A 115,343-nucleotide genomic window follows, 5' to 3' on the forward strand; every position below is an offset into this window, starting at 1 on the left:
CTGCCCGCCGCCCTGCTGAGCGCGCTGCGCCTCAGTCCTTGGGCAGGTTGAGCTTTGCCAGCGCCGCGAAGGGCCCGGTCTCGCCCTCGCTCAGCACGCCGGCGTCGCGCAACGCATCTTCGGCACCGGGGCTGCGCGGAAAGGGATCGAGCGCCAGCGCCAGCGTTTCCGCCGCCGCTTCCCCCAGATCGATCGCGCCACCGCTATAGAAGACGGTGTCGCAATCCTCGTCCGACAGTTCGACCTCGTCACCCGAGACGTCCCCTTCGGCCACGAACCGGATCGTGAAGTCCTCTTCGACGGTCGCCGGGACAGGCGCGCCGGTTACGCTGCACGGCTGGACCACCGCGCCGGAGAGATGGCCGTGCGCGATAATCCCCGTGGCATCGCGGCGCACCCCCATCTCCGCCACCAGCCGATCGATGGAAATCAGGCCGAAGCGCCGCGCGAGCGCCGCGCGCTCCTGCGCATCCGCCTCGATCGCGACGCGCCGCTCGCCCGCGCCGATGGTGCTGAGCGATTCGGTCCGTGAGAATTCGGGCGTCATGCGGGCAGGCTCCCTGCCTGCAGCGCGTCGAACGACGTCGTTGCCAGCGCGGCATGGAGCTGCCGCAATCCGGTCGCGCTATGCTCCAGCGCCGCTTCGCCGGGATGTGCCCCGCGATACAGGTTGCGCAGCAACGCCTCGGCAAAGGCGCCCGCGTCCGCCCCGGGCGCCAGGGCGGTGCGGAACGCGTCGAGCCGTCCGCCGACCAGCCCCATGATCTTGCCCATCCGCTTGCCGATCACGACGTCGCCGACGCCCAGCTGGCGCAGCTGGCCGTCCATGTCGTCGACGAAACACTCGGTCAGCCGCGCCGCCATCTCGCCCGCCTCAGGCTTGGATTCGAGCCGCAGGATGACCAGCGCGAACACGCTGGCGATCATGTCGAAGCGCCCGTCTACCGTGTCGGGCACGCCGCCCGCCTCGTACCAGTGCGGTGCGCGCCCCTGTTCCACCACCGCGCCATACAGCGGCGCCGCCGGATTCTCCGCCTTGCGACCGGTCAGCCGCTGCCACAAACTCATCGTCTCGCTCCAGATATCCTCACGGCGCTTGTTTGCCGGGGCCGGGCCGCATATTGAGGGGAACGGCGTGCGATGCAATGCGTACGCGGGTACCCGTGCTTGGGAGAGTGAGTTTGATGAAGTCCGCCCGTCTCCTTACCGCCGCAGTCTGCGGGGCCGCACTGCTGGGCGCCGGGGCCTGCGCGCCCCTGCGCGGCTATCAGGGCTATGTGGTCGATGCGGATCTCGTGAACTCGGTGCAGCCGGGCGTCGACAATCGCGAATCGGTGCTGCAGACACTGGGCAAGCCGACGCTGACCAGCCAGTTCAACCAGGGCGAGTGGTATTATGTCGGGCGCGCGACCCGCAACTACGCGTTCAACGATCCCAAGGCGAAGGAGCAGACGACGCTCCGCATCCGCTTCGACGACAAGGGCACGGTGACCGAGGTGACCCGCACCGGCGCCGAGCAGATCGCGTCGATCAACCCGTCGGACAAGAAGACGCCGACGCTCGGCCGCGAGCGCGGATTCTTCGAGGATCTGTTCGGCAACATCGGTACGGTAGGCGCGCCCGGCACCGGCGGTGGTCCGGGCGGGCCGTAGCCGATCCGATCCCTTTCGTTTCGCTGAATCGATCATTCCCGCCGCGTTCAGTCGGCACACTCTAGTTTCTCCTTCATGCCGGGACACCGGTTTGAGCTTAGGAGGAATTGCAATGAGAAAGATGATCGCAGCCGCGCTGATCGCGACCGTCGCCATGCCGGTGATGGCCCCGACCGTCGCCAGCGCCCAGTCGCGTGCCGAAGTGCGTCGCGACCGTCAGGACCTGCGCGAGCAGCGCCGCGACCTGCGCGATGCCCGCCGCTATGGTTCGCAACGCGACGTGCGGCGTGAGCGCCGGGACGTGCGCGAAGCACGCCGAGAACTGCGCGAAGACCGTCGCGACTATCGCCAGGATCGCAACCGTCGCTGGGGCCGCGACGACTGGCGTCGCTATCGCAGCACCAATCGCGGCGTCTATGCCCGTGGCAGCTGGCGGGCGCCGTTCCGCTATCAGGGGTTCCGCGCAGGTGTGCGGATCGCACCGAGCTATTATGGCAGCCGCTACTATATCTCGAACCCGTGGCGCTACCGCCTGCCCCCGGCCGGACGTTACCAGCGCTGGGTCCGCCATTATGACGATGTGCTGCTGGTCGATACCCGCCGCGGCTATGTCGTCCGGGTGATCCGCAACTTCTTCTGGTAACGCGAAAAAATAGCCGCGTCGGCGGATACGCTGCCGACGCGGCCCGAACATGGTTTCGGCCCCGAAAGGGATAAGGACCGAATGCCCAAACGCGCTTGATTCCATTTGGTTCATCGCGCGTCAGGCAGATGCCGGGCGTCGCCCCGCTTCTCGTGCTCCAGTGGCAAAGTGTGGGGTGCAAGGGCGCGGGGCGGCGCCCGGCATCAAGCCGTCCGATCCGTTCGCATCAGCGAACCGTGAACAGTACCTGATCCGACACGCGGCCACCGGGCGCGATCAGCCGCAACCGGTGCCGCCCCGGCCCCGCCAGCACCATCGGGCGCGCGTCCGCCGTGCCGAGGTCGCGGCCGTCGAGCTGCAGCCGATGCCCGGTAACCTCGCCCGACACGGTGATGGCCATCCGCTGGCGATCGATCGGGATATCGGGATCGAGCGCATAGACGCTCCCTGCGACCGGGCTGACGATCCGCGGCCGCCGCGCCACCGCCGGTGCGGTCGCGACCTCCGCCATCGCGGTCCCCTTCAGGAAATATTCGCGGCGCGGCTGTTCGATGTTTCCGGCAAAGCGGATCGCGCGGTCCTCGATCCCCTCCGGGCGCGGCGGGGCGCGCCCCGGGCGATCGGCGTGCAGCGCCATCATCACGTCGCGCCACACCGGCGCTGCGCCGCTGGTGCCCGACACCGCCCGCATCGGATCGCCCTCGAGGTTCCCGACCCACACGCCGACCGTGTAGCGGTCCGAGAAGCCGATGCACCAATTGTCGCGCATCGCTTTCGACGTGCCCGTCTTCACCGCCGCCCAGAATGGCAGGCGCAGCGCCGAATCCATGCCGAAGGTCGATGCGCGCGCATTTGGATCGGCGAGCATGTCGGCAACCAGCCATGCGGCCTGCGGCGTCGTGGTCACACGCGGCGCGGGGGACTCTTCGCCCTTGCGCACATGCAGCGGCGCCCAGCGGCCGCCCCGCGCGAGGCTGCGATAGGCGGCGACCTGCTCGACCAGCGTGACCTCAGCCGATCCCAGCGCGAGGCTGTAGCCATAATAATCGCCGCTCTCGGTCAGGCCGCGATAGCCGGTATCCCATAGCCGGTCGCGAAACGCCTCCACCCCGGTCAGGATCAGCGTGCGGACGGCGGGCACGTTGAGCGAACCGGCCAGCGCCGATCGCGCGCTCACCGGCCCCTTGAATGCGCGGTCGTAGTTCTGCGGCACGTACAGCCCCGATGCGGTGTCGAGCTGGACCGGTGAATCGTCGAGGATTGAGGCGGGGGTGAGATAGCCCTTCTCGATCGCCTGCGCGTAGAGAAAGGGCTTCAGCGTCGACCCCGCCTGGCGGTAACTCGACGCACCATCGACCGAGGGCGCGGTCGAGGCGCCGCCGATCCCGCCGACCCAGGCGCGAATCTCCCCGGTTTCATTGTCCGCCACCACCACCGCCCCGTCGCGCGCACGCGTCCCGCCCAGCCCGACCAGCTGGCGACGCAAGGCGCGGATCGCGATCTGCTGGATGCGCAGGTCGAGCGTGGTTTCGACGCGCAGCCCGGGCTCGGTGAGCATCCGATTGGCGAGATGCATCGCCAGCCCCGGGTCGAGCGCGAGGCTGCGCGCCGGGCCGAGCATCGAGGCGGCGGCGCCCGCGAATCGGCTGCAATCCCTGTCGCGCGACAGCGCACAGGCGCGCCGCGCCACGGTCGCCGCCCCCGCCGCCGGGTCGGGCAGCAAAGCCGCGAGCAGCAGGCCGTCGTCGCGGGTCAGTGCGTCGGGCGTCTTGCCGAACAGGCCCAGCGCGGCCGCGCCGATCCCCTGCGCCTCGCCGCGAAACCCGGCCAGGTTGAGATAGGCTTCGAGAATCTGATCCTTGCTCCACCCGCGTTCGAGCGCGGCTCCGGCGCGCATCTGGCGCAGCTTGTCGACCAGGCCGCGCGATCCCGGCGCAGCGAGTTCAGGCGAGAGATACGCCGCCACCTGCATCGACAGGGTCGAGGCACCGCGCGCGCGCTTGCCCTCGATCCGGTCGCGGATCGACCCGGCGATCGCCCACCAGTCGATGCCGTCATGGTCGCGAAACCGGCGATCCTCGGCCTCCGCGATTGCTTGCACCGCGGCGGGTGCGATCTTGTCGAGCGGAGTCCATGCCAGCCGCCGCGCCTGAAAGTCGACGCGCGATGAATCGAGCAGCCGCCCATTGCGATCGTAGAGCCAGGCTTCGGACGGCTTCCAGGCCGATACCGTCGCCCGATGCGACGGGAGCGGCGGCGGCAGCGTCGACCAGTCGATCGCGACATGCACCGCCGCGAGCGACAGGATCGCAGCGATGGCGATGCGCGGGCCGGTCCACCACATGCGATGCGTGACGGCTTCGGCGCGGGTCCAGAGGGACTTCGCTCGCCCGGTCAGAGATTGCAAATACGCCACATCCACCAGCCGTCACCCCCGCGAACGCGGGGGCCCATCTCCCGGACGACCCAAATCCGCGCCGGTGCGATTAGCGCCAGCGCAGGAGATGGGCCCCCGCTTTCGCGCGGGTGACGGAAGTGCATGGCTCACCGCTGCGCCACCACCATCGGCTGGTTGGGCACGGCGGCGCGGATCTCGGGCGAATACATCGCCTCGACCCGGCTCGGCGGCAGCTGGAGCCGTCCGGCCGCGTTCAACCGCATCGCATAGCTCACGCTGTGCGTCCCGCGCGGCAGCCAGGCGAAATAGCCACGCCAGGCGTCCTTGCCCCGCTCGACATAGCTGGTCCGTCCGCTGTCGGTGCCTTCGGCCAGCATCTCAGATTGCCCGCCGAGCGATCCCAGCACCGTCGCACCGGCCGGGACTGGATCGCTGATCACGACCCAGTTGCGGTCGGCGCTCGCCTCGACGGTCAGCGTCACGCGCAGCACGTCGCCGCGCGTCAGCACACCCTTGGTCTTGGCCTGAACCACCTCGACCTTGCGGGTCAGCTTGTAACCGGCGTTGAGCGGCTGGGTCAGCGGTACCGCCGCCCGCACCTGCACCGTGGCCCATGGCCCCGCACCACCCGACTGGCTGAGCGCCAGCGGCGTCTGCGCGGCGACCTTGGGCAGCGCGAAGACCAGGCTGCGTTGCGGATCGGGCAGCGGCCAGCCGCGCGTCACGGTCTGCGTCCCCAGCGTGGCAGTGGTGACGCCGGCCACCTGCTCGGCGGGATAGACGCTGGCGAACCGCCGCGCCGCGATCACGCCCCAGGCATTGGCCGTGGTCGTATCCCAATGGCCGCGCTGCTGGCGCAATGCGGCGCCCACCATCATCTTCGGTCCCTCGCCCTGGAAGCCCGGACGCCCCAGCGTCGCGGCCAGCGCCTTCAGCACCGCCTCGTCGCCCGATGCCATCATCCACCATGGCGTGTTGGCACTGTCGCTCAGATCGATCCGCGTGCCTTCATAGACGAGGCGGGTCTTGAGCACATTCTCCGCCGCCGCGCGCAGCTGTGCGCCGTTGGCGAGGCCCGGAACCTTGCCCAGCGCCGCGAGATAATCAGCCAGCGTCGAGCTCGGCATGTCCTGTGGCGTGATGCCGAGCTGGCCCAGCATCGCCGCCGACGCCGCACCCTGCCGCGCCAGCGCCGCGAATGCCGCGACCTTCTGCAGCCGGACATCGCCATAATCGTCGTGCCGCAGCCGTCCGTCGAGCACCGCCTTGAGCGCATCGATCATCCGGCCGCGCGGCCCGTCGGGGATCGGCAGCCCCGCCTCAGCGGTGATCGACAGGATATAGCTGGTCAGCGCCTCCGACCCGCGCAGCGAGTCCGATGGGAAGTAGCGCAGCAGCCCATCGCGATCGAGATAGACGGGAAGCTCGCCCGCCAGCCGGTTCCAAGCGCCCATGTCGCCCAAAGCAACGGCCTTCGATGTGCGCTGTTCGAAACAGCCATAGGGGTAGGCGGACATGTAATCGCGCACGCCCTGCAGCGGCGGGACCAGCGTGTCGGTGAGCCGGACGGTGACGTTGCCGACGCCCGGCAGCGCGCCCGCCGGCGGCTGGATCGCGACCGGCCCGCCCTCGCCCACGCGGACCAGACTTGCGGCCCAGGTTTCGACCGGGACGGCGGGCGCGATGTCCTGCGCCACGGTGATCGCGTCGGTCGCCTTGCCGCTCGTGTCGCGCGCCGTGACCTTCCACTGCAGGCGATCGAAGCCTGCGGGCGCGGTCAGGTTCCACGCGATCGGCACCGCGCCGCCCGCCGGAATCTCGACCGTAAGGTCGCGCCCGGTGGCGACCCGCGGCGACAGTTCGACCTTCGCCGTCACCTTCATCGGCTTGTCGGAACCGTTGCGCAGCGTGAATCCGGCGGAGAAGAAATCGCCATCGCGCACCAGCGGCGGGATCCCTGCGAAGATGCTCAGGTCCTGCGCGGTCCGCACCGCCGTCTCGCCCATGCCGAAGCCCTGCCCGCCTTCGCCCAGCGCGATCGCGACCAGCTTGAACGCGGTGAGCGCGTCGCTCAGCGGCACGTCGACCGTCGCGCGTCCCTGTGCGTCGAGCGGGACGGTGCCGCGCCACAGGAGCACCGGCTGGAAATTCTCGCGGTTGAGCGCGGACAGGTCGCCGCCGCCACCGCCGCCGGCCTCCACCGCCTTGCGGCCATAATGGCGCTTGCCGACGACCTGGGTCTGCGCGGTCGAGGTGAGGACCGACAGCGGGCGGTCGCCCATCATCGCCTTGAGCACGTCCCAGCTTTCGTTGGGCGCGAGCTGCAGCAGCGCCTCGTCCACCGCGACGAAGGCCACATGGGCGCTCGGCGCCACGCTTCCGTCGGGGTTCTTCACCGCCAAAGCCACCCTGGCGGTGTCGCGCGCGGCATAGCGTTCCTTGTCCGCCTTGACGCTCACGCTCATGCGATGGCCTTCCCAGCCGACCTTGATCCGCGCCATGCCGAGGCGATAGCTCGGCTTGGCCAGATCGACCGTCGCGGTCGGCTTGGCGCCCTCGCGCGAGAAGAAGGGCAGGTTCCAGCGGCGCGCCAGATCGGACCACCACAGGCTCCATCCGCCGATGCGTCCGCGCACCGCCATGACGGAGACATAGACGTCGGGGGCATAGACGCCTTTCAGCGGCACTTCGACGACCGGATTGTCGCCCGACAATTCGGTGACGAAACTCGACAGCACGCCTTCGCGCTCGACCGTGACCAATGCGGTGGCGTCGCGGAACGGCATGCGCACCTGGAAGCGCGCGGTGTCGCTCGACTTATACTCCTGCGCCTCGGCGATGACGTCCATCCGGTCGCCATTGTCACCGCCGAACCACCAGTCGTCCTCGCCCGCCAGCCACACCGATGTAGTCGCGCGCGCGACATTGCCCTTGGCGTCCTGCGTCGTCGCGACGGCATAGACCTCGCCCGACACGCCGGGGTCGATCTGGCATTGCGCCAGCCCCAGTTCGTCGGTGGTCGCCGAACAGGATGCGCCGATCTTCGTCGTGCGCATGTTGTTTTCATAGGCGTAGAAGCCGCCGATCAGTCGCCGCCGCGCGGTCAGGATCTCGCGGCTGTAGAGCGCGACCTGCACCTTCTGCCCCTTGATCGGCTTGCCCTGCGTATCGAGCGCGACGAAGCGCAGGCGCAGGTCGTCCTCCTTCATCAGCCAGCCGTCGGTCTTGATGCCCAGCTGCACGGCCGAGCTGTAAACGGGGATCGCGCGCGATGCGGTCAGCACCTCGCCATTGGCGTCCTGATAGTCCATCTCGACGCGCATCCGGGTGTTGCCCTCAAGCGTCTGGGGAATGTCGACGCTGGTCCGCGCGGTGCCGTCGGCGCCGAGCGTCACCGGGATGGTCTGCATCGGCGGAAGCTGCATCGCATCTTCCTCGCCATCGCCGTTGAGCGGCTTGGTCCCCTCCGCGATCGCGCGACCGCCGAAGCTGTAGCCGTCATAGCCATCGGGCGCATCGAACCGGTCGTAATAGCCGATGCGCAGCTCGACCGGCAGGTTCGACGCCCCGCCGCCCGAGAGATAACCGACGAACAGGTCCACCGGCAGCGTGCTCGGCTTCACCGCCGCTTCCTTGGGGCCCGCAACCGACGCCTTCATCGTCGGCAGCTTGTATTCGTCGACCTTGATCGACTGGCTGGTCCAGACCGCCTCTTCCTCGCCCGCCTTCGCGCCGGGTCTGACGAATTGCAGGTTGTAGTCGCCCATCGGCGCACCCTGCGGCACGTTCCAGCTGGTCTCGCCGGTGCCCGTGGCGCTGATCGTCACCGGTAATTCGAACTGCGTGTCCGATCCGCTGTGCGACAGGCGCAACTTGCCCGTGAAGCCCTTGGGCGTGACGAAGCCGCTCGCCACCGGGCGGCGCAGCACATGCTTCATGTTGACCCGCTCGCCCTGGCGGACCAGCGCGCGGTCGAACACGGTGTGGATGATCTCCTCGGCCGCCTGATAGCCATAGGGCAGGTCGAAATCATATGGGCGAATGCCCTCGCCCCACGCGGTCAGCGTGAAGCTCATGTCGTCGCCCTTGCGCGCCGAGACCATCAGCGGGTGCGACTCGTCGCTCTCGCAATTGCCCCAGCTCTGCGGCTCGGGAACGCCATCGACCACGGCAAGGCGGCCATATTGGTCGGTCTGGCCGGTCGCCAGCGCCTGTCCGGTGCAGCTGTCGGTGACCTTGACCGCTGCGCCCGCGACCGGCTTGCCGCTGTCGAGCGCGGTCACCCACACGAGCGAGCTTTCGCGGCCCCATTTGAAATGCACCGCCATGTTGGTGACGAGCGCTCCCGCCGCGACGTAACGCGGCGCATCGCGGCCGAGCAGCGCCTGGCCCAGCTGTGGCGAGGCGAGCTCGACGACATAGAAGCCCGGCTTGCCGAGCGGGATGCCGACGACCTCCATCTCCTTGCCCTTGGCCGGCAGACCGATGTCGATCGGCGCGCCCAGCTTGCCGGGCAGGATCGACTTGGCTCCGGTCTGGTTGATCCGCACCGTTTCGGCGCCGCGCTTCACCTCGTCGGATTTGTAGTCGTCGGCCTCATCGATGGTGCGCAGCCATTTGGCGATCACGCCGTCCGAGGCATCTACGCGCATATGCTGCCCCGCGACGGTCAGGCCCTTGCCCTGCAGCGCGGGTTCGACATTGCGGACGGTGACGGGCAGCACCCCGCCCTCCTTCGCCTCGAGGATGCCGAACGGCGCGGCGAACTTCACCAGCGGCGGCGCCTCGTCGAAGCGGATGTCGAGCGGGAAACGCTCGCCGTTGGACAGCGGACGTCCGCTCTCGTCCTTGATCCCGGCGGGCAGCACCAGCTTGGCGGCGGTGGCAGCGGGGAGCGGCCCGTCGAACTTGACGTCGCTAATGGTGTTGGCGCGCTTGTCCTCGTCGGACAGCTTGGGCGACAATTTCTTGCCGTCGGGCAGTTCGATGCGGATCGCCTCGGCGGCTTCACGCGGAATGCGCGCGGTGAAGCGGACCCAGGCCTCCTTGACCGGGTTGCACCCCGCCTGCGGGTTGACGCGCGAGCATTCGAAGCGCGCGGTGAACGGCTTGCGGACGGTGAAGTCGAACCGCTGGTCGGCACCCGCCGTCTTGCCCCCGGCCCCGGCGATCCCGGCGCCCCACACCAGCGAGACGTCACGCCCCGGCGGCAGCGGTCGCCCGCATTTCAGCGCGACGACGCCCGCGAGCACCTTTGCGCGATCCTCGGCCTTTTCGGGAAGCGTTTCCGCCATCCCAGAATCGCGCAGGAAGCTGCGCACTTCCCACCGCTCGGGATTGAGGTCCTGGAGCAGCTTGCCGGGCACGCTCGCGTCGAGCAGTTCGACCGGGATCTTCTCGCCGATCCCCTCGACCGCGCAATAGGCACCCCGCGCGATCGACTGCCGCGTCGCGGGCATGTTCGTGCCGATCAGAAAGACCTGATCCTCCTCGATCTCCCCGCCCCAGCGGCTCGGCAGCACCGCCTTCACCGTCGGCCCGCCGGCGTCGATCGTGAAGCTGCTGGTGCCGGTGACGGCATAGCCCGACAGGCTCTTGAGGCCGGACTTGAGCTCGACCTGACAGGTGGTTCCGCCGGGCAGCGGGTCGGCGAACTCCCAGACATAGGTCTGCTGGTCGACCCAGCGCCCCTCGCCCGAAACCGGGCATTTGACATCGATCGGGGAAGCCGCGCGCGGGTCGCCCAATGGCACCATCGCCTGGTTGAAGCGGACCGTGTAGCGCTCGATCGCGCCATCGCCCATGCCGGGGGTGGCGAGCACGACCTGCGGGCTCGAATCGCCCCATGCGGCGATCGGCGCCAGCGCCAGTGCGAGAACCGCGGCAACGCGTGCGAAGTGCTTCATCGGTCCCTCCCCCTAGCAGGAGCGGGGAACCTACCGGCCCCTTCATGGTCGAGTCCAGAGACAGCGTCGCGAAGATATCGATTTCGGAAGCCGGGCGAAGCCTTCGGCCTATTCGACCTCGCCGTCCTCGATCCGCCCCTTGAACCCCTGCGCCACCACGAACCACTCGACCGAACCCTTGCGGCTCGACGGGGGCTTGGCGTGCTTCACGGTGGCGAAGTTGCGCTTCATCTCGGCGACGAACTTGCCGTCGCCGCCGCTCGCGAAGACCTTGCTGACGAAGGTGCCGCCGGGCGCGAGCGTCTCAATCGCGAACTGGAATGCAGCTTCCACCAGTCCCATGGTGCGCAGCGCGTCGGTCTGCGGGTGGCCGACGGTATTGGCGGCCATGTCCGACATCACCAGATCGGGTGCACCGCCCAGAGCCGCCATCAGCGTATCGGGCGCAGCGTCGTGCATAAAGTCCATCTGGAAGATCGTGACCCCCTCGATCGGATCGACGGGCAGCAGGTCGATGCCCACCACCGCCGCCTTGGGGCAGGTGCGCCGCACCACCTGGCTCCAGCCGCCCGGCGCCAGCCCCAGATCGACGACCCGCTTCGATCCCTTCAGGAACGCGAATTTCTCGTCGAGCTCGATCAGCTTGTACGCGGCACGGCTGCGATAGCCCTCCGCCTTGGCCTTCTTGACATAAGGATCGTTGAGCTGCCGCTCGAGCCAGCGCACCGACTGGCTGGTGCGCCCGCGCCCGGTACGCACGCGAACATGGCCGCGCGTTCCGCCCCTGCTCATTGTGCCATCCTCATTCTACCTGTCCGTTCATCATGCGGCGCAGGATGCCCTCGCGGATGCCGCGGTCGGCAATGCCGAGCCGCTGCGCGGGCCAGATATCCATGATCGTCTCCAGAATTGCGCAACCCGCCACCACCAGGTCGGCCCGCTCCGCCCCGATACACGGGATCGCCGAGCGACCGGCAAGATCGAGTTCGGCGATCCGCCGGCTCACCGCGCGCATCGATGCCGACGGCACGATCAACCCGTCCACCGCGGACCGATCGTAGGACGACAGGCCAAGATGGACGCTGGCGAGCGTAGTCACCGTGCCGCTGGTGCCGAGCAGCCGTGGCGTTCCCGAGATAGCGGGAAGCCGCGCGACGAAGGGCGCGAACGCGTCCGCCACCGCTTCGCGCATCCGGCGATAGGCCGCGGTGCGCGCGGCTTCGTCCTGATCGCCGGTCAGGCCCCGCGCCTCGGTCAGCGACACCACGCCCCAGGGTGCGCTGTGCCAGTCGAGGATGCGCGGTTGCGGGCCGGTCGAATCGACCATCACGAGCTCGGTCGACCCGCCGCCGATATCGAACACCAGCGCGGGGCCGTCCCCCGGCTCGAGCAGCGCGTGGCAGCCGAGCACCGCGAGCCGCGCCTCCTCCTCCGCGGTGATGATGTCGAGGACGATCCCGGTCTCGCGATAGACCCGCTGGATGAACTCGGCGCCATTTGCCGCCTGACGACAGGCCTCGGTCGCAACCGATCGCGACAGCGCGACATTGCGGCGGCGCAATTTGTCGGCACAGATGCGCAGTGCGGCGATGGTACGGTCGATCGCCGCATCGGACAGCCGCCCGCTGGACGCCAGCCCCTCGCCGAGACGAACGATGCGCGAAAAGGCATCGACCACGGTGAAGCCAGACCCGTTCGGCCGCGCGATCAGCAACCGGCAATTATTGGTTCCAAGGTCGAGCGCCGCGTAATGGCGCGCCTCCGGCCAGCGCGCACGCGCCACGGGCGGAGCAGATTGTGGGGCCGGGCGGGCCGGGCCTTTGGCCGGCGGGCGCGGCATCCTGGCGGAGCCTTCCCCCATGCAACAACTCACTTATGTTCTTCCGTCACGTCCGAAATAGGACGCCGGTGCTTGAACAAGACGCTAGCGCAAGGGGTTGGCGGGGGCAAGCGATCCGCCCGGCGCACTACGGATCACTACCCTATTGACCCGACGCGGCTGCCCGCCTAGATGCGCCCGCCTGTCAGTGATGCCCTGTCGTCTAATGGTAAGACTACGGACTCTGACTCCGTCAATCGTGGTTCGAATCCACGCGGGGCATCCAATCTTTCGCCAGCGATCACGCGGCGCGATCCAGAATAAATCAACATAGGCCGACGGTCCGGCAGCCGCGTTATGCGTGCCCGTCGGCCGTCATCCGCGGATGCGCCGCCCGCCTGGTAGAGCGGACGGCGCTAATCCTCACTCCCCGGTCGGGAAGCCGCGGCGCTCGAACAGCGCCTTCACGTCCGGATCGCGGCCGCGGAACGCCTTATAGGCTTCCTTGCGGTCGGTCTCGTTGCCGGTTTCGAGCAGGACGGTGCGGAACTTGTCCGCCGTCGCCTTGTCCCAGACATTGCCGGTTTCCTCGAACGCGGCCCAGGTGTCGGCGTCCATCGTCTCCGACCAGAGGTAGGAATAATAGCCGGCCGAATAGGCGTCGGAGGAGAAGAGGTGGTTGAACTGCGGCAGGCGGTGCCGCATCACGATCTCCTTGGGCATGCCGAGCGATGCCAGCGTGTCGCGCTCGAACGCGTCGGGATCGGTCACCGGCGTCTCGCGATTGTGCAGCTGCATGTCGACGATCGCGGACGAGAGATACTCGACCGTGTCGAAGCCCTGGTTGAACGTCGCCGCCTTCTCGATCTTCTCGACCAGCGCCGCCGGGATCACCTCGCCGGTCTTGTAGTGCTTGGCATAGCGGTTGAGCACGTCGGGCGTCAGCAGCCAGTTCTCGTTCACCTGGCTGGGATATTCCACGAAGTCGCGCGGCGTGCCGGCCAGGCCCGGATAATAGACCTGGCTGAGCAGGCTGTGCAGCGCATGCCCGAATTCGTGGAACAGCGTCGAGGCATCGTCGATGCTGATCAGCGTCGGCTCGCCGGTACCGCCCTTGGTGAAATTGTTGTTATTCGACGCCAGCACGATCTTGTCGCCGCGCAGGCCCGAGCGGCTGCGATAGCTGGTCGCCCACGCGCCCGAGCGCTTGCCGGCGCGGGCGAAATTGTCGAGATAGAAGATCCCGACCGTCTCATCCTTGCGCTTCACCTCGAAGGTGCGGACATCGGGGTGGAACACCGGGATCGCCCCGGTATTTTCCTTGAACTCGAGATCGTAGAGCCGCCCGGCGGCATAGAACATGGCGTTGACCATGTTGTTGAGCTCGAGATACGGCTTCACCTCGCTCTCATCGAGGTCGTACTTCGCCTTGCGGACCTTTTCCGCATAATAGCGATAGTCCCAGCCCTCGATCGTGATCTTGGGACCCTTGCCCGCCTTCGCCTCGGCATCGGCGAGCGCCTGCATGTCGGCGACTTCCTGCTTTACCCGCGCGACCGCCGCGGGCCAGACCGACATCATCAGCTTGGTCGCATTCTCCGGCGTCTCCGCCATCGTATCGTCCATGCGGTAATGGGCGTGGGTCTTGAAGCCGAGCACCTTGGCGCGCTCCTGGCGCAGCTTCAGGATCTGCGCGATCGTGGCATTGGTATCGTTCGCGTCGCCATTGTCGCCGCGGTTGATATAGGCCTTGTACACCTTTTCGCGCAGCGGGCGGTTGGTCGCGTACATCAGGAAAGGCTGCATCGACGAGCGGGTGTTCTTGACCGCCCATTTGCCCGCCTGTCCGCGTGCCTTGGCCTCCTCGGCAAGGCTTGCCTTGAAGCTGTCGGGCAGGCCGGCGAGATCGGCCTCATTGTCGATGATGATCGCGGTCTCCTCGTCCGCCAGCACCTTGCGGCTGAACTCGGTATAGAGCTTGGCGAGTTCGCCGTTGATCCGCTTGACCTCGGCCTTCTGCGCCGCGTCGAGCAGCGCGCCCGAGGTCACGTAATCGCGATATTCGCGCTCGAGCAGACGCATCTGCTGGGCATTGAGGCCGAGCGTCTCGCGCTTGTCGTACAGCGTCTTGACCCGCTGGAACATCTTGGGGTCGAGGCTCATCTCAGTGAAGAAGGCCGACAGCTTCGGGCTCCATTCGGCCGCGATCTTCTGAACCTCGGGACTGGCGAGATTGCTGGTATAGACGCCCCAGACCGGGAACACGCGGGCCAGCGAATTGGTCGTCTTCTGGCCTGCTTCGATCGTGTTGGCGAAGGTGGGTGCGGCGGGATTGTCGCGGATCGCGGCGAATTGTGCGCGCGCCTCGGCCATCCCCTTCTCGAATGCCGCCGGGAACATGGCGGGCTTGATCTTGTCCCACTGGGGAACGCCCTCGAACGGGCCGGGCCATTTGTCGAGCATGGGGGCAGGATCCGGTGCAGTGGTGGCAGGCGTGGCGGCGGGCGTCTGTGCCGCGGCGGGCAGCACGGCGAGAAGAGAGGCGGTGGCAAGCAGGATCGCGCCGGAAACGGGCTTCATCAAATTCCCCTGGGAGTTGGTGTGATAGCGGGATGATACGCGGTGAGCACTGCTTGGCAAGCTTGACTCGACGAACGACAGGAACAAAATAGGAACAAATTTCACGAGTCGGAGTCTTTAGTCGGATCATGGCCGATCCCGCCGTCATCAGCCAGCTGCGAGAAACGCTGCGCGGCATCGAGGGAAGCGGCTTTCGCCGCCGCCCGGTGCTGCCGTTCGGCATGCAGCGAATGGACGCGCGGCTGGCCGATGGCGGGCTGCGGCTCGATGCATTGCACGAAGTGGCGGCGGCAACCCCCGATCTCACAGACGATGCTGCCGCGACATTGTTCGTCGCGGGGATCGCGGCGCGCGCCTGGGGTCCGGTGCTGTGGGTGGTGCGCCGCCGCGATCTGTTCGCCCCCGGCCTGTACCAGGCGGGACTGGCGCCAAAGCGCGTGCTCTATGCCGAGGCGTCGGACGATGCCGAGCTGCTGGCGATCATGGAGGAAGGGCTGCGCCATCGCGGGCTCGGCGCGGTGGTGGGCGAGGCGCGCCGCGTGGCGATGCCCGCGACGCGGCGTCTGCAGCTCGCGGCCGAGGGCGGGCGCACCGTCGCGCTGCTGATGAAGCGCCATCCGCGCCAGGGCGGCGACCCGCTCGGCGCGCCGTCTGCGGCGGTGACGCGCTGGCGGGTGGGCTGTGCCCCGTCCTCCCCGCTGCCGGTCGAGGGGGTGGGACGCGCGCGCTGGCAGCTTGAGCTGGCACGACAAAAGGGGGGCGATCCTTTCGAGATTCTAGTGGAGGCGTGCGATGAAACGGGTCGCTGCGCTCTACCTGCCCGACTGGCCGATCGAACGGCTGGCGCAGGCGGAGCGGACACGCGCACAGACCGCGCCGCCGCCTGACCCCGGCGCTGTGGCCGATGCGATGGCACTGCGTGCAGGCGCGGTGGCCGAACAGGAGGTTGCCTGCTCGGTCCCGCGCGGCGGCGGCTGGCGGCCCGGCGCGCGCTGGGCGCGGGAAGAACGCGAGCGCCAGATCGCCGCGTTGCCCGCGCACCAGCGCCCGTCGATCCGCGAGCTGGGGCGGCGCGACGAAGCCGCGGGCAACCCGTTCCGGCCGATGCAGTCGGACGAGGTGCGCAGTCAGATTCCGGCGGGCAAGCCGCCTGCGCCCAAATTCCTCCCCGAGATTGCTCGGGGAGGGGGACCGTCGCGCAGCGATGGTGGAGGGGCCGCGCCGCAGGTGCGGAATGCGAGGAGTCCGGTAACCGCTGCTATGCGGCGGCCCCTCCACCCCGCCCTGCGGGCGCGGTCCCCCTCCACGAGCCAGCTCGGGGAAGAATTGGTCCCTCGAGTCACCTCCATCCGCACCGGCAATCGCGTGCTGGTCGCCGCCGCCTGTCCCGCCGCCCGCGCGCTGGGCATTGCCCCTGGCATGGCGGTGACGCAGGCGCGGGCGCAGGTGCCGGGACTCGACGTTCGCCCCGCCGACCCCGAGGGCGATCGCGCCGCGCTTCACGCCCTCGCGCTGCTGGCTGCACGGCGATGGGCGCCGAGCGTCGCGGTCGCTGACGATGCTACGCTGCTGATCGACCTGACCGGCGTCGCGCACCTGCACGGCGGCGAAGCGCGGATGGCGCGGCGGATCGTGCGATTGCTCGCGCGGCGCGGCCATCGCGCGCAGATCGCGATCGCAGATACGCCCGGCGCGGCTTGGGCGCTGGCGCATTTTTTCTTCACCCGCCGCCCCAGCGAAAGCGGGGATGGCGTCCTTGTCTGCCCGCCAGCCCAGCATGCCGATGCGCTCGCCCCCCTCCCCATCGCCGCGCTGCGCGTCGATGCCGCGGCGATCGAATTGCTCCACCGTCTCGGCGTCACCCGCATCGGCCAGTTGGCCGCGATGCCGCGCGCGCCGCTCGCCCGTCGCTTCGGCGCGGCGCTGGTGACGCGGCTCGAACAGGCGCTCGGCACGCTGCCCGAGCCGCTCGATCCCGTGGTCCCGCACGAACCGGTGGCGGTGCAGCGCCACTTCGTCGAACCGGTCGCGACGGCCGAGGGGATTGCGCACTGGCTCGGCGCGCTGGTGCCCGAACTCTGCGCAGCGCTGGAAGCGGAAGGCTGGGGCGCACGCGCGGTCGAGCTGGTCGCCGATCGCGTCGACGGGGTGCCGCAGCGCATCCGCATCGGCCTTGCCCGCGCGAGCCGCGACCCGCTGCACCTGTTGCGGCTGATCGCGCGGCGGATCGAGACGATCGAGCCGGGCTATGGCATCGACGCGATCACGCTGCATGTCCGCCGCGCCGAGCCGCTGTCCGCGCAGCCGTTCGACGAGCGGCTGGATGAGGAAGCCAAGCCCGACCTCGCCCCGCTCGCCGACACGATCGCGACGCGCATCGGTCCGCGCCGGCTGTGGCGGCTGCGCCCGGTCGAAAGCGACGTGCCCGAGCGCAGCGTCGCGCGCGATGGCGTGCTCGGCCCGCCCGAGCGCGGCGGCGAACGGCGCAAGCGCGACGATGTCCGCCAGCTCGACCGCGCCGCGCCGCCCGACCCGTGGCGCCCCGACTGGCCGCGTCCGGCGCGGCTGCTCGCGCGGCCCGAACGCCTCGACCATGTCCTCGCCGAACTGCCCGACCAGCCGCCGCGCCGCTTCACCTGGCGCGGCCGCACGGTGCATGTCGTGCGCGCGGACGGACCCGAGCGGATCGCTGGCGAATGGTGGCGCCGTTCCGCCGAAACCAACGCGATCCGCGACTATTTCCGCGTCGAGGATGCGGGCGGGCATCGTTACTGGTTGTTCCGCCGCGGCGATGGCGAGCGCGGCGCGACCGGCGACTTGAGCTGGTATCTCCACGGCCTGTTCGGATGAGCTACACCGAGCTTCAGGTGACCACGCATTTCTCGTTCCTGCGCGGCGCGTCCTCGCCGCAGGAGCTGTACGCGCATGCCGCGCTGATGGGCTATGGCGCGCTCGGCATCACCGATCGCAATTCGCTGGGCGGCGTGGTGCAGGCGCTGTTCGCCTGCGACGAACTGGCCAAACAGGGCGTCGCAATCCGCCCGGTCTATGGCTGCCGCCTCGATCTGGTCGACGGCGCGTCGCTGCTGGTGTGGCCGGAGGATCGCGCGGCGTGGAGCCGCCTCACCCGCCTGCTCACCCTGGGCAAGTCGCGCGCCGATGCACAGCGCGGCGAAAAGGGGCAATGCTTTTTGTATTGGGAGGATGTCGCCGCGCATTGCGACGGTCTGGTCGGCGCCTTGGTCCCGCGGGACGAAGCCGGGGATTTCGCCTGGATGGCCGACCTGTTCGGCACGCGCGGCCATGTCTGCATGGTTCCCATGCGCCGACCCGGCGAAGCCGCACGCTTGCACGCCACCCATGCCGATGCACTGCGGCACGGCCTGACCCCGCTGGCGACCGGCGATGTGCTTTATCATCATCCCGACCGGCGCATCCTGCAGGACGTGGTCACCGCGATCCGCGAGGGCTGCACCATCGACGATCTCGGCCTGCGGCGCGAGCGTAGCGTGGACCGCCACCTCAAGTCCCCGGACCAGATCGCGCGCCGATTCGTGCGCTGGCCCGATGCGATCCGGGCCAGCGCCGCGATCGCCGAACGCTGTACCTTTTCGCTCCGCGATCTCAGCCACCAATATCCCGAGGAGGAGGTGCTGCCCGGCCAGTCGGCGCAGCAGGCACTGCGCGTACTCGCCACCAACGGGCTCAGGCAGCGCTTCGGCGGCAAGCCGTCCCAGGCGCATCTCGACTTGCTCGAGCACGAGCTCGAGCTGGTCGAACAGATGGGCTATGCGCCCTATTTCCTCACCGTCAATTCGATCGTCCAGTTCGCGATCAGCCAGCAGATCCTGTGCCAGGGGCGCGGGAGCGCGGCCAATTCGGTGATCTGCTTCGCGCTCGGCATCACCTCGATCGATCCGGTCAAGCACAGCCTGTTGTTCGAGCGCTTCATCAGCACCGAGCGCAAGGAGCCGCCCGATATCGACGTCGATTTCGAGCATGAGCGGCGCGAGGAGGTGATCCAGTGGATCTATGACAGCTATGGCCGCGACCATGCCGCGCTGACCGCGGTGGTCAGCCGCTTTCGCACGCGCGGCGCGGTGCGTGAGGTGGGCAAGGCGCTGGGCCTGCCCGAGGACCTGACCGGCGCGCTGGCGAGCCAGGTATGGGGCTGGTCGAACGAGGGGGTGCCGGACGAGCATGTCGCCGCGCTCAACCTCGATGCGACCGACCATCGGCTGGCGCTCACGCTGTCCCTCGCGCGCGAGCTGATCGGGACGCCGCGGCATCTGTCGCAGCATCCCGGCGGGTTCGTGCTGACGCGCGACCGGTTGCACGACCTCGTCCCCGTCGAGCCTGCGGCGATGGTCGACCGCCATGTCATCGAGTGGGAGAAGGTCGACCTCGAATATCTCGGCTTCATGAAGGTCGATATCCTCGGCCTTGGCATGCTCGGCTGCATGCGCCGCGCGTTCGACCTGCTCTCGGCGCACAAGCGCACGCATCTGACGCTCGCGTCGCCCGTGATGCAGGAGGACGACCCGACGACCTTCGCGATGATCCGCCAGGCCGATACGCTCGGCGTGTTCCAGATCGAAAGCCGCGCGCAGATGTCGATGCTGCCGCGGATGAAGCCGGTCAATTTCTACGACATCGCGATCCAGGTCGCGATCGTGCGGCCGGGGCCGATCCAGGGGAACATGGTGCACCCCTATCTCAAGCGACGCGAGAATCCGGCACTGGTCGACTATCCCTCGCCCGCGCTGCGGACGGTGCTGGAAAAGACGCTGGGCGTGCCGCTGTTTCAGGAACAGGCGATGCAGGTGGCGATCGTCGGCGCAGGGTTCAGCCCGAGCGAGGCGGACCGGCTGCGCCGTGCGATGGCGACGTTCAAGTCAACCGGTGGGATCGGCGAATTCGGGGACAAGCTGATCGACGGGATGCTGGAACGGGGTATCCCGCGCGACTTCGCCGAGCGGCTGGTCGAGCAAATCCGCGGCTTCAGCAATTACGGCTTTCCCGAGAGCCATGCGGCGAGCTTCGCGAAGATCGCCTATGCCTCGTCGTGGATGAAATGCCATCATCCCGATATCTTCTGCTGCGCACTGCTCAACGCGCAGCCGATGGGGTTCTACGCCCCGGCACAGATCGTCCGCGACGCGCGCGCGCACGGTGTCGAGGTGCATCCGGTCTGCATCAACGCCAGCGACTGGGACAGCGCGATGATCGACGCGCCGAACCGACGCCCGCGGCACGCCGCATATTGGGGCAGCGATGCGGACTGGGCCGGGATCATGCCGCTGCGGCTGGGCATGCGCGTCGTGCATGGGCTCGCGCAGGCAGACGCGCAGGCGATCCTAACCGCGCGGCGCGGCGGGCCGTTCGTGTCGATCGAGGATGCGTGGCGCCGCTCGCGGGTGAAGCCCGCCGCGCTCGAACGGCTGGCGCGCGCCGATGCCTTTGCGTCGCTGGGGTTCGACCGGCGGCAGGCGCTATGGGCGATCAAGGCGCTGGGACAGGCGCCGCTCGACCTGTTCGCCGCCGCCGACCTGCGCGAGGGGCACACGGTGGCCGAGAGCGTCGAGGCGCCGGTCGCGCTCGACCCGCTGAGCGAAGGGCGCGAGGTGGTGGAGGATTATCGCGCGACCCAGCTGTCGCTGCGCGCCCACCCGCTCGCCTTTCTGCGCGGCGCGCTGGCGGCGCGCGGCATCCGCCCGTGCGGCGATCTGACCTCCATGAAGGACGGCGCGCGCGTGCAGGTCGCCGGACTGATCCTCGTCCGCCAGCGCCCCGGCAGCGCCAAGGGGGTGGTGTTCGTGACGCTGGAGGACGAAACAGGGATCGCCAACGCCGTGCTGTGGTCCGACCGGTTCGAGGCGCATCGCCGCACGGTGATGGCGGCGACGATGCTGGCGATCCGCGGCAAGGTGCAGCGCGAGGGGATCGTCATCCATGTCGTGGCCGAGGAGATCATCGACCTCACGGCCATGCTCCGCGATATCGGCGATCTCGACCTGCCGCGCATGACGATGCCAGGCGACGGCGCGACGCATGGCGGCACGATCGACCCGCGCGACCGCAAGCCCGGCTGGGAGCCGCGCCCGCAGGACCGCCGCGCGCCCGGCTGGCCGCAGCCCTATGACAGCAATCACTGGCGCGAGCGCGAGGCGATCCCGGTCAAATCAAGAGATTTTCACTAGGCCTTTCGGTGACTTCGCTGACGTCGAACGTCCCGGGTGGGGGTGGTTGCAACAGATGTTCGGGCCGCGCATCCAGAGCCAGCCATTCGGCAAAGTCGCGGCGCTCGATCACCGCCACCTGGCGCGCGTGATAGGGTGCGACGTCCGCACCGGGCGCGATCGTCAGCATCGTATAGGCTTCGCCGACCTCGGCATGGTTACGCCAGATCCCGGCGATCGCGAACCATGGCTCGCCACGCTTCTCGAACCGCCATTTGCGCTTGCGCTTCGGCCGCCTTCCGGACGCATCCGGCTCGCCCTCGCTGAACTCGTAAAAGGCATCCGCGACGATCAGGCAGCGGCCCTTTTCGAACCGCCGCCCCTCCGAACGGAAATTATAGACCGGCTTGCCATGCGATCCGGGCCAGCTCCACCGCCGCACCACCAGTTCCGCGCCGCCACTCGGCGCGGCGCGGAGAATGACGTTGCGGTCGGTGATCCGGATGCTGTCCGTCGGCTCGAGATTGGGCAGCCCCTCGGGAAAATGGATCGGGATGCGCAGATCGTTGATGTCGTCACGCAACAGGCCCAACGCGACCCGTCGCGCCTGCTCGTTGCACATCTGCGATCAGCCTTCGACGGTCTGCTCGATCGTGCCGAAGATCGGATGGTGCTTGTCGTCCTCGGCCCAGATGCGGACGGTGTCGCCGGCCTTGAGGAAGGGGGTGCTCGCCTTGCCGTCGCGGATCGTCTCGACCGTGCGCACTTCAGCGAGGCACGAATAGCCGACCCCGCCCTGCGCGATCGGCTTGCCCGGCCCGCCATCGGCGTCGCGGTTCGACACGGTGCCCGACCCGATGATCGTGCCGGCGCCGAGCGCACGAGTCTTTGCCGCGTGCGCGATCAGCGTGCCGAAGTCGAAGGTCATGTCCTCCCCCGCCTCGGCCCGGCCGAAAGGTGCGCCGTTCAAATCGACCATCAGCTTGCGGTGCAGCTTGCCGTCCCGCCACCAGTCGCCGAGCGCATCGGGGGTCACGAACACCGGCGAAAAGGCGCTTGCCGGCTTGGACTGGAAGAAGCCGAAGCCCTTGGCCAGTTCGCCGGGAATGAGGTTGCGCAGCGACACATCGTTGGTGAGGCCGACCAGCCGCACCGCCGCCAGCGCGTCCTCGCGGCTCGCGCCGAGCGGCACGTCGCCGGTCACCACCACCACTTCGGCCTCGAGGTCGCAGCCCCAGCTTTCGTCGGCGAGCGGGATCGGGTCGCGCGGCCCAAGGAATCCGTCGCTGCCGCCCTGGTACATCAGCGGATCGTGCCAGAAGGTCTCGGGCATCTCGGCGCCGCGCGCCTGCCGCACCAGCGCGACATGGTTCACATAGGCCGACCCGTCGGCCCATTGATAGGCCCGCGGCAGCGGCGCGGCGGCGTCACGCTCGTGGAACCGCTCACGCGGGATCACTTCATGGTCGAGATCGGTGGCAAGGTTGCGCAGATCGCCCTCGACCCGGTCCCAGTCGTCGAGCGCGGCCTGCAGCGTCGGCACGATATGCCCCGCATCGGCATACCAGGCCAGATCGCTGGATACGACGACGAGGCGGCCGTCACGGCCCTGTTTCAGACTGGCGAGTTTCACGATCTCTCTCCTGCTTCTGACGAACGGCCAGCTGACGGGCCGATTTCGTCCGACACATTACCCGGCCTGCATTGACAGGCGGGGACGCAACCCGCAACGCAGAACGCATGTATTCCGAGCTTCGATTCCTGGAGCATGGCGGCGAGATGGGCCGTCGCATCCGGGATTTCGACTGGACGGATCATCCGCTGGGCGCGCCCGAAGGCTGGCCCCAGCCGCTGCGCTTCGCGCTCGGCATCTGCATGAGTTCTCAGTTTCCGACGGCCATCTACTGGGGCCGGGACCTGCATCTGTTCTACAATGACGCCTGGGCGCCGATCCCCGCCGAACGCCACCCGCACGCGCTGGGTCAGCGCGGGGAGCAGGTGTTTCCGGAAATCTGGGACATCGTCGGGCCGCAGTTCGAAACCGTGCTCGCGACCGGCGAGGGATTTGCGACCTATGACCAGCGGCTCGACATGCGGCGCGGTGGCCGCATTCATGAGACCTACTGGAATTACAGCTTCACGCCGATTCGCGACGAATATGGCGCCGTCTGCGGGATTCTGAACCAGGGCAACGAGACGACGCGAACCGTCATTGCCCAGCGCGCCAGGCTCGCCGAGGTGGAAGGGCTGCGCGAGCTGTTCCAGCAGGCTCCGGGCGCCGTCGCACTGCTCCACGGGCCCACCCACGTCTTCGAGATGGCCAACCCGCCCTATTCCGAACTGGTCGGCCACCGCCCCCTGCTCGGCAAGAGCGTGGCCGAGGCCCTCCCGGAAGTCGTCGAACAGGGATTCGTCGCGCTGCTCGACCAGGTGTTCGAGACCGGCGAGCCGTTCCGCGCGACCGGGACGCCGGTCACGTTGATGCGCGGGGACCGTAGCGAGGAACGGCTCCTCGACTTCGTCTATCAGCCGATCAAGGATGCGAACGGGGTCACCACCGCGATCTTCGTCGAGGCGAACGACGTGACCGAACGCGCCATGGCCGAGGCCCGGCTGCGGCAGAGCGAGGAGCGGCTTCAACTCGCGCTCAACGCATCGAACGGGGTCGGCACCTGGGACTGGGACCTGCTGTCGGGGCTGGTGCGCGCCGACAGCCGCTTTGCCCGTCTGTACGGGGTGAATCCCGCGATCGCCGAACGGGGCGGACCGATCGAGCTGTTCTTCAATTCCGTTCATCCCGACGATATCGATCGCGTCAGGGCGCAGATCGACCAGGCGATGCGCAGCGGCGACCGCTTCTCCTGCGAATATCGGCTGATCGACCCCCAGGGCCGCACGCGCTGGGTCAATGCCCAGGGCCGGTGCAACTATGACGCGGAGGGGCGGCCCGTGCGCTTCCCCGGGGTCAGCGTGGACGTCACCGAGCGGCATCTGGCCGAAGAGGCCGCGCGCCGCGCCGCTGCAGACCTCAAGGCCGCGACGGCGGATCAAACGTTCGTCCACGATCTGGCGGATCGTCAGCGCGCGCTCGATTCGCCCGAAGCGATCATGCAGTTGAGTGCGGAAGCGCTGTCCAAGCGGCTTCAGATCGATCGGGTCGGCTTCTACCGCATCGACTCCGATGGCCAGATCCAGTTCGGCCCCTGTGTTGCGAGCGACGCGCTTCCGGTCCTGACGGGCAGCATTGCGGTCGAGGAGCTGGGTCCGGCCAGCGAGGCATATCGCGAGGGCCGCACGGTCGTGGTCGCCGACTCATCCGGCGACGGTGCGTATGCCGGAACGGGGCTCGCGCGGCACTCCCCCTCTGCCGTGGGCGTGCCGTTGATGCGCGGCGGCGCGTGGGTCGCCAGCCTCTACGCAAACCAGGCCGGTGCGCGCGAGTGGCGGCGCGAGGAAGTGGCGCTGATCGAAGCCGTCGCGCAATCCGCGTGGGACGCGGTCGAGCGCGCGGTGGCGGTCACCGCGCTGCGCGACAGCGAAGAGAAGTTTCGCGCCATCGCCAATTCGATCGACCCGATGGTCTGGTCGACCCTGCCCGACGGCTATCACGACTATTATAACGACCGCTGGTACGAATTTACCGGCGTCCCCTATGGTTCCACCGATGGCGCGGGATGGAACGACATGTTCCATCCGGACGATCAGGAACGTGCCTGGGCGCAGTGGCGCCACTGCTTGGCCACCGGGGACCCCTATCACATCGAATATCGCCTGCGGCATCATGACGGCGTCTACCGCTGGGTACTGGGCCGGGCGCAGCCGGTGCGCGGCGAGGATGGTGCGATCACCCGCTGGTTCGGCACCTGCACCGATATCCAGGATATCGTCGATGCGCGCGAAGTGCTCGCCCGGTCGCGCGAGGAACTGGAACAGGCTGTCGAGGATCGCACCCGCCAGCTGATGACCGCCGAGGAACGGCTGCGTCAGGCGCAGAAGATGGAAGCGATCGGCCAGCTCACCGGCGGCATCGCGCATGATTTCAACAATATGCTGGCTGTGGTGATCGGCGCGCTCGACATATTGGAGCGACGCATCTCGCAGGGCTCGACCGACCTCGAGCGCTACATCGTGGCGGCCAAGGACGGCGCGACGCGCGCGGCGGCGCTGACCCAGCGGCTGCTCGGCTTCGCGCGACAGCAGCCGCTCGCCCCCGTGCCGGTGGACGTCAACGCGCTGGTCGGCGGGATGATCGACCTGCTGATCCGGACCCTGGGCGAGGATGTGACGGTCGAGACGCGGCTCCAATCCGGCCTGCATCTCGCGCTGGTGGATCCCAGCCTGCTCGAAAACGTCATCCTCAACCTTTCGGTCAACGCGCGCGATGCGATGCCCGGCGGCGGACTGTTGACGATCGAGACCGAAAACCGCGTCCTCGACGCACAGGGCGCCGCGGAGATCGGGCTGGAGGCTGGCCATTATGTGGCGCTGACCGTCGCCGACACCGGATCGGGCATGTCGCCCGAAACCGTGGCACGCGCCTTCGATCCGTTCTTCACGACCAAGGGTGTGGGCAAGGGCACGGGGCTGGGGCTCAGCCAGGCTTTCGGCTTCGCGCGCCAGTCTGGCGGACATGTCGCCATCGACAGCGCGCCGGGCCAGGGAACGCGGGTGCGGCTGCTCCTGCCCCGGCACAACGCGACGCTCGAGGCGCCCGCATCGCCAGGCGGTGCGTCGGTCCCGCATGGGTCGCGCGACGAGGTGATCCTGGTGGTGGAGGACGAGGAGCGCGTTCGCACCTATTCGGTCGAGGCGCTGCGCGAACTGGGCTATACGGTGCTGCAGGCGCGCGACGCGATCGAGGCGCTGAGAGTGATCGAGCGCGATCAGCGGATCTCGCTGCTGTTCACCGATGTGATGATGCCGGACATGAATGGCGACGAACTGGCGCGCGTCGCGCGGGAACACAAGCCGCAGCTCAAGGTGCTCTACACGAGCGGCTATACACCCGATCAAACCCTCATCGACAGCGCGACCTCCGGCGGCGCGCCGCTGCTTCCCAAGCCGTTTGGGGTCGAGGCGCTGGCGGTCCGGGTACGCGCTGCGCTCGACACCTGACCGGACCGCGCTGGACGTGGCGCCTTGCCCGCTCTAGGGGAGCCGCGCGCATGGTCGTGTTCAGATTGTGCTGAACCGACACCTGATACGACACTGGCCGAAAAGGATCGGAAAACTTGGCGAACGTCGCGGTGATCGGCGCCCAATGGGGCGATGAGGGCAAGGGCAAGATCGTGGACTGGCTCGCCAGCCGCGCCGATCTGGTGGTCCGCTTTCAGGGCGGGCACAATGCCGGACACACGCTGGTCGTCGGCGACAAGGTGTACAAGCTGTCGCTGCTCCCCTCTGGGCTGGTGCGCGGCACGCTGTCGCTGATCGGCAATGGCGTGGTATTCGATCCCTGGCATTTCCGCGACGAGATGGCGCGGCTGCGCGAACAGGGCGTCGCGATCACGCCGGAAACGCTGCAGGTCGCCGAGACCGCGCCGCTGATCCTCCCCTTCCACCGCGATCTCGACGCGCTGCGCGAGGATGCGTCGGGCGCGGGCAAGATCGGCACCACCCGCCGCGGCATCGGCCCGGCGTACGAGGACAAGGTCGGCCGCCGCGCTATCCGCGTGTGCGACCTTGCGCATCTCGACGATCTGGGACCGCAGCTCGATCGCCTGTGCGCGCATCACGATGCGCTGCGCGCCGGGTTCGGCCAGCCGCCGATCGATCGCGATGCACTGATCGCCGAGCTGCGCGACATCGCGCCGTCGGTTCTGCCCTATTCCGCGCCGGTGTGGCTGACGCTCAACGGCGCCAAGCAAGCCGGCAAGCGCATCCTGTTCGAGGGTGCACAGGGCGCGTTGCTCGATATCGATCACGGCACCTATCCGTTCGTCACCTCGTCGAACACGGTGAGCGGCGCGGCGGCGTCCGGCTCCGGCCTCGGCCCAGGGTCGGTCGGCTTCGTGCTGGGGATCGTCAAGGCGTATACGACGCGCGTCGGCTCCGGCCCCTTCCCCAGCGAGCAGGACAATGACATCGGCGAGCTGCTCGGCACGCGCGGGCGCGAGTTCGGCGTGGTCACCGGGCGCAAGCGCCGCTGCGGCTGGTTCGACGCGGTTCTGGTGCGCCAGTCGGTCGCGCTGAGCGGCGTCACCGGCATCGCGCTGACCAAGCTCGACATTCTCGACGGGATGGAGAGCCTGCGCATTTGCACCGGCTATACGGTCGGCGACACGCATTACGATTATCTGCCCCCCAGCCCCCAGGATCAGGCGCGCGCAGTGGCGGTCTACGAGGAATTCGAGGGCTGGAGCGAGTCGACCGCGGGCGCGCGCAGCTGGGCGCAATTGCCGGCGCAAGCGATCAAATATATCCGGCGCATCGAAGAGTTGATCGGCTGCCCGGTGGCGCTGGTTTCGACCAGCCCGGAGCGCGACGACACGATCCTCGTTCGCGATCCGTTTGCCGACTGAGTCGATCCCGGGCGCGGCGCCGCCACGCCCGGGACCTGCCGATCAATAGCCAGTGGCGTTGGGCTCCGGCGGGGTTTCGGTGCCGTCGGCGGTCGGATCCGCGGGTTCCGCCGGCTCCATGCTCGGCTCGACATCGGTGGTGTTCGACATCGTCTCGGGCGCGGTCATATCATCCGGCGCCGGCGTCGCCTCGTTGGCCATGTCGTTCTGCAGCGGGGGTGCAGCCTGGGGCGTGCCGATCGCAGCGACGGCGGCGGTCGACCCGCACAGGGCGATCAGGCTGAACAGCGTTTTGTGGCGCATGGGATACTCCTCGTTACATGGCGCGAACTGAACGCGCGCCACGCCGGTCCGGGAGCAACATCGTTCCTCGCCTCGTCCCCCAATCGGTGCGCTCCGCCCTTCAGACGGCGCACATCCGCGCCGGAGCGATCAGCCGCATTGCGCGCGGTGGAGCAGTTTCTGGTCGGCGAGCACCAGCGCCATCATCGCTTCGACCACAGGAACACCCCGAATGCCGACACAGGGATCGTGGCGCCCCTTGGTACGGATCTCGCTCGCCTCGCCAGTCCGCGTGATCGTCGCGACCGGGGTGAGGATCGAGCTGGTCGGCTTGAACGCGATGCGGACGCGCACCGGCTGGCCGGTAGAGATGCCGCCCGCGATCCCGCCGGCGTGGTTGGCGAGAAATTCGGGGCCGTTGGCGCCGGGCCGCATCGCATCGGCATTGGCCTCACCCGACAGGGCAGCCGCGGCGAAGCCGTCGCCGATTTCGACGCCCTTGACCGCATTGATGCTCATCATGGCGCTGGCGAGCTCGCTGTCGAGCTTGGCATAGAGCGGCGCGCCCCAGCCTGGCGGCACCCCGGCCGCCTCGCACGCGATCACCGCGCCGAGCGACGATCCCGCCTTGCGCGCGTCGTCGACCAGCGCCTCCCAGCGTACGGCGGCGTCGGGATCGGGGCAGAAGAACGGGTTGTTGCCGATCTCGCCCGCGTCGAATTTCGCATAGTCGATCGCGTCGCCGCCAATCGCCTCGACCCAGGCGGTGATCGTCACTTCCGGGATCACCAGCCTCGCCACAGCGCCGGCCGCGACGCGCATCGCCGTCTCGCGTGCCGAAGAGCGCCCGCCGCCGCGATAGTCGCGAAATCCGTATTTGGCGTCATAGGCATAGTCGGCATGGCCGGGGCGATAGGCTGCAGCCACTTCCGAATAGTCCTTCGAGCGCTGGTCGACATTGTCGATCAGCAGGCCGATCGGCGTGCCGGTGGTTCGCCCCTCGAACACGCCGGACAGGATGCGGACCTGGTCCGGCTCCTGCCGCTGGGTGGTGAAGCGCGACTGGCCGGGGCGGCGCTTGTCGAGGAAGGGCTGGATATCGCCTTCGGACAGTTCGAGCCCCGGAGGGCAGCCGTCGACCACCGCGCCGATCGCGGGACCGTGGCTTTCGCCGAATGTGGTGAAGCGCAGCACGCGGCCGAAGGTGTTGAAGCTCATGGCGCCATCTCCTCGCCCAAACGCCCGGAATTTGAAAGCAAGAAGGGCGCTGGGCCGGGCAATGCCCGCTATGCCTCCGCCACTTCCCCCAACGCCGCGAACGCCCCCGCATGACGCGCCGCGCCGCGCACACCGCAGGGCAGCTTCCCGTCCTGCAATGCCAGCGCCATCAGATAGTCGCCAGCATAGGGCGAGTCGAACCCGCGCGCGAGATCGGCGGCATAGCCGAAGCGGCCATAATAGGCCGGGTCGCCGAGCACGAAGCTGAGCAGATAGCCGGCATCGCCAAGATGCCGGTGCCCGGCGGCGATCAGCGCTTCCGCCACGCCCTGCTGCCGATACGTCGCCTCGACCGCCACGGGGGCAAGCGCGACGGCAGCGAGAGGGACTTCATTGACGCGCACGTCCATGCGGCTGAACGCGACCATGCCCGCAAGCGCGCCGGTCTCCTCATCGTCGGCGACAAGGGTCAGCACCATGTCCCCAGCGATGCACAAGCGCTGGACCAGCAGCGCCTCATCCGCCGCCGGAAAGCTGCGCCGCAGCAGCGCGTCGATCGCCGCGACGTCGCCGCCGGTCGCAGGACGGATGGCGATCGTCACGCCAGCGCGATATCCGGGGCGTCTTCCGCCTTCATCCCGATGACATGATAGCCGGCATCGACATGATGCGTCTCGCCAGTCACGCCCGAGGCGAGGTCGGAGAGAAGATAGAGGCCGGCGCCGCCGACATCCTCGATCGTCACGTTGCGCTTAAGCGGCGCATTCAGCTCGTTCCACTTGAGGATCAGGCGGAAGTCGCCGATGCCCGATGCCGCAAGCGTCTTGATCGGCCCGGCACTGATCGCGTTGACGCGGATATTGTCGCGGCCAAGATCGACCGCGAGATACTGGACGCTCGTCTCCAGCGCAGCCTTGGCCACGCCCATGACGTTATAGTGCGGAATGACCTTTTCCGCGCCGTAATAGCTGAGCGTCAGCAGCGATCCGCCATTGGGCATCATCGCGCTCGCCCGCTTCGCCACGGCGACGAAGGAATAGACGCTGATGTTCATCGTCATCAGGAAGTTGTCGAGGCTAGTGTCGACATAGCCGCCGCGCAGCTCGTTCTTGTCGGAAAAGCCGATGGCATGGACGACGAAATCGATCGTCGGCCAGCGCTCCGCCAGCGTATCGAAAGTCTTGTCGAGCTCGGTCATGTCGCTGACGTCGCATTCGATCAGGAAATCGCTGCCCAATTCCTGTGCGAGCGGGCGCACGCGACGCTCGAGCGCTTCGCCCTGATAGCTGAACGCCAGTTCCGCGCCCTGCTCGCGCAGCTTCTTGGCAATTCCCCAGGCAAGCGAGCGATCGTTGGCGAGCCCCATGATCAGCCCGCGCTTCCCCTGCATCAATCCGGTCACTTCCTACCCTCCGGTCGTCTTTGCGGTGTCCTCTAGACCCGTTTCCGGCGTTTCCGCCAGCGCCGCGTTGAGCTCGGCGCCGATAACGACGCCGAAACCGATCAGGAAGAAGAAGATAAGGGCAACCATCACGCCCGCAAGGCTGCCATAGGTCATGCCATAGCCGCCGAACGCACCGATCACGATCGGGAGCAGCGCGGTACAGCCCATCCACCACAGGGTGACGAACAGCGGCCCGGGCCATTTGGGGCAGCCGGACTGCCGATAGCGACTTGGCGTGAGCGTGTAGAAGAGAATGTACAGCGCGCCGAACAGCGCGACCGCCGGCGCCAGCCGCGTGACCGAGACGATCCGCGCGGCATCGGACGCGAACGGCAGAACCCGCAGGATGAACTGCTCGGCGCCGATCAGCAACACCTGAAAGCTGAACGCCATCATCGCCAGGATCACCGACGCGATCACCATGCCGATCGCGCCGAGCTTGAGCCGCCAGAACGACGTCGAAGACGGGATGCCATAGGCCTGGCGAAGGATCGCGCGGATCGTTTCGATAAAGCCCGACGTCGTCCAAAGGCCCACCAGCGCCCCCAGCCACAGCAGCGACCCCGAACGTCCCTCCAGAACCTCAATGATCGCCGGGCGAAGCAGGTCAGCGACTTCGGACGGCACGGTGCGCAGGAAGGCCGCGACCGCCTGAAGTCCGTCCCCCGTTCGGCCGACCAATCGCGCCACGGCGGTGGCGACGATGAAGAAGGGGAACAGGGTGACGAGGCTGAGATAGGCGAGATTGCCGGCATGGGTGAAGCCGTCGTTGAACGCGCCGACCGCGACGCGCTTCGTCACCTCGTACATCCGGTCGGTGACGCCCAGATCCGACAGGCGCTTGTGAAAGCCATGCCGCCGCGCCTCGGGCGATTCGGGGGAAATCTGGTCGGTCACGTCGGAAGGTCAGACGCCCAACCGCGCGCGGGGGTTCCCGTCATCCTCCCATTCGGCGACGAAGGCCGCGAGCTTCGCGTCGCCCGCCGGTATCTCGATCATCACCGTGACCAACAGGTCGCCGCGGCCCGCCTTGCCGTGAAAGCCGCGCCCCTTCAGGCGCAGCGTCTTGCCCGAGCTGGTGCCGGCCGGGATCTTCATGTTGACCGGCCCCTCGGGCGTCGGCACGCGCACGCCCGCACCCGCAACGGCTTCCTTGAGCGTCACCGGCAGGTCGAGGCGGATATGGTCGCCGTCGCGCGTGTAGAAACGGTGGGGCTCCACCTCGATCGTGACGATCGCGTCGCCATTGCCGCCGGGCCCGGCATCGCCCTTGCCCGCAAGGCGCATCTGCGTCCCGGTCTCGACGCCCTTGGGCAGCTTCAGGTCGATGGTCGAACCGTCGCGCAGCTGGATCCGCTGCTGCTTCAGAGCGGCCGCATCCTCGAACGGCACGCGCAGCCGATAGACGACGTTGGCGCCCTTGGCCGGCGGCGGGCGCCGCCCGAACCCGCTCGAAAAGCCGCCGCCCTGCTGCCCGCCAAAGCCGCCCCCGGCGCGGCCGCCGAAAAGCCCTTCCAGAATATCCTCGAACCCGGCATCGCCGCCGCCGCCGAAATCGAACTGCGCGCCGCCGGGCCGGAACCCGCCTTGCGGCCCGCCACGCGCGCCGCCGAACCCGGCCCCGAAGGGCGAGGTGGGGTTGCCGTCGGCATCGATCTCACCCCGGTCGAAACGGGCGCGCTTGTCCTTGTCCATCAGCAGGTCATAGGCCTGCGTCACGGTGCTGAACTTCTCCGCCGCCTTCGGATTGTCCTTGTTGCGGTCGGGATGCAGCTCCTTGGCGAGCTTGCGATATGCCTTTTTGACCTCGTCCTCGCTGGCCCCGCGCGAGACTCCCAAGGTTGCATACGGATCGGCCACGTGTTTCCCCGGTTGATTATCGTTCAGCGTGTTAGCCCGCTACATCGGCGCGGCGGGGGGAGAGTGCAAGGGTTTGGGACGCGGATGGTGCGTGTCTGACCGGGAGAAGCCTCCCGAAACTGACGATGTTACGCGAAACCGCCCCGATCCTGTCATCTTCAGCCCGACGAACCTGACAGTTTGGCCCCGATTTACATGCGTGTCAGGCAGCCGCGCCGACCGGGCCAACCACCGGTGGGCGAGACTCCAGACTGGATTGGAGCAGGCGAAATCCAACATTGCAAGGGGAGGCCGCCGACCGGATCGCTCACGTCTCGTCCAGCGGCTCCACATCCACCGACACATCCATCTTCTGCGCGCCCGATCCCAGCACGATGCCGTCGATCGGGGCGATGTCGGTATAGTCGCGGCCGATGGCGATGATGACATGATCGCTCGCCATCCAGATGCCGTTGGTCGGATCGACGCCGACCCAGCCGCGCTCCGGCCCGCACCACAGCAGCACCCAGGCATGAGTCGCGTCGGCACCGACGAGCCGGGGCTGGCCGGGCGGGGGCAAGGTACGCAGATAGCCGGAGGCATAGGCGGCGGGCAGCCCCGCGGCGCGCAGGCCCGAGATCATGATCTGCGCAAAGTCCTGACACACGCCCCCGCGCTTCTCGAACGCCTCGCGCGGGGGCGTGTCGACCAGCGTCGCGGTGGGATCGAAGTCGAACTCACTCTGGATGCGGCGGGCGAGCGCGATCCCCGCCTCGAGCGCGCCGCGATCGGGATCGAGTTCCTGCGCGCACCATGAAGCGATATCGGGGTCGAGCGGGATCAGCGGGGAGGGAAACAGATAGGCGGCCGGGCTGGCCGGCCCCGCATCGCGACTGGCGCGGGCGAGCGTCGCGACCTGACCCAGCGTTGCGTCGGTCTGGGCCGGCACCGGCACCTGCCGGTCGACCGTGATGTTGCAGCGGCTTTCGATCGTCAGGCTGCGGACCGCCTGGGTCACGACCAGCCGGACGACATTGGCCAGCCCCGCCTCGGCCCGTGCGGGAGCGGTGTGGCCACCCGGTTCGACGGTCAGCGTGTAATCGTGCAGGTGCTGGCCGGACCAGTGGATCGGCTTGAGCCGCAGGTTGCAACGCGCGAACCCGACCGAGCGGGCATAGTCGAAGCGGGTGACGTGGCGAATGGCGTAGCGCATCAGCCGACCACGAACGCAGCGGCACGCAGCGGTTCCGACCCGTGCAGGAAATAGCGGCGCCCGATCGCATCGGACAGCGCGCCGAGCGTGTTGCCCATCGCGAACAACCCCTCGGGACCGAGGGTCACGGCCTGCGCCGTCGCCACCATCGCGCCCAGTTCCGCCGCCAGCGCCTGTTGCGGTTCGGCGATCCCGTCGTCCGACAGGACCGGCAGCGCGGCGAGATGGGCGCCGATCGCCGCGACCTGGAACGCGACGCCGCGCGGGTTGCCGGGATCGAGCGCGACCAGGTCGAGCACCGGCACGCGCGCCATCCCGGTGAGGTAACGCTGGCGATAGCTGATCTGGCTGTCGGCGAGATCGAGCAGTGCGGAGAGATCGTCGCTCGTCGCCTGCGGGTGGGCGAGCGCCTGAAGCGCGGCGAGCGTGGTCACCGCGCGTTCGACCCGGCGGCCCAGATCGTGGAAGCGCCACGCGTCGGTCCGTCCCATATGCTCGGCCGAGAGGCCCGCCAGCGCCGAATAGCGTCGCTGGAGCGAGCCTGCCCGATCGAGCGCGCTGCCGCGCGTCGGAAAGGGCGCGTCGAGCAGCCGGATCATGTCGGCGGACAGCCGGTCACGGCTGACCGATCCGATCGCGCGCGCCTGGCGGTTGATCGCGCGCACGCCCCGCCAGTCGTCGGCGCTGTCCATCGCCGCCTGGGCAAAGCGGGTCAGGTTCGACCGGCTGAGGCTTTCGGGCATCGGCGCCGCGCCAGCCCCGACGATCAGCCCGACGAGGCGCCGCACCGTGTCGCCCGCGAGCGCCGCGCCGCTGTCCGCACTGATCGAATGGCCGAGCAGCGCGCGAACGATGCCGAGCAGCGCCTCGCCGCGTTCGAGATAGCGACCGAGCCAGAAGAGATTGTCCGCGGCGCGGCTGGGCAAGGTCCCCGGATTGCGCCGCAGCTGGGTCGTATCGCTCGGCTGGAGCAAGGTGACGGGCGCGACGGGGTCGTCGCCATGGATGACCACGTCCGCCGACCAGTTACCCTCCCCCATTGCCGCCGCGCGGGCATCGGGATGCTCGCCGATCTGGGCGAACCCGCCGGGCAGCACATGCCAGCCGCCATCGGCGCCCCGCGCGGCGAACACGCGCAGCGTGAACGGCCGGGCTTCGAGCCGCCCGTCGGCAACGACCGGCATGGTCGAAAGGCGCACCACCTCCTGCCCGACATAATCCTGCGGGCGCCGCGCGAAATCGGCGAGCAATGCCGAGCGCATCTCCGCGCTCATCCGCGAGCCCAGCATCGCGGTGCCGTCGGCAAGGACATTGGTCGCCACGCCGAACGCGGGCGCGATGACCATGTTGTCGAGGTCGGAAGCGACCTCCTCCGCCTCGCGCGGCTGGCCGCACCACCAGGTGGCGATATTGGCGAGCTTCAGGCTCTCGCCGGTCAGGCGCGTGCACAGGCGGGGCAGGAAGGCGGCGAAGGCCGGTGCCTCCATCAGGCCCGACCCGGGCGAATTGGCGATCACCACCTCGCCCTGCGCCATCGCGTCGATCAGGCCGGGAACGCCGATCGCCGAATGCGAATCGAACGCTAGCGGGTCGATCAGCCGCGGATCGACGCGGCGCCACAGCGCGTCGACGCGCTTGAGGCCCGCAATGGTGCGCAGATACAGCCGGTCGTCGAGCACGGCGAGATCGCCGCCCTCGACCAGCAAAAAACCGAGATAGCGGGCGAGATGCGCCTGTTCGGCATAGCTGGCGTTGAAGCGGCCCGGGGTCAGCAGCGCGATGCGCGGATCGCTGCGGCGGCAGCGTGCGGCGATGCCTTCGCGGAAGGCGGCGAAGAAGGGCGCGTGCCGCTCGATATTGAGCCGGTTCTGCAGCCCGCCCACCATCCGCGCCATCGCCAGCCGGTTCTCCAGCGCATAGCCGGCCCCGGCGGGCGCGCGCAGATGATCCGCCAGCACCCGCCATTCGCCGGTCGGGCCGCGACACAGGTCGAACGCGACGAAGTGGAGATGGCAGCCGCCGGGCGGGGTGAGGCCCATCATCGGGCGCAGGAAATAGGGGCTGCCGGTCAGCAGCGTCGCGGGCAGGCTGCCGCCGCGCACCAGCGTCTGCGGGCCATAGCTGTCGGCGATCACCGATTCGAGCAGGTTGGCACGCTGGACGATGCCGCCGACGATCCCGTCCCATTCGCGCTTGGCGATCAGCAGCGGGACCGGCGACAGCGGCCAGGGGCGCTCCTCCCCCTCCCCCGCGATGCGAAAGCCGGTGCCGATATCCTCGGCGTGGCGCTGGGCGCGTTCGCGTGCGGCATTGAGATCGTTGCCCGTGCGCTCCGCCAGTTCGCCCAGGGCGGCATTCCAGGCCGGGTCGTCGAGCCCGGCGGCGTACAGCACATCGGTCGCAGGCGTGGCGGCGCGATAGGCGGTCAGCCAGTGCGCAGCGATCGTCGCCGCATCGAACCCGGTATCGGCCACGGCGCTTGCCATCCATGCCCCTTTCGCCCTGCCTTCTGGCTGGGTTGCTGCGCAGGTGCAACAAGGATCACAGGTCGGGCAGCACCTGATCTGCGCGGCCCCAGCCCCTCAGCGCCCGGCCATTGGCGCGTTCGAGCAGCTCCGCGGCGTCGCGCACGGTGAACAGCTGCGCGCTGTCCGCGTCGCGCAATTCGCTCCAGCCGAGCGGCACCGCGACCGGCGCGCCGGGACGGGCGCGGGCGGCATAGGGCATCACGGCAGTGCTGCCGCGCTGGTTGCGCAGGTAATCGATGAAGATGCGGCCCTTGCGCTCGGCTTTCTTGAGGTTGGCGGTAAACCGCTCGGGCTCGGCCTGGGCGAGCGCGCGGGCAAAACGGTCGGCGAAGGATTTGGCGGCGGGCCATTCCGCCTTAGGGGTGAGCGGCACGATGATATGCACCCCCTTCCCGCCGGTCAGCATCGGCCAACTCGTCAGCCCCATATCGGCAAGGTGCTGCTTGAGATCCGCCGCCGCCTTCTTGACGGTTTCGAAGTCGAGTCCTTCGTCGGGGTCGAGGTCGAACACCAGCCGGTCGGGCTTTTCGACATCGGCGACGCGGCTGCCCCAGCCATGGAATTCGATCGTCCCCATCTGGACGCAGGCGAGCAGGCCATCGGCATCGTCGACATAGAGATAGGGTTCGAGCGACCCGTCCTTCTCCTTGATGTCGACATGATGGACGTGGTCGCCGAAGCTGCCCGCATCATGCTTCTGGAAGAAGCATTGCCGCGCCCGGCCCTGCGGACAGCGCACGAGGCTGACGGGGCGGTCGGCAACCCAGGGGAGCATGATCGGCGCGACCGCGGCGTAATAGTCGGCGAGATCGCCCTTGGTGATCTTCGCGTCGGGGAAGATCACGCGGTCGCGGCTGCTGATCTTGATGTCGCTGTGCGCGGGCGGCGGCGGGGGTGCCGCACGCTCGGTCACGATGTCCTCGGCCGGCTTGTCGTCGCGCAGCGCGATGAAGCTTGCGTGGCGCACGACATTCTCGGCGGTGAATTCGGCAAAGGCGACCTCCGCGACCAGCTTCGGCGTGACCCAGTGCGCACCGCGTGCCGCGACCTTCGGCACGTCGGCGGGCGCGGTCTTGCGCTCGATCCGGGCGAGTTTGGCCATCAGCTCATCGGAATTCGATGCGTTGAATCCCGTACCCACCTTGCCGGCATAGCGCAGCGCGCCGTCTTGGTTGACGCCGAGCAGCAGCGAGCGCAGCCCCCGCCCCTTCGCGCTGCTCGGCAGCCAGCCAAGGATCACGAATTCCTGTCGCCGCGTGCATTTGATCTTGAGCCAGCTCTTGGTCCGCTTGCCGCGATAGGGCGCGTCGGCGCGCTTCGAGATCACCCCCTCATGTCCCTCGCGGCACATCGCCTCGAAAAGCTTCTCGCCCGCGCCGAGCACATGTTCGGAGAAAAGCAGCCGGGGGTCGGCGCCGTCGAGCAGCGCGCGCAGCCGCTCCTTGCGCTCGATCTGGGGAAGGTCGGTCAGGTCCTCGCCATCCTGTTCGAGCAGGTCGAAGGCGAAGAAGGCGAGGTCGCCGCGCCCGTCCGACAGCACCTCCTGCAGCGTCGAGAAGTCGGGCTTGCCGTCCTTGAACGCGACCACTTCGCCGTCGATCAGCGCGGAGGATGCCGGGAGGCTCGCCGCCGCTTCGGCGATGCCGGTGAACTTCTCGGTCCAGTCGAGCCCGCTGCGGGTATAGACGCGCGGCCCGCCCTTCCCCACCGCGACCAGCGCGCGATAGCCGTCATATTTCATCTCGTGCAGCCAGCCATTCCCGGACGGCACGGAGTCGACGAGCGTGGCGAGCTGCGGGTCGCGGAAGCTGGGGGCGGGTGCCGAGGCGCTTCGACGCGCGTTGGGCTTAGCTTTTTTGGCGGGCGGAGCATTCGGCTTCACGCCCTCGGCAATCTCCTGCATCGTCCGCCCTGTGGTGACGCTGGTCAGCCCCGTCTCGACCAGCGCGTCGGTGGCGCCGGCATGGGCGTCGTCGATCTTGCGGAGCAGCCAGTTCTCACGCTTCTCCTTGCCGCGCGGCTTGAGGCGGATCAGCAGCCATTCGCCCTTCATCCGCTCGCCTTCCAGGACGAAGTGGAGGTGGCCCTTGTCGAGGTCCTTCGCGCTCTTGCCCGGAATCGGCGCCCATTCGCCCTGATCCCACAACATCACCGTGCCGCCGCCATATTCGCCCTTGGGGATCGTGCCCTCGAAGGTCGCGTAGGACATCGGATGATCCTCGGTCCGCACCGCGAGGCGCTTCTCGCCGGGATCGATGCTGGGCCCGCGCGTCACTGCCCAGCTCTTGAGCACGCCGTCGATCTCCAGCCGGAAGTCCCAGTGCAGCCGGGTGGCATCGTGCTTCTGGACGATGAAGCGACGCCCTTTTCCCTTGGCGATCTCGCCGCGCGGCTCCGCCGTCTTCGCAAAGTCGCGCATCGCATTGTAGCGCGCGAGCGGATCGGCTTTCGCCATCGCGCTACTCCTTGAATGTCCGCCGCTCGATCCACCCGAACAACGTCAGGAGCAGAACCGAGGCAAGGGTGCCGATCACCGCGATCGGATAGAGTCCCGCGCCAAAGGAAATTCCGATCGCAGCCGCGAGCCAGATATGCGCGGCGGTGGTCAAGTTCTTCACCTCCCCCTTCGAAAAAACGATCAGCGCACCGCCGATCACGCCCGCCATCGCCGCGGTCCCCTCAATCACGCGCAGTGGGTCCGCCTGCGATTCCTCTCCGCCGAGCTGATAATAAAGCGCCAACGCGCACAGCGTGACCAGGGCCGCCGCGAAGCACAGGATCGCGTGGGTGCGCAGCCCTGCGCCATGGCCGCGCACCTCACGGTCGAGCCCCAGCAGCAATCCCGCGATCGCCGCGCCGCCCAGCCGGAGCCAAGGGTCCCAGCCCATGGCGGTAAAACTCAGCGGAGGATTCAGCTCCATCCCGTCACGCTCGCTTGCGCGCCGGGGCCTTTGCCGACGCTTTCTTGGCAGGCGCCTTTTTGGTCGAGGTCTTTTTTGCCGCCCCCGGCTTTTCCAGGCTCTTCTTGAGCGCGGCCATCAGGTCGACGACGTTGCCGCCGCGCGGATCGGCGCCGTCATCCTTGTCCTCGATGATCTTGCGGTTGCCCTTCTGCTTCTTCTTGCGCTCGATCAGCCCTTTCAGCGCGTCGACATAACGGTCGTGAAATTCCTGCGGATCGAAGGCGTGCGCTTTTTTCTCGATCAGCGATTCGGCCAGCCCGAGCAGTTCGGGATCGGGCTCGAGGTCTGGAATGTCGCGGAAATAGCCCTGCGCCTTGTGCACCTCGTCGGCGTAGCGCAGCGTTTCGAGCACCATCCCGCGCCCGCATGGCTTGAGGCTCACGACATATTCGCGGCCGCGCATCGCCAGCTGGCCGAGCCCGACCTTCTTGGTGCGCCTCAACGCCTCGCGCAGCACGACGAACGCTTCCTCGGCAAGATCGTCGGCGGGAACGACGAAATAGGGCTTCTCATAATAAAGCACGTCGATCTCATGCGCGTCGACGAACTGGGTCAGCTCCAGCGTCTTGCGCGATTCGAGCTTCACCGCGTCGATCTCGTCCTGGTCGAGCAGGACATATTCGCCCTTCTCAACCTCGAACCCCTTCATGATCTCGTCGGTATCGACCGGCCCGAGGCCCGGAACGACCTTTTCGTAACGGATGCGCTTGCCCGATGGTTCGTGGACCTGATGAAAGGACACCGACGCGCCCGATCGGGTCGCGGTGTAGATTTCGACCGGGATCGAGACCAGCGCGAGACGGATCTGTCCCTGCCAATATGCGCGCGCTGCCATGCTGAACCCTTTCGTTGCGAGGCCGATTCAAAGCGCGAGCGCGGGAGTCGTTCCGCAACTTGCGGCGTGACCTTGCCAACGCCTCTGCTACACCCTCGCAATGATGCTGCATTTCGCCGCGCTCGACTGGATGGTCGTCGGGCTCTACCTCGCGGTGCTGGCCGCGCTGTCCTGGCATTTCAACCGGGTCGAGACGCGCAGTACCGGGGATTATTTCCTCGCCGGGCGCAGCGTTCCGGCCTGGCTCGCGGCGGTGTCGGTGCTGGCGACCAACCAGTCTGCGGCGACGTTCCTCGGCGCGCCCGATTACGGATACCGCGCCGACTTCACCTATCTCGGCGCGGTGCTGGGCGCGATCCTCGCCGCCTTTTTCGTCGCGCACGTCCTGATCCCGCGCTTCTACGCGCTGCGCGTGTCGACCGTGTACGAGCTGCTGGAGACGCGGTTCGATGCGCGGGCGATGCGCTGGGCCGGGGGCATGTACCTCGCCGGGCGGGTGCTGTCGGGCGGCGCGCGCGTCTATCTGGCGGCGATCGCGATCGCGATGGTCGGATTCAATGCGATCGATGCCCGCTCGATCATCCTCGCCGCTGCCACGCTGATGGCGGCCAGCCTGCTCTTCACGCTGCGCGGCGGGCTGCGTTCGGTGATCTGGAACGATTTCGTGCAGTTCGTCGTCTATGCCGGCGCCGCCATCGCGGTGCTCATCTTCCTGCGCCTCGCCATCCCGCTCGACACGCCTACGCTGATCGACGCGCTACGCAACGCGCCCGACGGGGCGAACAAGCTGCGGCTGTTCGATTTCTCGACCGATCCGGCAAAGCCGTTCACCGTGCTGGCCGCGGTCACCGGGCTGTTCCTGCTCAACACCGCCAGTTCGGGCCTCGATCAGGACACGACGCAGCGCCTGCTCGCCAGCCCCGACGCGAAGACCGGCGCGCGCGGCCTGATCCTCTCGGCGCTGGGAAGCGTGCCGGTGATCGCGATCTTCGTCGCCATCGGGCTGATGCTCCACATCTTCTACGATCGCCCCGACCTGATGGGCGCCGATCACACGCTGTCCGAGAATTTCGCGGGCGAAAAAATCACCGTGTTCGTCAACTATATCCTGACCCAGTTGCCCCCCGGACTGCGCGGCATAGTCACGATCGGCGTCGTCGCCGCAGCCGTCTCGACCGTGACCTCAGCGCTCAATTCGATGTCGTCGGTGCTGGTCAGCGACTTCTACCGCCCGTGGCGCGAGGCGCGCGGCGGGGCGGCGGACCGGCATTATGTCCATGCCGGGCGCTGGGGCATGGGAGTGGTCGCGCTGGCGATGTTCGCGACCGCCGTGCTGAGTTATTACTGGCAGAAGCACAGCGACATGCCGCTGCTCGAATTCGTGCTGTCGGTGATGGTGTTTGCCTATGCCGGGCTGCTGGGTGTCTATGGCGTCGCGATCTTCACCCGGCGCGGGACGACCGCGTCGGTCATCGCCGCGTTGATCACCGGATTCATCACGGTGTTGCTGCTCCAGCCGTTCACCTTCGGCCCACCGGGTCTCGCCTTTCCCTATCAGCTGTGCATCGGGACGCTGGTGGCGACGCTTGTCGCTGCGATCCCGCGCGGACGGCGAGAGGTTGACGTCGCCGCGCCCTGACGTGATTCTGTAGGGGTAGGCCGACCGATTCCCCCGGGCAGGCCATGGAGACACCGATGACCCGTTTGTTCCGGCGTGCCGGCACCGCCCTCGCGCTCTTTTTCGTCGCGCCGCACGCACTCGCCCAGACCGCGCCCGCACCCGCGCCCGCCGCGCAGGTCCAGGACGCCGATCCCGCGCTGTGGGTGGTCAAGGACGAGGACACCACCATCTATCTGTTTGGCACGATCCATGTGCTCAAGCCTGGGCTGAGCTGGTTCGACGAGGCGGTGAAGAAGGCGTTCGACGAGAGCGCCGAGATGGTGACCGAGATCGGCACGATGCCCGACCAGGCGGCGATCCAGCCGCTGCTGATGAAGCATGCGATCAGCATGAGCGGCCCAAGCCTGACCGAGCGACTGCCGGAGGAGAAGCGCGCGGCATTCACCAAGGCCGTGACCGATGCCGGCATTCCGGTCGCCGCAGTCGACCGGTTCAAGCCCTGGTTCGCGGCCAGCCAGCTCGGCCTGGTCGCGCTGCAGAAGGCGGGATATGACCCGAATTCGGGCGTCGAGCAGAAGCTGAGCGAGGCGGCCAAGGCGGCGAACAAGCCGGTATCTGGGCTTGAGACCATCGATCAGCAGTTCGGCTTCTTCAACGCGCTGTCCGAAGAAGCACAGATCAAGTTCCTGACCGAATCGCTCGACCAGCTCGAGAATGTCGGCCCGGAATTCGCCAAGATGGTCGCCGAATGGTCGGAGGGCGACGCAGTCGGCCTCGCCGCGATCATGAACGAGGCGCTGCGCAGTTCGCCCGAGCTGAGCAAGATGCTGCTCGCCGACCGCAACGCCCGCTGGGCCGAGTGGATCGACACGCGGCTCGATACGCCGGGCGTGGTGTTCGTCGCGGTGGGTGCGGGGCACCTCGCAGGCGACGACAGCGTTCAGGCGATGCTCGCCAAGCGCAAGATCAAGACGCAGCGTATCGAATATTGAAAACCCGATGCCCGGCGCCGCGTGCGCCGGGCGTTCGGATCAGAACAGCTGCGGCTGGCGCACCGGCCGGACCACCGGACCGCTGCCGCGACGCCGTTCAAGCTCGACCTGCGCGGTGTAGCGAATGTCCTCGTCGCGATCCTGCAGGAAGGCGTCGAGCGCATCGTCGTCGATCTCGCTCCATTCCTTGCCGCGATCCGGACCGTAGCGGACGCGCGGGAGCAGCCCGGGCAGCTTCGACCATTCGATCAGTTGCGAGACACTCGCCTCGTTGAGCATGTCGCGCAGGTGGTGCGCGGTGACATAGGCGTCGGGAAAGGCGCGATGGACCGGCAGGCCGCGTTCATGCTCCATCCCCTCCGGCATGCGGTAGTAGCGCAGGAACTGGTTCGAGAAACCGGGGCTGTCCGGCCATAGCCGCAAAGCGCACTTATAGGTGCAGATCCAGTCGGCACCGCGCGTCAGCGCGGGCGTGCAGAACTGCTCCTCGAAGCTCGCGCGGTGCGCGGCGAGCGCGACCCGGCGCGGCCAGGGATCGAGGATCGGGCGCGCGACGTCGTGCCACCACGGCGCATCCGCCACGTCGACGTCGCGGATGTGATGCACGGCCATGGTGAGCGGCGGGATCGGACGCCCCGGATTGACCAGGCGGCTGCCACCTTCGCCATCCAGCGCCCAGCGTCCGTCGCTTCCCAGCTTCACGTCCTGCCAGCCGATCTCGCACACGGCATGCGCGGGCGGGGCGTTGCCGGTGGTCTCGAGATCGATGACGCGGATGATCTGGGGGGCGGCGGCCATGCCCCCATGTGGGGGCAGGCCGGCGATTCGGCCACCCCCTTTAACGCATCAATGCCCCGCCTGCGGTCCGCGCTCCAGGCCGCTCGCGGCGAGCTGGGCATCGATCATCGCCAGCAGACGGTCCACGCCTTCCTGCGTCTTTCCCTCGGCCCGCGCCACGAGCACGTCCTGCGTGTTCGATGCGCGCAGCAGCCACCAGCCGTCCGGCGTGTTGACCCGCGCTCCGTCGGTGTCGTTGACATCCGCACCCTCGGCCTTCAGCCGGTCGAGCACCTCGTCGATCACCGCGAATTTGCGGCTCTCATCGACCTGGAAGCGCATTTCGGGGGTGTTGACGATCGCGGGCATCGCGCTGCGGATGTCGCTCATCGACTTGCCGATCAGGTGGACCGCGTTGATCAACTGGACCGCGGCATATTGCGCGTCGTCGAAGCCATAATAGTCCTGCGCGAAGAAGATGTGCCCGCTCATCTCGCCGGCCAGCGGCGCGCCGGTTTCCTTCATCTTGGTCTTGATCAGGCTGTGGCCGGTCTTCCACATCAGCGGCTTCCCGCCCAGTTCGGAAATACGATCGTACAGCGCCTGGCTCGCCTTCACGTCGGCGATGATCGTCGCGCCCGGGTCCTTGCGCAGCACAGGTTCGGCCAGAACGGACAGAAGCTGATCGCCCCAGATCACGCGGCCCTGGCCGTCGATCGCGCCGATCCGGTCGCCGTCCCCGTCGAAGGCCAGTCCGAAATCGAGCTGTTTCTCCGCGACCAGCGCCTTGAGATGAGCCAGATTCTTCTCTTCGGTCGGATCGGGATGATGGTTGGGGAAATTGCCGTCCACATCGGTGAACAGCGTGTGATGCTCACCCGGGAGCAGCTTCACCAGCTTTTCAATCACCGGCCCGGCGGCGCCGTTGCCGCAATCCCAGCCGATCCGGAAGCTGCCGCCGGCATAGCCCGCCAGCAACCGCCCGACATAGTCGTCCATGATATCGGCGTCGGTGACCGTGCCCTCGCCGTCTTCCCAGTCGCCTTCGGCCGCCATCTTGCCCAGCCGCTGAATATCCTCGCCGAAAAACGGCAGGTGCTGGAACACCATCTTGAAGCCGTTGTAATTGCCGGGATTATGGCTGCCGGTTATCTGGATGCCGCCATCCACCTCTAGCACCGCCTCGGCATAATAGAGCATCGGCGTCGGCCCCAGCCCGACCCGGACCACGTCGCAGCCCGACGCGGTCAGCCCGTCGATCAACGCGGCCTCGAGCATCGGGGAGGATTCGCGCCCGTCGCGGCCCACGGCGACGCGATGCCCGCCCGAACGGCGCAGCAACGTCGCAAAGCCGCGGCCGATCGCGCGCGCGTCGTCGGGCCCGAGCGTCTGCCCCACGATACCGCGGATGTCGTATTCACGCAGCGAGGTCGGATCGAAGCGATGGGTCATTGGGCCTCCGGGGATTGGGACGCGCTTCATTTCGCGCACGTCACGTAAACTACAACGGTCAAACGCCGATGACGGAAATGCGTTTCAGTTTTTCGGCTTCAGCAACGTATCGCGCGCGGCATTCACCTGGCGCGTCAGCTCAGGCGAGCCGCCCCGGTCGGGATGCACGTTGGCGATCAGGCGCCGGTGGGCGGCACGGACCTCGTCGGGCGGGGCTCCGGGCTGGACTCCCAGAACCGCGCACGCCGCCGCTTCTTCGGGATCGCGCGGCTGGGGTGGCGGGGCGGGCTTGGGCGTGCCGGGCAGCGGACGGCCCCAGCCGTGCCACATCCGCCAGCCGAGCCAGCCGACCAGCACGGCGATGAGCAGCTTGGCGATCATGCGAACATCGGCATGGTCGCTTCGACCTCTGGCAGCGCCAGCGCAGCCATCATCTCGCGCAGTTCCTGGCGCGCAGCGACATGCGCGAGACCCATCGCCCCGAACTCGCGGCTGTCGAGCATCGTCAGCCCCTTGGGAAACAGCTCGCGATAGATCACGCGTTCGGACAGGCCCGGAATGACGCGGAAACCGACGCGCTTGGCAAGCTGGTCGATCGCTTCCGATACGCGCCGCATGTTGCGCGCCTCGATATGCTGCATGCGGTTGCGCAGCACGACCCAGTCGATCGTCTGCCCGTCCGCCTTCGCCCGGCGCTTGCGCGAATCCCAGATCAGCTCGGAATAGAAGCTCGGCCGAACCACCTTGAACGTGTCGGGGTCGACCTGTCCGATCAGGTCGAAATCGACGAAGCTGTCGTTCATCGGCGTCACCAGCGTGTCGGCATTGGTGATCGCGATCCGCCCGAACTTGTCGTCGCGTCCCGGCGTGTCGACGATCAGGAAATCGGCGTCCTGGCCCAGCCGCTCGAGCGATTCCGAAAAGCGGGCGATATTCTCGCCGTCATGCGTCTCATAGCGCGGCATCGGCAGCGGACGGCCGACGCGCTTCATCGTTGCGAGGCGGTTGTCGAGATAGCGACCCATCGTGCGCTGGCGATGATCGAGGTCGAAACAGGAGACGCGCGCGCCCTTCATCGCGAGCGCGATCGCGGTGTGCACCGCGGTGGTCGACTTGCCCGTCCCGCCCTTTTCGTTGGCAAAGACGATGACATGCAACGGGTTGGATGCGTCCGTCACGTAACTTCCCTGATTGACACCCGGCCTGCCCCCCATAGAAGGCCGCCCTTCGTCCCATATCCAAGGCCTGTAGCGCGTGCAAACGATCCGTCAGCTCCCCGACCTCCGCGATACCGTTTCGGGATTCCGTGCGGCAGGAGAGCGGATCGCCTTCGTGCCGACGATGGGCGCGCTGCATGCCGGCCACATGGCGCTGGTGGCGGAGGCAAAGCTGGCGGCGCCGCGCGTGATCGTCTCGATCTTCGTCAATCCGAAGCAGTTCGCGCCCGGCGAGGATCTCGCCAAATATCCGCGCAAGGAGCAGGCCGACGCGCGGCTGCTCTCTTCGGCGGGGGTCGACCTGCTGTGGATGCCACCGGTCGAGGTGATGTATCCCGAGGGGCATGCCACCAACATCTCGGTTTCGGGCGTGAGCGAGCCGCTCGACGGCGCTGCGCGACCGGGTCATTTCGATGGCGTCGCGACCGTGGTTGCCAAGCTGTTCAATCAGGTGAAGCCCGACATCGCGCTGTTCGGCGAAAAGGATTTCCAGCAGCTGGCGGTGATCCGCCGCATGGTTAGCGATCTCGATTTCGACATCGACGTGCGCGGCGTGCCGACCCAGCGCGACGATGATGGCCTCGCCCTCTCCTCGCGCAATGTCTATCTCGCGCCCGAGGATCGCGCCGCCGCCGTGGCGCTGCCGCGCCAGCTGGGTGTCGCCGCGCGCGCGATCGAAAAGGGCGACGATCCCCAGACCGCGCTCACCGCCGCCCGCGCATCGCTGGAAGCAGCGGGATTCGAGGTCGATTATGTCGAGCTCGTCGATGCCGCCAGCCTCGGCGCGCCCGTCCCGGGGCAGCCGCGCCGGCTGCTCGCCGCAGCGAAAATCGCCGGAACGCGCCTCATCGACAATATCCCGGTCGCCGATCCGGAATGAACGGGTAAACCGCGTTAACCATTTGCTTACCACGATGCCCCACTCTCGATCTCATGATGATTGAGATCAACAGTGGGGCATTATCATGGGCAACAGTCTTAAGAGCGCACAGTTCCTGATCGACAGCCGGCTGGCCGACGCGGCACGCGGAAACGCCGATGCCGCCTATGAACTCGGCATGGTCTATTCGAGCGGTGCCTCGGGCATCGACATGGACCTGATCGAGGCGCACAAATGGTTCAACATCGCCGCCCTCAAGGGTAGCGCACAGGCGCCCTATATGCGCGCCGAAGTCGCGGAAGACATGACCGCCCGCGAGATCATCGAAGCACAGAAACAGGCCCGCGCCTGGCTGCAGCTGACGAGCCTCCGCGCGGCCTGATCCTCAGGCCTTGGCGGCCGCCTTCTTCTTCGGCGCTGCCTTCTTGGCTGCGGGCTTCTTCGCCGGCGCCTTGCGCCCGCCCTTCTTCTTGGCCGGACCCGCTGCGGCCTTGGCATCGATGAGCTGGACCGCTTCCTCCAGCGTCAGTGCGGCCTGATCGACCGTCTTGGGCAGCGTCGCGTTGGTCGTGCCGTCGGTCAGATAGGCGCCATAGCGCCCCTCCATCAGCTTGATCTCCGCGCCCGACACCGGATGCGCGCCAAACACCTTGAGCGGCTCGCGCGATCCGCGCTGCGGCCGCCCGCCATTGGCCGCGGCCTCGGCGAGCTTGACCACCGCGGCATTCATCCCCGTCTCGAACACCTCGGCGGTCGAGGTCAACCGCGCATATTTGCCGTCATGCGCGAGATAGGGGCCATAGCGACCGATCGACGCGGTGATCGGGTTGCCGGTCTCGGGATGGTTGCCGATCGTGCGCGGGAGGTTGAGCAGCCTGACCGCCCAGTCGAGATCGAGCTCGGGAATATCCTTGGGGATCGACGCGCGCGACGCCTCCTTGCCCTCGCCGCGCTGGATATAGGGGCCGAAGCGTCCCGAGCGGCGGCTGATGTCCTCGCCCGTCTCCGGGTCCTGCCCGATCACCTCGGGCCCGGTATCGGCGCCATCGGCCCCGCCCGGCTGGCCGAAGCGGCGGGTGAACTTGCAGTCGGGATAGTTGGAGCACGCGACGAACGCCCCAAACTTGCCGCCGCGCAGCGCCAGCCGCCCGTCGCCACAGCTCGGGCACAGGCGCGGGTCGGTGCCGTCCCCCTTGTCGGGGAAGAGATAGGGTTCGAGGAACTTGTCGAGCTCGGCGGTCACCTCGCTCGGTTTTTGCTCCATCACTTCTTCGGTGCGCGGGCGGAAGTCGCGCCAGAAGGCGTCGAGCACCGCCTGCCACCCGGCACGCCCGCCCGACACGTCGTCGAGCTCTTCCTCGAGCCCCGCGGTGAAGTCATAATTGACGTATTTCTCGAAGAACCGCTCGAGGAAGGCGGTCAGCAGCCGCCCGGTCTCCTCGGCGAAGAAGCGGTTCTTCTCGACGCGGACATAGGCGCGGTCCTTGAGCACCTGGATGATCGAGGCATAGGTCGAGGGGCGGCCGATGCCGAGCTCCTCGAGCCGCTTGACCAGCGAGGCCTCGGAGAAGCGCGGCGGCGGCTGGGTGAAATGCTGTTCGGCGTCGACCCCGGTCTTGGCCGGGGTGTCGCCGTTGCGGATCACCGGCAGGCGGCGCGAATCCTCGTCGCCCTCGTCGTCCTTGCCTTCCTCGTACAGCGCGAGATAGCCGGGGAAGATCACCACCTGCCCGGTCGCGCGCAGCGCGTCCTGCCCGGTCGGTTCTTCCAGCTCTACCGTGGTGCGCTCCATCCGTGCGCTCGACATCTGGCTCGCCAGCGCGCGCTTCCAGATCAGGTCGTACAGGCGCGCATGATCGCCCGATCCCGCCTTGTCCTTGCCGAAATCGGTCGGGCGGATCGCCTCGTGCGCTTCCTGCGCGTTCTTGGCCTTGGTCTGGTACTGGCGCGGCTTGTCGGGGATGTAGCTCGCCTGATAGCGCCCGACGATCGCCTTGCGTGCGGCGTCGATCGCGCTCGAATCCATCTGCACGCCGTCGGTGCGCATATAGGTGATCGCGCCATCCTCGTAGAGCGCCTGCGCGATCCGCATCGTATGGCTGGCCGAGAAGCCGAGCTTGCGCGCCGCCTCCTGCTGCAACGTCGAGGTGGTGAAGGGCGGCGGCGGGTTGCGCATCGCCGGCTTGGTCTCGACGCTCGCCACGGTGAAGCGGCCCTGCTCGACCGCCGCCTTGGCGCGCATCGCGCTGCCCTCGTCGCCGATCGACAGCCGGTCGAGCTTCTTGCCCTCGAACCGCACCATGCGCGCGTCGAACGCGGTCCCGTCATGCTCCAGATGCGCGGTGACGGACCAATATTCCTGGGGCCGGAACAGCTCGATCTCGCGCTCGCGCTCGACGATGAGGCGCAGCGCGACCGACTGGACGCGGCCCGCCGACTTGGCGCCAGGCAGCTTGCGCCACAGCACCGGCGAGAGCGTGAAGCCGACCAGATAATCGAGCGCACGGCGCGCGCGATAGGCGTCGATCAGGTCGGTATCGAGCTGGCGCGGCGCGGCCATCGCCTGCGTCACCGCCGCCTTGGTGATCGCATTGAAGGTGACGCGCTCGACCTCCTTGGGCAGCGCCTTCTTCTTCGCCAGCACCTCCTGGACGTGCCACGAAATCGCCTCCCCCTCGCGATCGGGGTCGGTGGCGAGGATCAGGCGGTCGGCCTTCTTGGCCTCATCGGTGATCGCCTTGAGCTGCTTGGCCTTGTCGGGATAGGTCTCCCAGTCCATCGCGAAGCCGTCGTCGGGCTGCACCGATCCGTCCTTGGGCGGCAGGTCACGGATATGGCCGTACGAGGCGAGGACGCGATAGTCCTTGCCGAGATATTTCTCGATGGTTTTCGCCTTGGCGGGCGATTCGACGATGACAAGCTGCATGAGATTCCGGTGGTCCTTACGTGTACGCGCGAGGATGGGAAGCCGAAATAGGGGGCGTCAAGCGGAACTCCACCCCCATCTCGATGCCGCATCCTCTATAATGGAGGCTGAAAGGACGGACAGATGGCCTCGGTCGAACGGCTGATAAACGAACATGCGCGGATCAGCGCGCGCGGCGACGCGCTGCTGCGGTCGGCCGGGACCGAGTCCGCGATGATGCTTCGCACGATGATCGTCGGGCTGGACACCGAACTCGCCGCCCATCTCGCGACCGAGGATCTGGAAGTCTATCCGCAGCTGCTCTCCCATGGCGATCTGGCGCAACGCGAAGCGACCGCGATCGCCTTGGCGGATTTCGACAAGCTTGCCGGGGACTGGCGCGCTTATGTCGACGAATGGACCGCCGACGAAATCGACGGCGACCGCGAACTGTTCGTCGAGGCGAGCAAGCAGGTTCTCTCCGCACTGTCGGCACGCATCCGCATCGAGAACGAGCTTCTGTATCCGCTCGCCCTGCGCTGCGGCACGATCACCCTGCGGGAGGCCGGCGCTCGGATCAGCGCAGGCTGACGCGCCCGCCGGCGTGGCGCTCAAGCCGCCCCGCGAGTTCCAGTTCGAGCAACACCAGCTGCACCGCGGCGCCCGGCAGCGCCGCCTGGCGGATCAGCTCGTCGACCGGCACCGGCACCGGACCCAGCAGCTGTTCGATCCGCCGTCGATCGGCATCGTCCGGTTCGGCCGGCGGCTTCGCGCCATATCCCGAAACCGGCGCACGCACCGCGCGCGGGTCGATCGGGCGGATCATCTCGAGGATATCGTCCACCCCCTGCACGAGCGTCGCGCCCTCGCGGATCAGCAGGTTGCAGCCCTGCGCGCGCGGGTCGAGCGGCGAGCCGGGAACCGCCATCACCTCACGTCCCGCTTCGTTGGCGATGCGTGCGGTGATCAGCGAGCCCGAGCGCGGCGCCGCCTCCACCACCACCGTGCCGAGTGCCAGCCCGGCAATGATGCGGTTGCGCGAGGGGAAATGGCGCGCCAGCGGCTCGGCGCCCGGCGGCTGTTCGGCGACCAGCAGCCCTTCCGCCGCGACCCGGGCCTGCAACTCCCGGTTCTCCGGCGGGAAGACGATGTCGATTCCGCTGGCGATCACGCCCACCGTACCGCCGCCGTGATCCCCGGCGATCGATCCCTGATGCGCCGCGGTATCGATGCCGCGCGCCAGCCCGGACACGACCGTCACCCCCGCCCCCGCGAGTCCCTGCGCCAGTTGCCGCGCGAACCGGCATGCCGCCGCCGACGCGTTGCGCGCGCCGACCATCGCGATGCAGGGTCGTGCGAGCAGCGCGCCGTCGCCCATCACGATCAACGCGGGCGGGGCGTTTTCCAGTTCGGCGAGCAGCGGCGGATAGTCGACATCGTCGAGGAACAGGTAGCGGGCGCCCAGCCGCTGGGTCATCGCGATCTCGCGCCGAACCGCCCCCGGATCGACCAGCGCCGGCGCCTGCCCCCCGCCGCGCTGGGCCAGCAGCGGCAAGGCGTCGAGCGCGGCTTCGGCCGACCCGAAGCGCGCGACCAGTTGACGATAGGTGACCGGGCCGATGCGGGGCGAGCGGACGAGGCGAAGCCGGGCAAAGCTCGCCGCGTCGTCAGCCATGTTTGCGGCCGAGGCGCGGCTCGTTGCCCGCAAGCAGCCGCTCGACATTCTCGCGGTGTTTCCACAACACGATCAGCGCCAGCACCACCAACAGCAATACCACGTCGAACCGGTCCATCAGCGCGGCACTCACCGGTGCGCTGATCGCCGCCGTCATCCCCGCGACCGAAGAGATGCGGACCGTGGCGAGCAGTCCCAGCCAGACGATGGCGAAGACCACTCCGCAAGGCCAGTGCAGCGCCAGGACGATGCCCATCAGCGTCGCGACGCCCTTCCCGCCGCGAAAGCCCAGCCAGACGGGGTAGCAATGGCCGATAAAGGCGCCCGCCGCGGCGAGAACGCCGGTGCCCGGCCAAAGCGTCTCCGCGATCCACACCGCCGCCGCACCCTTGAGCAGATCGAGCAGCAATGTCGCAGCCGCCAGCCCCTTGCGCCCCGTCCGCAGCACGTTGGTCGCGCCGATATTGCCCGAACCGATCTGCCGCAGATCGCCCGCGCCTGCGATACGCGTCAGCAGCACCCCGAACGGGATCGAACCGAGCAGATAGCCGAACACGATGGCGAGCGTCGGCGCGATCCAGAGCATCTGTGTCTGCATGTTTCCCCTTGCTTGGACAAAGGCTAGGTCGTTCGGTAAGCGGGCGCAACAATCTCGATCAGCGGAATTTTTCACATGGCCGACGACCGGCCCATCCTTTTCTTCGATTCGGGCGTGGGCGGGCTTTCGGTGCTGGCGCCGACGCGCGCGCTGCTGCCCTCGGCGCCGCTGGTCTATGCCGCGGACAGCGCCGGGTTTCCCTATGGCACGCGCAGCGAGGATGAGATTGCGGCGCGCGTTCCCGCGCTGCTCGGGCGCCTGGCGGAGCGCTATCGCCCGCGCCTGATCGTCATCGCCTGCAATACCGCATCGACCATCGCGCTCGCCCATGTCCGCGCCGCGCTGGACGTGCCGATCGTCGGAACCGTTCCGGCGATCAAGCCCGCTGCGGCAGTGTCGCAGAGCCGCGTGATCGGCGTGTTGGGGACGCGCGCCACGGTCCGCCAACCCTATGTCGACGATCTCACGGCGCGCTTCGCGGCAGACTGCACCGTGCTGCGGCACGGCAGTGCCGATCTGGTCGAACTGGCAGAGGCGAAGCTGCGCGGGGCGGCCCCCGATCCGGCGCGGTTCCGGGCGGTGCTCGACGGATTGTTCGAGCAGCCGGGGGGGGAGCGGATCGACGTGATCGTCAACGCCTGCACGCATTTCCCGCTGGTCGCGACCGAACTCGCCGCCGCCGCGCCGCATCCAGTGACATTCGTCGATGGCGGCCCGGGGATCGCCCGGCGAATCGCGCATCTGACGCAGGAAATGGACTGGCCCGCGCAGGCGTCGCCAGGAATCGCGGTATTTACGGCGACACCGGATCCGGCGCTCGCCCCGGCGCTTGCCGGTTATGGCCTCACCCGGCTGGAAACGCTTTGATCGCGGATCGGGCCATGGCCCGCCCGGCACATGCCAACTGACATGTGCCGGTCAGCACCATGGTGTCCACATTGCGTGTACGATCAGGCGTGCACTGCGCCGACGGGCGTCGTCATCGATTTCAGCCGTTCGGCATAGACTTCAGCCATCGCAATATGCGCGTGGCGTGCCCCCGAATCGTGTGCACGCTCGGCGCGCAGCCGCTCCGCCCGTTCACGCCGGACGTAATAATCATAGTCGCTCTGTCGCATCGCTTGAGCCTCCCTCGTCAAAGCGGGAGCGCGTCGGGCTCTCAGCCGCGGATTTGCTTGGAGTCTCCGTCCGCGGTGCCCTTCCTATAGCATAGTTTGATCGTCGAGTCCTGATATGAGGCAAGCGGGGCCGTAACGATCGCCGATCGCACTGATCGAAACTCTCCGTAATCCCCACAGTGGAAACGGCCGGAAAAAATCGCTAACGGGATGCCCCATGACAAGCGATGCTCCCCAGCGCACCGTGGATTATTCCCGCGTCTTCAACCAGGCGATCGACCGATTGCACGCCGAAGGGCGCTACCGGGTGTTCATCGACATCCTGCGCAACAAGGGCATGTTTCCCAACGCGCGCTGCTTTGCGGGACATAACGGACCCAAGCCGATCACGGTGTGGTGCTCGAACGACTATCTCGCCATGGGCCAGCATCCCAAGGTGATCGCCGCGATGGAAGAAGCGCTGCACGATGTCGGCGCCGGATCGGGCGGGACGCGCAACATCGGCGGCAACACGCATTATCATGTCGATCTGGAAGGCGAGCTGGCCGACCTGCACGGCAAGGAAGCGGCATTGCTGTTCACCAGCGGCTATGTCTCGAACGAGGCGACACTGTCGACGCTGGCCAAGGTGCTGCCGGGCTGCATCATCTATTCCGACGAGCTCAATCACGCGTCGATGATCGCGGGCATCCGCAATTCGGGATGCGAGAAGCGCGTATTTCGTCACAACGACCTTGCGCATCTCGAAGAGCTGCTCGCGGCTGACGATCCCGCAGCGCCCAAGCTGATCGCGTTCGAGAGCGTCTATTCGATGGATGGCGATATCGCGCCGATCCACGCGATCTGCGACCTGGCCGACACGTACAACGCGCTCACCTATCTCGACGAGGTTCATGCCGTCGGCATGTACGGCGCGCGCGGCGGCGGGATTTCGGAACGCGACGACGCGGCGCACCGGCTGACGATCGTCGAAGGCACGCTGGGCAAGGCGTTCGGGGTGATGGGCGGCTACATCGCAGCCGACCGCACGATCATCGACGTGATCCGCAGCTATGCGCCGGGCTTCATCTTCACCACGTCGCTCTCGCCGGTGCTGGTCGCGGGCGCGCTCGCGAGCGTGCGCCACCTCAAGGCATCGAGCGAAGAGCGCGACGGCCAGCAGGCTGCGGCTGCCACGCTCAAGACGATGTTCGCCGATGCCGGGCTGCCGGTGATGGATTCGACCACGCACATCGTCCCGCTGATGGTCGGCGATCCGGTCAAGGCGAAGAAGATCAGCGATATCCTGCTCGCCGAATATGGCGTCTATGTTCAGCCGATCAATTATCCGACCGTCCCGCGCGGGACCGAACGGCTGCGCTTCACGCCCGGCCCAGCGCATGACGAGGCGATGATGGCGGAGCTTACCACCGCGCTGGTCGAGATCTGGGAACGGCTGGAGCTGCGCGCCGCCGCTTAGCGCGAGACGCCGGACCCGCTTGCGATGCCGGTCCCGGTCAGCGCCGACGCACCGGCCGTCGCATCGTCACGACCGGGCCGGTCTGCTGCCCCTCCGCCACCTCGAAACCAAGCCGCCGATAGATGCGCAAGGCCGGGTTTTCGATCGCCACCTCCAGAACGGCGGGAACACGAACCGCATCCGCAACCTCAATCCACGCACGTAGGAAGTAGAGTCCAGCGCCGGTAGCGCGGGCCTCCGGCATCACCGCCAGATCGACGCCATGGCTTTCGGCCGAACGCCAGGCGATCATGAAGCGCCCGATCGGGCGACCTTCCAGTTCCGCGATCCGCTGCATCGCTTCGGGATGCGCAGTGTCGTGGGCGACCCGCTGGATCAGCGCCTGGTGGCGGAGCAGCGGATCGGGCAGCATCCCCGCCATCGGCGAGCAGGCGACGAACAGGTCGGTCAAGAATTCCGCATCGTCCCGACGCTGCGGACGACAGGTCAGATTGGGCGCCCGAGCGACAAAGGCCCGGTCGAAGGCGCCGGCGCAATCCTGAATCGGTTCAGTCATGGCGATCCTCCCGGCGCAGCTGTTCCAGACGAGCATAGGGCTGCGCGAGATGCGCCTGCACCGCGGCACGAATGGCGGCGTTGACGGCAGCGCGTTTGGTCGACCCGTCCGCCGCGAAACGCCGGTCAGGCGCCTTGGCATCACGCAGCGCTGCCGCGCTCATTGCTGCCCGCTCCTGCTCATTGGGCGCAAATCCAAAATGGGCCGGAATGACATCGGCCATCCGTGCGACCAGCGCGTTATAATTGATCAGCAATCCATCACGTCGATCATAATGTTCCAAAGCCGCGCACAGAAGCCGGCCGAGAACCTGGGCGCCATAGCCTTCACGCGAGAAGGGCGTGCCATCTTCGAGCGCCGCGATCCCGGGCACCCCACCGGCAAAATGCGTCCCTGCGAGGCGCATTTGCGAGACCATCACCTCTTCGGGATCGCGGTAGAGAAACACCCAGGGCACGTTCGGGAAGGCAGCGCGGTAGAGCGGCAGCGACAGGATGTGCCATGCGTCGAGCTTGAGGAAATAGCGACGCGCGGACCCGCCACGATCGCGCCCGAACGCTGCGACGATCGCCCTCAGCGCGGCGACTTGTCGGTCGACCGGAATGCCGGGCGTGGCGGCCCATTGCACGACCGCATCGATCGGCTCTGCCTCGGCAACGACGATGTGGTGCGGCACCGCCGCCAGCATCTGCGCTGCAAGTGTCGAGCCGCAACGCGACATGTGAAAGATCAGCCCCGCCGGCGCCAGCGTCGCTTCGCGCGCGGCGCCGGCGACGAGGGCGTCGAGACCGGTGCGAACCCGGAACGCGTGGCTGAACGGACGCGACGCCATGTGCCGCACCGAATCCGCATAGAAGGGTTCGGTCAGTCGCCGCTCCCCGAACCAAGCCCAGTCGAAGGCAAGGGCGCCCGCCGTCGCGATCGACCGGGCGGGTAGCCAGCCCCGATCGGGCCAATGGTCGCGCTCGATCGGCGTGCCGTACGACGCAGACCGATCGGGGACGATGAGCCCCAGTTCGGTCGCCACTGCCCGCGCCTCATCCTCGAACCGGTCGGGCCGATCGATGGCGCCGAGCTGCGCCTGCATCTCAGGGCTGGCGAGTACGGCGTCTCGAAACCGACCATCTTCCTCGGTGCTCGTCCTCATCCGCGCGCCATCAGGTCCGCAAGCCAATCATCGACCAGCGCGTCGATCACCAGGTGCACCCGGTCGCGCGTCCCACGGTTGGCGACCGAATGGGGATCGGCGAGGCGCAGATACCACGCCTCGCCCGGCCGCATCGCGACCGGGACGTCGTTCAGCAGAAAGGTGACGTGCGGATTGGTCGTGATCGGAATGTGGATGCGCGCGACGCCACATTCGGCGGCGAGATCATGGTCGCGATGCGGCTTGATGATCGATCCGGGCGTGAGCCGCATCAGCCGCACCGCCTGCAGCGGACAAGGAAACTGCGCGAGCAGCGCGCGAAAATAGGGAGTGCGGTCGAGCAGCGGTCCGTCGACGAATTCGGTTGCGGTCGGATCCGAATAGATCGTCATCACCGGATGGGTCGCACCCTGCGCATGTCGCAGCGGCAGGACCGACCAGTCGCCTTCGTAATTCTGGCGGACGAGATGATCGATCCAGTCGCGATCGATCTCGGCGAGATCGGCGCGCAGGCAGTCGACGTCGAACGCGAGCGGCAGGCGCAGCCGGTCGGGCCAGTGTGCGCCGGTCGAACCGTGTGAACTGATCGTCTCGACCTGCATCCCGCTCCCCGATCCGGGGGCGAGCCTAGCGGGGCACGGAGCGCGCGACTAGTCGGCCTGAGCCGCATCCTTTGCGGGTTGCGGCAACCAGCCGTTCGCCCGCGCCCACGCCGCGAACAGGCGCGGCCAGGCGGCGACCGGCTCGCCGCGCTTGCCCAGGCCCCAGCTGTGTCCGCCCCGCTCGAACAGATGCAGTTCGACCGGGCGCTTCGCCGCGCGCATCGCGGCATAGAGGCGCTGGCTATGCTCCGGATCGGCGATCGGATCGTCGGCCGCGTGGGCGAGGAAGATCGGCGGGGTCTGCGCCGTCACCAGCGCCTCGACCGACATGGTGTCGCGATAGCCGGGCAGGACGCTAAGATGCTTGGCCGTGCGCGTGGTATCGATCGGCGCGCGCATCGACACCACGGGATAGATCATCGCCGCGAAATCGGGGATCGCACTGACCCGGTCGGCAACGTCGCCTGGCGGGTAAAAGTCGTGCCCGCCCCGGGTCGCCATCATCCCGGCAAGATGCCCGCCCGCCGAAAAGCCGAGCACTCCGATGCGCTTGGGGTCGATCTGCAGCCGGTCCGCATTGGCGCGCAGCAGGCGCATAGCCCGCTGCCCGTCCTGGAACGGCGCATCGGCATTCCATCCGTCGCCCGGCAGGCGGTAGTAGAGCACCACCGCGGTCACGCCGCGCGCCTGCAGCCATCGCGCGGTGGGCACGGCCGCGCTGGCGATCTGGATGCGGAAATAGCCGCCGCCGCCGATCACCAGGACCGCCGCGCCATTGGGCTTTGCGGGGCGGTAGATTTCCATGCGGGGGGTGGTGACGTTGGTCACCGCCCCCTTGGCGCTGCCCTTTTCGCCGATCTTTTCAGGGCCACGCGGGCCGCCCGCGCCGGGCATGTTCGCGGGCCACAGCTTGAACACCTGATCGGGGCCCCTGTCCGCCGCGGCCGAGGGAGTGGCTGCGGCGAACAGGAACAGCAGGGCGAGGAACAGACGGGTCATCATCAGAACCGCAGCGTCGCGCCGACATAGAAGCGGCGGCCGGCCACGTCATAGGCCGAATTCTGGTTGGTCAGCCGCCCGCTTTCGGTGCCCGACGGCAGGAACGGGCTGATCGCGTTGGTCACGTTGTTGATCCCGCCATAGAGGCGGAAGCTGTTCCGCCCGCCCAGATCGACGTCGTAGGACATGAACAGGTCATGCTCCCAGACATCGTCGATGAACAGATACATCGGCACCTCGGCATCGGGCATCGTGGCCAACAGCTCGTTATACTGGTCGCGCAGCGCGTTGCTGTCATTGATCGAGCCATAGACGGTCGTGGTCCAGCGGATGCGGAAATCGCCGACCGACCAGGCGAGCGATCCGCGGCCGCGATATTTGAAGCTGCCTTCGGCGAGGTCGCCGCGATAGTCGTTGACCACGGTGCCGTCGATGCCGGCAAAGGTCACCTTGTGCTTGAGCACATGGGTCGCGTCGTACCGCAGATCGAAACGGCCGGGAATGCCGACCGCATCCTGCAGATCGAAGCGCCAGTTGAACGCGACGTCGATCCCCGACACGTCGAGCTTGGCAAGGTTCACCTGCCGCTGCACCAGCTGGACGATCTGGCCATTGTTCGGGTTGCGGGTGATGTCGGCGCAGAACGGATTACCCGCCTGCGCGGTATCGGTGTCATAGCATTGCGTCTGGATGTCGCGGTTCGAATAGGCGTCGATCGCGTCCTTGATGCGGATGTCGTAATAGTCGACCGCCAGCGTCATGCTCCTGAGGAATGACGGGTTGAACACCGCCCCCAGCGTGAAGGTGTCGGCAGTCTCCTCCTTCAGATCCAGGTTGCCGCCATTGGGGCTGTAGAGGTTGTTGCCGACCTGGACATATTGCTGCGCCTCGCCGGCCAGCGCCTGCGCAGCGAACAGCGCCTGGATGCCCGGATCCTGCCGGCAATTGGCCGCGACGCGGCCCGCCGTGGTCGGGGTGACCCCGTCGCACAGATCCGGCGCCGCCTCGAAATTGCCGCGCGGGGGCGAATAGAGTTCGGCGATATCGGGAGCGCGCTGGGCGCGGGCATATTGCGCCCGGAAGCGCAGGTCGCGGATCGGCGCATATTGGATGCCGCCGCGATAGCTGAATACCGTGCCGACGCGGTCGATATTATAGTTGGCGGCGCGGGCCGAGAGGTCGACGCTGAGCTGGTGTGCGCCCGCCACTTCGGCGAGCAGCGGCACGCTGACTTCGCCATAGCCTTCGATCGCGGTAATGTTGCCGCCGAAATTGGGGACCGCATTGCCCGTGGTCCCGCCCGCCTGCGACAAGGCGTCGCCGCGCAGCTGCTGGCTGTCCTTGCGATAATCGACGCCGAACGCCGCGCCGACCGGGCCGGCGGGCAGGTCGAACAGGCTGCCGGTGACGAAGGCCTGGCCGGTGACCTGCTCGATCAGCAGATCCTGGGTCAGATCGGCGCGGATCCAGGCGGCAGCTTCGGGTGTGATCGCGCCTTCGCCGAACAGGTTGATCGGCACGCATCCGGCGGCACGCGCCGCGGCGGAGATGCAGCGCGGCTGGCCGTCGGGCCCGAACTCGGCGGCAAGCGCCTGGGTCAGGTTCTGGCCGATGATCTCGTTGCGGCGCACCTGATGCTGCTCGTAGCGGCCATAGCCCGCGCTCGCCTCCCACTGCCAGCCGCCGCCCAGCGCGCCGCGCAGGCCAGCCCAGCTGCGCACCGTCGTGCGATCATTCTCGGTGATCTGGCCGCCCACCTCGTCGAAGCGGCGATCCCAGGCGAGGCCGTTGCCGTTGGTCGGCGCATCGGCGCGGATTTCGGCGGGGACGAACGGGTTGCAGGCCCCGGCGCCGCTTCCGGTCGCGCGGCGGCAGGCGATGCGGCCATATTCCACTTCGCGGGTGATCCCGGTCACCGGATCGGTCAGCGGATAGGTCGAATCCCAGCCGATGCCGACCGCCTCGCGCACTTCGTAGGAATCGATCTGCGAGAATTGGACCTGCGCGAACCCCTCGAGCGCGTCGGAGAATTCATAGTTGAGCTTGGCGGCGGCGAGATAGCGGCTGCGCGGCAGGATCAGCGAACGGCCGGCACGCTGGTTGTAGCCGTCGCGGTTGGGGAGGAAATAGCCGGTATTGCCGTTGTCGGTGGTGCCGACATTGACCGGAACGCCGGTCTGGACGTCGGGCCCCAGCGGGACCAGCACGCCGTTGCGATAGAAGCGGTCGCGCGACGAGGACGATCCCGAGAATACGCCGCCAGGGATGAAGGAGGACAGGTCGGCCGTCTGCAGCGGCGGGAACAGGTTGGCGGGCTGGTTGCCGCTGGTCGGCGCGCCGCTATTGTTCAGGTACACCGTCTCCAGCTCGTTCTGCCCGGTCGCGAAATTATAGTCGTAGGCGACATCGCGGACCGCCCATTCGCGGTCGGTCGCGCGGATGCCCTCGTCGCGGTCATAGGTGCCGCTGATCAGGAAATAGCCGCGGTTGCCGGCAAAGCGCGTGCCCCAGCTGGCGTTGAACGTGCGCTCCTGCCCGTCGCCGTCCTGCGAGACGCCCATCCGCGCGTTGAGGCGGAAGCCGCGCTGCTTGCTCTCGGTGATGATGTTGACCACACCCGCGACCGCGTCCGAGCCATAGACCGACGAGGTGCCGCCGGTGATCACCTCGACCCGGTCGATGAAGTCGGACGGGATGGTCGACAGGCTGACGCGGTTGCCGATGCCGCTATTCGACACGGTGCGCCGCCCGTCGACCAGCACCAGCGTGCGGTTGTCGCCCAGATTGCGAAGCATCACCGAGCTGAGGCCCGAATTCTGCGTGTTGCCGGTGACGGTCGCGTCGTTGAGCGTGGAGGACAATGCGGGCATTTCGGCCAGCGTCTCGCTGAGTTCGGTATCGCCCGATTCCAGCAGGTCCTGACCGCTGACCGTCACGGTCGGCGCGGGCGTATCATAGGTTTCACGCGCGATGCGGCTTCCGGTGATGACGATCGGCTCGGCATCCTGCGCCGTCGCGTCGCCCGGCGCATCCTGGGCGAGGGCCGGAACCGATCCGACGCCGAGCGCCGATGCCAGCAGCAGAAACTTGACCTTCATCTTCATCCTCCCGTTCGCGCCCGTGTCGGGCGTCAGTCTTCGTCCGTCTCGACGGCGGGTCGCGCGGGAGCGGCCGGCGCCGGTCCCATCAGCGCGCGATCCAGCGCGTCCTTGTCCAAGGCATTGTCCCACCGCGCGACGACCACCGTCGCGACCGCGTTGCCGATGAAATTGGTGAGGCTGCGGCATTCGCTCATGAAGCGGTCGATGCCGAGGATCAGCGCCATGCCGGTGACCGGTACCGACGGCACGATCGAGAGCGTCGCAGCCAGCGTAATGAACCCCGCACCGGTGACCCCGGCCGCGCCCTTGCTGCTCAGCATCGCCACCAGCAGCAGCGCGATCTGGTCGCCCAGCGACAGGTCGACGCCGGTCGCCTGTGCGATGAACAAAGCGGCGAGCGTCATGTAGATATTGGTGCCGTCGAGGTTGAACGAATAGCCGGTCGGCACGACCAGCCCGACCACCGACTTCTCGCACCCCGCGCGCTCCATCTTGTCGATGAGCGAGGGCAACGCCGCCTCCGACGAGGAGGTGCCGAGCACCAGCAGCAGCTCGGCCTTGAGGTAGCGGATCAACCGCAGGATGGAGAAACCCGCGAGCCGCGCGACGGTGCCGAGCACGAGCAGCACGAAGATGAGCGAGGTGAGGTAGAAGGTCGCGACCAGCCCGGCGAGGTTGGCGAGCGATTCGATGCCGTACTTGCCGATCGTGAACGCCATCGCGCCGAACGCGCCGACGGGCGCTGCGCGCATCAGGATCGCGACGAGGCGGAAAACGACCAGACCGATCCGCTCGAGCAGGTCGGTGACCGGGCGCGCGGGCTCGCCGACGATGGCGAGCGCGATGCCGAACAGGATGGCGACGAACAGCGTCTGCAGGATCGACCCGTCGGTCAGCGCCGACACCATCGTGGTCGGGATCACCGCCATCAGGAAGCCGGTGATCGTGCTCTCGTGCGCCTGGGCTTCATAACCCTTGACCGCCCCGGCATCGAGCGTCGCAGGATCGATGTTCATGCCCGCGCCGGGCTGCAGCACATTGGCGACGATCAGGCCGACGATCAGCGCGAGCGTCGAGAAGAACAGGAAATAGGCGAAGGCCTTGCCGGCGACGCGGCCGACCGATCCCAGCTCGCGCATTCCGGCGATGCCGGTGACGACGGTGAGGAAGATCACCGGGGCGATGATCATCTTGACCAGCTTGATGAAGCCGTCGCCCAGCGGCTTCAGCGCCTCGCCGACACCCGGCCAGAAGAAACCGATCGCGACGCCCGCGGCGATCGCGATGAGTACCTGGACGTACAGCTGGGTCCACCAGCGTCCGGGCTTTGCGGGTTCCGCCGCATAGTCGAGTGCAACCGCCATTTCGCATTCCCCTCATGCGTACCTTGATCGGTACGTCTGGGTTCGTTGGTGCAGGAGTATGGCGGGCGCACGGCAGCGGGCAAAAATTGCTTTGTAGTCCTTATTTATCAGATACTTACGCGACCACGCCATGTACGCGACGATAGATTTCGTGCGAATTTCCGCACACGACATCGGCGGGATGTATGGTATTTCGCACAGATGGACTTCAAACCGACTCGCTGGACATGGCGCCTCGGGCTGGCCGCTATAGTCGGTCTGCTGCTCGTCGGGGCGCTGGGCTATGCCGCGAGCCGCTGGGCGCGTGGTCAGGCCGTAACCGCGACGGACGCCGCGGCGAACGAGCTGGCGCGGGTAAATGCCGGGCTGCTGGCGAGCGAACTTCAGAAGTTCCGGCTGCTGCCGCTGGTGCTCACGCAATATCCCGATGTGCCCGCGATGCTGGAGCGCCCGACCGCACAGGGCACTGCCCGGGTCAACGCCCGCCTTGAACTGCTCGCGGATCGTACGGACGCCGCGGCGATCTATGTCATCGGCGCGGACGGTCGCACGGTGGCGGCCAGCAATTACCGGCTCCCGACCAGCTTCGTCGGACAGGACTACGGATTTCGTCCCTATTTCGCCGATGCGCTTAAGCGGGGCAACGCCGAACTGTTCGCGCTCGGCACGGTCAGCGGGACGCCAGGCCTGTACCTTGCGCAGCGGGTGGGAAGCGCAGCGCGACCGCTGGGCGTGATCGTCGTGAAGATCGAGTTCGAACGCGTTCAGGCCGCCTGGGCCGACCAGCAGGGAACCACGCTCGTGACCGACCCGCATGGCGTGGTGATCGTCACCAGCCGTCCCGAGTGGCGCTTCGGCACGCTCGGGGCGATCGGGGTGGACGCGCGGACGGCGATCCGCGCGACCCGGCAATATGGCGCACTGCCGCTCGCCCCGCTTCCGCTCGCCTTCGAGGGTGCGACCACGATCGAGGCAGGGGTCGCGCCCGGCAGCCGCATCGCCACCGTCCCCGCCGCGATGGCCGGATCGCGGCTTCACGTGCTGATGCCGTTGCGACCGGCGCTGGCGAGCGCCAACGCGAATGCGCGGCTGGTCACGCTGGCGGTGCTGATTCTGGTCAGCGGGGCGCTGCTGCTGCTGTGGCGCGCACGCGAGCGGCGCATGCTGCAGGCGGCGGCGCAACGCGCGCTGGAGACGCAGGTCGCCGAGCGCACCGCCGAACTGCGCGAGAGCAATGCGCAGCTGGAGGCCGAAAGCGCCGAACGCATCCGCGCCGACCAGCGCTATCGCGCCGCGCGCGAAGAACTCGCACAGGCCAGCCGCCTCGGCTCGATCGGGCAGATCACCGCTGGCGTCGCACATGAGATCAACCAGCCGGTCGCCGCGATCCGGACCTTCGCCGACAACGCCGTCCGCCTGCTGGCACGCGGCGACGAAGCCAAGGCGACCGCCAATCTCGAACGGATCGGCGAGTTGACCGAGCGGATCGGCACGATCACGGGCGAACTGCGCAGCTTCGCGCGCAAGCGAACGCCGGAAATTGGCGCGGTGCGCGTGGGCGGAGCGATCGATTCGGCCCTGCTGCTCATCGGTGACCGCATCCGCACGGCGGGCGTTGCGCTGGATCGCCAGGGCGACCAGGAAATGCTTGTGGTGGCGGATCGGGTACGGCTCGAACAGATCCTCATCAACCTGATCCAGAACGCGCTCGATGCGCTCGCCGGCAGTACGGACCCCCGCATCCGCATTGCCGTCGCTTCCGCCGGGGAAAGGGTCGCCATCACGGTCGCCGACAGCGGCCCCGGGGTGGCGCCAGAACTGAGGGGGCAACTCTTCACGCCCTTCGTCACCGGGCGCGAGGAGGGTCTTGGCCTCGGCCTTGCGATCGCGCGCAACATCGCGCGTGAATTCGGCGGCGAACTCCTGCTCGCCGACTCCCCGCTAGGTGGAGCCTGTTTCCGGCTGGAGCTGATCCGGGCATGAAGGATATGACGCAGCACCAGCAGCTGTGGTTCGTCGACGACGACCCGGAGCTGCGCGAGGCGAATGTCCAGACGCTGGAGCTGGCCGAGATTTCGGTGCGCGCGTTCGCAGACGCCGCCAGCGTGCTGGCGGAGATCACGCCCGACTTTGCCGGCGCGATCGTCAGCGACATTCGCATGCCGGGAATGGACGGATTGCAGCTCTTCGCCCGGCTCCGCGCGGTCGATCCCGAGCTGCCCGTGATCCTGATCACCGGCCATGCCGATGTGCCGATGGCGGTGAGCGCGTTGCGCGACGGAGCATTCGATTTCCTGTCCAAGCCGTTCGCCGCCGATCACCTTGTCGCCGCCGCGACCCGCGCGCTGGCGCATCGGCGCCTGGTGCTCGACAACCGCGCGCTACGCGCAGCCGCAAACGCGCCGCAGGACAGTCCGCTGATCGGCGACAGCGCGGCGATGGTGCGGTTGCGCGAGAGCATTGCGCAAGTCGCGCGCGCCGATGTCGATGTGCTGATCGAGGGCGAGACGGGGACCGGCAAGGAGCTGGTCGCCGCGATGCTCCATCGCGCGTCCCCGCGTGCCGCCCGGCCGTTCGTCGCAGTCGCCTGTGCCGCGCTGCCCGAGGCGCAGGCGGAGATCGAACTGTTCGGCCATGCCGCCGATGCCGTCCCCGGCGTGCGCTTCGCCCGCACCGGTCGGATCGAGGCGTCAGACCGGGGGACGCTGTTCCTCGACGACATCGACGGCATGCCCATGGCGGTCCAGCCGCGCCTGCTGCGCGTGCTGGAGGAGCGCGAGGTGTTGCCGGTCGGGGCCGAGCGCCCGGTCCCGCTCGACCTGCGGGTGATCGCTTCTGCCAAAGGCGATCTGCGCGCGCTGGTCGAGCGCGGCGCCTTTCGCAGCGACCTGTATTTCCGGCTCGACGTGGTGCGGCTGTCGATCCCGCCGCTGCGCGAGCGCCGCACCGATATCGCACCGCTGTTCGCCGCCTTCGTCGCCGAGGCCACGACACAGACCGGCCAGGACGGATTCCGCATGACCGACGCGGTGCGCCGCCACCTGCTCGACCATGACTGGCCCGGCAATGTCCGCGAATTGCGCAATTTCGCGTTCAGCGCAGTGCTCGGGCTGGACGACCCCGTACCCGACCCGGCAGCCCGCCAGGCGCTGCCCGAGCGGGTACATGCCTATGAGGCCATGCTGCTGCGCGAGGCGCTGGAGACGACGCGTGGCAATGTGACGCGGGCGATCGACCTGCTCGGCATCCCGCGCAAGACCTTTTACGACAAGATCCAGCGCTCAGGGATCGTACCTGCGGAGTTTCGCCGCCCGCGTTGACCGATCAGCCCATGATCGAAACCGGCACTGACAGGCCGGCTGCGGCCATTTCGCGCTCCGCCTGGGTGAAACCATAGGCCGGGACGATCTCGCCGGTCCGGTCGCTCGCCTCGCTCCAGCGCGCGACCAGTTGCTCCCCCGCGGTCTCGCCGCCGCCGATCTGCACGCCTTGCGTCAGCGTGACATGGGCGGTCGCGAAATGCCCGGCGCCCGCGCACAGGATCGTGCGGGTCGGTGCGTCTTCGCCGACCAATGCGAGCAGGCCGGGGCTGACCAGCGACGGATCGAGCGCGGCGAGGCTTTCCGGCGACAGCACGCCTTCGGTCATGCCGGTCGCGGCGGTGGGGGCCAGCGCGTTGACGCGAATGCCGTATTTCTCGCCCTCGATCGCCAGCGTCTGCATCAGGCCGACCAGCGCCATCTTCGCCGCGCCGTAATTAGCCTGGCCGAAATTTCCGTAGAGTCCGGAGGACGAGGTGGTCATGACGATCCGACCATAGCCCTGGGCGCGCATGCTATCCCACACCGCCTTGCTGAAGATCGCCGCGCCCATCAGGTGCACGTCCATCACCAGGCGGAAATCATCCATGCTCATCTTAGCGAAGCTCTTGTCGCGCAGGATGCCGGCGTTGTTGACGAGGATATCGATCCGCCCCCAGGCATCGGTCACGGACGCGACGATGCCCGCCACCGCTGCTTCGTCGGTGACCGATCCGGCGAGAGCGAGTGCCTCCGCGCCCTGTCCCACAATCTCGTCAACGACGCGCTGCGCCGCCGCTTCGCCGAGATCGTTGACGACAACCCGCGCGCCCTTGCTCGCGAGATAGAGCGCATGCGCGCGGCCAAGGCCGCCGCCCGCGCCGGTGACCACGGCGACCCGTCCTTCGAGTGACATTCTTCCCTTCCCCTTTATTCGCTAACTAGTGAGTGAATGAAATGATCGGAGGCCTACCGGCGCGGGTGCGGGCTAGCGCCCCCTGTCGGCGCAGATCTGCCGGAAACCGGCGGCCATGAACGATGCCATGCGATCCTTGATCGCCGTGAAATCCTCCGACCGGCACAGCCCGCCCGACAATTTGTCGATCCGCCCGGTGCGGGCCAGCGTGACCATCAGCGCGCCGGTGACGAAGTGATAGCCCCAGAAAATATCTTCCTCGGCGCACTCCGGCATCGCCTTTTTGAGCAGGCTGATCAGCTTCAGCACCACCGGGTCGAAATGCTCGTCCATCAGTTCGGCGCCCCATTCGGGGGTATTGGCGACGAGCGCGCCCAGCGCGCCGTAGTTCTTCCAGCCCTCGCCGCCCTCGATATAGAGGTCGAGATCGGTATCGAGGAAGGTGTGGAGGGCGCCTTCGATCGTCGGCTTGCCGGCCGTCGCGCGGTCGTAATCGTCGAGCGCCTTCAGCCGCCGTTCGCTGGTGACCACCGCGCGACGGGCGAAGACGGCGTCGAACAGCTTTTTCTTGTCCTCGAAATAATAGTTGAGAAGCGTGTGGTGGACGCCGACGCGCTTGGCGACGTCCTTCAGCGTGACGCCGTGCAATCCGTGCTTCGAGAAGAGATACTCCGCCTCGTCGAGGATCTGCTCCATCGTGTCGGCGCGCTGCTCCGCCTTGGTCGTGCGGCGCCGCGACTTGGGCTTTTCGGGCTTCTCGTCTGGCACTGAGCTGTCATTCCCCTGCTGCCCGAACGGCGTCGGATCGACATCCGCCGGGTCAAACCAGGTCTCAAGCGCTTCCATATTGAGTCCGCAAGCTATTCTTGTCGATTTTGCCCGTCGGCGCGAGCGGCATCGCGTCCAGCCGGACCACCGCATCGGGGATCCACCAGGATGCTACCTTCCCCCGCAGCGGCGCGAGCAGGTCGGCGTCGCTGAGGCCATCATTCTGCATCTCAACGAGCAGCAACGGACGCTCACCCCATTTCGCGTCCGCACGGCCGATCACCGCGGCAAGCGACACCTCCGGCAGCGCGCCCACCACCGCCTCGATCTCGGCGGGATTGATCCATTCGCCGCCCGACTTGATGAGGTCCTTGGCCCGGCCGGTGATGATGAGGTTTCCGGCGGCGTCGATCCGGGCAAGGTCGCCGGTCGCGAACCACCCATCGGCATCGGTCGCCGACTCGTCCTGCCCGAAATAGCGGTCGATCACCGCCGCGCCGCGCACGCGCAGATGCCCCTCGGCATTGCGTTGCTCGGGCAGCGGCGTGCCGTCGGCATCGGTGATGAGCAGGTCGACCCCGATCGCCGGGCGGCCCGACACCGCCGCATCGCGCTCCGGATCGTGCGGGGGTGCCAGCGTGCCGGAAGGCGAGAGTTCGGTCATCCCCCAGCTGGTCTGGACGGTGACGCCCAGCCTCTGTTCGATCCGCTCCATCAACGCGGGGGCCAGCGGCGTGCCGCCGACGATGATCCGCTCGAGGCTCGGCAGTGTCTCGCCGGTCGCCTCGAGATGCTCAACCAGACCCAGCCACACGGTCGGCACCGCAACGCCGATCGTCACCTGCGCCTCTGCGATCAACCGCGCGAGGCTGCCCCCGTCATTGTGGCGCCCGGGCAGCACCATGCGCGCACCGACGGCGGGGATCGCAAACGGCAGGCCCCAGGCATTGGCGTGGAACATCGGCACCACCACCAGCACGCTGTCGCGCGCGCGGATCGCCATGACATCCGCCTGCAGGCAGCGCAGCGTGTGGAGGAAGCTGGAGCGGTGGGTATAGGTCACCCCCTTGGGCGTGCCGGTGGTGCCCGAGGTGAAGCACAGTCCGGACGGCGCGGTTTCGGGGAAGTCCCCCCATGCAACCTGACCCGTGGCATCCGCGATCAGCGGCTCGAGCGCGGTCACCGCGCACCCCGACTGGGCCTGGTCCGGCTCGCCGTCGATCACCAGGATCAGATCGACGCCCGGCACCCGCGCGGCGACATCGCGTGCGAGCGACTGCAAATCGGCGCTGACGATCACCAGCCGCGCCTGCGACTGTTCGACCATCGCCGCGAGATGTTCGGCGGTCAGGCGCGGGTTTAGCGTGTGGCACACCGCCCCCATGCCCATGATCGCGTACCAGCTCTCGACATGCGCCTGGCTGTTCCAGGCGAGCGTCGCCACGCGGTCCCCGCGCGCGACCCCGAACCCGGCGAGCAACGCCGAGATCGCCTGCGCGCGATCCTTGAGCGCGGCATAGCCGATCCGGGCGACCGCGCCGCTGTCGCGCGCGGTCATCACTTCGGCATCGGGGTGCCATTTGGCGGCGTGGTGCAGGAACTTGTCCAGCGTCAGCGGATAATCCTGCATGCTTCCGTCGATCATCGGCAACCCGTCGCCTTGTTCAGCACCGGCGAGATGACGCCGGTATTCCAGTTCCATGGCTGGTCGCCCGCCGCACGGCGACGGCACACCGCCGCCTCGTGCAGCGCGAACATGCCCGGCATCAGCCGCGTTCCCGGCTGGGGCTTGTTCGCAAAGCCCATGTAATTGGCCGCCTTGCCATAGGGCTGCCAGTCAGGCTGGCCCTCCGCCTTGGGCGAACCGGTGCGCGCGAACGACGCCCAATAGGTCAGCATCGCATCCGACAGGCGCCGGTCGACCACCCCGTCGGGGATTTTGGGCCAGTAAGGCGGCGTCTGGGTGGCGGTGCCGAAGACATAGGGGATCTCGGCTGCGTGAAACGCGTGCAGGCCGTATTGCGCGGCGGCGGGATAGCCATGGTCGAACAGGTAGAGATAGGCGCTCTGCCCGATCGCCGTCTGCCCGATCGCGAGCCGCATCGAAGTCCAGCCATAGAGCGCGTCGCGTGTCGTCGCGAGCATCGACTCCTTGATATTGCCGGACGGGTAGAGGCGCAGGAAATAGTCGGCGAGGTCGGCGTAACGGGCGCGGATCGCCTCTTCATAGGCCGCGGCGTTCGCCGGGGCCGGCGGCAACAGCACGGGAAGCGAGCGGATTTCGCCCGAATTGAACCCGGCGAGCACCGGCACCTTCGCCTGTTCGCCGCGATCCCAGGTTTCCACCAGCTGGCGAGTCAGCACCTTGCCGTCGATTGTGCCCCATGGGCCATAGCCCTTGGTCGCCGCCTCGACCGTCAGCCTCTCCGCATCCATCGCGCGCAGCGCGGCGAGGTCGGCGGCGCCGACCACGCCCATGATCTGCATGCCCGCCGCCTCGGCAGAGGGCAGGCCATGCCTGTCCTGCTTCAGCTCGGGCGTGGTGATCATGTACGCGCTCTGTGCGATCGCCTTGTGGAACAGGCCCTGCGCACGCGGACTCGCCATCAGGTACAGGACGCTGAGCGCTCCTGCGGACTCGCCAGCCGCGGTGACGTTGCCGGGGTCGCCGCCGAACGCAGCAATGTTGCGCTGGACCCATTTGAGCGCGGCGATCTGGTCGAGCAGGCCGTAATTGCCCGAAATGCCATCGGGCGATTCCGCGCTCAGTTCGGGATGCGCGAGATAGCCGAGGATCCCCAGCCGGTAGTTGATCGAGACGACGATCATGTTGCCGCGCGCCGCCATCCGAGCGCCGTCGTACATCGATTCATGGCTGTAGCCGGCGACCAGCGCGCCGCCGTGAATCCACACGAACACCGGCAGGTCCTTCGCTCCCTCCGGCGCCCAGATGTTGAGCGTCAGGCAATCCTCGCTGACCTTGTCGAGCGGGTTGGTGTAGATGCCGGCGTTGCGGTTGCGTGGCTGGACGCAGGCGGGGCCGAACGCGGTCGCCTTGCGCACGCCGTCCCACTTCGCCGCCGCGACCGGTGGCTTCCACCGCAACGGCCCGACCGGCGGCGCGGCGAAGGGGATGCCGCGAAAGATGCGGACGCCGTTCTGCGCCACGCCCTCGACCGTTCCCGCCGGCGCGGCGACGACCGGCGCTTCGGCGCGGGCAGGCGCAGCGATGAGCATCCATGCCGCCAGCGCGGCGCCAAGCAGCTTTCTCATGCCCGTACCTCCGAAACTTCATCCCGGCGCAGCCGCCGTGCGAGCGCGACGAACAGGCCGATCGCGATCAGGTAGAAGGGCGTCAGCGTGTAGAGTGCGGTCTGCAGGCTCTGCGTGTCGCCCTGTGCCTTGAACCAGTCGCTGGCGAAGCCGACCCAGGTCGGGCCGAGGCCAAGGCCGATGAAGTTCATGATGAGAAGCAGAAGCGCGCCCGACAGCACGCGCTGGTTGGGCCGCACCTCTTCCTGAACCAACGCGACCGAGGCCGAGAGGTAGAAATAGTTGAACACCATCACCACTGCGAGCAGCGCGAGCGCGAGCGGCCAGCCCGGCGCCCAGACGAAGCCGATATAGAAGGGCATCGCGATCGCCAGCGACACCGCGGGCGCGACCGCATAGCCGCTGCGCGACTTGCGCGTCATCGCGTCGATCACCCGGCCCGAAATCACCATGCCCCCGCCCATTCCGAGCAGCAGCACCAGCGCGTACCAGACCGCGACATCGCCGAAGTCCATGCCCTTTTCGCGCATCAGGTACAGGACCGCGAAATTGCCGAGGCCATAGGTTACGAACTGGGTCGCACCGCTGCCGAGCGATGCCAGCATCAGCACGGGATTGGACAGAAACATGCCGACGGTCGGCCAGAACGCGGCCTTGTCCGATGCGGTAACGTCCCTGACCGCATCCATCGCGCCTTTCTTCGGCTCGCGGATGAACAGCCAGACGAACAACGCGGTCACGATCCCGATCGCACCGACGACTAGGAAGGGAGTGCGCCAGCCATAATGTTCGGCGATGGCCGCGCCGAACGCGACGCCCGCCGCCGCACCGATCGCGGGACCTAGGTTGAAGATGCCGAGTGCCGCCGCGCGCTTGCCCGGCGGATAGGTGTCGGTGATGATCGCATAGGATGGCGGAACGCCGCCCGCTTCGCCGAACCCCACGGTCATGCGGGCGACGACGAGCTGGGCATAGTTCGCCGCCAGCCCGCACGCGACGGTCGCCCCGCTCCAGATCGCGCAGGCGAGGCTGAGCACGCCGACGCGGCTGGTGCGGTCGGCGAACCAGCCGACGGGGATCGCGATGAAGCAGTAGAACATCGCGAAATACAGACCGCCGATCAGACCGAGTTGGCCGTCGGTTATCTGGAGCGAATCCTGGATCGGCTTGGCGAGGATGCCGATCAGCTGCCGGTCGAGAAAATTCAGGATATAGACGAAGGTGAGCGTCGCCAGGACGAACCAGGACCGGCCCGCCGCGGGCGGACGACCGGCGTTGCCGCCGGCCGTCGCCGCATCAGAGGCCGTAGCCAAGACGGATCCCTACGGTGCGTGGACGCAGCGTGCCGAAGCGGCTGACGAGGAACGCTTCCGGGTGGATGTACACGACCGAGTGATCGTCGAAGACGTTCTCGACGTACAGGCTCGCCGAGAGCGGCCCCTTCTTGACCCCCAGGTTGAGGTTCACGTTCACATATTCGTCGGTCTTGCCGAAGGTCGACAGCGGCAGGTTGGGGTTGCCCGGCGTATTGGGGAAAGAGCTGTTGTACGACCCGACATATTGCGCGTTGACCGCGAACGTGCCGCGCGCGCTGCCAAGATCGAAGCCATAAGAGACATAGGTCGCCCCCTGGAGCCGCGGCGCAGACAGGCGATGGCCGAGCACCGCGCCCGAGATCGCCGCCTCGTCTGCCGACAGCTTGGTGATCTTCGAATCGTTGTACGCAGCGTTCAGGCCGATAAAGACGTCCTTTGCCGGGATCAGCCCGATCTCGACCTCGAACCCTTTGCTGCGGGCCGCGCCGATATTGGTCGCGAACTGCACCGAATCCGACAAGCGGTTGGCCTGCGCCTGGATGTTGCTCCAGTCGATCAGGTATAGCGCGGCATTCATCGTCACCCGGCCGTCGAGCCAGCGCGCCTTGGCACCGATTTCGTAGCTCTTCAGATCGTCCGAATCCGCACCATAGGGAATGATGATGTCGGTCGGATCGACCAGGCTCGGCGCACCGGCGCGCGCATTGACGATCGGCGCGCGAAAGCCGGTCGAGAAGGTCGCGTAAGTGGTGAGCGCTTCGCTCGGCTTGAAGGTCGCGCTCGCCTTCCATGACGGCGCGGAGCCGGTCGCCTTCACCCCTTCTGCCGCCGCATAGGGCGTGAAGGTGTTGAAGTTCACCGGAATGTTTAGCAGCGCGTAGGTGAAATAGTTGAAGCCACCTGCGGTAGCCAGATAGCCACCCTCCTCGGTAAAGCCCTGCGCCGAGGTACGGCCGTAGCGCATGCCGCCGGTCAGCCAGAATTTGGGCGAGAAGCGATAGGTGATCTCGCCGAAGCCCGCGAGTTCCTCGCTGATCTGGTGCGTATAGAGCTTCTGATAATATTGATCGGGAAGCCCGGTCAGCCCGCGCGCCGCGAGGAACTCGGGGCTGGAACGGTAGAAGTAATCGACGTCGCGCCGACGGTGCATGTAGAAGCCGCCGATGGTGAATTCGAGCGGCCCGCCGAGCGAGGACACCAGCCGCGTCTCCTGCACGAACACCTTGTCATAGGCATCGGCATCGAGGCCGAACGCGATCGGCGCGCCGGGATAGGCCGGGCCTGCGGGGAAGGTGCCCGCTAGGTCAACGTAGAACTTCTGGTCGAAATCCGAATAGGTCGACGAGCTGGTCAGGCGCGCGAAATCGAACTCGTAATCGAGCGTGGCGTTGAGGATCGTCTGCTTGCCGGTGAAGCGATCGGGCTGGTCCGAGATGCGCTTCTCGCGCCCGAGCGACGGGCTGGTGAGCGAGCTGTCCTTGGGATCGCTGTCCTCATAGGAGCCGAGCAGCTTGATCGAGAGCCGGTCGCTCGGCTTCCACAAGACGATCGCGCGGCCGCCCCAGTCGATCAGCTTGTTCGAATTCTCGACGCCGGTGCCGACATTGTCGAGATAGCCGTCCTCGTTGCGATAGAAACCGACGGCGCGCACCGCCAGCTTGTCCCTGACGATGGGCATGTTGACCATCAGATTGTAGCGCTGGCGCAGGCTGTCCGAACCGGTGAGTCCGAGATCGACCAGCGCAGAGACGTCCCAGTTGCCGAGGTTCGGGCTCTTGTTGAGGATTCGCATCGCGCCCGACAGCGAACCGGATCCGAACAGGGTCCCCTGCGGCCCGCGCAGGAATTCGACCCGCTCGACGTCGAACAGATTTGGGTCGACGACGGTTGTGTTGCCGATCGTCGAGATCGGAAGCTCGTCGATATAGACCGCGACCGAGCTTTGCAGGTTGGCGTTATAGCCGTTGGTGGCGATGCCGCGCGCGGTGAAGTTGTTGAAATTCTGGGTGGGGCGGTTGAGCACGACGCCGGGCGTCTCGCGCGCAATCCCCTCGAACCCGACAATGCCCTTTTCGGTCAGTTCTTCTTGCTGAAAGGCGCTGATGCTGAGCGGCACGTCCTGGATGCGTTCGGCGCGGCGGGTCGCGGTGACCACGACCTCATCGCCCGCCGCCTGAATGCTATCGTCTGCTGGAGCCGTATCCTGCGCCATGGCGGACACCGGAACAGTGAACAGCGCGACCGCACTGACGGACGCCAAAACCCTTGCCCTCATTTGCCTCTCCTCGATGCCGCCGGTCGTGCGCCAGCTTGCTGCACGCCTGATGTCGCAACCGCGCGACGTTGTCAACGTTCACTCTCACGCGTGTGAATGTTTTTCGGCCTAGACTTATTCGTGTCGGAACGCTGGTTCGCTAATGGATCGCAGGGACCGACGTGCAGGCACGCATCCGATACAGCCCGACGGGGCGATATCGCTCGAACTCGACAGCGGACAAACATGCATCGTTGAGGAATCGGCAAAACGGCGGCTGGCATCCAGCACCCGCCGCCACCCACCGTCAGAAACCACCTGAAATGCGACCCGCCGCATTAGCCAGGTCCTAGCCGAGACCTGCTCTTCAGTGACCGGCCGAGTCGCTGCCGCTCGCCTGCCGTAGGGAGTGAGCGTTGCTTTCCAAACTGCGCGCGACGTGCGCACTCATATTTCGCGAGGGCCACATCACCCTTCGCGGGTCAAAGACGGAGCGCGGCGCGAAGATTGCTGAAATAGGTTTCGATATTTCCGCGCGATAGCCGTGACAGTTCTTCACCTTGTTCGGAGTTGAGCGGGAAGAAATGCGTGCGCAGCGTTACGACGCAGGCCTGCGGTCCGGCCGGGGCGACCTTGATCCGTCCCCCATAGTCAGCCCATGGCAGCGGGCCATAGTCGACCATATCGTAGGCGATAACGCGTTCTACCTCATCAAGCTCGATCAAACGCTCGACGACCGATCCTGCGCCGATCGCAGGATCCAGATGATAGGTTCGCAGCGCGCCGACACCCCGGCCGCGTGTTTCAACTTTCGCGACGTAGCCGCGCGTCAGCACGTCCCCGGCAAAGTCGCCGACCAATTCCCAGACCCGCTCCGCCGACGCCTCGATGCGATGCGCAACCTCGACCCACAGCATATCGGTTCCTCAGCGAATGTAATCGGCGCCGGGATGGGCGCGCGGAAAGGTCTTCAGATAGTCGACGAAACGGCCCAACGCCTTGTCGCTGCGCGTGAGCATGCCGCGCGTGAAGCGGATCGTGTTGAGAATCTCGACATCCTGATCGACCACGGCGATCTCCAGCGCCTGTGCGAAGTCGAGCGTTTCCTGAACCCGCAAGTCGTCTTCGGGCGTGCCGTCCGACTTCTGCGTAGCAATCACGAAATAGCTGCGTAGCGTTCCCGGCCTGTGGATGCCGCATGGATAGAGAAACGCGAACCAGCGTCCATTCGCGTAGCCCATCTGATAGAAGATGTTGGTGCCGTGGATGCCGACCTTATACTCGATCGCGGCGTCCGTTTCGCGGAACCGCCCGCGCAGATTATAGCTATAGCCGTGATCGTGCCAGTCGATATCCTTCGAGGGGTCCCCATCGACATCGATGCCATGGACGATATTGATATGGCTGAAATCGGTCGTGTTGCACATGAACACCCAGGGGTCGGCCAGCAGGTCGAGGTGCGGAATCTCGCTATGGAAAGCGAGCTCTTCGTCCGGGAAACCCAGTTCGGGCAAGTCATAGAGCGGCTCTTCACCGTTGAATGCCCAGATCAGCCCGAACCGCTCCTGCACCGGATAGCGGAACACCCGCATGGCGCTGGTCAGTTTGTCGTTGCTCGCAGTGCGGGCGCATTTGCCCGCCATGTCGAACTCCCAGTGGTGGAAGGCGCAGACCAGCCGGTCCCCTGCCACCTTTCCGATGGAGAGATCGGCGCCATTGTGCGGGCAATAGGCGCTGACGACATTGGCGACCCCGTCCTCGCTGCGATAGACGGCGACGCGCCCGTCCAGAAAGTTGCGGCCGAGCACACCGCCCGGCGCGACATCGCTGGACCGGCATAGCGGGTACCAGTTTTGGGAGAACTGGCCATCCTGGCCTTCATAGGTGACCCCGCGACCGTGCCGCCGCCGATCGATGAGATCGCGTGCGGCCTGCTCGCCGTTGAACATGTCTTCGAGATCGCGAACTTGCGTTGCCATGGCTCAGATCCTCAAAAGTTGAAACTTGCCGCGACGCCATAGCGGCGGGGCTGACCCGGATAGCGGATGTCCGATGCGCCGGCGGAGAACTGCTTTGCGAAGAACTCTTCGGTGTAGCGCGTGTCGAACAGGTTGTCGGCGTACAGCGCGATCGAATACTTGCGGGCGTCGAAGGTAACACGGGCATTGACCAGATGAACCGCGTCCTGGCGGTCTTCATTGTCGATGTGCCAGTAATTTCCCGATTTTCCGGAATAGTCGACACGACCGATCAGCGATTTATCCGTACCAAGCGGCGCCCGATACTGGCCGAACAGCGTGTAGGACCAGCGATAGGTCAGCGGCACCTTGTTGCCGCGATATTGCGTGGTGCCGTCGAAATCCTTGATGCTGGTATCGATGAAGCCCAGCGACGCGCCGAGTTGCACATTGCGCGCAGGCCGCGCCTGCGCCTCCAGCTCGAGGCCGAAGATGTCGGTCTTCGCGACATTGACGATGCCCTGATCGGCCACATTCAGGACGAATACCTGCTGGTCCTTGTACCGCATGTAGAAGGCGGCGGCGTTCACCGTCACGCGCCGGTCGGCAAGGCTTTTCTTGGTGCCGATCTCAAGCGTGTCTGCAACTTCCGGACGATATATTGCCGGGAACACGCCAGTCGGCGGATTGAACCCTCCGCTGCGAAACCCGCGCGCGGCAGTAGCGTAGACCATTGAGTCCGGCGAAATCTCGTACTTTACCGACAGCTTGGGCTGCCACTGGTCAAAGCTTGTCGTGCGCCGCGCGGCCCCTGCAAGCCGATCGATCTGTTCGCGCTTGTCGTTATCATAGCGCAGCGCCGCAGTCAGTTCGAGCGCGTCGGTCAGGCTGTAGTTCAACTGCGCGTAGGCCGCGCGCGTGAGAATTTCCTCGTCGGCTGCGGCTGCGGGCAGCGGGATATAGGCGGACGGCGGCAGGCCGCTATCGGTTGGGTCCGGCGAGATCAGAATGGTGGTGTCGACACTCTTTGTGGCATCGAGAAGATAGACGCCCGCGGTCCAACGCAGTCTTTGCGTGGAGGGGGATGCGAGGCGAAACTCCTGACTGAAACTCTCATAGCCGCGCTGCTGTCGCGCACCCAGGATCGAGGCCGGGGTCCATTCGAGATCCTCGATCAGGTCGATGTCGGTGTCGTTGTACGCGGTGACGGACGTCAGCGTGAACGGGTCGAACTTATAGTCGATCTTGAGCGAAGCATCCTTGGTCTTGCGCGGGCTGCGGCCCAGAAAGTCGTTCTGGATGCGTATGCTGGTGTTGTTGGGCTGGCCGTCCGGTAGCGGGATATACCATGATGCACCGCCGTCCAGATCGCCATAGGCACCGCGCAGGTCAAAGCTGAGCCTGTCGGTCGGCGTCAGGATCAGACGCCCCTGCAGGTTCAGATCCTCCACAAAATCGACCTTTCGGTCGAGTGTGACATTGTGCAGGACGCCGTCGAACTTGCGGTAATCCGCGGCGATGCGGAACAGCAGCAGGTCCGGAACCAGCGCTCCGCCCAGCGCGCCCGAAAGCTGCCGATCATTGCCATTCGCGTAATCAAATCCCAGCCGCCCCTCCAGATCGTTGGTGGGCCGCCGCGTGGTAATGTTGATCGCGCCGCCGATGGCGTTGCGGCCGTATAATGCGCCTTGCGGTCCTTTGAGGACCTCAATCTGCTCCAGGTCAAACAACGCCTGTTTCAGCATGTCGGTGGACGTCATCTGGACCCCATCGATCACGAGCGCGACCGGTGCTTCGCCGTTGCGCACCTGTCCGATTCCGCGGATGCTGATCGCGACTGTGCCGGCATCCTGCGCATCGACCAACGAAAGGTTCGGAATGAGTGCGGTGACGTCGTCGATGCTGCGAATTCCCGCTTCCTCGATCGCCTGAGCCGAGAAAGCGGTGACGGAATCGGGGACGTCCTGAAGGTTTTCCGAGCGTTGCCGCGCGGTGATGACGATCTCGTTGCCTTCGTTCTCGCTGCCCGCGTCGTCCTGCGCCAGCGCCACGCTCGCACTCAGGCTGCACGCGATTGCGCCCCCGCACAGTAAAATGCCCCGATGCTTCATTGTGCAGCTCCCTCGACTGGTAGGCCGGGCTGTGACCCTGGCTCCTGGTCCTCAAGGCTAGGGCGTCGAGAGAAGCAGCGTATATCGGTCGAAAAGGTGGAGCCGCCGCTAAATCAGCCGCATGTTTCGCGCGGCAGCGATCGCACGGGAGCGTGTGGTGACGTCGAGCTTGCGATAAATGTTGATGCGGTGGGTCTTGATCGTGCTTTCCGCGACGCCCAGGCTGCGGGCCATCTCCTTGCTCGACAGGCCGTCAGCCAGCGCGCGCAACACATCGATCTCTCGTGGCGTGACGACGACATCGCTCGCCGCGGGCGGAATGGAGGTCGCGCTGCGCCGCGCCGTCGGGCTATTTTGCCGAAGTCGGGCGACAACGCTGCGTTGAGCCGGTCCGAACACGTGCAAAGCGATCTCGCATGCCTGCAGAAGAGGCGGCAACAACGCGCCGAATTGCGAGACAAGTCCGATCAATCCCTCGCGCTCAGCCGCTTCCAGCGCGGTGCGAAATTCTCGCGCCGCTTCGAGCGGACGCCCGTTCGCCGCGGCGGTCGTAGCGCGCAGGATGCCGATCTCGATCTCCAGGCCGATCGACGCAGTGTCAGGGGCGATTGCCTCTAGTTCGGCCAGGCCCGCGGCGGTGTCGTCGCCAAGTTGAAGCGCGCAAGCAGCAAGCGCAATGCGATGATCACACGGCAGGCGCGGATCGCGTTCAACCATGGGGCCGTTTGGCGCGCCAAGTGCATCGAGCATGCGCGCAGCGTCCTCCGCCTTCTCCGCGCTCAACAACATGCGAACGTGCATCAGATCAAGCTGATAACGAAGGCGCGGCAGATTGCGTCGTGCCGCCGTCCTGCGGCCGCGGTCGAGGATCTGCTCGGCGCGCGCCTGGTCACCAATCCGCAATGCGGGCCATGCCTGTGTGGCGTAAGCGGCGACGAACACCTCGTGCCAGCCCTCCGTCTCCTCGATCACCGGAAGCGCGGCTTCCAGCAGGTCCGTGGCGGTCGAAAGATCGCCGGAAAGGTAAAGGGTATATGCCAGAAGCGCGAGCGCCACGGCGACTTGCGGACTTCCTTCACCGAAATGGCGCGTGGCCAATTCCAGGCTTCGTCTGAAGCACAATTCCGCCTCGCGGCGCCGCCCGGTTCGCATGTGCGACAGGCCGAGATACTGATGGGAATAGACCTCGACCAGCGGCAAGTGATGGGTTTTCGCGAGCCGCCCCGCCTTCTCGCCATGAACGCGACACCACACATCATCGCCGCCGTCGAAACTGGCCAGCGCCGACAAGTGATGCAACAGTACGCGCATCGACTGGTCGTGCCCCTCCCGAGCCAACTGCCGCGCAAGGATTGCCGAGGCTTCGGGCGGAAACCGCCGATCCTCATAGATGCGTGTGACCAGATCGTTGCATAGCATCTCGCATGCAAGGCCGGGATCTGTTTGCTCGACCTCGGTGATCGGGCGCGCCGTCAACAACGTGTCGAGCATCGCGCGTGCCTCAGTCAATCGCCCGGTTTGCGCGGCGTAATAGGCCTGCCCCAGAGCGACGCGCGGAAAATCGGCGACCGCAGCCGAATCGATCTCATCAAGGTGGCGCAGCAGCGTCAGACCGCCGCGGATCGCGATCCGCCAGCCGCCCGCCGCCTCGATGATCGCGAGCGAGGTCGTGCGATCGGATACCAGCGCCGAGTGCGCCAGCGCCTCTGGGAGGAGGTTTTCGCCAGCCAGCCACGCTGCTGCGCGCAGGTGTAGTGCGTCGACGCGCGCCGAGCAGCCTTGCGACAAGGTGTCGTAAAGAAATTCGCGCAGCAGCGGATGGAAGCGATACCAGACGCCATCTTCGTCCAGCGGCGCGATCAAAAAGTTCTGCCGCCGCATTTGCTCCAGCATCGCGGCGCTGTCCCCCCTCCCCGTGATCGCGTCCCCCAGCTCCCGGCAGATCCGCTGTGCGATCGAGGTTTCGAGCAGGAATTGCTGCGCATTGGCCGAGAGACCCGAAAACACCTGTTCGGCCAGATAGTCCGCCAGGTCGCTGGAGCGGCGGGTGAGGTGATCAAGGGTTTCGACATGGGTGCGGCCCTCCAACCACAGCCGCAGTAACTGCAGCGCTGCAGGCCACCCCTCGGTACGGTCGATCAACTCTCCCAAATCGACCTTCGCGGATTCCACACCGACGAGTGCGCGCGCTTCGCTTTCCGAAAAGCGAATGTCGTTCTGGTCGAGCTGCAACAACTGGCCGCTGACCCGCAAATGCGACAGCGCGATCTCCGGAAGGCCACGCAGCGCCACGATAATGGTAGCATGTGCCGGCATGCGCTCGATGACGTAGTCGAGAAAGCGGTTGGTCGCCGGCGATGCGATCCGGTGATAATCGTCGATGATCAACCGCACCGGTTCTTCGCTCGCTTCGAGCGCAAGCACGATTGCCCGAGCAGCCGCCTCGGTCGCCAAGCCCGGCAAGCCAGCATCGATTGCCTCGCGGGAATAGGGCAGCGGCAGTCCCGCGCGATGCAGCGCCGCCATCAAATAGGCGAAGAACTGATCGGCTTCGAACTTGCCGTCATCCACACTATACCATGCGACGGCCACGTCCTCCTGCAGCCAGCGCGCATGACATTGGCTCAGCAGCGTGGTCTTGCCGTATCCGGCGGGCGCGGACAGGACCGTCAGTTGCCGCTGCGACCCGATGATCTGTGCGATCAGAGCCTCGCGGCACAGCAGGTCGATCGACCTGTTAGGCGGAGCCAATTTTGTGCCGATCAGCATCCTGCAATCATGCCACAAACCGCGCGCGCGCCCATCCACCTAATCGGTGGATTGTTCGATGTTGCCGCAATGCCCAGGCTTCAGGACAAATCAATGAGGCAGTGCATGAGCAAGACAATCCTATTCGCGATGACCGGGCAGGGCGACCTGGGCGACACGGGCGCCAAGACCGGCGTATGGCTCGAAGAGCTCGCCAAACCGTACCAGCTGCTCACAGGAGCCGGCCACGACATTCTCTTCGGTACCCCAGGCGGAAAACCCGCTCCACTCGATCCGGCGAGCCTGGAAGAGCCGTGGCTCCTGCCCGCCGGCCATTGGTTTCTCAGCCAAAAGGATGTCGTCGCAAAACTTGAGAAGCCGTTGGATTTGACGCAGGTCGACCCTGCGCGTCTGAGTGCGATCTTCCTCGTCGGCGGCACCGGCACGCTCTGGGATTTCCCCCATTGCGGCGCGCTAGGCGCTCTCGTCAGCGAACTGGCCGCACATCAAAAACCGATCGCGGCGATCTGTCATGGAGTTGTCGGGCTGATGACCGCAGTGACGGGCGACGGCGTTCCCCTCGTGGCCGGCAAGGCGGTGACCTGCTTCAGTAATGAAGAGGAAGCGATGCTGGAATATGACAAGCTCGTGCCGCTGCTTGCGGAGACCGCCCTGGTCGAGCAGGGCGCGCGCTACAGCCGGGCGCCCGCATTCGAGCCGCATCTGGTCGAAGACGGAATGCTGATAACGGGTCAAAATCCCGCAAGCGCCGGGCCGCTGGCTCAAGCGCTGTTGAGGCTCTTGAACGAAAACGCCGCTCTCAGCGCGAGCTAAGCTCGGGACCCGCTGAATTGCTTGCGAACACGAGAGGCTGTGGCTGTGCGACCTCGTTCTCAATCCGACCGGCGCCCGAACAAGCACAGAGTGAACTAAGCGTGAGGTCGGGTGATCAATAAACGTCCAAGCAGCAGCACCGCGCCATACCCGTTTTCGAGTTCGTCAGGTCTCGAGCGGGCACTGTACCGAGAGTTCGCAAAGGCCATGCGGTGCAGGTCGGTGCGAAACCAGTATCAGCCCGGTGCCGGTGCGGGTCAGCCACGTGTCGAGGCGGGTAAGCAGTTGGTCCTCGGTCGCTGAATCCAGCCCCTCGGTCGGTTCGTCGGCCAGGAACCAGGGACGTCCGGCCAGCAGCGCGCGGGCGAGCGACAGTCGCTTCTGCTCGCCGCCCGACAGCGTGCCACCACCCTCGCCAATCGGCGTGTCCAGGCCTTGCGGCATCGCGCGTACACGCTCCGCTAGGCAGGCGATGTCGAGTGCGCCCCACATCGCGTCTGCATCGACTCCGGGACGCGCCAGCCGCAGGTTGTCGCCGATCGTCCCCGCGATCAGCTGCGGCGATTGCGGTGCGAGCGCAAACTGGCGCGCAAGCGCAAGGGCGGGGAGCCGGTCGAGCGCCGAGCCGTCGACCTCAAGCGAAAGGCTGGTGCGGCGCAACCCGGCCAGCGACTCGATCAGTGAAGTCTTGCCACTGCCCGACGCCCCGGTGATCGCGAGCCGTGCGCCGGGACCGAGGTCGAGCGCGCCGATCCGCAGACGCGCGGGCGCGCCGGTGCCTTGGGCATCCCGCGGCGGGGTGATCGCGGCGAGCGCGTCCAGTCGCTCGAGGCCCTCGCGCAGGGCGGCATGGCGGAGCGCGCTGCGGACGCTCGCGCCCATCGCCTCGCCGCCCGCATAGGCGGCAAGCGCGGCCAGCGCAGTCAGCGCCGGCCCGGCGGCGGCGAGAAGGGTCACCGCCACGGCGACGAAGACGTTCCACGCAGCGATGCCGCCATTCACCCGTGCCTCCGCCCGCGCAAGCGCGAGCCGTGCCGCATCGAGTGCGGCGAGCCGGGGGGCCAGCGCGGCCTCGACCCGGTTGGATAGACCATAGGCGATAATCTCGGGACGCGCGGCGGCGAGCTCGACATAGCGGTCGCGCAGCGCACCACGCGCCACCGCGGCGGCACGCGCGGGGGCGCGGGTCAGACGACGCGCGATACCGGTCGCGGCGATCAAGCCGATCGCGGCGAGCAGAACGAAAGCGAGCGCGGCGACCCAGCCGGCGAGCGCGATGAATCCCGCCGCCACCGCGCCGCCGATCAGCGCGCCGGGTAGCGCCGATCGGCGCACGACCAGATCCTCCAGCGCCTCGATATCGTCGATCAGCCGTGCGCTCGCCTCGCCGCCCGACAGGTCCGGCGCGGTGCGCGTATCGGCGGCAGCGAGCACCCCGAACAACCGCGCTCGCAAGGCCGCCATCGCATGCAGCGCCGCACCGTGGCTCGTCAGCCGCTCACCATAGCGCGCCGCGGTGCGGGCGATCGCGAGCGCGCGAATCGCGGCGCTGGGGAGGAGATAGTTGAACGCGGCAACTGCGGCGGCGCCCGTCGTCCCTGCGATGGCGGCGCCGGTGAGGAACCAGCCCGACACGGCAAGCAGCGCGACCGCGGACGAGGCGGCGATCGCGGCGAGCAGCATCGGCAGGCCCAGCCCGGCGCGTCGCCCTATGCCGAGCCGCGCGGCGATGTCGGACGCGCGGCTCACAGCGCCACGACCCGGTCGGCGACCGCCGCAAGCGCCTGATCATGCGTTGCGACCAGCACCGCATGGGTCCGTGCGATGTCGCGCAAGAGCGCCGTAATGTGCGCTGCGCTCGCCGCATCGAGATCGGCGGTGGGCTCGTCGCACAACAGCAGCGGGCGGCTCGACAGCAGCGCACGCGCGAGCGCCAGCCGCCGCCGCTCGCCGCCCGACAGCCCCGACCCGTGATGATCGAGCGCGAGGTCCAGCCCCTCCGCGCGGGTGACCAGCAGGCGGTCGAGGCCCACGCGGTGGCAGACCTCGACGACTTCGGCATCCCCGGCGTCCGGCCGGGCGAGCGTCAGATTGTCGCGCAGCGATCCGGGCAGGATCAGCGGGCGCTGCGCCGCCCAGGCGATATCGGCGGGGTCGATCGCCACGACGCTGCCGCCCGCCGTCGCAACCTGCCCAGCGCAGGCGGCGAGCAGGCTGGTCTTGCCGCTGCCCGTCGGTCCGGTCAGCGCGACCATGCCGGTGCGGCCGAGCGCGAACGAGACCGGACCGATCCGCGCGCCGGGCCATGCGATTTCCAACGCTTCGGCGGTCAGTCCGGCATAAGGCGGCGGCGCGACCGCGGGCGGCGGGTCTGCGAGCAGCGGGTCGATCACTGCATGCGCGGCCTCGCCCAGCTGTTTCTCGTGATAGGCGGCGGCCAGCCGTCGCATCGGCAGGTAGAATTCGGGTGCCATTGCGAGCGCGAACAGCGCCTCGCGAAAGGTCAGCGTCTCGGGCACCGGGAAGGGCAGGATCCCGAGCAGCGCGAAGCCGCAATAGACCGCGACCAGCGCGACCGAGAGCGCGGCGAAGAATTCGAGGATCGCGCTCGACAGAAACGCGACGCGCAGCACTGACAGCGTGCGCTGCGCCGTTGCGGCAGTGGCGGCGCCGACCTGGCGGGTGATCCGGTCGCCCGCGCCGAAATGGCGGATGATCGCAAGCGCGCGCAGCCGCTCGACGAAGAGCTCCGACAGTTGCTCAAGCGCGCGCAACTGGGCGTCGGCCGCACGGCGCGCCATCGTGCCGGCGAGGATCATGCCCAGCACGAACGGGACCAGCGTCGCGACCAGAATCGCCGCAGCGACAGGGCTGGCGAACGCAACAAGGATCGCGACGAGCAGCGGCCCTGCGGTCGCGGCGAGGCGGACGGGCAGAAATCGCGCGGCGTGCGCCTCGATCCGGTCGGCATGATCGATCGCGATCGCGGCGCTCTCGCCGATCGGGACGGCGCGGGGGAGCGCGCCGGCGAGCAGGCGGCGATGGAGTGCGACGCGTAGCGGCGCAACCTTGCGCTGTGCGCCCGCCGCTGCGCGCGCCTGCGCCGCCCAGACCGACCCCCCCCGAACCGCTCCGCCCGCGAGCATCGTCACCACGGCATGGGACGCGAGGCCGGTCCCGTCGACCAGCCCGCCGATCGCGGCGGCCAGCCCCCAGGCGAACAATCCCGCCCCGGCAATGTCGACGAGCCACCAGCCGCCGGAACGTTCACGCGTCCTCATGTCCAGCGCGTTCCGTCATATTCCGCGCGAAGACTAGTGCGTATTATTCCCGATGTCGCGGACGCGGCGCGTCTCCTACCAGCCTGCTCGCTTAAGGCACCTCATCTCGGGGGAGACACAATGATTGACATGGCGGTCGTCGAGCTGTCGCGGCTCCAGTTCGCGCTCACAGCGATGTACCATTTTCTGTTCGTGCCGCTGACGCTCGGCCTTTCCTTCATGCTCGTCATTATGGAGACGGTCTATGTGATCACCGACCGTCCGATCTGGCGGGAGATCACCCGCTTCTGGGGCAAGCTGTTCGGGATCAACTTCGTGCTCGGCGTCGCGACGGGCATCACGATGGAGTTCCAGTTCGGTACCAACTGGGCCTATTATTCCCATTATGTCGGCGACATCTTCGGCGCACCGCTCGCGATCGAGGGGCTGATGGCCTTCTTCCTCGAGGCGACGTTCGTCGGGCTGATGGTGTTCGGCTGGGACAAACTGTCCAAGCGTCAGCACCTATTGACCACCTTCATGGTCGCGCTCGGCACCAACCTGTCGGCGGTGTGGATTTTGATCGCCAATGGCTGGATGCAATTCCCGACAGGTTCCGCCTTCAACCCCGAAACGATGCGGATGGAGATCGTCGATTTCATGGCGGTCGTATTCAACCCCGTCGCGCAGGCGAAATTCGTCCATACGGTGAGCGCGGGCTATGTCCTCGCCTCGGTCTTCGTACTCGGCATCGCGTCCTGGTACCTGCTCAAGGGCCGCCACCTCGAATTCGCCAAGCGCAGCTTCGCGGTCGCGGCGGCATTCGGCCTCGCGTCCTCGCTGTCGGTCGTCGTGCTGGGCGACGAGAGCGGCTATGCGCTGACCGACAACCAGCGGATGAAGCTGGCTGCGATCGAGGGTGCCTGGCACACCGAGCGGGCCCCTGCGGGACTGTCCGTCTTCGGCGTGCCGTCGAACGAAGGGCGCGAGACCCGGTATGAGGTCAAGATCCCTTATGTCCTCGGCCTGATTTCGACCCGTAGCCTGACCGGCGAAGTCGCCGGGATCACGCCGCTCGTCCAGGAGGCAAAGGGACGGATCATCCGCGGCATCGACGCCTATGACGCGGTCGAGACGCTGAAGACCGACCGCACCAACGTCGCGGCGCGCGAGACGTTCGAGCGCAACAAGGCGGACCTGGGCTATGCGATGCTGCTGAAGCGCTATGTCGCCGATCCGCGTCAGGCGGACGCCGCGGCGATCGACAAGGCAGCATGGTCGACCGTGCCCAATGTGCCGGTGCTGTTCTGGCTGTTTCGTGGAATGGCCGGGCTCGGCTTCTTCTTCATCGCGTTCTTCGCCGGTGCGCTCTACTTCGCCAACAGCCGCAAGTTCGACCGCAAATGGTTTCTGCGCACTGCGGTCTGGATCATCCCGCTGCCCTGGATCGCGATCCAGTTCGGCTGGCTGATCGCGGAGATCGGGCGCCAGCCCTGGGCGGTCGAGGGCGTGCTGCCGACCTTCCTCGCGTCCTCCAGCCTGACCGTGGCGCAGCTGTGGACGACCATCATCGGCTTCACCGTGATCTACGGCATCCTCGCCGTGATCGAGGTGCGGCTGATGCTCGCGGCGATCAAGCACGGGCCGGAGAGCGAAACGCACCTGTCGGACGACGCCACCCCCGCCGGCGCGCCCAATCCCTTCCAGACCGTCGCGGCCGAATGAGCCGGACGGGGCAAGGAGACACACAATGACCCTTCCACTCGATTACGATACGCTTCGCGTCATCTGGTGGCTGCTGATGGGCGTGCTGCTGATCGGCTTCGCGCTGACCGACGGGTTCGACCTCGGCGTCGCGTCCCTTCTCCCATGGGTCGCCAAGACCGACGAGGAGCGCCGCATGGTGATCAACACCGTAGGCGCGACCTGGGAAGGCAACCAGGTATGGTTCATCCTGGGCGGCGGGGCGATCTTCGCGGCCTGGCCGTTCGTCTACGCGGTGAGCTTTTCGGGCTTCTACCTCGCGATGTTCCTGGTGCTCGCCGCGCTGATCCTGCGGCCGGTGGGGTTCAAATATCGCTCGAAGCGGCCCGACCCGGCATGGCGCGCGCGCTGGGATTGGGCATTGTTCGTCGGCGGATTCGTACCCGCGCTGGTCTTCGGCGTCGCGGTGGGCAATGTCCTTGCGGGCGCGCCCTTCCGCCTCGATGGCGACCTGCGCTCCTTCTACGAAGGGTCGCTGCTCGGCCTGTTCACCCCCTTTACGCTGCTGACCGGCCTGCTTTCGGTTGCGATGCTCGTGCTGCACGGCGCGGGCTGGTTGTCGCTCAAGGCCGAACATGGGCCGGTGCTCGACCGCGCGCGCGCGCTCGGCCAGGTGGCGGCGCTGCTGGCAGTCGTCCTGTTCGTCGCTGCCGGACTGCTCGTCGCCTGGGGAGGCATGGGCTTCCGACTCGACAGCGTCGTCGAGGCGGGCGGGCCATCGAACCCACGGCTGGTGGCGGCGGTCGCCGCGCCGGGCGCCTGGCTTGACAACTACGCCGCCTATCCGTGGATGATCGCCGCGCCGCTGATCGGCCTGCTCGGCCCACTGGTGGCGCTGGCGGGGATTCGCGCGCGCCGCGACGCGCTGGTGTTCGCGGGCTCCTCGCTCGCCAATATCGGCATCATCGGCACGGTTGGGCTGTCGATGTTCCCGTTCATCCTGCCGAGCTCGATCGATCCTGCTTCCAGTCTGACAGTATGGAACGCCTCTTCCAGCCACACGACGCTGTTCATCATGCTGCTGGTGACGGTCGTCTTCCTGCCGATCGTGCTTGCCTACACGGCGTGGGTCTATCGCGTGCTGTTCGGCCGCGTGACCACCGAACAGGTCCGCACCAACCCCGACTATTACTGACAGGAGCATCCAACCATGTGGTATTTCGCCTGGATCCTCGGCGTCACTCTTGCCGTCGCAGTCGCGGTGCTCAACGGCATCTGGCACGAATTCCATTCGCCGCCGTCGGAAGACCGCACGGTCGAGGGCTGATCGCCATGCTCCACCGCTATCTCCGCGACTTCGCCGAGCGTGCAGTTCCGCGCTACACCAGCTACCCCACCGCCGCCGAGTTCACCGACGCGGTCGGGGCTGAAGCGCAGGGGGCGGCGATCGATGCAGTCGCGCCCGGCACGCCGGTCTCGCTGTACGTCCACATCCCCTATTGCCATCAGATCTGCTGGTATTGCGGGTGCAATACGGGGGCGGTGGGGCGGCCACGGCGGCTCGACGCGTACGGCGCGGCGATCGCGGCAGAAATCGCGACCGTGTCGGCACGCATGCGCGGACGCGTGACATCGGTGCATTTCGGCGGGGGCAGTCCCAACGCATTGTCGCCCGCGGCCTTCGCGGAGCTGAACTCGGTTCTGCGCAACCGGTTCGACATCGCTGCCGACGCCGAATGGGCAGCGGAGATCGATCCGCGCCATTTCGGCCCTGCACATGCCGAGGCATTCGCAGCCGCCGGCATCGGTCGGCTCAGCGTCGGTGCACAGACCTTTGCACCGCACGTACAGGCGGCGATCGGCCGCATCCAGCCACTTGCGCAGGTTGCGGGCGCGATCGCCGCGGCGCGGGCGGCGGGGATCGGCCGGATCAACCTCGACCTCATGTACGGCCTGCCGGGCCAGTCGATGGACGACATCGCGGCGACCATTGCAGCGGCGCGCCGGCTGATGCCCGATCGGGTCGCGATGTTCGGCTATGCCCATATGCCCGCGCTGCTGCCACGCCAGCGGATGATCGACGGGGCGGCGCTGCCGCACCCGGCGGCGCGCTTTTGGCAGCGCGCGCTGGCGCACGACCTATGGGTCGAGGCGGGATATGAGGCAGTCGGGTTCGATCACTTCGCCCGCCCGCACGACAGCCTCGCGGTCGCGGCGCGGGCCGGAACGCTGCGGCGCAACTTCCAGGGTTTCACCGACGATCCTGCCACGACGCTGGTCGGACTGGGCGCCTCGGCGATCAGCCAGTTCGACGGGCTGATCGTCCAGAACGAGAAGCATGTCGGCCGCTATCGCATGGCCGCATTGAACGGCGCGCTCGCCGGCATGCGCGGGGTCGCACGGAGCGGCCTCGATGCTGCGGCAGGTGCCGTGATCGAACGGCTGCTGTGCGACGGCACGGTTGATGCTGCGGCCGTCGCGCACAAACATGGCAGCACCGCAGACGCCCTCTGCCACGACCCGCAGGGCCTTTCGCAGCTCGCCGAGGCCGGCCTGATCGAACGTGACGGCTGGCGGATCACGGCGACTGCCATCGGCGCACCCTATCTCCGGCTCGCCGCGGCGACGTTCGACCGATTCCGCGCATCGAGCGGCGGGCAGTTCAGCAAGGCTGTTTGACCCGGCTACGTATAGCTCCCGATACAGTCAGCACTTCTGCCCCCCTAGACTCGCTACCGATCTTCAGACGGAGGCGAGACATGAAGAATGTTGCGGTTCTGATCCACCCTGATGAAGGACAGGAGGCGCGGGTGCAGGCCGCGCTCGACGTGACGCGAGCCCTGAACGGGCATCTGATCGCGGTTGAGGTGACCGCGCTGGTCCCGGTCGCCGAGGATCCGATGCTCGGCGCATTCTCTGCCGGGCTGGTCGCCGAAGAACTGGCGCGCCAGGAGGAGAATTTGGCCGACATGCTCGAGCGGCTGGGCGGCGAGGATGTCGCATGGAGCGCAGATCGGTGCGCGGGCGATGTCGGCTATTGCCTCAGCCAACATACCGCGCTCGCAGACCTGATCGTCCTCAATACGCAGTTCGATTCGTTTCCGGGACGCGAGATGGGCCATCTGACGGCGGCATTGGTCGCGCTCCATCGCCCGGTGCTGGCGGTGCCATCCGACAGCCGCGGCGTGGCCGACCGGCACGCGGCGATGGTGGCGTGGGATGGCTCGGATGCCGCCGAAGCGGCGCTGCGCGCGGCGATCCCGTTGCTCGCCCTCCATCCCGAAACGCATGTCGTGAGCGTCGCGCGCGGATCGATCAATCGCCCGCCCGAACTGGCTGCCAGCTATCTGTCGCGGCACGGCATCAAGCCTGAGATCACGGTGATCACCAACGATGCGGACACGGTGGCGAGCAACCTGATCGTGCAGGCCCGCGGCGTCGACGCGTCGCTGATCGTCATGGGCGGCTACGGCCATTCGCGGCTACGCGAATCGCTGTTCGGCGGGGTCACGCGCACCTTGCTGGAAGAGAGCCATTGCCCGCTCTTCCTGTCCCATTGACGGAGCCAGGCCGATGACCACGCCACGCGATCCCGCCACGATCCGCCATCTTGTCGTGCTGGGTCATCCCGGCCTCGACAGCTTCAACCACGCCATTGCCCGCACCTATCGCGAGGAGGTTGGGAAGCTGCACCAGGTCACCGAGCTGGACGACCTCTACGCGCGCAACTTCGACCCGCTGTTGCGCCGCGACGAGCTGCCGGTGCCGGGGTTCAAGCCCCGCCCCGACGTCGCCTCCAGCCTCGCGCAGGTCGACGCAGCGGAGATGCTCGTGCTGATCTACCCGATCTGGTTCGGCATGCCGCCCGCTATCGTCAAAGGCTATGTCGATCGGGTGCTCGGCGCCGACTTCTCGCCGGAGGAGCTCAAGGCCGACCTGCCGAGTGCTGCGCTTCAGGGGAAACGGCTCACCATCTTCTCGACGTCCGCCGCGTCGCGTCCCTGGCTCGAGGAGCGGGGCCAGTGGCTTGCGCTCAAGCAGGCGTTCGACACCTATCTCACCCGCGCCTTCGGACTTGCCGACTGCCACCATGTTCATTTCGACTCGATCGTGCCCGGGCTCGATCCGCGTTTCGTCGAGGAGCATCTTGAGGTTGTGCGCCAGACCGCGCGCGAGCGCGCCACGGTGTTGCGATACGGCGACCTTCCACCCCGGCTGCTGCGCCAGCCCGATTTCTGAACTGAACAGGCCCTGGGGTGAAAGAGGGTGGCGGCCCGGACGGTCGCCCCCCTCTTTTCGCATTAGAAGCGGAAGCCGATCCCCACACCGGCGACGATCGGGTCGATGCTGACCCGCGCGCTGTTGATCGCGCCGCCGGTGTTCAGCCGCGCGGTCGTGTCGATATCGATATATTTGACGTCGAGATTGAGGAAGACCTTCTCGGTCAGGTCGATATCGACACCCGCCTGCAGCGCGTAGCCGAAGCTGTCGTCCATCTTCACCGTCGTCGCGCCGATAGCGGTTTCAAGCGCAGGGCTGGCCTTGGTCGAGTAGAAGATCGTGTAGTTGATCCCCGCGCCGACATAGGGGCGCACCTTGCCCTCCGGCGCGAGGTGATATTGCAAAGTCAGCGTCGGCGGCAGCACCCAGGTGCTCGCAAGTTCGTCGAAGCCCGACAGCGCTCCGCGGCCCTGCGCGTCATGCTTGGTGGTCGCCAGGATCAGCTCCGCGCCGATCCTGTCGGTGAGCATATAGGTGAAATCGACCTCCGGCATCACGCTGTCGCTGACGCCGACCGCGCTGGCCGGAAACGCCGGCTCGACCGGACCCGAGCTCTCGGTCGGCGCGACCAGGATCGCGCGGGCGCGGATCAGGACATCCCCCTCCTTGGCAAAGGCAGGCTGGGCGGCGATCGCGGACGCCGCGACGCCGATGAGGACAAGGCTGGACTTCATGGGACTTCCCCCGAGGATATCTGCGCGTCAGTGCGCGGCGGCGGCATCGGACTTTGCGCGCGCGCCGGGCATTGGTAGATTCCACGATGGGAATGATCCGGATGCCCGGATATGTGCGGGGACATGGATTTGGGCGGCGACATGCTTGAGAAACTGGCCGCGCGCTTCATCGCCGCCGACCTCGACCGGGCACAGTTCATGCTCGATCCCGACGGAATCATTCGCAGCTGGAACCCGGGCGCGGAGATCCTTCTAGGGCATGGCCCCGATGCGGCGATCGGGCAGCCGTTGGCCATCATCTATCCCGAGAGCGATACCGCTGCGGGCAAGCCCGCCCGGGATCTGGCGCACGCGCTGCAACATGGCCGCCATGCCGAAGAGGGGTGGCGGCGGCGGCGCGACGCGACCGAGTTCGCGGCCGATGCGCGCCTGATCGCGCTGCGCGACGACGACGGTAGCTTGCTGGGCTTTGGCGCGACGATCGAGGATATTACCGACCGCAAGGCCGCGGAGGCGGCGATCGCGCGGAGCGAGCTGCATCTCAGCTCGATCCTCGCCACCGTGCCCGATGCGATGATCGTGATCGACGAGCGCGGCCAGATCCTGTCGTTCAGTGCGGCGGCCGAACGCCTGTTCGGCTATGGCGAGAGCGAAGTGGTCGGTCGCAACGTCGGCATGCTGATGCCTGATCGCGACCGCGTGCGGCACGACGACTATATCGACAATTACCGCCGGACTGGCGAGCGGCGGATCATCGGCATCGGCCGCATCGTCGTCGGTAAGCGACGCGACGGCAGCGAGTTTCCGATGGAGCTGGCGGTGGGAGAGGCGCGAAGTGCCGGGCACCGCATCTTCACCGGCTTCATCCGCGACCTCACCGAACAGCAGCGCGCCGAGCTGCAGATGAAGGAACTCCAGTCCGAGCTGATCCACGTTTCCCGCGTCAGCGCGATGGGGACGATGGCGTCGACGCTGGCGCATGAGCTGAACCAGCCACTCACAGCGATCGCCAATTATATGGAAGCGGCGCGGGACCTGATCGCGGCGGGCGATCCCGATCCCGAGATGCTCGAAGAAGCCGTGCAGGAATCCGCGGCGGAAGCGCTGCGGGCGGGGAACATCGTCCGGCGGCTGCGCGAATTCGTCGCACGCGGCGAGGTGGAGAAGCGCGTCGAGCTGCTGCCCCAGATGGTCGAGGAGGCGATGCGCCTTGCGATGACCGGCGCGCGTGAGCGGGGCGTGCGCGGCTTCGTGCAACTCGACCCCGAGGCGAGCTGCGCGCTGGTCGACCGCATCCAGATACAGCAGGTGCTGGTCAACCTGGTCCGCAATGCGGTCGAGGCGCTGGAACACATGCCGGTGCGCGACGTGACCGTCACGACGCGGCTGCAGCCCGATGGCATGATCCGGGTCGCGATCGCCGACACCGGGCCGGGGATCGATCCCGCGATCCGCCCGCGCCTGTTCGACGCGTTCAATACCAGCAAGGCGGCGGGCCTGGGCTTAGGCCTGTCGATCTGCCGGACCATCGTCGAAAGCCATGGCGGGCGGATCGACGCCGATCCGCGCCCCGGCGGCGGCACGATCCTGTGGTTTACGATACCGAGCGCGGAGACGCATGAATGAGTGACAAGCGGCTGATCCACCTGATCGACGACGAGGAGTCGGTGCGTCGCTCGGCGAGCTTCCTGCTCAAGACGTCGGGCTTCGAGGTCCGTGCCTATCCCTCGGGCGTCGTGTTCCTGAAGGAGGCGCGGCATCCCGACCCCGGTTGTATCCTGCTCGACATCAGGATGCCCGAGATCGACGGACTGGAGGTACAGCGCGAGCTGAATGCGCGCGGTGTGGCGCTGCCGGTGATCGTGCTGACGGGGCATGGCGACGTCGCGACCGCCGTGACGGCGATGAAGCAAGGCGCGGTCGACTTCCTCGAAAAGCCGTTCGAGAAGTCGGCGTTGCTAGCCGCACTGGAACGCGGCTTCGAACGGCTGGCGCGATCGGGCGATGCCGAGGTGGAGGGCCAGGAGGCGCAGGTGCGTGTCGCCGCGCTTACCCCCCGCGAGCGCGACGTGCTGCGCGGACTGGTCGCCGGGCATCCCAACAAGACGATCGCCTACGACCTCGGCATTTCGCCGCGCACGGTCGAGGTGCATCGGGCCAATGTGATGACCAAGCTGGAAGTACGCAGCCTGTCCGAGGCGCTTCGCATCGCATTCGCAGCAGGGCTGCACGCGAAGGACTAAGGGAAGTTCCGGAGAGCGCGCGCCTGCGGGACGCGCCATCGTCCGGCGGATGAGCTCCCTCGAGTCCCTTGGTTCGGCAGACAACAGGCGCGGTATCGTGATCGCGCTGCTCGATGCTCACGACGCTTCGCGCCGGGAATTGCATCTGCTGATCAAGGGGATGGGTTACGACGTGCGCGCACACAGCAGTGCGGATGCCTTGGCGCGGGATCAACGCGCCACCCATGCAAGATGGCTTGTCCTGAACGGGTGGCACGATGTCGCGGCGCTCGCCGTGCTGTGCGAGCTTCGAAAAACGGGATGGCTGGGAAAGGCTGCGGTCATCGCGGGTGAACAGGCCGACGCTTCGCAGCGGCTCGCAATGCTGGACTGCGATGTTTACTTCCTGAGCCACCCCGCAACCACCCAGAACTTGAGCCAGCTCTTCAAGTCGTAGATTCTCTTCGGGGCCAATGGTCATACGCTATGGCCGAAGGGATCATCTCCTATGTTTTAAAAAACCTACCTGACCGTTTCTCATGCGTTGCGAGAACGTCGCTCTCAGAGAGCAGGATTTGGGGCTTGCAATTAATACCTGGCTGGCCAATGACATTTGGCAAGACCGGAATTGGCTGATTTTTCTGCATAGCGGCTTTTGTCCCGGTAATGGGAAATCGGACGGGCTGCTAGCGGCCCACGGTCTGAAAAGCCTTTTGTGACAGGAGTCGCCAGTCAGCAAAGCGCCCCAGTCTCGCCCATGAAAATGGCCAGAGGTCGTTCTCAAAAGTAGCCATTGATGGGATCTGGCGGATACCTAAGACCGGCCAGTTCATAGCCACCGGCGTTCGCGGGCCAGCCGGCTAGCCTCGATCCGGTTCGTTGCGCCGAGTTTACCTGCCGCCTCGGATAGATAGTTCCGAACCGTGCCCGCTGATAGCGAAAGCGACCGCCCGATCTCCTTGTTCGACCGCCCTTCGTCGGCCAGTCGCAGCACCGCGCGCTCGCGCTCGGTCAACGGATCGGCTGGCGCGAAGGCGGCATCGGGTGCCAGTTCGCGCACCATCGCCAGCGCCGCCGCCCCATTATCGGCTCGGCCCACAACCTCGATGTCAGGCTCGAGCGCGAGCAGCGATGCGATCGCGCCCAGCACCAGTGCCTGATCCTCGGCGATGACGATACGGATCATGCGCTTGCGGGCACGGTGGCAAGGACCGTGGTTCCGGCCGGGCTTGCCGAGATGACGAATGCACCGCCCGCAGCTGTCATGCGCGCGCGCATGCCGGCGATTCCTGCACCCTCACGGAAATGCCCGCCCTGACCGTCGTCGGCAATATCGAGATAGATTTGCCCAATGTCATGGGCGAAGCGGATCGTGCATCGGGTCGCGCCGGCATGACGGATTACATTGGTCACCGCCTCGCGGAGCGCCATTGCCAGCGCAACAATATGAGGGGTTCACGAGCCCGCCCGAGTTCGTGCTCGACATCGGTCCTGACGGCTATGCTTATGTGAAGCCCAACACGTTCAAGGCGGGCTTCGCCGCGGACACCCGTGATGCCGACGCCGCGTACATGCGCGATTCACAGGTTCCGATCGCGATGGCTGCGTTCGGCACCACGCTACGGCATGCGGCGTGGCGCACCAAGCCAAGCTGGGCAGTCATCGCCACCGACGACCGGGCGTTCCAGATCGGCATGCCGCCCAAGATGGCCAAGCGGATCGGGGCGACGCGCATCGAAGTGAAGGCGAGCCACGGGGTGTTCATGACCCAGCCCAAGGCGCTCGCCGACGTGATCGACACCGTGGCCGGGCAGGTCTCGGCCAAGCGCGACTGACGTTTGGCGCTCGCTCGAAGCTGGTGCGGCGGCGGGGCAATCCGCCGCCGTCCTGCTGCCTTGCCCGATTGCAGGAAGTCTGCCGCAATCGGAACGTCTATTATCGCGCAAACGCCAGCAGCGAGAAGCGGCACCCATATGGGCGCGACGAATATATCGGCTTCAAGTTAGTCGAGCGCATCCAAGGCGGCGGCGCCTGGATACCGTTACGCCGGAGCGGAACGTCCGCAATGGGGTCGGCACCTGAAAGGCAGCTTCCCCGCAAAAGTCGCGACCTCCTGCCAGTCAGCGACGGATCCATTGCGGACACTAGGGAATGTGCGGAGCAAGATCGTAGCAAATCAGGGATGAAGCCTCGGTGACAAATGTTCATCCTGGTTGGAGTGCGAGGGGTATGACGTTACCAAAAGCCAGCGTGAAGCTGTCCTTGTAGCCTTATGAATTGATTCCCACCCACGCGAGCCCGCCACTGGCCTTTAAAGGAAATATAGCGTTGGCCGCTCCAAATTCCCGGCAAAGAACGTCCAGGTACGACCAAACACCCTCCAGCCGAACGCAGGTCCGCGAGCAAGTTTCGAACCTGCCTTGGGAAAATGGTGGTGCGCTTACAGGACGCACATCTGCCTCTGTAAGGCGCAGAAAAGCTGGGGTTTCAGCTCACCACAGAATCCGTGGCCCCTTCGTGGCCCACTCTAAATTCGGTCCCTTTTCAGGCCTCAAACCGCTGCCGATTGAAGGACCGTTCACAGGTTCAGAGTGCCGTGAGTCGCATGTTGCGGTTCTGCGCGACCGTCTCGTGTACCGCTCCTCATCCGGGAGTACCCGCATCCACCCCAATTACCGGGCGATAGCCGCCTCGTCGCCATCGCCTATCAAATGATGCGGCTTGATCGCTTGGCAGGTCCGAAAATGACGGAGGCACCTCAAATTTCCAGGCAACGCTTTGTAATCGTTGTGATTTCCTACAGGCAGACTACGTCTGCCCCACACTTTTCCCCACATCGGGTCAGAGATGTAATGGATCGCGCTGACACCGAGTGGCCGCTTTGCGCCTCAATCGCCGCCGTTCCAGTGTCAATCGAGGAACCCACAAGCGGACGGTCCGCATTCGAACGACGCCTATCGATTGAATGCCCGCTATCGGTGGACAGAGGACGGTGCCGCCTTTCATCGCGAGATGAATGGCGCCCTGCAAGCTACCAAAGGCAGTCACACAACACTTAGTCCGCCTTAGCCCCAACCCATGCGGCGACATAGTCGATGAATTCGATCGAAGCCGGCCGGGTCCAGCGATATTCTTCGAATGTCATCTTGCCTTCGCCTTCCTGCATGATGTGGTTTAGCTTGGGGAAGCGGTGCATCCTTACGCCGGGAAGAACGGCGACGGGCTGCCAAGCCTGCCAGTCTGCCTCGGTGATCAGATAGTCGCGGTCGCCGTGAAGGATCAAAGCGCGGCCATGGCGGGCCGACAGCGCACGGACCTGCTCGACCGGTTTCACCGCCATCAACTCGCGCCAGACTTTGACCGGCGACCCGTGAATAATCTCATCTGGATCGCTTTCAGGGGTGATCGCGTTGAGCCGCTTGCCGTTGGCTATCACCTCCTCCGCGCGTTTGCGCTCCTTCTCGTCCTTAGCGATGCTCAGGCCGTAAGTAGCCTGCTCGATCAGGATATCGCCTATGGGGCGCGGCGAGCCAGCCATCGCTACCATTCCTGCGACATGGGTACGGTTCGCAATCAATGCCGCGAGCGTTGCCCCCATGCTATTGCCGAGAATGTATATGCGCTTAGGATCGACGCCGGGTGTGCGCCGCAGGACGGCGACCGCGCTCGCGGCCTCCTCCAAATATTCCTCCTCGAGCGTCGGCTTGCGTCCCAGCGCTTTGAAAGCGGCGGCGTGCTGCGTTGGGCGCTTATTGTAGCGGATGACAGCGATGCCGCGCGCAGCGAAGCCCCAGGCGAGGTCGCGGAAGATCGTGCTGCCCCCCACATTCATGTCCATCGTCCCCGGCCCTGAGCCGTGTACTAGCACGATCGCGGGCCGTCGCGCCCGCCCGGGCGGAACCGTCAAGACCCCATCCACCGCCCACTGCCCCTGCCCGAGCTTTACTGCCGTTTCGACAATGCGGGCAGGCCGCACCATCGCCGTCGGTTCGCTTTGGGCTTGGCTCGCAGGGACCATGATCAGTCCAGCAATAGCGACGGCATGCGTCCACTCAATCGACATGTTGCCACTCCCAGGTGTAGCAGTGCAGTAATACACAAAAAAGCGCGATCATCAATTATCGGTTCGCGTAAGCTGCGATAAAATGGCTGTATGCAGCGCTCGCGGAATCGGCCGGAGCAGGATGCGACCAGTCTGGGCGCTGGCTCGATGAGCTCTGCCAAGCGTGAGCAAACACAGGTATTCCGGGGAGCAGAGCCTTCGCAGCACGGTCTGCGCAAGCGGTCCATTTTCGGATGTGACTGCGGCGCTCTTAGCGGCTGGAGCTAAATTTCAGATCTTCCCGGCACTGCGAACCGATCGTTCGCTTACGGTGTTTATCGTCCTGATATCCGCCAGTCCGCTCCCGGCCCAGCAGCGGCCATCCTGGCATCCGGCGCGCCGAACGGCTGAAAGTGGGCCGTTAGCGGACTGCCAGCTTCCGATAGCGCAACTGGCCAAAGCGGACGCTTTATTGCCGCGCTCGGGAGTCTTGGGTGCGCCCCGTTTCCGACATGAGCGCCGCGCATGCTAGCATCCGCCATGCGCCCAACTTTTGCCATCCACTATTACGCCTAGCTAGAAGCGGCCGCTGAGTTTACTCAGAGATACGCGCCTTCCCTCGTCGGTAAATACTATCTCGGCATTCACTGGGGCGCGCGGCTATCGGCGCTGGGACGGTTGTCTCCACTTCCGTGAGGCGGGGCGCTCATAGGGCCCCGCCGCTTGGCTCGTTAAGAACGCCGTTGTGACGGTGTAATTGATCGCTCATGCTGCTTGGAGATCGAATTTAGCCGACGCAATACGATTGGTAGATCAACCGAGCATGAGCGATAAAGACTTGGCCCCTGGCACAATAGCTATCGATAAGGTGCGAGCGTCAAAGGCGGGGCACGCTTATCACGAGGCTTGGGCTGCGCGCACGGCGTTGGAGCTTCTTCTGCCATCGACCGATCTCACTGCTATCACACTCGAAGGCTTCGATGAGCAGGACGAGCAGGAACTCGGAACGGGCGCTGTCGAAATAGCCGACCTTGTTCGATACCATGGGGGCACCGACGTCGCCCGATCACAGCGAGTCACTATCGTTCAGTTCAAATACTCGATCGCGAGCGCAGATGTCGCGATAAGGGCGGCGGACCTAGCTTCAACGCTGGCCAAGTTCGCCGTCACCGACGGCGAACTTCGAGCCACTCACGGCGATGATCACATTGAAAAGGTCGTTCGCTACGAATTCGCTACGAACAGACCGATCCACGATAATTTAGGCCCGGCGATTGCCGCGGTAATCGCCGGTTCGCAAGTTGACGGCGATGTGGGGCGCCAAGCGCGGAAATTAGCTGAGGCCCTGGGAAACTACCCTCATCAACCGGCCGCGCTACTGCGTAGACTCGAGCTGGTTGGCAGCAAAGGGAGTTTGGTCGACGCAGAGCGCATGATCTCTGCAACGCTCGCGGCTTGGAGTGAAGCCGGCGATCCAGATGCAGAGAAGCGCCTTCTGAAGCTGAGAAACCTCATCAGGATCAAGGCCGGCCCCGGCAGCGAAGTGGACAAGCGGGTCGATCGTGTAGCGGTCCTGGCCGAACTAGAGGTCGAACACGAAGATCGGCTTTATCCGACACCCGACGCTTTCCTTGAGGTCAAGGATGTCGTTCGGCGAGCTGTGCTTGCCGATATCCTGGCGCAGGGCCGGCAACCTGGCCCTCCGCTCATAATCCATGCCGCGGGTGGTATGGGCAAGACCGTTCTCATGCAGGGCCTTGCCGATCAGCTACGCGCAGACGGCCCCGTAGTCCTCTTCGATGGATTCGGCGCTGGCAGATGGCGCGATCCTGCTGATGGCCGCCATCTACCAGAACGTACCTTGGTGCATCTTGCAAACCTGCTCGCTGGCGAGGGGCTTTGCGACATTTTATTGCCAGTTGCCGATGTAACCAGCCTGCTGAGAGCCTTTCGCCGTCGCCTCGCCCAGTCCGTAGCAACAGCACGGAACACACATCCTGAAGCCTGCATCTCTCTGATCCTAGACGCGATTGACCATGCGGGATTGGCCGCACAGGAAACCTCGACTTCGTCCTTTGCTCACCTTCTTTTGCGCAGCGTTAGCGTCGACCCAATCGAGGGCATTCGACTGATCGCATCGTGCCGAACCGAAAGGCTTGGCATCGCAGTCGGAGACGGTATCCATCGCAAGTTTCAAATACCTCTATTCACCGACATCGAAGCCCGAACACTGATCGCGCTCCGCGTGCCAGACGCGTCGGGAGATGAAGTCGCCGCTCTGCTCACACGATCCGGTCGCAATCCGCGCTGTCTCGACAGTCTGATCACGACCGGTCGACCATTCGACCCGCTGTCATTTCCGGATGCTTCGAGCGAGGCGAATGCTCTTCTTGATGCGATATTGCGTAAACGCCTCGAAGACGCGCGAAACACCGCCCGCGCACGCGGGGCTAAAGACGCCGATATTGACCTTTTGCTCGCCGGCATCGCCTTGCTTGCGCCGCCTGTGCCGGTCGATGAACTCGCCGCCGCGCATGGCTTGATCGCAGAAGAGGTCGAAAGCTTTGCGGCCGATCTGGCGCCGTTGCTTGAACGGACCCCTCATGGGTTGATGTTTCGCGACGAGCCGACGGAAACTCTAATCCGATCCACCTACGGGACAGATCAACCGAGCCGAGACCGCGTCATCGCGGCGCTGCAGGTTCGACAGCTCACGTCGAACTACGCAGCCAGAGCGTTGCCGGCGTTGCTGACGTCGCTCCGCGACGCAGACCAGCTCATTCGGCTTGCATTTGATCTTCGCGTTCCTGCCGGCGCATCACAGGTCAGCACGCGAGATATTCGTCTGGCTCGGATCACGGCTGCGATAGCGCTGGCGGGAGAACTCGGCCGACGGGACGATCTGCTTAAACTCTTGCTCGAAGCTTCACTCGTTGCGGCCGGCCATGAGCGCTCCGACCGCTTCCTTTATGATCATCCAGATCTCGCAGCTGTGGCCGCCGACCCGGAGGCGCTGCGACGCCTCGCCGTCACGAATGTCGGGTGGCCAGGAGGAAAGCACTCGGCGCTGGCATTGGCGAATGTCTTCGCTGGCGATCACGATGAAGCGCTGCGACACGCGCGCAGATCGATCGATTGGTATAATTGGGCAGCGCAGTCCCGACGTGGCACCTGGTTCAACAGGGCAAACATTTCCCGGGAATGGGACGATGTCGGCTTCGCCTATGTCGAGATGCTTGCGGGAAACGACATCCGCGTCGCCGAATTTTTCGGGCGCCTAGAGGACGGCATCTCCTACGGCAAATTCAGCGAGCTCTTCGACCTCCTTGAACGCCATGGAACAACAACTCACGCCCCATCCTCGCGAGCTATCTCGAGGTTGGCTGGATGCCGCCTGCCGTCACGCGCACTTTTCGCCGCCGCCATGCATTTCACCGAACGAGATGACGCTCGAGACAAAAAGATACTCAGGGCCATGGCTGGCACTCCTCCGGTCGCGGGGCAGGCGGAAGGCCTGACGATGGCAATCGTGCTCGCGGCCGCGCGCGCCGCCGATCTCGGACTGCCGAACGAAGGCATCAGCCTCGTTGAAGGTGCAGGGCTCAAGACCCAATCCATACATGACTATTCAAGCTACTACCCGATCGACCGCACCATAGACCAGACCATCGTCGCAGCTGGAGTGAGATCCGCGCTGCGAAGAAAACCCGCGACGTTGGTCGATATAGCGCCTTCAGAACTCATCGAACTCGTCCCGCGAAGCGCACGAGCGCGGGGAGCAGCGGCGTTCTCGCGTGCGCTCACTCAAAAGCTTTCAGAGCCGAAATATGACGGTACTCGCCCACGTCGGAAACGCCGTGGTGCGCTCGATGGCGAAAAGCGCTCGGACTACTCGCGCGCGCTGAGCAATCGAATAACGCCACTTCTCCAATATGCCCAGGACATCGCGAGCATCATCCGCCCGCCGTCGGGAACCACCCGTACCAAGGCAGTGAACTCGGCGTTCGATCGCCTTGTCGCCGATGTCGAAAAGTCCTCAAACTACCCGTACCGAGACGGTAAGGCCTATCTCGCTCGGACCGGATTTCGAGCGATCTTCTATGTGGCAGATGCGATTGGAGCGCTGGATGCGGCACTGGCGAAGCGCATGGTGGATTGGCTGGCGGGAGCGCCCGGATTGTCCACTTCGGAGCTCACCGAGGCCGTAGCTCGCCTATCGCGGGTCGCGGAACATCATGATGCCGCACTCACCCTCGCCGGTCATATTGAGCGTAAGATTCAGCTCGACACGGATGTCGGTTCGAGGGTGACGGCCTATGGGCGCCTTGCGCGAGCTGTCTGGCGAATCAGTATCGACGAGGCCACGGCCTACTTCCGCCGGGCACTCGATCTGGCCGAAGCCATTGGGTCGGACGATTTCGACCGTACAAACCATCTCTTGGAGCTCACTGGACATTACTCCGGTCCGGAACTGCCAGCGGAGGCAGCTCACACGCTGGCCCGCATTCTGGAGCTTAACCAAGGCGAGGACGGGCGCTTCCCTTGGATAGAATATGCCCAGACGATGGTACCTATCGCCGGTCGCGGCGTGCTGGCGATGCTGGCCCGGCTGGACGACAGGGACGTTGCCCGCCTCAGGCTTTCTCTTGGTCCCGCGCTGACGGTCCTAGTACGTCAATCCAAGCTTCCGCCCGCGACAGCAGCAGCGTTATTCGGCTTAGCTCCGCCCGGAGAAGCTTGGACCTGGCACATCTCGGATTTCGCATCAGCGGCGATCAAGAACTTGTCGCCGAGTCTCTACGAGTGGTTCTTCAATATGCTTCTCGTCGAGATTGATCGGGACGATCAACTCTCGCCGGCGCGCGAGACGATAGAGGGATTGCAGCGGCTCGCTATACAGGTGCTCCCGCCTACGTCGGCCTCTCGAAGCCGGATCGAGGGGCTCGTTGCTCGCCGTGGAAAGGAGACCGAGGTATCGTCGTCCCCATCGACTGCGGCCGCCAACCCCGAGCCTCTCCCGATATTCCCTGTGGACCTCAGTGATCCTGACGAGATTGACCGGCAGATCTTGAACGAAGATGTCGATCAGACCGGTCGACGGTGGCCGGTTCGAACCTTGCTCGATCTTGCAAAGCGAGCATCTACCCCGGCGGAGCGCCTGGGTTTCGTCCGAGCTGTTGTCGAAGCCAGCAATGCAACGCTGGCGGACAAGGTCAGGGCGCTGGACGATTACGTCGAGGAGTGGGGCAAAACGTCCGCGGCAATGCGTGATGCGCTTCCAGAGCTTTCTCTGCGCCTAGCATCAAAGCATGCAGCGGAGCTTGCCAGCTCAAGCACGGACGCATGGGGTGCCTGGCGAGGGCTCGAAAAGTATTTCATGGCTGATCGGGTCGCGCTGGTCGAGCACGTCCTGGCCGGCCTCCGTGGCGTTGCGCACGAACTAGGAGGCAACGCCTGGCTCGCCCTAGCTGCTCGACTAGCCGCAGACGTCAGCGATCAGGCGATTGCTGACGGTCTAGAGCGATTTCTGGCCAGCAGTGCCGAAAAGCTGCCGACGGAGGTCGGCGACGGCCCATGGACGGATCGACTTTCGGTGCCCGCGGATGAGGCCGAGCTGATCGCTGGTCTTGTCTGGACTAGACTGGGACATCCTGTCGCGGCGATGCGCTGGCGTGCGGCTCACGCGGTAAGGCGCTTGGCTGATGTTGGGCGTTTCGATGTCATCGATCTGCTGATCGCGCGCTTCGGCTCTGACCTGGGGCTGCCATTCAGCGATGCAAAACTCCCATTCTATGCGATGCACGCCCAGCTTTGGTTGCTCATTGCGCTCGCGCGAGTGAGCAAGGACGATCCCGGAAGGCTCATTCAACACCGCAATTTCTTCGAGCGCATCGCGCTTTCATCGGATTTCCCGCACGTGGTGATGCGGTCGTTCGCAATAAAAGCGTTGCAAGAAATTGCTCGAATACGCGACCCCGCGGAAGGTGCAGCGCTTTTCAGCGCGATTTCTGCCTCTAACGTTTCGCCTTATCCTCATGCTCCCAAGCAAGATTATAGAGAGTTCCGCTACCTAGCCAGGCCAGAGACCTCGCCTCGGCCGGCGGATGCCTTTCATCTAGACTACGACTTCAACAAGTATCAGGTCGAGCGCCTGTGTCGCGTGTTCGCCTGCTCCGGCTGGGAGGTGGAAGATCGTATCGGCCGCTGGGTGCGCCGTTGGGACAGCGACGTCAGCGCAATGCACGAATGCCCACGCTCCGCCAGTTACGATGAGAGTTGGTCCTCCGGCTATGTTCCTGACCGAGACCCCTATGGAGGATATCTCGGCTGGCACGCCCTCATGCTCGTCGCGGGCGACCTTTTGGCTTCGCGCCAGGTCGTGGGTGAAGATTGGAGCGGGGATGCTTGGGCAGCCTTTCTGAACGAGTACCTTCTTTCCCGCGAGGACGGATTGTGGCTCGCCGATCTCACCGATCCGTATCCGCTCGACTTGGCCAAGGAATCGGACGTTTCGATGCCGGAGAGCGGTGACAGTCGAAGCACCATTCGCGAAGATGCCAGGCTGTTGGCCCCAATGTTGGGTATCCGCGATGGAGAACTCGCGGCGGAATGGACGCCTGTCTCCGGTCGTTGGTCGATCGCTCGGGATACAACACTCACACTACGCAGCGTGCTCGCAGATCAGAGCGACGCCCGTTCGGCGGCTATGACCTTGCTTGGCGACGAGCCATTCTTTCGCTGGATGCCGGATGACGAGAATGAAATCGTTCGCCATTTCGGGGAAGAGGGGCATAGCGTACAACCATGGGTCGCGGAGACACCCAACCCCCAACGTCAGCTCGATCGTCACGACCCTTACGGTTGTACATCCGCCTTAGACAGGCCTTTCCCAGCCGACCTCACCAAGAATGCGCTGGGGGTTGTCCCAAGCGACGCCGTCGTCCGTCAATGGTCAAGCGGAGCGGAACCTCAGTTCTACGCCGAGGCTTGGGGCGCCGAAGGGGGGCGCGGCGAACAAGCGTGGAGCGAGACGGGATCACGGATATTCGTCAGGACCCCGGTCTTGAAGCTGCTGCTGGGGACAACGGATCGAAACCTCCTCATCCTGCTCAAGCTGCAGAAATATCATCGAGGCAAATCGAGCGGACGCGGTGGTGACACGAGCGCCTTCACCCACCGTTCCCTCATCGCGGTCGTAAACAGTCGCGGAGAAGCCTGGCTTCCTCAGCGCCTGTCAAACAAGGCCAAGCTTGCGCTAGACACGCTAGATGCCGATCGTCGACGCGACTTCTATCCCCGCTTTCGCGCAATCGCCGGCTTGCCAGACGAATGGCTTGCTCGCCGACAAAGCACATCGATCGACGCTGAGCGTTTTCGGATCTTTATTGAGGGACTGGAAGCGGATGATGCTAACCTGTGATGGGTAGTTCGCGCAGCAGGTCCGGCTCAACCGCGATTGTCACGATCGCTTCTTGGTTCGAGCCTCATGCCTAAGTATCGTAAGCGAAGAAGCGCGGTGCTTCGTCTTCTACCCGACCCAGCTGGTCGAAGATCACGGACGGTCCGTGCCCGTCCGCTTCAGCGCTTACGGCCACCTTAAAATGTGTAGGCACCTCCACCCCTAGGACAGGTCAGTCGAGGTGCTTCAACCGGCTAAGCCGCGCGAGACCGTTCACGGCCATTAGCGAGGTTTGAAGCGCTGCCCTGATCATCGATTCGAGTAATACGCGCGCTTCCACGCGCCGAACTGGCAAAGTCCCCCTATCGAACCCCACCACTTGCAACCTGTCCGACCTGCTGGCGCAACTTCGGACACTATAGAAGCTACTCTGGTAGGCCTGAGACGGGCGCACCTCCGCCGACCCGGCCGTTCGTCAATATGTCCGCTATTGGGATTGCGGCTATTGAGCTCGAACGACTGCGATCAGGGCGCTTCGTTGCCTGGCCGCTTCTGACCCAATAGTCGCCGATCCCAGGACCTTGCGTGCGCATGCACGGGGCGCCGAATCGACTCCAGGGCCGATCATGACATAGCGTGAATCCCTGGGGGAGGTAGGCGAGGTATGGCGAAGGTCGTTCTGTCCGATCGTGAGGTCGGCCTCATCAAGGGACTGATTCAGCATAAGGCTTTGAACGACCAACAGGTGTTGGCAATCTTCAGCTTCCTCGACCGCAACTTCAACCACCGCGAGATCGGGGCAATCCGGAAGGGAACGAAACCACGCTACGCGGCGATCGCGGCCGCCACCGTCGGGGAGGTGGACGCGCTTCTCTACCATTATGCCAAGCTGGCCGCACTGGCGGAGCATCTCGGGTTCTACGCGACGACGTACGTTAGCGCTCAGGTCCGCAAGGCCGTCGAGATCTTCAAGACCGCCGTCCTGGTCTACAACAACAACACGCTGTCCACCCGGTCCGAAACCTTCATCGTTCTGTCGGTCATTGCCTGGACGTATCTCCTGCATGCGCGACTGACCGAACAGGGCATCACGCCGGTGTTCAAAAACGCCGACGGCTCACCCGTTATGATCGACGGTCAGGAGAAGCTCTGGGAGCTTAGCTATTGCATTGAACGGCCGGAATCGGGGCTGTCAGCGGGCGAGAAGGCCAACCTCAGGTACCTGATCGCGATCAGGAACGCGATTGAACACCGGTCCGCCGAAGACGTTAATGATGCGCTGCAAGCGAAGATTCAGGCGAACGCATTGAACTTTCTGCGCTTCGCCAAGGACAACTTCGGGAGCAAGTATGACTTCTCCCACGACCTCGCGTTCGCGATCCAGCTCCAAGCGCTGACCTTGCAGTCGCCGAACGCGCTAAAGGGCGCAGTGCCGGTCGCCAAAGCCGTCGCGGCCGTCAACGCGCTAATCGAGGGGCCGATGTCGCAGGCAGAGTTCGACGACCCCGCCTACTCCTTTCGCGTCTACGTGGTGCCGAAGGTGACGAACAACGCCAAGAAGGCGGATCAGGCCGTTATCTATAGTCCGGTCGGTTCCAACGTGGAGGTGGCGATTAAGCACGTCGAGCGTCCAAAATATCGGATGACGGAAGCCATCAAGAAGCTGCTCGACGATGACGGCGTGGTCGTTACCACCTATCAGTTCACGCAGGCTTGGAAGCAGAACAATCTCAAAGATCCGGCGAAGGGCCTTGCAGTGATGCTGGGCGGCCAGTGGTTCTGGTATCAGGAGGGCATCGACAAGATTAGAGGCATCGTAACGAACTGAGGTTGTCGTTACCAGCGCGACGATGTGCCGCATCTACGAACAAAAGCTATGCGCGGCAGATTGCCAGGCCCCGCCAGTTGATTCTGTTGCCGAGGTCGTCTGACCCACCCGCGCAGAGGGAACGGCAGCTTTCGGGGTCGGTCAAGCGGTCTCCAAATGACGGGTTTGGGGCGCTTTGCTGACAGGCAGCTGATGCCCGAACCGGCGTGGCAGTTCTTGGGCCGGAAGCGGAACTCCAGCTTTCCGGACACGAGCCCGCGAAAGCAGCCTTTCAATCAAGTAGATTACGCCCCTTCGCGGCCCAGAGTCTCGCGACCTTTGCAGCGAGGGGGGCGTAAGTGAACGGCTTGGAAATAAGATCGATGCCGACCTCGAGGCGGGCTTCGTGCATGACAGCGTCGCGGGTGTAGCCCGAGGCGAACAGGACCTTGAGCCCGGGCTGCACCACCCGCGCCTGTTTGGCGACCTGCTCGCCGGACATGTTCGGAATCACGACGTCGGTGAGCAGGAGCGGGGAGCGGGAGGCGTTTCCGCCGACGGTAGCTTTGCACGCGAACCGAGTGTCGACTTCTTCACAAGCGCCATCAGCGATCTCTATCCGGTCAGAAAAAGCGGCACGTTAGGGCAAGCCGTGTGGGCGCGCCAGCGCATGTGTCAGATCAGACGGAGCCATGAATGGGCCACTAATGCTCAACTCTCGAGCACCGCGCGAATTTTCGCCGCGAGTTGTTCGACCGTGAACGGCTTGCCGATCAGTTCTACGCCGGGATCGACCACGCCATTATGGACCACGGCGTTGCGCGTGTAGCCGGTGGTATAGAGCACTTTGAGGTCCGGGCGACGCCGCCGTGCCTCGTCCGCAAGCTTCCGTCCGTTCACGTCTGGCATGACGATGTCGGTGAACAGCAGCGCGATTTCGGGATGCGCATCGAGCAGCCTGAAGGCTGCCACGGCGCTGTCCGCTTCGATCACGCGATACCCAAGCTCTGTGAGCGCATCGACGCTAAACTGGCGAACGGCAGGCTCGTCCTCGACCACCAGAATCACTTCCTGCTCATCGCCGAGCGGAAGGTCAGCGGCCGTGGGAAGCTCGGCCTCGGCGTCCTCGCCGAGGAACCGCGGCAGGTAAATCTTGATCGTCGTGCCCTGGCCCAATTCGGAATAGATCTTGATATGCCCGCCCGACTGTTTGACGAAGCCATAGACCTGGCTCAGCCCCAGCCCCGTGCCCTTGCCCACCTGTTTCGTGGTGAAAAACGGGTCGAACGCCTTGGCGATCACATCGGGCGGCATTCCGCTGCCGGTGTCGGAGACCGCGATCAGGACATACTGGCCGTGGGGGACGCCGAAGTTGGCGGCAACGTAGCGTTCGTCGAAATGCATGTTCTGCGTCTCGATCGTGAGCCGGCCACCCTCCGGCATCGCGTCACGCGCATTCACCGCCAGATTGAGGATCGCACTCTCGAGCTGGTTGCGATCCGCATGCGTGCGCCACAGCCCCGCGGCGAGCACCGTCTCCAGGCGGATTTCGGCGCCGAGCGAATGGCGCAGCAGTTCCGACATGCCGGGAACGAGCTTGTTGGCGTCAACTACCTCAGGAGTGAGCGGTTGCTGGCGCGAGAAGGCGAGAAGTCGCTGGGTCAGCGTCGCGGCGCGCTGCGCCCCGTCGGTCGCGGCATCGACATAGCGCTTGGCACGCGCATCGCTGGCCCCCAGCCGGCGCCCGAGCAAATCGAGCGAGCCGATCACCACCGCGAGCATATTGTTGAAATCGTGCGCAATCCCCCCGGTAAGCTGCCCGACGGCCTCCATCTTTTGAGACTGGCGCAGCGCTTCTTCGGCCTGTTCGCGTTCCGCGACGGCTTGCGTCACGCGACGCTCGAGATGCTCGTTCAACTCGCGCAGTTCGGCTTCGGCGCGTTTGCGTTCGGTCACGTCGATCGCGGTACCGACGACTCGCACGCAGCGACCATCGGAATCGAAGATTCCGCGGCCCTTGGCGGCGACCCAGCGGGTCAGCCCGTCTTCCTTGCCGACGGTGCGATACTCGACGTCGTAAAGCGCACGGTGATCGGCATCGGCAGCAGCAGCAAATGCCTCGCTCGTGAACCCGCGATCCTCGGGATGAAGGCCGTGGTAGAAGTCCGCCATCGAGACCGGGACATCAGGAGAGATGCCGAACATGCGCTTCACGATCGGTGGCCAGATCAGAATGTCATGGATCAGGTCCACGTCCCAGAAGCCGACTTCGGCGGCCTCCGTTGCGAGCCGCAGGCGCTCCTCGTTGATGGCAAGCTCGGCGCGCGTGCGCTGACGCTCGGTGACGTCGAGCATCGCCCCGATCATGCGGATGGCGCGCCCGCTATCGTCGCGGATCACATGGCCGCGATCGAAGATGTTCGCAAAGCTTCCGTCGGCGCGGCGGAAGCGATATTCGTCGGACCAGCTTTCCGCGGCACCGTCGATCGCCGCGTGGATGCTGCGATCCACACGCTCGCGATCCTCCGGGTGGATATGCTCGATCCACCAGGCGCCGGTCGGCTCGACCGCGTCGGGCGCGTGACCATGCACGATCTCCAGCGCCTCGTTCCAGGTGACGTGGTCGGTCGCGAAGTCCCAGTCCCAGATCGCGTCATTGGTCGCCCTGCTGGCGAGGCGATAGCGCTCTTCGACGCCGCGCAGGGCAAGCTCCGCGGCGGTTCGCTGCTGCACCTGCTCGCGCAATTCATCGGATCGCGCGCCCTGGTGCACCAGCGCCTTGCGAAGCTCGAGCTGGGTCATCACCTGCCGCGCAAGCACTTCAAGCACCAGCCGCTGATGCGCGGTAATCCCCTCGGGCCGCGGCGCACGATCGAGCACGCAGACCGTACCGATCGGCAGACCCGCCGCGCTGCGCAGGATCGCGCCCGCATAGAATCTCAGCCCATCGTCGGCCGAAACCAGCGGATTGCCGTCGAAGCGCCGATCCTCGCGCGTGTCGGGGACGACGAGAAAGTCATTCTGAAGGATCGCATGGGCGCAGATCGACACGTCGAGCGGCAATTCGCGCTGGCCGATCCCAACCTCGGCCTTGAACCATTGCCGATCCCCCGAGACAAGATTGACCACCGCGATCGGCGCCGCAAAGGTTTCGGACGCGAGCCGCACGATATCGTTGAACTCGGGTTCGACCGGGGTGTCCAATATCGCGTAGCTTTCCAGCGCGGCAACGCGATCTTCCTCGGCCCAGGGTGCTGTCGCCGAGGCGGCGTTTGACTCCGAATCCGACTTCATTCTGTCGAGTTAGCAGGCCCTATCGCACGTTCAACAGGAAGATGCCGCTCCACGGCGCGACTTCGCGAGCGCGCTGCTCGTACTCGGGTCGATTGCCGTCGAAGGAACAATCATCTGGGAGCCGCGTCGGGTACAGAGCCGAACGACCCCGTGCCGTTCCCCCCGGCGACCGGCGAAGTGGCGGGAGATGGGCCGAAGGCGGAAAGGCCGCTTGGGAGGCGAAATGCGCGATAGCCGCCGATCGCAATGTCCGGTGCGGCCGCAAATGACCCAGCACGTCACGCCCTTCACGCGTCATTGGAGACGCCGACACTCTGGCACCAATCCTCCAGACTGCGCTTGACGGCGTCTTCGGCCCGGGTGTCGCGCGTGAACGCCCACCAGATCAGTGCCCCCTGCCAGACGCTGGCCATCTGCCATCCCAGTCGCTGAGCCTCCTCACGTTCTTCGGCAAGCCGCCGCCCAAGCGCCGTCGCGAGCAATGCCCCCCAGGCAGCGCCGCGCGCGCGCAGGACCGGATTGCGGACGTCCTCATGCAACAGCAGCAGCCCGTCGCCTACGGCATAGTCTGCCTCGTCCCCCGGAATAAGCCGTACCAGCAGTTCGATGGCCCCCCGCGGCGTCGGCGCCATCTCCGCGTCGAGTTCCACCGTCGTCGCGGTCAGGCGGTCCCAAGCGCGCGACAGGACCGCCACAACCATCGAATCGCGCGTCCCGAATCGCTGGACGAGGCTCGCGGGCGACAGCCCCGCCGCGTTCGATGCCTTCGAAAAGCTGAGTTCGGCCGGCCCGCCATCCTGCAACGCGGGTAGCAGCCGGTCGAGCAGCGCGATGTCCGAAACCGTCTTGCGTCTTCCCATGCTAATTTTATAAACGAGCGTTCGATTATAAACAAGGAGGCGGTGGTGGCGAGAATCCGAGGCTATATGGCGACGAGCCTAGATGGCTATATCGCTACGGAGGACGACCGGCTTGACTGGCTGTTCGCCCATGAAGGGCTCGATCTCGGCGAGCACGACTACCGCATCTTTCTCCAGCGGATTGGGACCGTTGTCATGGGGCGTGGCACCTACGACTTTCTCGAGAGCGAGGATGCGCCCTGGGCGTATGGAAACCAGCGTGTCCTCGTGGTCACCTCACGGCCCATCGCAACGCCGAAGGGGCCGCTGGCCATTCGTGCCGACGTCGGTGCGCTGATCGAGGAACTCCGGGCGCTGACGGACGGCGACGTCTGGATTCTGGGGGGCGGGAAGTTGCAGATGGCCTTCATCGAGCGAGGCGCGCTGGACGAGATTGAGATCTACGTCATGCCGGACCTTATCGGCGGCGGACGCCCGTTGTTCCCCGCGACCGGCGCCCGCGCCCGACCGCGTTTGCTTTCGGCGGGGCCCCTGGGCGGCGGTTGCGTGCGCCTCCATTATGCCTTTGATCAAGACACCGATCCTGCATCTCTCTGAGGACTGGACGTCGCAAGCCCGTCATCGATCGCCGCATTTCGCTGGCGTGATCGCTTTCGAGAACCAACCCAGGGTTTGCACGCGCCGTCAAGGCGCAGGAACAGATATTCTTCGCTGGATGGGATGCGATCGCCCGCGCTCACCCTGTAGAAGGTGACCCCAACGAGGCCGGGGTAATACAATTACTGCCGACCGTGAACGGCCTGTTGCGGGTTCTGGCCAATCTCATCGTCCAGTCGGGGGCCTTTCCTACCCGGTCGGCAGAACGGAGGTTCGTGGATCACCTACGCAATGCTCTGTTCAAGCATATCAGCGACGCTAAGCGCGATGCTGGCAGCGAGGTCGCATTGAAGTTGCATCCGCTTGACTTGCCTGGAAGCGAGCATTGACTCAGGATCAGCACGCTGGGCCGAGGCGCTCGCGATCGAACGGCGGCGTGGAGAGCGAGCGCAGTTGTGGCTCGCCGAACGAACTGGCGCGCTGGCGCTGATTAGCAATGTCGCACGAGGTCGAGCGCTTCCAACAGATCGCAAGGCGCCTCGACGGAATGCGGCGAAGAAGGATGTGAGATGGCTGAGCCGATCGCGACCGGTATCGCCTTCGTCCGCGAGGCGTGTGCCGGGACGGAAGTGTGGACAATCTGGGATGGTGGCGGTCTTCCGACTGCGATGACTAGGCAGGGCGAGACCGCAATCCCGTTCTGGTCGTCCGAGTGGCGTGCATGGGCATTCATCGAAAGCGCGGCGCAGTACGGGGAATACCACCCCCGCAACGTGCCTCTGCTAGTTTTTTTGGACGAGCTGCTCCCCGCCTTCGATTCGCATGGTTTGCGTGTTGGCACGAATTGGGAGGCACCTGGCGCGGTTGGGCACGACGCCAACGCGGCGGGGGTGGCGGCGGCTATTCGGGCTTTAAAGGATGCGGGCATTGGTTAGGCCCACGTCGTCCATGCCCCGACCTCTTGAGCTCGGCGCGCGCGATGAGTTGGTCGCATCTGAGGGGCGGCGGATTATTGTGCGGTAAATTGCTGGAGCCCTGCGGCTCGGGATGATTCAGCAAGCGAGCAACTTTAAGCAACGATGGCATCGCGCCCCTCCCTTTACCATACACTCTAACGCACCGGCCCGGGCATCGCGTCGTCAGAAGTTTGGTTAACGGGTCGAGATGGGCTGGCAAAGCGATAAGCCGAGCCGGGGTTCGCCTTAAGCGTTCGAACTGATACAATATTGTTAGAGGTTGCACGGTTAATCGCGTGGTAAGGAGGCCTATGACTCTTCTCACACGCCTGTTGTGCACCGTACGCGGCCACCTGTGGCAATATAGCCAGTCAAAACCGGGGCACCAGACCTGCACGCGCTGCCGCAGGCGGCGTTCGATCGCTAGGACCCAGCGGTAAGCCATATGGGGATCAATCGGCCAGGTTCCGGTGCTTTTAGAAGAACTGAGTGCAGTGACGGGGCTCAATGCGTCGGAAAATGCCGACGGCTAGCGCGATTTGCGAAACGGATGATCGCCGCGTGAATTGCGTAAGTGGCCGAGCGGAAGAGGGCAAACGCCCGGCCACCTTTCGTAAACCGATGAGCGCGCACTTAGTTGCTACGCGCGTTCACCGTGGTCGGGTTACGCAACCGCGAACTACAGCGTTGGGTCTCACCAGCTGCCCCACCGCAAATGCTCAGCAAGCGCGAGATAAGCTGGCCCGTGGTCATTCGCCGGCTGGTCAGCCATCTTCGCCTGGGGCGCATGTTGCACGTATTCTACTGGCGTTTGCGCGGCATCGCTGCCTCCCTTGGATCGCTTCCACTCGAGTGCTTGATATCGAAATGAAATGCCGGTCAGCAGTCCCTTGATTGCTAAGCCACCGCAGTCGCTCCAATGTCCGATACTAGGGCGCTCAGCGGACGGTAGCTTTAGCGGTTCGGCGTGTCCCCGGCTATGTGTCAGGGAAAGGCCTCGCTATCAGTCCTGTTCCTCGGCGGCGTTCTTCACCGCGCCCTTGCCCATTGCCGAGACAAGCACGTTCCCGTCGGCACTGAAGTTGCTTGCCGGCAGCGTGGCAATGCGCTCGCCGACGCGGACCGCGACCGATTCGATCCGACCGCGGGCATTGCGGTTGACCTGCTCGAGACGGCCGACGAGGCGGCCGCGCGCATCTTCGATTCGCGTGCCGGGGTCGAGAGCTGGCGCGGAAGTACCGCTCAGCGAGAGCATACCCTCGCCGCCGCCCGAGGCCGAGCCCGATGCGCCGCCATTCCCCGCCGATCCGCTCGCCGAGCCGCTGCCCGAACCTGAAGCGCCGAGCGCACCACTCAACCCGCCCGCAGCGCCCTGCGCGCGTCCTACGGTCTGACCCGCCGCGCCGGTCGCGCGATCGCGCACCGCACCGCTGATGTCACGCACGCGGCCGACCGCGCCGGCCGCCCGCCCGCGCGTGCCCTGCACGGTGCTGCGCAGGTCGTCGGTGCCGATCAGGTCCGCCGAGGCACTGCCCGATGCTCGCCCGGACGCGCTGCCGCTGCCCGCCCCGCCGACGCTGCGGCCCAGCGCGCTGGTGCCGTTGTCGACCGTGCCGGCAATCCCGCCATCGGCGCTGCCGCCGGCCGCGACGCGGCCGCTGCGGCGATCGACGCTCTTCTCGACATCGGTCGAGCCGCGCGCCGACTTGGTGGTGCGCGTGGTGCTGGTGATCGGTTCGCGGGTACGTTCAATGGTGCGGTCAAGCGAGCCGCCAAGCCGCCCGCCGCCCAGCGTGCCGCCGAGCTGGCCGCCCAGCCCGCCACTGCCCAGCAACTGCGCCGAGGCCGGCGCGGCGATCGTCAGGGCGGTTGCCGCGGCAGCGACAAGAAACAGGGTCTTCATGGTCATTCCTCCTGATCGGGCGCCATGTCGCATGGCGCTTCGGAAGGGGAACGGATGCCGCTTTGCCTTTAATCCGAAAAAATTCAGCGCGGCCGCGTGGCGCAGTCGCTGCACAGTACGCCGCGCCCCAGCCCGCGCTTTCCGCGCCCCTGCGCCTCGCGATCGAGCGCCGCCAGCGCGGCAGCAATGCCCTTATCGCCCAACTGCGCCGAAAGCCGCGCGGCGACGAAAGGCGCGGCGAACGAGGTGCCACGCAGCTTGCGTGCTTTGCCGTCCACGCCGAGCCCAAACAGGTCCGCGCCCGGCGCGGCATAGTCGAGCTTCGCGGCGCGTCCGGCCTCGATCAACACGCGCCCGCGCGCATCGACGCCGGTCACCGCGATC

The 115,343-nt window shown here is 66.3% G+C and carries 86 protein-coding genes and 1 tRNA gene (1 of these 87 running past the window's edge); 32 read left to right on the top strand and 55 right to left on the bottom strand.

The features are described from left to right. Positions 1-31: 31 nt before the first annotated feature. Entirely contained in the window at positions 32-547 is a 516-nt protein-coding gene (locus tag ABS767_RS01885; protein WP_408076667.1) for a YceD family protein, read from the bottom strand. Continuing rightward, a complete protein-coding gene (locus tag ABS767_RS01890; RefSeq protein WP_408076668.1) occupies positions 544-1,068 on the bottom strand; it encodes a ubiquinol-cytochrome C chaperone family protein in 525 nt (174 codons plus the stop codon). The genes ABS767_RS01885 and ABS767_RS01890 overlap by 4 nt, the downstream gene beginning before the upstream one ends. A 116-nt stretch (positions 1,069-1,184) precedes the next feature. Here ABS767_RS01890 and ABS767_RS01895 point away from each other — a divergent pair, with 116 nt between their 5' ends. Next, the gene (locus tag ABS767_RS01895) at positions 1,185-1,652 is read left to right on the top strand and encodes an outer membrane protein assembly factor BamE (RefSeq protein WP_408076669.1); all 468 of its coding nucleotides are present in this window, start codon (positions 1,185-1,187) and stop codon (positions 1,650-1,652) included. A gap of 112 nt (positions 1,653-1,764) precedes the next feature. After that, complete coding sequence (locus ABS767_RS01900) at positions 1,765-2,295, top strand: RcnB family protein (protein WP_408076670.1); 531 nt, start codon at positions 1,765-1,767, stop codon at positions 2,293-2,295. A gap of 226 nt (positions 2,296-2,521) precedes the next feature. On the opposite strand, the gene pbpC is transcribed toward ABS767_RS01900, so the two are convergent. From pbpC to ABS767_RS01920, 4 genes are all read right to left on the bottom strand, one after another. After that, positions 2,522-4,639: a penicillin-binding protein 1C gene (gene pbpC / locus ABS767_RS01905; protein ID WP_408076671.1), complete on the bottom strand. Its 2,118-nt coding sequence runs from the start codon at positions 4,637-4,639 to the stop codon at positions 2,522-2,524. Positions 4,640-4,839: 200 nt separating this feature from the next. Further along, complete coding sequence (locus tag ABS767_RS01910) at positions 4,840-10,599, bottom strand: alpha-2-macroglobulin family protein (RefSeq protein WP_408076672.1); 5,760 nt, start codon at positions 10,597-10,599, stop codon at positions 4,840-4,842. Positions 10,600-10,707: 108 nt separating this feature from the next. Further along, the gene (locus tag ABS767_RS01915) at positions 10,708-11,391 is read right to left on the bottom strand and encodes an RlmE family RNA methyltransferase (RefSeq protein ID WP_408076673.1); all 684 of its coding nucleotides are present in this window, start codon (positions 11,389-11,391) and stop codon (positions 10,708-10,710) included. Positions 11,392-11,401: 10 nt separating this feature from the next. Next, entirely contained in the window at positions 11,402-12,460 is a 1,059-nt protein-coding gene (locus ABS767_RS01920; protein ID WP_408076674.1) for a Ppx/GppA phosphatase family protein, read from the bottom strand. Positions 12,461-12,630: 170 nt separating this feature from the next. Between ABS767_RS01920 and ABS767_RS01925 the strand changes: the two genes are divergently transcribed. Further along, positions 12,631-12,704: transfer RNA gene (locus ABS767_RS01925), tRNA-Gln, on the top strand. Positions 12,705-12,841: 137 nt separating this feature from the next. Here the strand turns inward: ABS767_RS01925 and ABS767_RS01930 are convergent. Continuing rightward, complete coding sequence (locus tag ABS767_RS01930) at positions 12,842-14,998, bottom strand: M3 family metallopeptidase (RefSeq protein WP_408076675.1); 2,157 nt, start codon at positions 14,996-14,998, stop codon at positions 12,842-12,844. A gap of 128 nt (positions 14,999-15,126) precedes the next feature. Here ABS767_RS01930 and ABS767_RS01935 point away from each other — a divergent pair, with 128 nt between their 5' ends. The 3 genes from ABS767_RS01935 to ABS767_RS01945 are packed head-to-tail and all read left to right on the top strand — an operon-like array spanning position 15,127 to position 21,198. Continuing rightward, positions 15,127-15,885, top strand: coding sequence for an ImuA family protein (locus ABS767_RS01935; protein ID WP_408076676.1), 759 nt, complete (start codon positions 15,127-15,129; stop codon positions 15,883-15,885). Next, positions 15,791-17,848 (top strand): DUF6504 family protein, encoded by a 2,058-nt coding sequence (locus tag ABS767_RS01940; RefSeq protein ID WP_408076677.1) that lies wholly within the window; start codon positions 15,791-15,793, stop codon positions 17,846-17,848. The genes ABS767_RS01935 and ABS767_RS01940 overlap by 95 nt, the downstream gene beginning before the upstream one ends. Continuing rightward, positions 17,845-21,198, top strand: coding sequence for an error-prone DNA polymerase (locus ABS767_RS01945; protein WP_408076678.1), 3,354 nt, complete (start codon positions 17,845-17,847; stop codon positions 21,196-21,198). The genes ABS767_RS01940 and ABS767_RS01945 overlap by 4 nt, the downstream gene beginning before the upstream one ends. Here ABS767_RS01945 and ABS767_RS01950 read toward each other — a convergent pair. Next, positions 21,176-21,799, bottom strand: coding sequence for an SOS response-associated peptidase family protein (locus tag ABS767_RS01950; protein ID WP_408076679.1), 624 nt, complete (start codon positions 21,797-21,799; stop codon positions 21,176-21,178). The two genes, ABS767_RS01945 and ABS767_RS01950, sit on opposite strands and share 23 nt — an antisense overlap. A gap of 6 nt (positions 21,800-21,805) precedes the next feature. Continuing rightward, positions 21,806-22,810, bottom strand: a complete 1,005-nt coding sequence (locus tag ABS767_RS01955) for a fumarylacetoacetate hydrolase family protein (protein ID WP_408076680.1) — start codon at positions 22,808-22,810, stop codon at positions 21,806-21,808. A 107-nt stretch (positions 22,811-22,917) separates the two neighbouring features. Between ABS767_RS01955 and ABS767_RS01960 the strand changes: the two genes are divergently transcribed. Next, the gene (locus ABS767_RS01960) at positions 22,918-26,292 is read left to right on the top strand and encodes a PAS domain-containing protein (RefSeq protein WP_408076681.1); all 3,375 of its coding nucleotides are present in this window, start codon (positions 22,918-22,920) and stop codon (positions 26,290-26,292) included. Positions 26,293-26,408: 116 nt separating this feature from the next. Next, positions 26,409-27,698, top strand: a complete 1,290-nt coding sequence (locus ABS767_RS01965) for an adenylosuccinate synthase (RefSeq protein ID WP_408076682.1) — start codon at positions 26,409-26,411, stop codon at positions 27,696-27,698. A 42-nt stretch (positions 27,699-27,740) separates the two neighbouring features. Here the strand turns inward: ABS767_RS01965 and ABS767_RS01970 are convergent, their stop codons facing one another. The 11 genes from ABS767_RS01970 to ku form a co-directional block, all read right to left on the bottom strand. Further along, positions 27,741-28,001, bottom strand: coding sequence for a hypothetical protein (locus tag ABS767_RS01970; RefSeq protein WP_408076683.1), 261 nt, complete (start codon positions 27,999-28,001; stop codon positions 27,741-27,743). 129 nt (positions 28,002-28,130) lie between these two features. Continuing rightward, entirely contained in the window at positions 28,131-29,198 is a 1,068-nt protein-coding gene (gene aroC / locus ABS767_RS01975) for a chorismate synthase (protein WP_408076684.1), read from the bottom strand. Between the two features lie 68 nt (positions 29,199-29,266). After that, positions 29,267-29,800 carry a GNAT family N-acetyltransferase gene (locus tag ABS767_RS01980; RefSeq protein WP_408076685.1) on the bottom strand — a complete coding sequence of 178 codons (534 nt, stop codon included), beginning with the start codon at positions 29,798-29,800 and terminating at the stop codon, positions 29,267-29,269. Then, positions 29,797-30,600, bottom strand: coding sequence for an enoyl-ACP reductase FabI (fabI, locus tag ABS767_RS01985; RefSeq protein WP_408076686.1), 804 nt, complete (start codon positions 30,598-30,600; stop codon positions 29,797-29,799). The genes ABS767_RS01980 and fabI overlap by 4 nt, the downstream gene beginning before the upstream one ends. Before the next feature lie 3 nt (positions 30,601-30,603). After that, positions 30,604-31,539, bottom strand: coding sequence for a YihY/virulence factor BrkB family protein (locus ABS767_RS01990; RefSeq protein WP_408076687.1), 936 nt, complete (start codon positions 31,537-31,539; stop codon positions 30,604-30,606). 9 nt (positions 31,540-31,548) lie between these two features. Further along, on the bottom strand, positions 31,549-32,502 hold the full coding sequence (locus ABS767_RS01995) for a DnaJ C-terminal domain-containing protein (RefSeq protein WP_408076688.1): 954 nt from the start codon (positions 32,500-32,502) through the stop codon (positions 31,549-31,551). Positions 32,503-32,809: 307 nt separating this feature from the next. Next, positions 32,810-33,694, bottom strand: coding sequence for a transglutaminase family protein (locus ABS767_RS02000; RefSeq protein ID WP_408076689.1), 885 nt, complete (start codon positions 33,692-33,694; stop codon positions 32,810-32,812). After that, positions 33,694-36,180, bottom strand: a complete 2,487-nt coding sequence (locus ABS767_RS02005; protein ID WP_408076690.1) for a circularly permuted type 2 ATP-grasp protein — start codon at positions 36,178-36,180, stop codon at positions 33,694-33,696. Before ABS767_RS02005 ends, ABS767_RS02000 begins: the two co-directional genes overlap by 1 nt. 55 nt (positions 36,181-36,235) lie before the next feature. Further along, positions 36,236-38,677, bottom strand: coding sequence for a DNA ligase D (gene ligD / locus ABS767_RS02010; RefSeq protein WP_408076691.1), 2,442 nt, complete (start codon positions 38,675-38,677; stop codon positions 36,236-36,238). A gap of 4 nt (positions 38,678-38,681) precedes the next feature. Further along, positions 38,682-39,143, bottom strand: a complete 462-nt coding sequence (locus ABS767_RS02015; RefSeq protein ID WP_408076692.1) for an MgtC/SapB family protein — start codon at positions 39,141-39,143, stop codon at positions 38,682-38,684. Between the two features lie 4 nt (positions 39,144-39,147). Further along, positions 39,148-40,020, bottom strand: coding sequence for a non-homologous end joining protein Ku (gene ku / locus ABS767_RS02020; RefSeq protein WP_408076693.1), 873 nt, complete (start codon positions 40,018-40,020; stop codon positions 39,148-39,150). Positions 40,021-40,120: 100 nt separating this feature from the next. Between ku and ABS767_RS02025 the strand changes: the two genes are divergently transcribed. Next, complete coding sequence (locus ABS767_RS02025; RefSeq protein WP_408076694.1) at positions 40,121-41,659, top strand: sodium:solute symporter; 1,539 nt, start codon at positions 40,121-40,123, stop codon at positions 41,657-41,659. A 56-nt stretch (positions 41,660-41,715) separates the two neighbouring features. Then, the gene (locus ABS767_RS02030) at positions 41,716-42,633 is read left to right on the top strand and encodes a TraB/GumN family protein (protein ID WP_408076695.1); all 918 of its coding nucleotides are present in this window, start codon (positions 41,716-41,718) and stop codon (positions 42,631-42,633) included. A gap of 39 nt (positions 42,634-42,672) precedes the next feature. Here the strand turns inward: ABS767_RS02030 and ABS767_RS02035 are convergent, their stop codons facing one another. The 4 genes from ABS767_RS02035 to ABS767_RS02050 all read right to left on the bottom strand — a co-directional run bounded on the left by ABS767_RS02035 (position 42,673) and on the right by ABS767_RS02050 (position 46,040). After that, positions 42,673-43,431: an exonuclease domain-containing protein gene (locus ABS767_RS02035; RefSeq protein WP_408076696.1), complete on the bottom strand. Its 759-nt coding sequence runs from the start codon at positions 43,429-43,431 to the stop codon at positions 42,673-42,675. A gap of 48 nt (positions 43,432-43,479) precedes the next feature. After that, the gene (gene pgmG / locus ABS767_RS02040) at positions 43,480-44,862 is read right to left on the bottom strand and encodes a phosphoglucomutase/phosphomannomutase PgmG (RefSeq protein ID WP_408076697.1); all 1,383 of its coding nucleotides are present in this window, start codon (positions 44,860-44,862) and stop codon (positions 43,480-43,482) included. A gap of 84 nt (positions 44,863-44,946) precedes the next feature. Continuing rightward, positions 44,947-45,243 (bottom strand): J domain-containing protein, encoded by a 297-nt coding sequence (locus tag ABS767_RS02045; RefSeq protein ID WP_408076698.1) that lies wholly within the window; start codon positions 45,241-45,243, stop codon positions 44,947-44,949. Beyond that, the gene (locus ABS767_RS02050) at positions 45,240-46,040 is read right to left on the bottom strand and encodes a division plane positioning ATPase MipZ (RefSeq protein ID WP_408076699.1); all 801 of its coding nucleotides are present in this window, start codon (positions 46,038-46,040) and stop codon (positions 45,240-45,242) included. The genes ABS767_RS02045 and ABS767_RS02050 overlap by 4 nt, the downstream gene beginning before the upstream one ends. A 76-nt stretch (positions 46,041-46,116) precedes the next feature. Between ABS767_RS02050 and panC the strand changes: the two genes are divergently transcribed. Both panC and ABS767_RS02060 read left to right on the top strand, forming a co-directional pair. Next, positions 46,117-46,959 (top strand): pantoate--beta-alanine ligase, encoded by an 843-nt coding sequence (gene panC, locus ABS767_RS02055; protein ID WP_408076700.1) that lies wholly within the window; start codon positions 46,117-46,119, stop codon positions 46,957-46,959. A gap of 85 nt (positions 46,960-47,044) precedes the next feature. Continuing rightward, on the top strand, positions 47,045-47,341 hold the full coding sequence (locus tag ABS767_RS02060; RefSeq protein ID WP_408076701.1) for an SEL1-like repeat protein: 297 nt from the start codon (positions 47,045-47,047) through the stop codon (positions 47,339-47,341). 3 nt (positions 47,342-47,344) lie between these two features. On the opposite strand, the gene topA is transcribed toward ABS767_RS02060, so the two are convergent. Continuing rightward, positions 47,345-49,885, bottom strand: a complete 2,541-nt coding sequence (topA, locus tag ABS767_RS02065; RefSeq protein WP_408076702.1) for a type I DNA topoisomerase — start codon at positions 49,883-49,885, stop codon at positions 47,345-47,347. A 123-nt stretch (positions 49,886-50,008) separates the two neighbouring features. On the opposite strand from topA, the gene ABS767_RS02070 reads away from it, so the two are divergent. Further along, positions 50,009-50,455: a hemerythrin domain-containing protein gene (locus tag ABS767_RS02070; protein WP_408076703.1), complete on the top strand. Its 447-nt coding sequence runs from the start codon at positions 50,009-50,011 to the stop codon at positions 50,453-50,455. Here the strand turns inward: ABS767_RS02070 and dprA are convergent. Next, positions 50,442-51,539 (bottom strand): DNA-processing protein DprA, encoded by a 1,098-nt coding sequence (gene dprA / locus ABS767_RS02075; protein WP_408076704.1) that lies wholly within the window; start codon positions 51,537-51,539, stop codon positions 50,442-50,444. The genes ABS767_RS02070 and dprA overlap by 14 nt on opposite strands. Next, positions 51,532-52,137 carry a glycerol-3-phosphate 1-O-acyltransferase PlsY gene (plsY, locus tag ABS767_RS02080; protein WP_408076705.1) on the bottom strand — a complete coding sequence of 202 codons (606 nt, stop codon included), beginning with the start codon at positions 52,135-52,137 and terminating at the stop codon, positions 51,532-51,534. Before plsY ends, dprA begins: the two co-directional genes overlap by 8 nt. A gap of 75 nt (positions 52,138-52,212) precedes the next feature. Between plsY and murI the strand changes: the two genes are divergently transcribed. Next, positions 52,213-53,004, top strand: coding sequence for a glutamate racemase (gene murI / locus ABS767_RS02085; RefSeq protein WP_408076706.1), 792 nt, complete (start codon positions 52,213-52,215; stop codon positions 53,002-53,004). Between the two features lie 83 nt (positions 53,005-53,087). Here murI and ABS767_RS02090 read toward each other — a convergent pair whose 3' ends face one another. Beyond that, positions 53,088-53,255: a hypothetical protein gene (locus ABS767_RS02090; protein WP_408076707.1), complete on the bottom strand. Its 168-nt coding sequence runs from the start codon at positions 53,253-53,255 to the stop codon at positions 53,088-53,090. Between the two features lie 217 nt (positions 53,256-53,472). Here ABS767_RS02090 and hemA point away from each other — a divergent pair, with 217 nt between their 5' ends. Beyond that, on the top strand, positions 53,473-54,714 hold the full coding sequence (gene hemA / locus ABS767_RS02095; RefSeq protein WP_408076708.1) for a 5-aminolevulinate synthase: 1,242 nt from the start codon (positions 53,473-53,475) through the stop codon (positions 54,712-54,714). A 37-nt stretch (positions 54,715-54,751) separates the two neighbouring features. On the opposite strand, the gene ABS767_RS02100 is transcribed toward hemA, so the two are convergent. From ABS767_RS02100 to ABS767_RS02125, 6 genes are read right to left on the bottom strand one after another with little or no spacing between them, the layout of a single operon-like run. Continuing rightward, on the bottom strand, positions 54,752-55,270 hold the full coding sequence (locus ABS767_RS02100) for a GNAT family N-acetyltransferase (RefSeq protein WP_408076709.1): 519 nt from the start codon (positions 55,268-55,270) through the stop codon (positions 54,752-54,754). Beyond that, positions 55,263-56,417, bottom strand: a complete 1,155-nt coding sequence (locus ABS767_RS02105) for a hypothetical protein (protein WP_408076710.1) — start codon at positions 56,415-56,417, stop codon at positions 55,263-55,265. The genes ABS767_RS02100 and ABS767_RS02105 overlap by 8 nt, the downstream gene beginning before the upstream one ends. Then, complete coding sequence (locus tag ABS767_RS02110) at positions 56,414-57,019, bottom strand: aspartyl/asparaginyl beta-hydroxylase domain-containing protein (RefSeq protein WP_408076711.1); 606 nt, start codon at positions 57,017-57,019, stop codon at positions 56,414-56,416. Before ABS767_RS02110 ends, ABS767_RS02105 begins: the two co-directional genes overlap by 4 nt. A gap of 48 nt (positions 57,020-57,067) precedes the next feature. After that, a complete protein-coding gene (locus ABS767_RS02115) occupies positions 57,068-58,018 on the bottom strand; it encodes an alpha/beta hydrolase (RefSeq protein ID WP_408076712.1) in 951 nt (316 codons plus the stop codon). A 2-nt stretch (positions 58,019-58,020) separates the two neighbouring features. Next, positions 58,021-61,116, bottom strand: coding sequence for a TonB-dependent receptor domain-containing protein (locus ABS767_RS02120; protein WP_408076713.1), 3,096 nt, complete (start codon positions 61,114-61,116; stop codon positions 58,021-58,023). Between the two features lie 32 nt (positions 61,117-61,148). Continuing rightward, positions 61,149-62,483 carry a dicarboxylate/amino acid:cation symporter gene (locus ABS767_RS02125; protein ID WP_408076714.1) on the bottom strand — a complete coding sequence of 445 codons (1,335 nt, stop codon included), beginning with the start codon at positions 62,481-62,483 and terminating at the stop codon, positions 61,149-61,151. Between the two features lie 201 nt (positions 62,484-62,684). Here ABS767_RS02125 and ABS767_RS02130 point away from each other — a divergent pair, with 201 nt between their 5' ends. Together ABS767_RS02130 and ABS767_RS02135 are read left to right on the top strand one after the other, a co-directional pair. Then, positions 62,685-64,466: a sensor histidine kinase gene (locus tag ABS767_RS02130; protein ID WP_408076715.1), complete on the top strand. Its 1,782-nt coding sequence runs from the start codon at positions 62,685-62,687 to the stop codon at positions 64,464-64,466. Next, the gene (locus tag ABS767_RS02135; RefSeq protein WP_408076716.1) at positions 64,463-65,803 is read left to right on the top strand and encodes a sigma-54-dependent transcriptional regulator; all 1,341 of its coding nucleotides are present in this window, start codon (positions 64,463-64,465) and stop codon (positions 65,801-65,803) included. The genes ABS767_RS02130 and ABS767_RS02135 overlap by 4 nt, the downstream gene beginning before the upstream one ends. A 4-nt stretch (positions 65,804-65,807) precedes the next feature. Here ABS767_RS02135 and ABS767_RS02140 read toward each other — a convergent pair whose 3' ends face one another. The 10 genes from ABS767_RS02140 to ABS767_RS02185 all read right to left on the bottom strand — a co-directional run bounded on the left by ABS767_RS02140 (position 65,808) and on the right by ABS767_RS02185 (position 81,147). Then, positions 65,808-66,698 carry an SDR family NAD(P)-dependent oxidoreductase gene (locus tag ABS767_RS02140; RefSeq protein ID WP_408076717.1) on the bottom strand — a complete coding sequence of 297 codons (891 nt, stop codon included), beginning with the start codon at positions 66,696-66,698 and terminating at the stop codon, positions 65,808-65,810. Between the two features lie 72 nt (positions 66,699-66,770). Further along, on the bottom strand, positions 66,771-67,544 hold the full coding sequence (locus tag ABS767_RS02145) for a TetR/AcrR family transcriptional regulator (protein WP_408076718.1): 774 nt from the start codon (positions 67,542-67,544) through the stop codon (positions 66,771-66,773). Beyond that, positions 67,531-69,111, bottom strand: a complete 1,581-nt coding sequence (locus ABS767_RS02150; protein WP_408076719.1) for an AMP-binding protein — start codon at positions 69,109-69,111, stop codon at positions 67,531-67,533. The genes ABS767_RS02145 and ABS767_RS02150 overlap by 14 nt, the downstream gene beginning before the upstream one ends. Further along, complete coding sequence (locus ABS767_RS02155; RefSeq protein WP_408076720.1) at positions 69,108-70,739, bottom strand: carboxylesterase/lipase family protein; 1,632 nt, start codon at positions 70,737-70,739, stop codon at positions 69,108-69,110. The genes ABS767_RS02150 and ABS767_RS02155 overlap by 4 nt, the downstream gene beginning before the upstream one ends. Further along, entirely contained in the window at positions 70,736-72,052 is a 1,317-nt protein-coding gene (locus ABS767_RS02160; RefSeq protein WP_408076721.1) for a spinster family MFS transporter, read from the bottom strand. Before ABS767_RS02160 ends, ABS767_RS02155 begins: the two co-directional genes overlap by 4 nt. Next, positions 72,036-74,330: a TonB-dependent receptor gene (locus ABS767_RS02165; protein WP_408076722.1), complete on the bottom strand. Its 2,295-nt coding sequence runs from the start codon at positions 74,328-74,330 to the stop codon at positions 72,036-72,038. The genes ABS767_RS02160 and ABS767_RS02165 overlap by 17 nt, the downstream gene beginning before the upstream one ends. A 461-nt stretch (positions 74,331-74,791) precedes the next feature. Next, entirely contained in the window at positions 74,792-75,226 is a 435-nt protein-coding gene (locus ABS767_RS02170; RefSeq protein WP_408076723.1) for an SRPBCC family protein, read from the bottom strand. 9 nt (positions 75,227-75,235) lie between these two features. Next, on the bottom strand, positions 75,236-76,288 hold the full coding sequence (locus ABS767_RS02175; RefSeq protein ID WP_408076724.1) for a Rieske 2Fe-2S domain-containing protein: 1,053 nt from the start codon (positions 76,286-76,288) through the stop codon (positions 75,236-75,238). 11 nt (positions 76,289-76,299) lie between these two features. Further along, positions 76,300-78,378: a TonB-dependent receptor gene (locus ABS767_RS02180; protein WP_408076725.1), complete on the bottom strand. Its 2,079-nt coding sequence runs from the start codon at positions 78,376-78,378 to the stop codon at positions 76,300-76,302. Between the two features lie 108 nt (positions 78,379-78,486). Then, positions 78,487-81,147 carry a LuxR C-terminal-related transcriptional regulator gene (locus ABS767_RS02185; protein ID WP_408076726.1) on the bottom strand — a complete coding sequence of 887 codons (2,661 nt, stop codon included), beginning with the start codon at positions 81,145-81,147 and terminating at the stop codon, positions 78,487-78,489. A 105-nt stretch (positions 81,148-81,252) separates the two neighbouring features. On the opposite strand from ABS767_RS02185, the gene ABS767_RS02190 reads away from it, so the two are divergent. Continuing rightward, positions 81,253-81,960 carry a type 1 glutamine amidotransferase domain-containing protein gene (locus tag ABS767_RS02190; protein ID WP_408076727.1) on the top strand — a complete coding sequence of 236 codons (708 nt, stop codon included), beginning with the start codon at positions 81,253-81,255 and terminating at the stop codon, positions 81,958-81,960. A gap of 165 nt (positions 81,961-82,125) precedes the next feature. Here the strand turns inward: ABS767_RS02190 and ABS767_RS02195 are convergent, their stop codons facing one another. Further along, complete coding sequence (locus ABS767_RS02195) at positions 82,126-83,709, bottom strand: ATP-binding cassette domain-containing protein (RefSeq protein WP_408076728.1); 1,584 nt, start codon at positions 83,707-83,709, stop codon at positions 82,126-82,128. Continuing rightward, positions 83,706-85,241 carry an ATP-binding cassette domain-containing protein gene (locus tag ABS767_RS02200; protein WP_408076729.1) on the bottom strand — a complete coding sequence of 512 codons (1,536 nt, stop codon included), beginning with the start codon at positions 85,239-85,241 and terminating at the stop codon, positions 83,706-83,708. Before ABS767_RS02200 ends, ABS767_RS02195 begins: the two co-directional genes overlap by 4 nt. 123 nt (positions 85,242-85,364) lie before the next feature. On the opposite strand from ABS767_RS02200, the gene ABS767_RS02205 reads away from it, so the two are divergent. The 6 genes from ABS767_RS02205 to ABS767_RS02230 all read left to right on the top strand — a co-directional run bounded on the left by ABS767_RS02205 (position 85,365) and on the right by ABS767_RS02230 (position 91,163). After that, complete coding sequence (locus ABS767_RS02205; protein WP_408078636.1) at positions 85,365-86,945, top strand: cytochrome ubiquinol oxidase subunit I; 1,581 nt, start codon at positions 85,365-85,367, stop codon at positions 86,943-86,945. Between the two features lie 25 nt (positions 86,946-86,970). Next, positions 86,971-88,119 (top strand): cytochrome d ubiquinol oxidase subunit II, encoded by a 1,149-nt coding sequence (gene cydB / locus ABS767_RS02210; protein ID WP_408076730.1) that lies wholly within the window; start codon positions 86,971-86,973, stop codon positions 88,117-88,119. Between the two features lie 15 nt (positions 88,120-88,134). Then, a complete protein-coding gene (cydX, locus tag ABS767_RS02215) occupies positions 88,135-88,251 on the top strand; it encodes a cytochrome bd-I oxidase subunit CydX (RefSeq protein ID WP_082737786.1) in 117 nt (38 codons plus the stop codon). Between the two features lie 5 nt (positions 88,252-88,256). Then, complete coding sequence (gene hemN / locus ABS767_RS02220; protein WP_408076731.1) at positions 88,257-89,603, top strand: oxygen-independent coproporphyrinogen III oxidase; 1,347 nt, start codon at positions 88,257-88,259, stop codon at positions 89,601-89,603. Positions 89,604-89,683: 80 nt separating this feature from the next. After that, a complete protein-coding gene (locus ABS767_RS02225; protein ID WP_408076732.1) occupies positions 89,684-90,484 on the top strand; it encodes a universal stress protein in 801 nt (266 codons plus the stop codon). A 13-nt stretch (positions 90,485-90,497) separates the two neighbouring features. Beyond that, a complete protein-coding gene (locus ABS767_RS02230) occupies positions 90,498-91,163 on the top strand; it encodes an NAD(P)H-dependent oxidoreductase (protein WP_408076733.1) in 666 nt (221 codons plus the stop codon). A gap of 62 nt (positions 91,164-91,225) precedes the next feature. Here the strand turns inward: ABS767_RS02230 and ABS767_RS02235 are convergent, their stop codons facing one another. Then, on the bottom strand, positions 91,226-91,879 hold the full coding sequence (locus ABS767_RS02235) for an OmpW/AlkL family protein (RefSeq protein WP_408076734.1): 654 nt from the start codon (positions 91,877-91,879) through the stop codon (positions 91,226-91,228). A gap of 123 nt (positions 91,880-92,002) precedes the next feature. Between ABS767_RS02235 and ABS767_RS02240 the strand changes: the two genes are divergently transcribed. The 3 genes from ABS767_RS02240 to ABS767_RS02250 all read left to right on the top strand — a co-directional run bounded on the left by ABS767_RS02240 (position 92,003) and on the right by ABS767_RS02250 (position 94,558). Further along, the gene (locus tag ABS767_RS02240) at positions 92,003-93,505 is read left to right on the top strand and encodes a PAS domain-containing sensor histidine kinase (protein WP_408076735.1); all 1,503 of its coding nucleotides are present in this window, start codon (positions 92,003-92,005) and stop codon (positions 93,503-93,505) included. Further along, the gene (gene fixJ / locus ABS767_RS02245) at positions 93,502-94,122 is read left to right on the top strand and encodes a response regulator FixJ (RefSeq protein ID WP_408076736.1); all 621 of its coding nucleotides are present in this window, start codon (positions 93,502-93,504) and stop codon (positions 94,120-94,122) included. Before ABS767_RS02240 ends, fixJ begins: the two co-directional genes overlap by 4 nt. 97 nt (positions 94,123-94,219) lie before the next feature. After that, positions 94,220-94,558, top strand: a complete 339-nt coding sequence (locus ABS767_RS02250) for a hypothetical protein (RefSeq protein WP_408076737.1) — start codon at positions 94,220-94,222, stop codon at positions 94,556-94,558. Positions 94,559-94,930: 372 nt separating this feature from the next. On the opposite strand, the gene ABS767_RS02255 is transcribed toward ABS767_RS02250, so the two are convergent. Further along, positions 94,931-95,287 carry a response regulator transcription factor gene (locus tag ABS767_RS02255; protein WP_408076738.1) on the bottom strand — a complete coding sequence of 119 codons (357 nt, stop codon included), beginning with the start codon at positions 95,285-95,287 and terminating at the stop codon, positions 94,931-94,933. Further along, the gene (locus ABS767_RS02260) at positions 95,284-95,532 is read right to left on the bottom strand and encodes a sensor histidine kinase (RefSeq protein ID WP_408076739.1); all 249 of its coding nucleotides are present in this window, start codon (positions 95,530-95,532) and stop codon (positions 95,284-95,286) included. Before ABS767_RS02260 ends, ABS767_RS02255 begins: the two co-directional genes overlap by 4 nt. On the opposite strand from ABS767_RS02260, the gene ABS767_RS02265 reads away from it, so the two are divergent. After that, positions 95,532-95,936 (top strand): alpha/beta fold hydrolase, encoded by a 405-nt coding sequence (locus tag ABS767_RS02265; protein WP_408076740.1) that lies wholly within the window; start codon positions 95,532-95,534, stop codon positions 95,934-95,936. The genes ABS767_RS02260 and ABS767_RS02265 overlap by 1 nt on opposite strands. 1,220 nt (positions 95,937-97,156) lie before the next feature. Here the strand turns inward: ABS767_RS02265 and ABS767_RS02270 are convergent. Continuing rightward, positions 97,157-98,164, bottom strand: a complete 1,008-nt coding sequence (locus tag ABS767_RS02270; RefSeq protein ID WP_408076741.1) for an alpha/beta hydrolase family protein — start codon at positions 98,162-98,164, stop codon at positions 97,157-97,159. Between the two features lie 802 nt (positions 98,165-98,966). Here ABS767_RS02270 and ABS767_RS02275 point away from each other — a divergent pair. Both ABS767_RS02275 and ABS767_RS02280 read left to right on the top strand, forming a co-directional pair. Next, positions 98,967-105,563 carry a hypothetical protein gene (locus tag ABS767_RS02275; RefSeq protein WP_408076742.1) on the top strand — a complete coding sequence of 2,199 codons (6,597 nt, stop codon included), beginning with the start codon at positions 98,967-98,969 and terminating at the stop codon, positions 105,561-105,563. Between the two features lie 643 nt (positions 105,564-106,206). After that, positions 106,207-107,370: a DUF3644 domain-containing protein gene (locus ABS767_RS02280; protein ID WP_408076743.1), complete on the top strand. Its 1,164-nt coding sequence runs from the start codon at positions 106,207-106,209 to the stop codon at positions 107,368-107,370. 271 nt (positions 107,371-107,641) lie between these two features. On the opposite strand, the gene ABS767_RS02285 is transcribed toward ABS767_RS02280, so the two are convergent. From ABS767_RS02285 to ABS767_RS02295, 3 genes are all read right to left on the bottom strand, one after another. Further along, positions 107,642-107,851, bottom strand: coding sequence for a response regulator (locus tag ABS767_RS02285; protein WP_408076744.1), 210 nt, complete (start codon positions 107,849-107,851; stop codon positions 107,642-107,644). Between the two features lie 209 nt (positions 107,852-108,060). Then, a complete protein-coding gene (locus ABS767_RS02290) occupies positions 108,061-110,643 on the bottom strand; it encodes a PAS domain-containing protein (RefSeq protein ID WP_408076745.1) in 2,583 nt (860 codons plus the stop codon). Positions 110,644-110,930: 287 nt separating this feature from the next. After that, a complete protein-coding gene (locus tag ABS767_RS02295; RefSeq protein ID WP_408076746.1) occupies positions 110,931-111,503 on the bottom strand; it encodes a hypothetical protein in 573 nt (190 codons plus the stop codon). A 45-nt stretch (positions 111,504-111,548) separates the two neighbouring features. On the opposite strand from ABS767_RS02295, the gene ABS767_RS02300 reads away from it, so the two are divergent. Next, positions 111,549-112,100: a dihydrofolate reductase family protein gene (locus ABS767_RS02300; protein WP_408076747.1), complete on the top strand. Its 552-nt coding sequence runs from the start codon at positions 111,549-111,551 to the stop codon at positions 112,098-112,100. Positions 112,101-112,669: 569 nt separating this feature from the next. Further along, complete coding sequence (locus tag ABS767_RS02305; protein WP_408076748.1) at positions 112,670-113,035, top strand: DUF2750 domain-containing protein; 366 nt, start codon at positions 112,670-112,672, stop codon at positions 113,033-113,035. A 1,024-nt stretch (positions 113,036-114,059) separates the two neighbouring features. On the opposite strand, the gene ABS767_RS02310 is transcribed toward ABS767_RS02305, so the two are convergent. Beyond that, entirely contained in the window at positions 114,060-114,959 is a 900-nt protein-coding gene (locus ABS767_RS02310) for a hypothetical protein (protein WP_408076749.1), read from the bottom strand. Between the two features lie 83 nt (positions 114,960-115,042). After that, a protein-coding gene (locus ABS767_RS02315) for a S8 family serine peptidase (RefSeq protein WP_408076750.1) crosses the window boundary here: on the bottom strand, positions 115,043-115,343 show its 3' portion. It continues 935 nt past the right edge of the window; only the last 301 of its 1,236 coding nucleotides appear in the window; its start codon lies beyond the right edge, outside the window — the gene reads right to left on this strand; the stop codon is at positions 115,043-115,045.

This window comes from Sphingomonas plantiphila, from assembly GCF_046000505.1.
GTDB lineage: Bacteria > Pseudomonadota > Alphaproteobacteria > Sphingomonadales > Sphingomonadaceae > Sphingomonas > Sphingomonas plantiphila.

Excerpts from the sequence above, each read along its gene's own strand:
- fixJ (WP_408076736.1), top strand. The coding sequence starts at position 93,502 with ATGAGTGACAAGCGGCTGATCCACCTGATCGACGACGAGGAGTCGGTG.
- ABS767_RS02185 (WP_408076726.1), bottom strand. The coding sequence starts at position 81,147 with ATGCTGATCGGCACAAAATTGGCTCCGCCTAACAGGTCGATCGACCTG.
- ABS767_RS02035 (WP_408076696.1), bottom strand. The coding sequence starts at position 43,431 with ATGGCCGCCGCCCCCCAGATCATCCGCGTCATCGATCTCGAGACCACC.
- cydB (WP_408076730.1), top strand. The coding sequence starts at position 86,971 with ATGACCCTTCCACTCGATTACGATACGCTTCGCGTCATCTGGTGGCTG.
- ABS767_RS02015 (WP_408076692.1), bottom strand. The coding sequence starts at position 39,143 with ATGGAGCTGAATCCTCCGCTGAGTTTTACCGCCATGGGCTGGGACCCT.
- ABS767_RS02190 (WP_408076727.1), top strand. The coding sequence starts at position 81,253 with ATGAGCAAGACAATCCTATTCGCGATGACCGGGCAGGGCGACCTGGGC.
- ABS767_RS02170 (WP_408076723.1), bottom strand. The coding sequence starts at position 75,226 with ATGCTGTGGGTCGAGGTTGCGCATCGCATCGAGGCGTCGGCGGAGCGG.
- ABS767_RS02230 (WP_408076733.1), top strand. The coding sequence starts at position 90,498 with ATGACCACGCCACGCGATCCCGCCACGATCCGCCATCTTGTCGTGCTG.
- ABS767_RS02305 (WP_408076748.1), top strand. The coding sequence starts at position 112,670 with ATGGCTGAGCCGATCGCGACCGGTATCGCCTTCGTCCGCGAGGCGTGT.
- ABS767_RS02200 (WP_408076729.1), bottom strand. The coding sequence starts at position 85,241 with ATGAGGACGCGTGAACGTTCCGGCGGCTGGTGGCTCGTCGACATTGCC.
- ABS767_RS02155 (WP_408076720.1), bottom strand. The coding sequence starts at position 70,739 with ATGAGAAAGCTGCTTGGCGCCGCGCTGGCGGCATGGATGCTCATCGCT.
- ABS767_RS01915 (WP_408076673.1), bottom strand. The coding sequence starts at position 11,391 with ATGAGCAGGGGCGGAACGCGCGGCCATGTTCGCGTGCGTACCGGGCGC.
- hemN (WP_408076731.1), top strand. The coding sequence starts at position 88,257 with ATGCTCCACCGCTATCTCCGCGACTTCGCCGAGCGTGCAGTTCCGCGC.
- ABS767_RS01890 (WP_408076668.1), bottom strand. The coding sequence starts at position 1,068 with ATGAGTTTGTGGCAGCGGCTGACCGGTCGCAAGGCGGAGAATCCGGCG.
- ABS767_RS01940 (WP_408076677.1), top strand. The coding sequence starts at position 15,791 with ATGAAACGGGTCGCTGCGCTCTACCTGCCCGACTGGCCGATCGAACGG.
- dprA (WP_408076704.1), bottom strand. The coding sequence starts at position 51,539 with ATGGCTGACGACGCGGCGAGCTTTGCCCGGCTTCGCCTCGTCCGCTCG.
- ABS767_RS01910 (WP_408076672.1), bottom strand. The coding sequence starts at position 10,599 with ATGAAGCACTTCGCACGCGTTGCCGCGGTTCTCGCACTGGCGCTGGCG.
- ABS767_RS02275 (WP_408076742.1), top strand. The coding sequence starts at position 98,967 with ATGAGCGATAAAGACTTGGCCCCTGGCACAATAGCTATCGATAAGGTG.
- hemA (WP_408076708.1), top strand. The coding sequence starts at position 53,473 with ATGACAAGCGATGCTCCCCAGCGCACCGTGGATTATTCCCGCGTCTTC.
- ABS767_RS02100 (WP_408076709.1), bottom strand. The coding sequence starts at position 55,270 with ATGACTGAACCGATTCAGGATTGCGCCGGCGCCTTCGACCGGGCCTTT.
- ABS767_RS02280 (WP_408076743.1), top strand. The coding sequence starts at position 106,207 with ATGGCGAAGGTCGTTCTGTCCGATCGTGAGGTCGGCCTCATCAAGGGA.
- ABS767_RS02070 (WP_408076703.1), top strand. The coding sequence starts at position 50,009 with ATGGCCTCGGTCGAACGGCTGATAAACGAACATGCGCGGATCAGCGCG.
- ABS767_RS02175 (WP_408076724.1), bottom strand. The coding sequence starts at position 76,288 with ATGGCAACGCAAGTTCGCGATCTCGAAGACATGTTCAACGGCGAGCAG.
- pbpC (WP_408076671.1), bottom strand. The coding sequence starts at position 4,639 with ATGTGGTGGACCGGCCCGCGCATCGCCATCGCTGCGATCCTGTCGCTC.
- ABS767_RS02295 (WP_408076746.1), bottom strand. The coding sequence starts at position 111,503 with ATGGGAAGACGCAAGACGGTTTCGGACATCGCGCTGCTCGACCGGCTG.
- ABS767_RS01945 (WP_408076678.1), top strand. The coding sequence starts at position 17,845 with ATGAGCTACACCGAGCTTCAGGTGACCACGCATTTCTCGTTCCTGCGC.
- ABS767_RS01935 (WP_408076676.1), top strand. The coding sequence starts at position 15,127 with ATGGCCGATCCCGCCGTCATCAGCCAGCTGCGAGAAACGCTGCGCGGC.
- ABS767_RS02120 (WP_408076713.1), bottom strand. The coding sequence starts at position 61,116 with ATGAAGGTCAAGTTTCTGCTGCTGGCATCGGCGCTCGGCGTCGGATCG.
- ABS767_RS02225 (WP_408076732.1), top strand. The coding sequence starts at position 89,684 with ATGAAGAATGTTGCGGTTCTGATCCACCCTGATGAAGGACAGGAGGCG.
- ABS767_RS02025 (WP_408076694.1), top strand. The coding sequence starts at position 40,121 with ATGATGCTGCATTTCGCCGCGCTCGACTGGATGGTCGTCGGGCTCTAC.
- ABS767_RS02165 (WP_408076722.1), bottom strand. The coding sequence starts at position 74,330 with ATGAGGGCAAGGGTTTTGGCGTCCGTCAGTGCGGTCGCGCTGTTCACT.
- ABS767_RS02145 (WP_408076718.1), bottom strand. The coding sequence starts at position 67,544 with ATGGAAGCGCTTGAGACCTGGTTTGACCCGGCGGATGTCGATCCGACG.
- ABS767_RS02270 (WP_408076741.1), bottom strand. The coding sequence starts at position 98,164 with ATGTCGATTGAGTGGACGCATGCCGTCGCTATTGCTGGACTGATCATG.
- aroC (WP_408076684.1), bottom strand. The coding sequence starts at position 29,198 with ATGAGCTTCAACACCTTCGGCCGCGTGCTGCGCTTCACCACATTCGGC.
- ABS767_RS01885 (WP_408076667.1), bottom strand. The coding sequence starts at position 547 with ATGACGCCCGAATTCTCACGGACCGAATCGCTCAGCACCATCGGCGCG.
- ABS767_RS01970 (WP_408076683.1), bottom strand. The coding sequence starts at position 28,001 with ATGCGCCACAAAACGCTGTTCAGCCTGATCGCCCTGTGCGGGTCGACC.
- ABS767_RS02105 (WP_408076710.1), bottom strand. The coding sequence starts at position 56,417 with ATGAGGACGAGCACCGAGGAAGATGGTCGGTTTCGAGACGCCGTACTC.
- ABS767_RS02060 (WP_408076701.1), top strand. The coding sequence starts at position 47,045 with ATGGGCAACAGTCTTAAGAGCGCACAGTTCCTGATCGACAGCCGGCTG.
- ABS767_RS02125 (WP_408076714.1), bottom strand. The coding sequence starts at position 62,483 with ATGGCGGTTGCACTCGACTATGCGGCGGAACCCGCAAAGCCCGGACGC.
- ABS767_RS02235 (WP_408076734.1), bottom strand. The coding sequence starts at position 91,879 with ATGAAGTCCAGCCTTGTCCTCATCGGCGTCGCGGCGTCCGCGATCGCC.
- ABS767_RS01960 (WP_408076681.1), top strand. The coding sequence starts at position 22,918 with ATGTATTCCGAGCTTCGATTCCTGGAGCATGGCGGCGAGATGGGCCGT.
- ABS767_RS01930 (WP_408076675.1), bottom strand. The coding sequence starts at position 14,998 with ATGAAGCCCGTTTCCGGCGCGATCCTGCTTGCCACCGCCTCTCTTCTC.
- ABS767_RS02240 (WP_408076735.1), top strand. The coding sequence starts at position 92,003 with ATGGATTTGGGCGGCGACATGCTTGAGAAACTGGCCGCGCGCTTCATC.
- ABS767_RS01950 (WP_408076679.1), bottom strand. The coding sequence starts at position 21,799 with ATGTGCAACGAGCAGGCGCGACGGGTCGCGTTGGGCCTGTTGCGTGAC.
- ABS767_RS02255 (WP_408076738.1), bottom strand. The coding sequence starts at position 95,287 with ATGATCCGTATCGTCATCGCCGAGGATCAGGCACTGGTGCTGGGCGCG.
- ABS767_RS02045 (WP_408076698.1), bottom strand. The coding sequence starts at position 45,243 with ATGATCGCCAAGCTGCTCATCGCCGTGCTGGTCGGCTGGCTCGGCTGG.
- ABS767_RS02005 (WP_408076690.1), bottom strand. The coding sequence starts at position 36,180 with ATGGCAAGCGCCGTGGCCGATACCGGGTTCGATGCGGCGACGATCGCT.
- ABS767_RS02115 (WP_408076712.1), bottom strand. The coding sequence starts at position 58,018 with ATGACCCGTCTGTTCCTCGCCCTGCTGTTCCTGTTCGCCGCAGCCACT.
- topA (WP_408076702.1), bottom strand. The coding sequence starts at position 49,885 with ATGCAGCTTGTCATCGTCGAATCGCCCGCCAAGGCGAAAACCATCGAG.
- cydX (WP_082737786.1), top strand. The coding sequence starts at position 88,135 with ATGTGGTATTTCGCCTGGATCCTCGGCGTCACTCTTGCCGTCGCAGTC.
- ABS767_RS01895 (WP_408076669.1), top strand. The coding sequence starts at position 1,185 with ATGAAGTCCGCCCGTCTCCTTACCGCCGCAGTCTGCGGGGCCGCACTG.
- ABS767_RS01920 (WP_408076674.1), bottom strand. The coding sequence starts at position 12,460 with ATGGGGGAAGGCTCCGCCAGGATGCCGCGCCCGCCGGCCAAAGGCCCG.
- ABS767_RS02180 (WP_408076725.1), bottom strand. The coding sequence starts at position 78,378 with ATGAAGCATCGGGGCATTTTACTGTGCGGGGGCGCAATCGCGTGCAGC.
- ABS767_RS02150 (WP_408076719.1), bottom strand. The coding sequence starts at position 69,111 with ATGATCGACGGAAGCATGCAGGATTATCCGCTGACGCTGGACAAGTTC.
- ABS767_RS01900 (WP_408076670.1), top strand. The coding sequence starts at position 1,765 with ATGAGAAAGATGATCGCAGCCGCGCTGATCGCGACCGTCGCCATGCCG.
- murI (WP_408076706.1), top strand. The coding sequence starts at position 52,213 with ATGGCCGACGACCGGCCCATCCTTTTCTTCGATTCGGGCGTGGGCGGG.
- ABS767_RS02090 (WP_408076707.1), bottom strand. The coding sequence starts at position 53,255 with ATGCGACAGAGCGACTATGATTATTACGTCCGGCGTGAACGGGCGGAG.
- ligD (WP_408076691.1), bottom strand. The coding sequence starts at position 38,677 with ATGGCGAAAGCCGATCCGCTCGCGCGCTACAATGCGATGCGCGACTTT.
- ABS767_RS02310 (WP_408076749.1), bottom strand. The coding sequence starts at position 114,959 with ATGAAGACCCTGTTTCTTGTCGCTGCCGCGGCAACCGCCCTGACGATC.
- plsY (WP_408076705.1), bottom strand. The coding sequence starts at position 52,137 with ATGCAGACACAGATGCTCTGGATCGCGCCGACGCTCGCCATCGTGTTC.
- ABS767_RS02260 (WP_408076739.1), bottom strand. The coding sequence starts at position 95,532 with ATGGCGCTCCGCGAGGCGGTGACCAATGTAATCCGTCATGCCGGCGCG.
- ABS767_RS02000 (WP_408076689.1), bottom strand. The coding sequence starts at position 33,694 with ATGCGCTACGCCATTCGCCACGTCACCCGCTTCGACTATGCCCGCTCG.
- pgmG (WP_408076697.1), bottom strand. The coding sequence starts at position 44,862 with ATGACCCATCGCTTCGATCCGACCTCGCTGCGTGAATACGACATCCGC.
- ABS767_RS02140 (WP_408076717.1), bottom strand. The coding sequence starts at position 66,698 with ATGTCACTCGAAGGACGGGTCGCCGTGGTCACCGGCGCGGGCGGCGGC.
- ABS767_RS02290 (WP_408076745.1), bottom strand. The coding sequence starts at position 110,643 with ATGAAGTCGGATTCGGAGTCAAACGCCGCCTCGGCGACAGCACCCTGG.
- ku (WP_408076693.1), bottom strand. The coding sequence starts at position 40,020 with ATGGCAGCGCGCGCATATTGGCAGGGACAGATCCGTCTCGCGCTGGTC.
- ABS767_RS02110 (WP_408076711.1), bottom strand. The coding sequence starts at position 57,019 with ATGCAGGTCGAGACGATCAGTTCACACGGTTCGACCGGCGCACACTGG.
- ABS767_RS02130 (WP_408076715.1), top strand. The coding sequence starts at position 62,685 with ATGGACTTCAAACCGACTCGCTGGACATGGCGCCTCGGGCTGGCCGCT.
- ABS767_RS02135 (WP_408076716.1), top strand. The coding sequence starts at position 64,463 with ATGAAGGATATGACGCAGCACCAGCAGCTGTGGTTCGTCGACGACGAC.
- ABS767_RS02285 (WP_408076744.1), bottom strand. The coding sequence starts at position 107,851 with ATGTCCGGCGAGCAGGTCGCCAAACAGGCGCGGGTGGTGCAGCCCGGG.
- ABS767_RS02030 (WP_408076695.1), top strand. The coding sequence starts at position 41,716 with ATGACCCGTTTGTTCCGGCGTGCCGGCACCGCCCTCGCGCTCTTTTTC.